This window comes from Micromonospora sp. AP08 (genome assembly GCF_008085935.1).
In the GTDB taxonomy this organism is placed as follows: Bacteria; Actinomycetota; Actinomycetes; order Mycobacteriales; family Micromonosporaceae; genus Micromonospora; species Micromonospora chersina.
On the sequence record NZ_VSEZ01000008.1, the window covers coordinates 56,450 to 170,369 of the forward strand.

The 113,920-nt window shown below is 74.5% G+C and carries 104 protein-coding genes, 1 other RNA gene and 1 pseudogene (1 of these 106 only partly in view); 49 read left to right on the forward strand and 57 right to left on the reverse strand.

The genetic code is table 11. The features are described from left to right. Positions 1–2,185 precede the first annotated feature (2,185 nt). The 3 genes and pseudogenes from FXF50_RS30265 to FXF50_RS15530 form a co-directional block, all read left to right on the forward strand. Positions 2,186–4,102, forward strand: a pseudogene (locus tag FXF50_RS30265) (hypothetical protein); the annotation flags it as partial. Positions 4,103–4,892: 790 nt separating this feature from the next. After that, complete coding sequence (locus FXF50_RS30270; RefSeq protein WP_370464118.1) at positions 4,893–5,537, forward strand: WG repeat-containing protein; 645 nt, start codon at positions 4,893–4,895, stop codon at positions 5,535–5,537. 74 nt (positions 5,538–5,611) lie between these two features. Then, positions 5,612–6,610, forward strand: a complete 999-nt coding sequence (locus tag FXF50_RS15530; protein WP_148428427.1) for an aldo/keto reductase family protein — start codon at positions 5,612–5,614, stop codon at positions 6,608–6,610. A 106-nt stretch (positions 6,611–6,716) separates the two neighbouring features. Here FXF50_RS15530 and FXF50_RS15535 read toward each other — a convergent pair whose 3' ends face one another. Beyond that, positions 6,717–7,514, reverse strand: a complete 798-nt coding sequence (locus FXF50_RS15535) for a site-2 protease family protein (protein ID WP_148428429.1) — start codon at positions 7,512–7,514, stop codon at positions 6,717–6,719. Next, positions 7,511–7,711, reverse strand: coding sequence for a hypothetical protein (locus tag FXF50_RS15540; RefSeq protein WP_091320006.1), 201 nt, complete (start codon positions 7,709–7,711; stop codon positions 7,511–7,513). Before FXF50_RS15540 ends, FXF50_RS15535 begins: the two co-directional genes overlap by 4 nt. Positions 7,712–7,836: 125 nt before the next feature. Between FXF50_RS15540 and FXF50_RS30275 the strand changes: the two genes are divergently transcribed. From FXF50_RS30275 to FXF50_RS15560, 4 genes are all read left to right on the forward strand, one after another. After that, complete coding sequence (locus tag FXF50_RS30275; RefSeq protein ID WP_187399688.1) at positions 7,837–9,750, forward strand: serine/threonine-protein kinase; 1,914 nt, start codon at positions 7,837–7,839, stop codon at positions 9,748–9,750. Between the two features lie 51 nt (positions 9,751–9,801). After that, on the forward strand, positions 9,802–11,772 hold the full coding sequence (locus tag FXF50_RS15550) for a bifunctional adenosylcobinamide kinase/adenosylcobinamide-phosphate guanylyltransferase (RefSeq protein ID WP_148428431.1): 1,971 nt from the start codon (positions 9,802–9,804) through the stop codon (positions 11,770–11,772). Continuing rightward, positions 11,762–12,535, forward strand: coding sequence for an adenosylcobinamide-GDP ribazoletransferase (locus FXF50_RS15555; RefSeq protein WP_148428433.1), 774 nt, complete (start codon positions 11,762–11,764; stop codon positions 12,533–12,535). The genes FXF50_RS15550 and FXF50_RS15555 overlap by 11 nt, the downstream gene beginning before the upstream one ends. A 64-nt stretch (positions 12,536–12,599) precedes the next feature. Further along, the gene (locus FXF50_RS15560) at positions 12,600–13,892 is read left to right on the forward strand and encodes a DUF2314 domain-containing protein (RefSeq protein ID WP_148428435.1); all 1,293 of its coding nucleotides are present in this window, start codon (positions 12,600–12,602) and stop codon (positions 13,890–13,892) included. Between the two features lie 85 nt (positions 13,893–13,977). On the opposite strand, the gene gcvT is transcribed toward FXF50_RS15560, so the two are convergent. Next, a complete protein-coding gene (gene gcvT / locus FXF50_RS15565; RefSeq protein ID WP_148428437.1) occupies positions 13,978–15,108 on the reverse strand; it encodes a glycine cleavage system aminomethyltransferase GcvT in 1,131 nt (376 codons plus the stop codon). A 165-nt stretch (positions 15,109–15,273) separates the two neighbouring features. Between gcvT and FXF50_RS15570 the strand changes: the two genes are divergently transcribed. Then, on the forward strand, positions 15,274–16,842 hold the full coding sequence (locus tag FXF50_RS15570; RefSeq protein WP_148428439.1) for a leucyl aminopeptidase: 1,569 nt from the start codon (positions 15,274–15,276) through the stop codon (positions 16,840–16,842). 65 nt (positions 16,843–16,907) lie between these two features. Here the strand turns inward: FXF50_RS15570 and FXF50_RS15575 are convergent, their stop codons facing one another. Then, complete coding sequence (locus FXF50_RS15575; protein ID WP_107074686.1) at positions 16,908–17,237, reverse strand: hypothetical protein; 330 nt, start codon at positions 17,235–17,237, stop codon at positions 16,908–16,910. A 177-nt stretch (positions 17,238–17,414) separates the two neighbouring features. Between FXF50_RS15575 and lpdA the strand changes: the two genes are divergently transcribed. From lpdA to FXF50_RS15620, 9 genes are all read left to right on the forward strand, one after another. Beyond that, positions 17,415–18,806 (forward strand): dihydrolipoyl dehydrogenase, encoded by a 1,392-nt coding sequence (gene lpdA, locus FXF50_RS15580; RefSeq protein ID WP_148428441.1) that lies wholly within the window; start codon positions 17,415–17,417, stop codon positions 18,804–18,806. 66 nt (positions 18,807–18,872) lie between these two features. After that, positions 18,873–20,702 carry a 2-oxoglutarate dehydrogenase, E2 component, dihydrolipoamide succinyltransferase gene (sucB, locus tag FXF50_RS15585; RefSeq protein ID WP_148428443.1) on the forward strand — a complete coding sequence of 610 codons (1,830 nt, stop codon included), beginning with the start codon at positions 18,873–18,875 and terminating at the stop codon, positions 20,700–20,702. Between the two features lie 56 nt (positions 20,703–20,758). Further along, positions 20,759–20,926, forward strand: a complete 168-nt coding sequence (locus FXF50_RS15590) for a hypothetical protein (protein ID WP_370464119.1) — start codon at positions 20,759–20,761, stop codon at positions 20,924–20,926. Positions 20,927–20,971: 45 nt separating this feature from the next. Further along, the gene (locus FXF50_RS15595; protein WP_148428445.1) at positions 20,972–22,303 is read left to right on the forward strand and encodes a low temperature requirement protein A; all 1,332 of its coding nucleotides are present in this window, start codon (positions 20,972–20,974) and stop codon (positions 22,301–22,303) included. Between the two features lie 108 nt (positions 22,304–22,411). Continuing rightward, positions 22,412–22,921, forward strand: coding sequence for a hemerythrin domain-containing protein (locus FXF50_RS15600; RefSeq protein WP_255510048.1), 510 nt, complete (start codon positions 22,412–22,414; stop codon positions 22,919–22,921). After that, a complete protein-coding gene (locus tag FXF50_RS15605; RefSeq protein ID WP_148428447.1) occupies positions 22,918–23,811 on the forward strand; it encodes an oxidoreductase in 894 nt (297 codons plus the stop codon). Before FXF50_RS15600 ends, FXF50_RS15605 begins: the two co-directional genes overlap by 4 nt. 86 nt (positions 23,812–23,897) lie before the next feature. Next, positions 23,898–24,815, forward strand: a complete 918-nt coding sequence (locus FXF50_RS15610; protein ID WP_148428449.1) for an LLM class flavin-dependent oxidoreductase — start codon at positions 23,898–23,900, stop codon at positions 24,813–24,815. Between the two features lie 47 nt (positions 24,816–24,862). Then, complete coding sequence (locus tag FXF50_RS15615) at positions 24,863–25,369, forward strand: DinB family protein (RefSeq protein WP_255510049.1); 507 nt, start codon at positions 24,863–24,865, stop codon at positions 25,367–25,369. 110 nt (positions 25,370–25,479) lie between these two features. Beyond that, complete coding sequence (locus tag FXF50_RS15620) at positions 25,480–26,379, forward strand: TIGR01777 family oxidoreductase (RefSeq protein ID WP_148428453.1); 900 nt, start codon at positions 25,480–25,482, stop codon at positions 26,377–26,379. Positions 26,380–26,403: 24 nt separating this feature from the next. On the opposite strand, the gene FXF50_RS15625 is transcribed toward FXF50_RS15620, so the two are convergent. Beyond that, positions 26,404–27,621, reverse strand: coding sequence for a PHB depolymerase family esterase (locus tag FXF50_RS15625; RefSeq protein WP_148428455.1), 1,218 nt, complete (start codon positions 27,619–27,621; stop codon positions 26,404–26,406). A gap of 186 nt (positions 27,622–27,807) precedes the next feature. Here FXF50_RS15625 and FXF50_RS15630 point away from each other — a divergent pair, with 186 nt between their 5' ends. From FXF50_RS15630 to nadE, 4 genes are all read left to right on the forward strand, one after another. Then, complete coding sequence (locus tag FXF50_RS15630) at positions 27,808–29,619, forward strand: DUF2079 domain-containing protein (protein WP_148428457.1); 1,812 nt, start codon at positions 27,808–27,810, stop codon at positions 29,617–29,619. A 61-nt stretch (positions 29,620–29,680) separates the two neighbouring features. Continuing rightward, the gene (lipB, locus tag FXF50_RS15635) at positions 29,681–30,322 is read left to right on the forward strand and encodes a lipoyl(octanoyl) transferase LipB (protein ID WP_148428459.1); all 642 of its coding nucleotides are present in this window, start codon (positions 29,681–29,683) and stop codon (positions 30,320–30,322) included. Between the two features lie 5 nt (positions 30,323–30,327). Next, positions 30,328–30,720, forward strand: a complete 393-nt coding sequence (locus FXF50_RS15640; protein WP_148428461.1) for a VOC family protein — start codon at positions 30,328–30,330, stop codon at positions 30,718–30,720. Between the two features lie 17 nt (positions 30,721–30,737). Further along, positions 30,738–31,562, forward strand: a complete 825-nt coding sequence (nadE, locus tag FXF50_RS15645; protein ID WP_148428463.1) for an ammonia-dependent NAD(+) synthetase — start codon at positions 30,738–30,740, stop codon at positions 31,560–31,562. On the opposite strand, the gene FXF50_RS15650 is transcribed toward nadE, so the two are convergent. After that, a complete protein-coding gene (locus tag FXF50_RS15650; RefSeq protein WP_148428465.1) occupies positions 31,559–32,596 on the reverse strand; it encodes an FUSC family protein in 1,038 nt (345 codons plus the stop codon). The two genes, nadE and FXF50_RS15650, sit on opposite strands and share 4 nt — an antisense overlap. Positions 32,597–32,663: 67 nt before the next feature. Further along, entirely contained in the window at positions 32,664–33,950 is a 1,287-nt protein-coding gene (aspS, locus tag FXF50_RS15655) for an aspartate--tRNA(Asn) ligase (protein WP_148428467.1), read from the reverse strand. Positions 33,951–34,297: 347 nt separating this feature from the next. Here aspS and lipA point away from each other — a divergent pair, with 347 nt between their 5' ends. Then, a complete protein-coding gene (gene lipA, locus FXF50_RS15660) occupies positions 34,298–35,356 on the forward strand; it encodes a lipoyl synthase (RefSeq protein ID WP_370464104.1) in 1,059 nt (352 codons plus the stop codon). A 60-nt stretch (positions 35,357–35,416) separates the two neighbouring features. Further along, entirely contained in the window at positions 35,417–37,189 is a 1,773-nt protein-coding gene (locus FXF50_RS15665) for a DUF423 domain-containing protein (protein ID WP_148428471.1), read from the forward strand. Here FXF50_RS15665 and FXF50_RS15670 read toward each other — a convergent pair. Together FXF50_RS15670 and FXF50_RS29325 are read right to left on the reverse strand one after the other, a co-directional pair. After that, entirely contained in the window at positions 37,171–40,116 is a 2,946-nt protein-coding gene (locus FXF50_RS15670; RefSeq protein WP_255510050.1) for a helix-turn-helix transcriptional regulator, read from the reverse strand. The genes FXF50_RS15665 and FXF50_RS15670 overlap by 19 nt on opposite strands. A gap of 230 nt (positions 40,117–40,346) precedes the next feature. Further along, on the reverse strand, positions 40,347–40,517 hold the full coding sequence (locus tag FXF50_RS29325) for a hypothetical protein (protein WP_187399690.1): 171 nt from the start codon (positions 40,515–40,517) through the stop codon (positions 40,347–40,349). A 212-nt stretch (positions 40,518–40,729) separates the two neighbouring features. Here FXF50_RS29325 and FXF50_RS15675 point away from each other — a divergent pair, with 212 nt between their 5' ends. Continuing rightward, a complete protein-coding gene (locus FXF50_RS15675; protein ID WP_148428473.1) occupies positions 40,730–41,419 on the forward strand; it encodes a DUF4191 domain-containing protein in 690 nt (229 codons plus the stop codon). Positions 41,420–41,485: 66 nt separating this feature from the next. Here the strand turns inward: FXF50_RS15675 and FXF50_RS15680 are convergent, their stop codons facing one another. Further along, a complete protein-coding gene (locus FXF50_RS15680) occupies positions 41,486–41,905 on the reverse strand; it encodes an RDD family protein (RefSeq protein ID WP_148428854.1) in 420 nt (139 codons plus the stop codon). A gap of 289 nt (positions 41,906–42,194) precedes the next feature. On the opposite strand from FXF50_RS15680, the gene glnA (FXF50_RS15685) reads away from it, so the two are divergent. Beyond that, positions 42,195–43,619, forward strand: a complete 1,425-nt coding sequence (glnA, locus tag FXF50_RS15685) for a type I glutamate--ammonia ligase (RefSeq protein ID WP_107078945.1) — start codon at positions 42,195–42,197, stop codon at positions 43,617–43,619. A 67-nt stretch (positions 43,620–43,686) separates the two neighbouring features. Here glnA (FXF50_RS15685) and FXF50_RS15690 read toward each other — a convergent pair whose 3' ends face one another. The 3 genes from FXF50_RS15690 to mptB (FXF50_RS15700) all read right to left on the reverse strand — a co-directional run bounded on the left by FXF50_RS15690 (position 43,687) and on the right by mptB (FXF50_RS15700) (position 46,972). Further along, entirely contained in the window at positions 43,687–43,983 is a 297-nt protein-coding gene (locus FXF50_RS15690) for a GYD domain-containing protein (protein WP_148428475.1), read from the reverse strand. An 85-nt stretch (positions 43,984–44,068) separates the two neighbouring features. After that, positions 44,069–45,544: a polyprenol phosphomannose-dependent alpha 1,6 mannosyltransferase MptB gene (gene mptB, locus FXF50_RS15695; RefSeq protein ID WP_148428477.1), complete on the reverse strand. Its 1,476-nt coding sequence runs from the start codon at positions 45,542–45,544 to the stop codon at positions 44,069–44,071. A gap of 12 nt (positions 45,545–45,556) precedes the next feature. Next, positions 45,557–46,972, reverse strand: coding sequence for a polyprenol phosphomannose-dependent alpha 1,6 mannosyltransferase MptB (mptB, locus tag FXF50_RS15700; protein ID WP_255510051.1), 1,416 nt, complete (start codon positions 46,970–46,972; stop codon positions 45,557–45,559). Between the two features lie 45 nt (positions 46,973–47,017). On the opposite strand from mptB (FXF50_RS15700), the gene FXF50_RS15705 reads away from it, so the two are divergent. Beyond that, positions 47,018–48,631 (forward strand): hypothetical protein, encoded by a 1,614-nt coding sequence (locus FXF50_RS15705; protein ID WP_148428481.1) that lies wholly within the window; start codon positions 47,018–47,020, stop codon positions 48,629–48,631. 276 nt (positions 48,632–48,907) lie between these two features. On the opposite strand, the gene FXF50_RS15710 is transcribed toward FXF50_RS15705, so the two are convergent. Both FXF50_RS15710 and FXF50_RS15715 read right to left on the reverse strand, forming a co-directional pair. Continuing rightward, positions 48,908–51,931 (reverse strand): bifunctional [glutamine synthetase] adenylyltransferase/[glutamine synthetase]-adenylyl-L-tyrosine phosphorylase, encoded by a 3,024-nt coding sequence (locus FXF50_RS15710; RefSeq protein ID WP_148428483.1) that lies wholly within the window; start codon positions 51,929–51,931, stop codon positions 48,908–48,910. Position 51,932: 1 nt separating this feature from the next. After that, positions 51,933–52,703, reverse strand: a complete 771-nt coding sequence (locus FXF50_RS15715) for a type 1 glutamine amidotransferase (RefSeq protein ID WP_148428485.1) — start codon at positions 52,701–52,703, stop codon at positions 51,933–51,935. Between the two features lie 65 nt (positions 52,704–52,768). Here FXF50_RS15715 and FXF50_RS15720 point away from each other — a divergent pair, with 65 nt between their 5' ends. Both FXF50_RS15720 and FXF50_RS15725 read left to right on the forward strand, forming a co-directional pair. Beyond that, positions 52,769–53,698 (forward strand): LD-carboxypeptidase, encoded by a 930-nt coding sequence (locus FXF50_RS15720; RefSeq protein WP_148428487.1) that lies wholly within the window; start codon positions 52,769–52,771, stop codon positions 53,696–53,698. Positions 53,699–53,796: 98 nt separating this feature from the next. Beyond that, positions 53,797–54,261 (forward strand): hypothetical protein, encoded by a 465-nt coding sequence (locus tag FXF50_RS15725; protein ID WP_148428489.1) that lies wholly within the window; start codon positions 53,797–53,799, stop codon positions 54,259–54,261. A gap of 69 nt (positions 54,262–54,330) precedes the next feature. Here FXF50_RS15725 and FXF50_RS15730 read toward each other — a convergent pair whose 3' ends face one another. From FXF50_RS15730 to glnA (FXF50_RS15745), 4 genes are all read right to left on the reverse strand, one after another. Beyond that, on the reverse strand, positions 54,331–54,702 hold the full coding sequence (locus FXF50_RS15730; protein WP_148428491.1) for a VOC family protein: 372 nt from the start codon (positions 54,700–54,702) through the stop codon (positions 54,331–54,333). Between the two features lie 98 nt (positions 54,703–54,800). After that, on the reverse strand, positions 54,801–55,493 hold the full coding sequence (locus FXF50_RS15735) for a YafY family protein (protein ID WP_148428493.1): 693 nt from the start codon (positions 55,491–55,493) through the stop codon (positions 54,801–54,803). Between the two features lie 32 nt (positions 55,494–55,525). Continuing rightward, positions 55,526–55,951, reverse strand: coding sequence for a DUF350 domain-containing protein (locus tag FXF50_RS15740; RefSeq protein ID WP_091319893.1), 426 nt, complete (start codon positions 55,949–55,951; stop codon positions 55,526–55,528). A gap of 82 nt (positions 55,952–56,033) precedes the next feature. Further along, complete coding sequence (gene glnA, locus FXF50_RS15745; protein WP_148428495.1) at positions 56,034–57,383, reverse strand: type I glutamate--ammonia ligase; 1,350 nt, start codon at positions 57,381–57,383, stop codon at positions 56,034–56,036. Positions 57,384–57,534: 151 nt separating this feature from the next. Here glnA (FXF50_RS15745) and FXF50_RS15750 point away from each other — a divergent pair, with 151 nt between their 5' ends. Continuing rightward, a complete protein-coding gene (locus FXF50_RS15750; RefSeq protein ID WP_148428497.1) occupies positions 57,535–59,298 on the forward strand; it encodes an NAD+ synthase in 1,764 nt (587 codons plus the stop codon). A 125-nt stretch (positions 59,299–59,423) separates the two neighbouring features. Next, positions 59,424–60,269, forward strand: a complete 846-nt coding sequence (gene panB, locus FXF50_RS15755) for a 3-methyl-2-oxobutanoate hydroxymethyltransferase (protein ID WP_148428499.1) — start codon at positions 59,424–59,426, stop codon at positions 60,267–60,269. A gap of 88 nt (positions 60,270–60,357) precedes the next feature. Here panB and npdG read toward each other — a convergent pair whose 3' ends face one another. The 4 genes from npdG to FXF50_RS15775 all read right to left on the reverse strand — a co-directional run bounded on the left by npdG (position 60,358) and on the right by FXF50_RS15775 (position 63,924). Then, positions 60,358–61,056 carry an NADPH-dependent F420 reductase gene (npdG, locus tag FXF50_RS15760; RefSeq protein WP_148428501.1) on the reverse strand — a complete coding sequence of 233 codons (699 nt, stop codon included), beginning with the start codon at positions 61,054–61,056 and terminating at the stop codon, positions 60,358–60,360. 73 nt (positions 61,057–61,129) lie between these two features. Next, the gene (locus FXF50_RS15765) at positions 61,130–62,566 is read right to left on the reverse strand and encodes an RNB domain-containing ribonuclease (RefSeq protein WP_148428503.1); all 1,437 of its coding nucleotides are present in this window, start codon (positions 62,564–62,566) and stop codon (positions 61,130–61,132) included. A 111-nt stretch (positions 62,567–62,677) separates the two neighbouring features. Then, positions 62,678–63,643: a histone gene (locus FXF50_RS15770; RefSeq protein ID WP_255510052.1), complete on the reverse strand. Its 966-nt coding sequence runs from the start codon at positions 63,641–63,643 to the stop codon at positions 62,678–62,680. Positions 63,644–63,720: 77 nt separating this feature from the next. Next, the gene (locus FXF50_RS15775; RefSeq protein WP_187399692.1) at positions 63,721–63,924 is read right to left on the reverse strand and encodes a hypothetical protein; all 204 of its coding nucleotides are present in this window, start codon (positions 63,922–63,924) and stop codon (positions 63,721–63,723) included. A gap of 154 nt (positions 63,925–64,078) precedes the next feature. Here FXF50_RS15775 and FXF50_RS15780 point away from each other — a divergent pair, with 154 nt between their 5' ends. After that, positions 64,079–64,510, forward strand: coding sequence for a hypothetical protein (locus tag FXF50_RS15780; protein ID WP_148428505.1), 432 nt, complete (start codon positions 64,079–64,081; stop codon positions 64,508–64,510). Between the two features lie 26 nt (positions 64,511–64,536). Here FXF50_RS15780 and FXF50_RS15785 read toward each other — a convergent pair whose 3' ends face one another. Beyond that, positions 64,537–65,511 (reverse strand): hypothetical protein, encoded by a 975-nt coding sequence (locus tag FXF50_RS15785; protein WP_255510053.1) that lies wholly within the window; start codon positions 65,509–65,511, stop codon positions 64,537–64,539. Further along, the gene (locus tag FXF50_RS15790; RefSeq protein WP_148428507.1) at positions 65,505–65,837 is read right to left on the reverse strand and encodes a PadR family transcriptional regulator; all 333 of its coding nucleotides are present in this window, start codon (positions 65,835–65,837) and stop codon (positions 65,505–65,507) included. The genes FXF50_RS15785 and FXF50_RS15790 overlap by 7 nt, the downstream gene beginning before the upstream one ends. 69 nt (positions 65,838–65,906) lie before the next feature. Between FXF50_RS15790 and FXF50_RS15795 the strand changes: the two genes are divergently transcribed. After that, complete coding sequence (locus FXF50_RS15795; RefSeq protein ID WP_148428509.1) at positions 65,907–66,974, forward strand: DNA glycosylase AlkZ-like family protein; 1,068 nt, start codon at positions 65,907–65,909, stop codon at positions 66,972–66,974. Positions 66,975–66,989: 15 nt separating this feature from the next. Here FXF50_RS15795 and FXF50_RS15800 read toward each other — a convergent pair whose 3' ends face one another. Further along, positions 66,990–67,475: an FBP domain-containing protein gene (locus tag FXF50_RS15800; RefSeq protein WP_148428511.1), complete on the reverse strand. Its 486-nt coding sequence runs from the start codon at positions 67,473–67,475 to the stop codon at positions 66,990–66,992. 60 nt (positions 67,476–67,535) lie between these two features. Here FXF50_RS15800 and FXF50_RS15805 point away from each other — a divergent pair, with 60 nt between their 5' ends. Next, the gene (locus tag FXF50_RS15805; RefSeq protein WP_148428513.1) at positions 67,536–68,102 is read left to right on the forward strand and encodes a TetR/AcrR family transcriptional regulator; all 567 of its coding nucleotides are present in this window, start codon (positions 67,536–67,538) and stop codon (positions 68,100–68,102) included. A gap of 8 nt (positions 68,103–68,110) precedes the next feature. On the opposite strand, the gene FXF50_RS15810 is transcribed toward FXF50_RS15805, so the two are convergent. Both FXF50_RS15810 and rnpB read right to left on the reverse strand, forming a co-directional pair. After that, positions 68,111–69,325 (reverse strand): PP2C family protein-serine/threonine phosphatase, encoded by a 1,215-nt coding sequence (locus tag FXF50_RS15810; RefSeq protein WP_148428515.1) that lies wholly within the window; start codon positions 69,323–69,325, stop codon positions 68,111–68,113. Between the two features lie 101 nt (positions 69,326–69,426). Further along, positions 69,427–69,837, reverse strand: an RNA gene (gene rnpB / locus FXF50_RS15815) — RNase P RNA component class A. A 130-nt stretch (positions 69,838–69,967) separates the two neighbouring features. Here rnpB and FXF50_RS15820 point away from each other — a divergent pair. Beyond that, on the forward strand, positions 69,968–70,729 hold the full coding sequence (locus FXF50_RS15820; protein ID WP_148428517.1) for a sulfite exporter TauE/SafE family protein: 762 nt from the start codon (positions 69,968–69,970) through the stop codon (positions 70,727–70,729). Between the two features lie 42 nt (positions 70,730–70,771). Here the strand turns inward: FXF50_RS15820 and FXF50_RS15825 are convergent, their stop codons facing one another. After that, positions 70,772–72,004 (reverse strand): MFS transporter, encoded by a 1,233-nt coding sequence (locus tag FXF50_RS15825; RefSeq protein WP_148428519.1) that lies wholly within the window; start codon positions 72,002–72,004, stop codon positions 70,772–70,774. A 58-nt stretch (positions 72,005–72,062) separates the two neighbouring features. Between FXF50_RS15825 and FXF50_RS15830 the strand changes: the two genes are divergently transcribed. After that, entirely contained in the window at positions 72,063–72,542 is a 480-nt protein-coding gene (locus FXF50_RS15830; RefSeq protein ID WP_148428521.1) for a MarR family winged helix-turn-helix transcriptional regulator, read from the forward strand. Positions 72,543–72,593: 51 nt separating this feature from the next. Here FXF50_RS15830 and mctP read toward each other — a convergent pair whose 3' ends face one another. The 7 genes from mctP to FXF50_RS15865 form a co-directional block, all read right to left on the reverse strand. Beyond that, positions 72,594–74,249 carry a monocarboxylate uptake permease MctP gene (gene mctP, locus FXF50_RS15835; protein WP_148428523.1) on the reverse strand — a complete coding sequence of 552 codons (1,656 nt, stop codon included), beginning with the start codon at positions 74,247–74,249 and terminating at the stop codon, positions 72,594–72,596. After that, positions 74,246–74,488: a DUF3311 domain-containing protein gene (locus FXF50_RS15840; RefSeq protein ID WP_148428525.1), complete on the reverse strand. Its 243-nt coding sequence runs from the start codon at positions 74,486–74,488 to the stop codon at positions 74,246–74,248. Before FXF50_RS15840 ends, mctP begins: the two co-directional genes overlap by 4 nt. Positions 74,489–74,673: 185 nt before the next feature. Continuing rightward, complete coding sequence (locus FXF50_RS15845; protein ID WP_148428528.1) at positions 74,674–75,894, reverse strand: bifunctional RNase H/acid phosphatase; 1,221 nt, start codon at positions 75,892–75,894, stop codon at positions 74,674–74,676. Between the two features lie 5 nt (positions 75,895–75,899). After that, complete coding sequence (locus FXF50_RS15850) at positions 75,900–76,637, reverse strand: zinc ribbon domain-containing protein (protein ID WP_148428530.1); 738 nt, start codon at positions 76,635–76,637, stop codon at positions 75,900–75,902. Further along, positions 76,634–77,464, reverse strand: a complete 831-nt coding sequence (locus FXF50_RS15855) for a Nif3-like dinuclear metal center hexameric protein (RefSeq protein ID WP_187399700.1) — start codon at positions 77,462–77,464, stop codon at positions 76,634–76,636. The genes FXF50_RS15850 and FXF50_RS15855 overlap by 4 nt, the downstream gene beginning before the upstream one ends. Before the next feature lie 174 nt (positions 77,465–77,638). Continuing rightward, on the reverse strand, positions 77,639–78,220 hold the full coding sequence (locus FXF50_RS15860; RefSeq protein ID WP_148428534.1) for a flavoprotein: 582 nt from the start codon (positions 78,218–78,220) through the stop codon (positions 77,639–77,641). A 16-nt stretch (positions 78,221–78,236) separates the two neighbouring features. Further along, entirely contained in the window at positions 78,237–79,463 is a 1,227-nt protein-coding gene (locus tag FXF50_RS15865) for a helix-turn-helix domain-containing protein (protein ID WP_148428536.1), read from the reverse strand. A 243-nt stretch (positions 79,464–79,706) separates the two neighbouring features. On the opposite strand from FXF50_RS15865, the gene FXF50_RS15870 reads away from it, so the two are divergent. Next, a complete protein-coding gene (locus FXF50_RS15870; protein WP_148428538.1) occupies positions 79,707–80,378 on the forward strand; it encodes a bifunctional DNA primase/polymerase in 672 nt (223 codons plus the stop codon). Positions 80,379–80,641: 263 nt separating this feature from the next. Here FXF50_RS15870 and FXF50_RS15875 read toward each other — a convergent pair whose 3' ends face one another. From FXF50_RS15875 to FXF50_RS15895, 5 genes are read right to left on the reverse strand one after another with little or no spacing between them, the layout of a single operon-like run. After that, positions 80,642–81,367: an FAD:protein FMN transferase gene (locus tag FXF50_RS15875; RefSeq protein ID WP_148428858.1), complete on the reverse strand. Its 726-nt coding sequence runs from the start codon at positions 81,365–81,367 to the stop codon at positions 80,642–80,644. A gap of 47 nt (positions 81,368–81,414) precedes the next feature. Continuing rightward, entirely contained in the window at positions 81,415–82,002 is a 588-nt protein-coding gene (locus FXF50_RS15880; RefSeq protein ID WP_148428540.1) for an FMN-binding protein, read from the reverse strand. A 13-nt stretch (positions 82,003–82,015) separates the two neighbouring features. After that, positions 82,016–83,431, reverse strand: a complete 1,416-nt coding sequence (locus tag FXF50_RS15885) for a ferric reductase-like transmembrane domain-containing protein (RefSeq protein ID WP_148428542.1) — start codon at positions 83,429–83,431, stop codon at positions 82,016–82,018. Further along, positions 83,428–84,807 carry a DUF1501 domain-containing protein gene (locus FXF50_RS15890; protein WP_148428544.1) on the reverse strand — a complete coding sequence of 460 codons (1,380 nt, stop codon included), beginning with the start codon at positions 84,805–84,807 and terminating at the stop codon, positions 83,428–83,430. The genes FXF50_RS15885 and FXF50_RS15890 overlap by 4 nt, the downstream gene beginning before the upstream one ends. 8 nt (positions 84,808–84,815) lie before the next feature. Continuing rightward, positions 84,816–86,867, reverse strand: a complete 2,052-nt coding sequence (locus FXF50_RS15895) for a DUF1800 domain-containing protein (RefSeq protein ID WP_148428546.1) — start codon at positions 86,865–86,867, stop codon at positions 84,816–84,818. Positions 86,868–87,320: 453 nt separating this feature from the next. Here FXF50_RS15895 and FXF50_RS15900 point away from each other — a divergent pair, with 453 nt between their 5' ends. Continuing rightward, the gene (locus FXF50_RS15900; protein ID WP_089013185.1) at positions 87,321–87,578 is read left to right on the forward strand and encodes a DUF3040 domain-containing protein; all 258 of its coding nucleotides are present in this window, start codon (positions 87,321–87,323) and stop codon (positions 87,576–87,578) included. Positions 87,579–87,596: 18 nt separating this feature from the next. Here FXF50_RS15900 and FXF50_RS15905 read toward each other — a convergent pair whose 3' ends face one another. Together FXF50_RS15905 and FXF50_RS15910 are read right to left on the reverse strand one after the other, a co-directional pair. Further along, positions 87,597–88,535 (reverse strand): SWIM zinc finger family protein, encoded by a 939-nt coding sequence (locus FXF50_RS15905; RefSeq protein WP_148428548.1) that lies wholly within the window; start codon positions 88,533–88,535, stop codon positions 87,597–87,599. Next, complete coding sequence (locus FXF50_RS15910; RefSeq protein ID WP_148428550.1) at positions 88,532–91,669, reverse strand: DEAD/DEAH box helicase; 3,138 nt, start codon at positions 91,667–91,669, stop codon at positions 88,532–88,534. Before FXF50_RS15910 ends, FXF50_RS15905 begins: the two co-directional genes overlap by 4 nt. Positions 91,670–91,732: 63 nt before the next feature. Between FXF50_RS15910 and FXF50_RS15915 the strand changes: the two genes are divergently transcribed. Further along, entirely contained in the window at positions 91,733–92,605 is an 873-nt protein-coding gene (locus FXF50_RS15915) for a carbohydrate kinase family protein (RefSeq protein ID WP_148428552.1), read from the forward strand. A 6-nt stretch (positions 92,606–92,611) separates the two neighbouring features. Here FXF50_RS15915 and FXF50_RS15920 read toward each other — a convergent pair whose 3' ends face one another. Continuing rightward, the gene (locus FXF50_RS15920; RefSeq protein ID WP_148428554.1) at positions 92,612–93,133 is read right to left on the reverse strand and encodes a DinB family protein; all 522 of its coding nucleotides are present in this window, start codon (positions 93,131–93,133) and stop codon (positions 92,612–92,614) included. Positions 93,134–93,216: 83 nt separating this feature from the next. On the opposite strand from FXF50_RS15920, the gene FXF50_RS15925 reads away from it, so the two are divergent. Beyond that, a complete protein-coding gene (locus FXF50_RS15925) occupies positions 93,217–93,423 on the forward strand; it encodes a hypothetical protein (protein ID WP_148428556.1) in 207 nt (68 codons plus the stop codon). Positions 93,424–93,429: 6 nt separating this feature from the next. Here FXF50_RS15925 and FXF50_RS15930 read toward each other — a convergent pair whose 3' ends face one another. Next, positions 93,430–94,578, reverse strand: a complete 1,149-nt coding sequence (locus FXF50_RS15930; RefSeq protein ID WP_148428558.1) for a polysaccharide pyruvyl transferase family protein — start codon at positions 94,576–94,578, stop codon at positions 93,430–93,432. Between the two features lie 73 nt (positions 94,579–94,651). After that, positions 94,652–95,230, reverse strand: a complete 579-nt coding sequence (locus tag FXF50_RS15935; protein ID WP_148428560.1) for a TetR/AcrR family transcriptional regulator — start codon at positions 95,228–95,230, stop codon at positions 94,652–94,654. A gap of 91 nt (positions 95,231–95,321) precedes the next feature. On the opposite strand from FXF50_RS15935, the gene FXF50_RS15940 reads away from it, so the two are divergent. Continuing rightward, a complete protein-coding gene (locus tag FXF50_RS15940; protein ID WP_148428562.1) occupies positions 95,322–95,900 on the forward strand; it encodes a dihydrofolate reductase family protein in 579 nt (192 codons plus the stop codon). A gap of 41 nt (positions 95,901–95,941) precedes the next feature. Continuing rightward, positions 95,942–96,877, forward strand: a complete 936-nt coding sequence (locus FXF50_RS15945) for a phosphotransferase family protein (protein WP_187399693.1) — start codon at positions 95,942–95,944, stop codon at positions 96,875–96,877. A 74-nt stretch (positions 96,878–96,951) separates the two neighbouring features. Here the strand turns inward: FXF50_RS15945 and FXF50_RS15950 are convergent, their stop codons facing one another. From FXF50_RS15950 to FXF50_RS15975, 6 genes are all read right to left on the reverse strand, one after another. Then, complete coding sequence (locus FXF50_RS15950) at positions 96,952–97,749, reverse strand: alpha/beta fold hydrolase (RefSeq protein ID WP_148428564.1); 798 nt, start codon at positions 97,747–97,749, stop codon at positions 96,952–96,954. Positions 97,750–97,812: 63 nt separating this feature from the next. Continuing rightward, positions 97,813–98,295 (reverse strand): GNAT family N-acetyltransferase, encoded by a 483-nt coding sequence (locus FXF50_RS15955; RefSeq protein WP_222866060.1) that lies wholly within the window; start codon positions 98,293–98,295, stop codon positions 97,813–97,815. 226 nt (positions 98,296–98,521) lie between these two features. Further along, entirely contained in the window at positions 98,522–100,003 is a 1,482-nt protein-coding gene (locus FXF50_RS15960) for an NCS2 family permease (RefSeq protein WP_148428566.1), read from the reverse strand. 241 nt (positions 100,004–100,244) lie between these two features. Then, on the reverse strand, positions 100,245–100,982 hold the full coding sequence (locus FXF50_RS15965; RefSeq protein ID WP_187399694.1) for a Stf0 family sulfotransferase: 738 nt from the start codon (positions 100,980–100,982) through the stop codon (positions 100,245–100,247). A gap of 70 nt (positions 100,983–101,052) precedes the next feature. Beyond that, a complete protein-coding gene (locus tag FXF50_RS15970; protein ID WP_187399695.1) occupies positions 101,053–101,736 on the reverse strand; it encodes a hypothetical protein in 684 nt (227 codons plus the stop codon). A 96-nt stretch (positions 101,737–101,832) separates the two neighbouring features. Continuing rightward, positions 101,833–102,420: a helix-turn-helix domain-containing protein gene (locus tag FXF50_RS15975; protein ID WP_148428570.1), complete on the reverse strand. Its 588-nt coding sequence runs from the start codon at positions 102,418–102,420 to the stop codon at positions 101,833–101,835. A 38-nt stretch (positions 102,421–102,458) separates the two neighbouring features. Between FXF50_RS15975 and FXF50_RS15980 the strand changes: the two genes are divergently transcribed. Both FXF50_RS15980 and FXF50_RS15985 read left to right on the forward strand, forming a co-directional pair. Then, positions 102,459–103,457 (forward strand): NAD(P)/FAD-dependent oxidoreductase, encoded by a 999-nt coding sequence (locus FXF50_RS15980; protein ID WP_187399696.1) that lies wholly within the window; start codon positions 102,459–102,461, stop codon positions 103,455–103,457. 65 nt (positions 103,458–103,522) lie between these two features. Next, positions 103,523–105,373, forward strand: coding sequence for a glycoside hydrolase family 15 protein (locus FXF50_RS15985; RefSeq protein WP_148428574.1), 1,851 nt, complete (start codon positions 103,523–103,525; stop codon positions 105,371–105,373). A 9-nt stretch (positions 105,374–105,382) separates the two neighbouring features. Here the strand turns inward: FXF50_RS15985 and FXF50_RS15990 are convergent, their stop codons facing one another. Beyond that, positions 105,383–105,571, reverse strand: coding sequence for a ribonuclease (locus FXF50_RS15990; protein WP_091319752.1), 189 nt, complete (start codon positions 105,569–105,571; stop codon positions 105,383–105,385). Between the two features lie 163 nt (positions 105,572–105,734). Here FXF50_RS15990 and msrB point away from each other — a divergent pair, with 163 nt between their 5' ends. The 3 genes from msrB to FXF50_RS16005 are packed head-to-tail and all read left to right on the forward strand — an operon-like array spanning position 105,735 to position 107,986. Further along, entirely contained in the window at positions 105,735–106,202 is a 468-nt protein-coding gene (msrB, locus tag FXF50_RS15995) for a peptide-methionine (R)-S-oxide reductase MsrB (RefSeq protein WP_148428576.1), read from the forward strand. Next, on the forward strand, positions 106,199–106,714 hold the full coding sequence (gene msrA, locus FXF50_RS16000; RefSeq protein WP_148428578.1) for a peptide-methionine (S)-S-oxide reductase MsrA: 516 nt from the start codon (positions 106,199–106,201) through the stop codon (positions 106,712–106,714). The genes msrB and msrA overlap by 4 nt, the downstream gene beginning before the upstream one ends. A 45-nt stretch (positions 106,715–106,759) precedes the next feature. Beyond that, positions 106,760–107,986: an epoxide hydrolase family protein gene (locus FXF50_RS16005; RefSeq protein ID WP_148428580.1), complete on the forward strand. Its 1,227-nt coding sequence runs from the start codon at positions 106,760–106,762 to the stop codon at positions 107,984–107,986. Between the two features lie 121 nt (positions 107,987–108,107). Here the strand turns inward: FXF50_RS16005 and FXF50_RS16010 are convergent, their stop codons facing one another. Beyond that, positions 108,108–109,046, reverse strand: a complete 939-nt coding sequence (locus FXF50_RS16010; RefSeq protein WP_148428582.1) for a LysR family transcriptional regulator — start codon at positions 109,044–109,046, stop codon at positions 108,108–108,110. Between the two features lie 72 nt (positions 109,047–109,118). Here FXF50_RS16010 and FXF50_RS16015 point away from each other — a divergent pair, with 72 nt between their 5' ends. Then, complete coding sequence (locus tag FXF50_RS16015) at positions 109,119–110,066, forward strand: DMT family transporter (protein ID WP_148428584.1); 948 nt, start codon at positions 109,119–109,121, stop codon at positions 110,064–110,066. A 56-nt stretch (positions 110,067–110,122) separates the two neighbouring features. Beyond that, positions 110,123–110,476, forward strand: a complete 354-nt coding sequence (locus tag FXF50_RS16020; RefSeq protein ID WP_148428586.1) for a hypothetical protein — start codon at positions 110,123–110,125, stop codon at positions 110,474–110,476. 23 nt (positions 110,477–110,499) lie between these two features. On the opposite strand, the gene FXF50_RS16025 is transcribed toward FXF50_RS16020, so the two are convergent. The 3 genes from FXF50_RS16025 to FXF50_RS16035 form a co-directional block, all read right to left on the reverse strand. Then, positions 110,500–111,270, reverse strand: coding sequence for a hypothetical protein (locus FXF50_RS16025; protein ID WP_148428588.1), 771 nt, complete (start codon positions 111,268–111,270; stop codon positions 110,500–110,502). Then, a complete protein-coding gene (locus FXF50_RS16030) occupies positions 111,267–112,235 on the reverse strand; it encodes a phosphotransferase family protein (RefSeq protein ID WP_148428590.1) in 969 nt (322 codons plus the stop codon). Before FXF50_RS16030 ends, FXF50_RS16025 begins: the two co-directional genes overlap by 4 nt. 482 nt (positions 112,236–112,717) lie before the next feature. Beyond that, complete coding sequence (locus FXF50_RS16035) at positions 112,718–113,002, reverse strand: LamG domain-containing protein (protein ID WP_148428592.1); 285 nt, start codon at positions 113,000–113,002, stop codon at positions 112,718–112,720. Between the two features lie 219 nt (positions 113,003–113,221). Between FXF50_RS16035 and FXF50_RS16040 the strand changes: the two genes are divergently transcribed. After that, on the forward strand, positions 113,222–113,920 hold the 5' portion of the coding sequence (locus FXF50_RS16040) for an IS5 family transposase (protein WP_370464115.1). The gene runs 156 nt beyond the window's last position; the window shows 699 of its 855 coding nt (coding positions 1–699); it begins with the start codon at positions 113,222–113,224; its stop codon lies off the right edge, out of view.

A 113,920-nucleotide genomic window follows, 5' to 3' on the forward strand; every position in this document is an offset into this window, starting at 1 on the left:
GGCGGCGCGGCGCATACCCCGTCAGCCCCGCTGGGCCGGACGACCTCGACCGGCGGCGCGGCACGTACCCCGTCAGCCCCGCCGGGCCGGACGACCTCGACCGGCGGCGCGGCACGTACCCGGTCAGCCCCGCCGCGCCGGACGACCTCGACGGGCGGCGCGGCGGGTGGCCGAACGGGGACGGCCGGCGGCCCGAGGACGGTCCTCGGCGCGGTGCGCCGGGCGACCGGTACGACCAGCGTTGGGTGCGCCCGGAGCCGGCGCGTGGGACGGCGCCGCACCGGCAGGTCTCCCCGGCCCCCGAGCCGGGCTGGCTTCCCGAGCCGGGCGAACACCCACACCACGCGCCGCCACGTTCGGGCCGGCCGGATCAGCGCCGCGGGCCGGCCGCTCCTCCGCCCGGCGGACCGGTGGAGCGGCGCGAAGCGGCGTTCGACGGGCGACGCGACCGCGCCTTCGACAGCGGGCGGGACGTGGCGTTCGACGACCGGCGGGATCCGGCGTTCGACGGCCGGCGGGATCCGGCGTTCGACGGCCGGCGGGATCCGGCGTTCGACGATCGCCGCCGGGAGGCGGCGTTCGGTGGTGGGCGCGAGGTGGACTTCGAGCGCCGGGACCCGGCCTTCGACGGGCGGCCGGGCCGGCGAGCGGCCGACCCGGGGCGCCCGGCGGACCGGCGCGACCAGGACGTGCCCGCCCGGCGGGACCACGGCCACGACGGCCGGCGCGACGCCGGCATGGCCCGCCCGAACGACCGGCGGGACCAGGACTTCGGCCGCCCGGGCGACCGGGGTTTCGACGGGGCGCCGCGCCGCGAGCCGGACCAGGGCCACGAGGGGTCGCCGCGCCGGGAGCCGGGCCGGGGTTACGACGGCCCGCCGCGCCGCGAGCCGGACCGGGGGTTCGACGGTCCGCCGCGCCGGGAGGCCGCCGCGCGCGCCGAGACGTACCGGGAGGCGCCCGAGACCGGGCGCCGGCCGGTGGACCCGTACCGCGCCGAGCCGGGCCGGTACGCCGAGCCGCGTCCCGCCGCGTTCCGGCCGGAGGAGCGGTGGGACGGCCAGCGCCCCCCGGGCGACCGTGCCCGCCCGCACCACGAGGAGTGGCCGGTCGTCGAGCGGCGGCCGCGCACCGAGCCGGCCGGGCACCGGCCCGACGAGCGTCAGCGCCCGCCGGTCGACCGGCCCGGCCCCGACGGCCGACCCGCACGGCCGATGGACGACGAGGCTCGCTACGAGGGTCGTCGCCCCGACCCGGCCGGTCCGCGACCCGAGTCGGGACGTCCCCGGCCGGAGCCCGTGGACAGCCCGCCCGAGCCGGTCCGTCCCCGGCCCGAGTTCAACGGCCCGCGCCCGGAGTCCGTCGGCCCGCGCCCCGAGTCGGTCGGCCCGCGGCCGGACTCCGTCGGCCCGCGCCCCGAGTCGGTCGGCCCGCGGCCGGAGTTCCGAAGGCGGCCGGACGGGTGGCAGGGGCGGCCGGGCGAGCCCGGACCGGCCCGCCCGGGCGACGGCTGGCGCCCGTCGGACGAGCCGGCCGCGCGTAACCGCCCCGACGACCTGCGGGACCGGCCGGCGCGCTCGGACGAGATCCGGCACCAGCCCCAGGCCGGCGCGCGCCCGGACCAGGAACGGGAAGCGGCCATGCCGGCCGCCCCGACCCGGCCCGGAGAACGGCAGGACCGGCCGACCGCGCCGCCTCCGCCGCGCGCCGACGACGCCCACCGGCGACCCGTGCCGCCCGCGCGGCCGGACGAGCGGCCTGTGCCCTCGGCGCGGCCGGACGAGCGGCCCTTGCCCATGGCGCGGCCGGACGAGCGGCCCACGCGGCCGGACGAGCGGCCCCTGCCCATGGGGCGGCCAGACGAGCGGCCCGCGCCGGACGAGCGACGGCAGCCGGCGATGCCGGCCCCGGAGGCCCGCCCCGACGAGGTCCGGCGCCCGCCGATGCAGCCGGCGAACCGGCCCGACCCGCGCCCGACGGCGCCCACCTCCGGCGCGCCGGTGTCGGCCACGCCGGTGTCGGGCGCACCGGTCGCCAACGTGCCCGCCTCCGGCATGCCCGTGCCCGGGGCACCCTTCTCGGGGCCGCCGGTCTTCGATGCGCCGATTCCCGGCCGTCCGGCGTCCGGCGCTCCCGTCTCCGGCGCGCCCGTTTCGGGTCCGCCCGTCTCCGGGGCTCCCGTCTCCGGGGCTCCCGTGTCCGGGGCTCCCACCTCAGGCACGCCCGTCTTCGGTCCGCCCGTTTGGGGGCCGCCCGTCCATCCGGGCGACCGACCGGTGCCGGGCGATCGGCCGGGCCGGCCGGCGGGATCGGAGGCGGCGAGCACGCCTACCGATCCCACCGAGCGGCCAACGCTGGACGAGTGCCGCGACCGCCAGGCCCCACCGGTGGCTCCGGCCGACGCGCCGCCCGCCGCCAACCTCCGCGTCGAGTTCCTGCCCAGCCCCGCCGGCTCCTCGCCGCCGCCCGACCGCCCGGCGCCGGCCGACCGCGGCGAGCCGGCAACGCCGACCACCCATGGCCAGGACGTCCGGCCGGCCCCGGCGCCGCAGGCCCGACCCTTCGACGCTCCCACCCCAGCGCCGGCCGTACCGGCCCCGGCCGCACCGACGCCGGCCCGACCCGCGCCGCCCGCCTACCCCGGCCCGGGAGCCGACCGGCCCGAGCACACCGTCGTGCCGACCGTGCGCGCCGAAGGGCCCGGCGCGGTCAGCACGCCGCACGCCGGGGACGCCCGGCCGGGCAACAACCCAGGCCCGACCACGCCCGGCGAGGACCGCCGGCCGGGCAGTACCGCCGGCCCGACCCCGCCCGCCCGGGCCGACCGGCCGTCGGACGAAGGCCATGCGACCACACCGCACGCCCCGGCTTCGCCGGAGGCGGGCAACCGCGTGTCTCCACCGGTCACCACCGACCGGCACGAAGCGATGTCCGCACCGGTCACCACCGACCGGCACGAAGTGGCGTCCACATCAGTCACCACCGACGGGCACGGAGGAAGCGCAGAGGTCGCCGACCGGCCGGAGGAGGCGGCGCCCGCGCGGCCCGCCGAACCGGCGGGCGGCGGCGCGGACGCCTGGTTCCGGCCGAGTACCCCGGTGTCGCCGGACGCTCCGACGGAGACGTCCGCCCCGGTGCACGCCCCGCACAACGTCCCGGCACCCGACGCGACCGGGACCGCGCCGGAGGCGGAGCTGTCCAACCGGTCCCACGGCGCTCGCGTGCTCGCCGGTCCGGAGGCAGCCGCACCGGGCCCGGACCGGTCCACCTCGACCGCCGACCTCCAGGCCGGGTCGGCCCCGGATGCTCTGGGTGCGTCTCTTGTCGCCCCAGCGACAACAACCGCACCCGAAGCCCACGTCGCCGGTTCGCGGGCGCCGTCCCTGCCCGCCGGGGGGATCGAGCCGGCCCCGGCCACACAGGTCGCGGAAATCCCCGGGCAGGACGCGGCAACGCCCGTTTCCGGAGCGCCCGCGCCGGGCCCGGCAGCGCCCGTCTCCGCGGTGCTGACGGCGAGCCCGGCCACGCCCGTCCCCGGCGCCCTCGTCCCTGGCGCCCCCGCCTCCGCTACGCCCGTCCCCGGGCCGTCCGCCTCCGCCACGCCCGTCTCCGGGCCGTCCGCCTCCGCCACGCCCGCCTCTGCCACGCCCGTCTCCGGGCCGCGGCCCGCCGCCGGTCTGGCGGCGCCAGTCCCCGGCCCGCCCGTCGACGACGTCCCGTCGGAGCCGACCACCACCGCACCGGCGTCCGCGCCCCACCAGCCCGCCGCGCCCGACCCACGGCTCCAGCCGGCTACCCGGGAGACGACCCCCGCGCCGGTCCCGACGCCGCACGCGCCGGCCGGAGCCGAGGTACCGGCTCAGGCCGCTGCTCCGGTCGCCACGACCCCCGACGTCGCCCCGGCGGCCCCCGCCCCGCAGACGCCGGCGCCGGCGCCAGCAGACGGACCGACAGAGGCCGCACCACGGGAATCCGCCCCGCCGCCAGTGACGTCGGGCGAGAGCCACGCGGCCCGCGACACCGCCCCGGTCGAGTTCCCGGACGAACCGGCCGCCGCCCCCGAGCAGCCACATCCTGTCCCGGCTCCACCGGCCCCCCTTGACGCGGCGGCACAGCCCACCACCGCCCCGGGAGCCGACACCACCCCGACCGGGGAGGCAGCGCCGCCGGCCGCGACGGAGCAGGGGACGCCAGAGCCCGACACTGACGCCGAGCGGCGGGAGAGCCCGGCGGACCCGGAGCAGGCCCTCGCCGCCGTCCGCTGGCGGCTGCACCCGGAGACCCTCCGCGAGGAGGCCCCCGATGCCCCGGCGCTGCGCGAGATCCGGGACGGACTCACCAGCAAGCTGGGCAACGCGCTGGACAACCGCAGCCGGGCCCGGCTGCTCAGCCTGCGCTCGGTGGCGTCCCGGATCCTCGGCGACCTCGACGACGCCCTGGCCGACGCGCGGCTCGCCCTCACGTACGCGGAGGCCACCGGCGAGTTGCGGCGGACCGCGCTGGCCCGCGCGCGGCTGGCCGAGGTGCTGCGCTGGCGGGGTGAGCACGCGGAGGCCGACCGGCTCTTCGCGGAGGCCAACTCGCCGGAGCTGCCCGACCGGCTGCGCGCGGTGCTGCACGAGCACGCCGGCCGCTCCTGCTACGACCAGGGCCGGCTGACGGAGGCGTGCCTGCACTTCGAGCGGGCTCTGGACCTGCGCCAGGGCGAGGACCCGGAGCTGAACGCCCGCACCTCGCTGGCGTTGGACGCGGTCGCGGAGCGGGCCGCGACGGGCGGGTTCGGGCCGAAGCCGCGCAGCCGGGAGACGGTCCTGGGCGGCGAGCGGCACCCGGTGCCGACCTTCGACGAGGAGCAGGAGCTCTGGGGGTACGCGGACGCCGAGGGCGACCTGGTGATCAGGCACCGGTACGCCGAGGTGCAGCCGTTCCGCGAGGGCCTGGCGTGGGTACGCCGCCCGGAGGCGTCCCGCTGGGCGCTGATCGACACCACCGGCGCGGCGCTGATCGAGGCGAACAACGGCTACCGGGCGGTGGGCTCGTTCTCGGAGGGGCTGTCCTGGGTGTCGATGGACGGCAAGGGCCGGTGGATGGCGGTCGACCGGACCAACATCGTGAAGATCCCGCCGGGCTACGAGGACGTGCGGCCGTTCCGGGGCGGCCTGGCGGCGGTCCGGCAGAACGGCGGTTGGGGCGCGGTGGACCGGACCGGTCAGGTGGTGGTGCCGACCCGCTACCACGGTCTGACGACCGCGTTGGCCGACGGCCGGCACGTGGACGGCTTCACCGAGGACGGCCTGGCCGTGGTGGAGCTGGCCGGCCGCCGTGGGGTGGTGGACCGGACCGGCCGGGTGCTGGTCGCGCCGGCGTACCCGACGGTGGTGGTGCATCCGGTGGCGTTCCTGATCGGCGACGAGTCGGGCCGGTGGGGCGCGCTGGACCGGCGGGGCGAGCGGCTGATCGAGCCGGCGCACCCGAGCCCGGCGGCCGTGGTCGCGGAGATCGACCGGTTGCTCGCCGACACCACCCCGGTGCTCTGACCCGCCGGACCCGGGGGCGGCACGGCCGGGAGCGCCGCATGTCGACCACGATCGGGCGGGGCTAGGGTCGGGTCATGGAATTCCGACACCTAGGCCGATCGGGCCTGCTGGTCAGCGAGATCTCGTACGGCAACTGGATCACCCACGGGTCGCAGGTCGAGGAGGAGGCGGCGACCGCCTGCGTGCGGGCCGCCCTGGACACCGGCATCACCACCTTCGACACGGCCGACGTCTACGCCGGCACGAAGGCCGAGGAGGTGCTCGGCCGCGCGCTGAAGGGCGAGCGGCGCGAGGGGCTGGAGATCTTCACCAAGGTGTACTGGCCGACCGGGCCGGGCCGCAACGACCGGGGCCTGTCCCGCAAGCACATCATGGAGTCGATCAACGGCTCGCTGCGCCGCCTGCAGACCGACTACGTGGACCTCTACCAGGCCCACCGCTACGACTACAGCACCCCGCTGGAGGAGACGATGGAGGCGTTCGCCGACATCGTGCACTCCGGCAAGGCGCACTACATCGGCGTCTCCGAGTGGAAGGCGTCGCAGATCCGGGCGGCTCACGCGCTGGCCCGCGAGCTGCGCATCCCGCTGGTGTCCAACCAGCCGCAGTACTCGATGCTGTGGCGGGTCATCGAGGCCGAGGTCATCCCCACCAGCGAGGAGCTGGGCGTCGGCCAGATCGTGTGGTCGCCGATGGCTCAGGGCGTGCTGTCCGGCAAGTACCTGCCGGGCCAGCCGCCGCCGGCCGGCTCCCGCGCCACCGACGAGAAGTCCGGCGCGGGCTTCATCGCGTCCTGGCTCAGCGACGACGTGCTCACCCGGGTGCAGCGGCTCAAGCCCCTGGCCGAGCAGGCGGGGCTCACCATGCCGCAGCTCGCCGTGGCCTGGGTGCTGCAGAACCCGAACGTCTCCTCGGCGATCGTCGGCGCCTCCCGGCCGGAGCAGGTGCACGACAACGTGAAGGCGGCGGGCGTGAAGCTCGACGCCGACCTGCTCAAGGCCATCGACGAGATCGTCGAGCCGGTCACCGAGCGGGACCCGGCGAAGACCGAGAGCCCGGCGCAGCGTCCGTGACGCTCTCCCCGGGCCGGCGCGACCTCCGCGCCGGCCCGGGCCCCCTCGGAGGTACGCACGAGCCGGAGCGCCCCGCCGCTGCGCGGCGGCTCCCACCGCGGGTGGGTCAGCCCCGCCAGAACCGGATGAGTTCGAGCCCGAGCACGTAGAGCTGGGGCGGCAGCCCGAGGAAGTCCGCCACGTCGAAGACGGCGCCGAAGAACCAGTTGCCGATCCGCGGGCTCCACAGCAGCGCGAACAGCAGGATGAAGCCGTACGGGGCGAACAGGTCGTACATCCGCCGGTACTCGGGGCTCAGCCACGGCTGGATCATGTTGCCGCCGTCCAGCCCGGGCACCGGCAGCAGGTTGAGCACGCTGGCGGTGAGCTGGAGGAACGCCAGCAGCCCCACGCCCGCCCAGAACTCCAGCGGGCCGCCCACGCCCGGGCCGATCCGCACGGCCAGCACCAGCAGCAGGGTGAACAGCACGTTGGTGGCCGGCCCGGCCAGGCTGACCAGGGTGTGCCGCAGCCGGCCGGGGATGGCGTGCCGGTCCACCCAGACCGCGCCGCCGGGCAGGCCGATGCCGCCCAGCAGCACCACCACGACCGGCAGCACGATGGACAGCAGCGGGTTGGTGTACTTCAGCGGGTTCAACGTCAGGTAGCCCCGGTGGGCGATGTCCCGGTCCCCGGCCCGGTACGCGACCACGGCGTGCGCGTACTCGTGCAGGCAGAGCGAGATCAGCCAGCCGGAGACCACGAAGAGGAAGACGTCGAACCGGACGTTGCCGAACCGGTTCCAGGTCATCACCCCGCTGGCCACGAAGATCGCGACCAGGGCGAGGAAGATCGCGCTGGGCCGGAACGCCGCCCGGGGCACCCCGAGCACCAGCGGGTCGCGCGGGCGGTCGTAGCCCGTCATTCGGCCGGGGGCAGCAGGCTCATCCGGTACTCCACCCGGTCGTCCTCGACGAGCGCGACGGAGGTGACGCCGGATGCCGCGAGCTCCCGCCAGGCCTGGCCGATCCACGATTCGGCGTCCGCCTGACTGGGGAACGACTCACCCGGCCCGTCGACCGAAGCGCCGTTCGTGCCCTCGTACCGCCAGCTCCACGCCATGCCGCGTCTCCCCTCGCCGCCGTCGCCCCTGGGACGGAAACCCCCGCAAGCCTAGTCGGCCCCGCGCGGGACGGCCCGGCCGCCACATGGATCATGCCGTCACCCCGGGCCGGTACGGTGACGCGGTGCTGACTCAAGGAGTGGTGCTCAGCGAGCGCTATCGGCTGGACGAACGCATCGCGACGGGCGGCATGGGGGCCGTCTGGAAGTGCACCGACACCCTGCTGGGCCGCGAGGTCGCGGTGAAGGTGCTGCTCCCCTCGCTGGTCGCCGACCCCGAGTTCACCACCCGCTTCCACGCCGAGGCCCGGATGCTGGCCGCGCTGCGGCACCCCGGCATCGTCCAGGTGCACGACTTCGGCTCCGCCACCCTCGCCGACGGCAGCCAGGTCAGCTACCTGGTGATGGAGTACGTCGACGGCGAGCCGCTGGTCACCTGGATCCGGCGCGCCGGCCGGCTCGACCCGGCGTCCACCATGTCGGTGGTGGCGCAGGCCGCGCACGCGCTGCACGCCGCCCACCTCGCCGGGATCGTGCACCGCGACGTGAAGCCCGGCAACCTGCTGGTGAAGCGGGACGGCACCGTGGTGCTCGTCGACTTCGGGATCGCCCGGGCCAGCACCATGGCGGGCATCACGGCCGCGCACATGGTGCTCGGCACCGCCTCGTACATGTCCCCGGAGCAGGCCGCCGGCCAGCCGGTGTCGCCGGTCACCGACGTCTACGCGCTCGGCGCGGTCGCGTACTTCTGCCTGGCCGGGCGGCCGCCCTTCGACGGCGACAACCCGCTCCAGGTGGCCATGCGGCACGTCCAGGACGAGCCGCCGCCGCTGGTCGGCACGCCCCCGGCGGTGGTCGAGGTGGTCAACCGGGCGCTGGCGAAGAGTCCGGCCGACCGGTTCCCGAGCGCGCTCGCCCTGGCCGAGGCCGCCCAGGACGCCCGCGACGCCACCCTCGCCGCCCTGCCCGTCCCGCCCCGCCCGCCGTGGGCGGTGGCCGGGCCGGCCGTGCCGGGCGCGGCCGTCCTGCCGGCGCCCGCGCCGATCCCGGCCCCGCCCGGGGGTACGCCGCCCGCCGGCCAGCCGCCCGCCACGTTCCCGGCCACGCCACCGCCCGCCCCGGCGGCCGGCCCCGCCGCCCACACCCCGACGCCCGGTCCCGTCTCCGCGCCCGGTCCCGCCTTTGCCGCTCCCGGCCACGCCGGGGCTTCCGGGCCGGTTTCCCCGCCGGGGCCGGCCTGGTCCGTCGGGGTAGCGCAGCCCGGGCCGCCGCCCGGCGGGGACGGCTCGGTGCGGGAACGGCACACCGGATCGGGTGTGCCGCCGACGCTGGAGGAGCCCGCGGAGCGCCGGGGGCGCGCCCGGGCGCTGGCACTGGCCGGGGCGGCCGGGGTGGTGGTGGTCGCCGTGGTGACGGCGGTGGTCGTGGCGACGTTGGGCTCCCCCGACGACAGGGATCCGGGGCAGCACCCGGCCGCGCTGGCCGGGGAGTCCGCGATCGCCGACCCCGTGCAGCCGGACGTCTCGGCCAGCGCCAGCGCCGGCGCCGGTGCGGAGCCGACGCCGAGCCGTACCGGCCGGCCGAGCCGCTCGCCGTCGGCCACGCCGAGCCGCCCGGCGGCGGACGCCGGCGCCCCGTCGAGCGAGGGTCCGGCGCCGACCACCGGCGCGCCGGCGCCGACCGCGAGCACGGCCGGGCCGAAGCAGCCGTACACGGCGGGGCAGGTGTGCGGCAGCGGCTACCAGGTGATCGACTCGGCGACCCTGACCGCCGGCGGGGTGCGAAAGGGCCGGGTCTACCTGCTCTACAGCACGGCCGCCGGCACCAACTGCGTGGTCACCCTCAAGGACACCGACGTCGGGCGGGCCACCACGGTGACCACGTACCTGGAGGTGCAGGGCAAGGCACGGCAGACCGCGAGCGGCAGCTACCAGTACTACGCCGGGCCGGTGCGGGCGAGCGCCGCCGGGGTCTGCGTGAAGTGGGGCGGGTCGGCGGGCGGGGCCAGCTACGCCAGCCCGTTCGAGCACTGCGACTGAGCCGACCGGGCCGGCGGGCGGTGACCCGCCGGACGGCTTTAAGGTACGGGCATGTCCGTTGACGGGTGGAACACCCTCCTGGTGCTCGGCGGTATCCGCTCCGGCAAGTCGGAGTTCGCCGAATCGGTGGTCGCCGACGCGCCCACGGTCCGGTACGTGGCCACCGCCCCCGCAGGGGACCCGGAGGACACCGAGTGGGCGACCCGCCTCGCGGCGCACCGCGCCCGCCGGCCGGGGAGCTGGACCACCGAGGAGACCGCCGCGGACCCCGGCCGGCTGGCCGAGGTGATCGCGGCGGCCGGGCCGAACGAGACGCTGCTCGTGGACGACCTGGGCGGCTGGGTGACCGTGCTGCTCGACCCGGCCCACCAGCCGGCCGACGACACGGCCACCATCACCGAGCTGGCCGCGGCGGTCCGCGCCAGCGCCGCCCGGCTGGTGCTGGTCAGCCCCGAGGTGGGCCTGTCCCTCGTGCCCACCACGCCGCTGGGCCGGGCGTTCACCGACGCGCTGGGCGCGACCAACCGTGCCGTCGCCGACGCCTGCGACGCCGTCGCGCTGGTGGTGGCCGGGCAGACCGCCTGGCTGAAGCCGGCCGCCACCCCGACCCACCCGGCCACGCCGGCCGGCCCCGGCCAGGCGGACGTCCCGGCGCAGGCCGGCCCCGGCCAGGGCGCGGCGCGGGCGGGCGCGCCGGACGAGGCGCTGCCCGAGGTGCTCACCCCCGCGGCGCCCGCCGCACCGGCACCGGCGCCGGCCGGCGCGCCCGGCCAGGCCGACTGGGCCGCGCCCACCATGGCGCTGCCGATGGTCGCCACCGGCCTGGTCATCCAGCCCGGCATGGAACTGCCCATGCCCGACGACTACACCGGCCCGCAGGCGGTCGACCGGCTGGCCACCCTGGACATCCCGGGCGCGGGCCTCGGCGTGCTGGAGCGGGTGGTCGGCTTCGCCGCCGCCACCCAGGGCACCGCGACCCCGTCGCCGTGGGGTCCGGTCCGGGTGCTGCTGCTGCACGGCGACCACGAGGGCGGTGCGTCGGCCGGCGCGACGCCCGGCGAGTCGGCCCGCCGCGCCCGGCAGGCCCGCGCCGGCAAGGGGGCCCTGGCCCGGCTGGCCGCCGAGAACGGCGCCAGCCTCCAGGTGGTCGAGACGCCCACCTCCGCGCCCATCGAGGAGGGACCGGCGCTCACCGGCGAGCGGGTCGAGTCGGCCCTGCGCTACGGCTGGCGGCTGGCCGAGCAGGCGGCCGACGCGGGCGTACAGCTGCTGGTGCTGGCGGCGTGCGGAGCCGGCACCGAGACGGCCGCCGCGGCGGTGCTGGCGGCCACGGCCGGCGCGGAACCCCCGGCGGTCCTCGGCCGGGTGATGAACGAGCAGGGCGAGTACGACGACGCCGCCTGGATGGTCCGCTGCGCGGCCGTGCGGGACGCGCTGCACCGCACCCGGCGCTCCCCCCGCGAGGCCAAGGACATCCTCGCCGAGCTGGGCGGCGGCGACGTGGCGGTGGCCACCGGTGTGCTGTTGGGCGCGACCGCCCGGCGCATCCCGGTGCTGCTGGACGGGCCGGTCGGGGTGGCCGCCGGCATGGTGAGCCGCGACCTCGCCGGGCAGGCCCGGCACTGGTGCCTGCTCCCCGACCACGGCGGCCGGCCGGGGGTGCGGCTCGCCGCCGACGTGCTGGGCCTGACCCCGCTGCTGGACCTGCGGCTCGACCTGGGCGAGGGCGCGACCGCGCTGGCCGCCCTGCCGCTGCTGCGCTCGGCCCTGACGCTCGCGGCCGGCCTGCCCGTGCACCCGTCGCTCGGCGGCGACGACGAGGACTTCGCCGAGCCCGAGCCGGCCGGCCCCGGGCCCACCAGCACCGAACCCGGGCCGGAGTTCGCCGAGCCGGAGCCGGCCGGGCCGGGGCCGACCAGCACCGAACCCGAGCCGGAGTTCGCCGAGCCGGAGCCGGCCGGGCCGGGGCCCACCACGACCGGGCCGGACGAGCCGGTGGCCCCCGGCCGCCGTGCCGACTGAGGGCCGGCTCGCCGACGGGATCCGGCTGGCGCTCACCACCTTCACCACGGCGCCGGTGCGCGCCGGCCGGGTGGACCGGGCCGCGGCCGGCGCCGCCATGGCGCTCGCCCCGGCGGTCGGTGCGCTGCTCGGGGCGCTGCTCGGGACCGTGCTGCTGCTCGCCGCGGCGATCGCGCCCCCGCTGGTCGCCGCCGGGGTGACCGTCGCGCTGGGCGCGCTGCTCACCCGGGGCCTGCACCTGGACGGGCTGGCCGACACCGTGGACGCGCTCGGCTCCTACCGGCGCGGGCCGGCGGCGCTGGAGATCATGAAGAAGCCGGACGTCGGCCCGTTCGGGGTGGTCGCGCTGGTGGTCGTACTCCTGCTCCAGGCCGCGGTGCTCGCGGAGCTGGCCGGGCGGTCCCGGCCGGCGGCCCTCGCGTCGGTGGTCGCCGCGACGGCGGCCGGGAGGCTGGGCGTCGCGCTGGCCTGCCGGCGCGGGGTGCCGGCGGCGCGGCCGGAAGGGCTGGGCGCGCTGGTGGCGGGCACGGTGGGGCCGGTCGCGCTGGTGGCGGGCACGGTCGCCGTCGCCCTGCTGGCCGTGCCGGCGGTGCCGGGCCGCCCGTGGCAGGGGCCGCTCGCCGTGCTCGCCGCGCTCGCCGTCGCGGCCGGGCTGCTGCGGCACCTGGTACGCCGGCTCGGCGGGATCACCGGCGACGTGCTGGGGGCCCTCGTGGAGATCGTCACCACGCTGTCCTACCTGGGACTGGTGCTGTCCGGCTGAGCGTCACCCGTCCGGGCGGGTAGCGTTCTCGGCGAGGTGCACCGGTGTGGTCGAGGGGGACGGCATGCTCATCACGGACGACTTCCTGCCCGTACCGGTGCCCGAGTCGCTGGACGCGACCTACCTGGTGCCGATCGTCGGCCTGCCGAAGGTGAGCCCGAAGACCGCGGTGGAGGGGCTGGCCGGCCGGCTCGCCGAGCCGGTGCACGGGCTGGCCCGGCAGATGCTGGACAGCCCGCTCATGACCGTGGACACCCGGCCGGTCAGCGAGTTCCCCGAGCTGCCGCCGGACCTGCTCACGGCGTTCGGGGCGACCGAGGCACAGCTGGCCCGGCTGGCCGCCGCCACGCACCTCGTGGTGGTGCAGGCCGAGTACCGGCCGGGCTGGCCGCCGGCGCACGAGTGGGCGGCCCGGGCGGTGGCCGCGGCGGTCGCCGAAACGGTCGACGGGGACGTCGTGGACGTCTTCGGGCTCCAGTTCCTCGACCCGGCGGCCGCGCTGCGGTCCCTCCCCGACGAGCAGGGGCGGATCCGGCTGGTCGACTGGGTGCTGGTGCCGTACTCGTCGGACGCCGACGGGCTGTGGTTCACCACGAAGGGGCTGCGCCGCTTCGGCCTGCTGGAGCTCCAGGCCCAGGGCGTGCCGGACCACCTGACCCGGGCGTGGGGCGCGGTGATGACCGGTGCCGCCCGGCGGCTGCTGCGGGACTGGACCGAGGGGCTGGCCGGCGAGGAGGTGCCGGCGTTCGTGCAGCTCCCGGTACTCGCCACGGTGACCGGGCACGACATCGCGGTGGCGTACGGCAATCCGGAGCAGCACGGTGCGACGGCGCCGGTGCTGCTGCGGCTGGAGCTGGACCCGGCGACCGACCCGGACGCCGACTCGTTCCTCACCCTCAACCCGCCGCCCGGGCACCCCGGGCCGCCCGGCCGCTACTTCGCCGCCGCCTGCGCGACCCTGTTCAACGGCATCCAGCCCGACGTCCGGTACGCCCGCTCCGGCGACGCGATGAGCCGGGCCATCGCCACGGCCCGTGCCGCGCTGGACGACATCCGGGCCCGCTTCCTCGCCGGCGGGCTCCCCGCGGAGAGCCAGCTCGTGGTCAAGTACGGCCTGCCCGGCGACGACGGCCCCGAGTACGTCTGGGCCGGGGTGACCTCATGGGACACCCCGGAGCGGATCGTCGGGGCGAGCGCCAGCGACGCCGCCGGCGACCCGACGGTGCGCATCGGCGCCCCCGTCGTGGTGGAGGCCGCCGACGTCGTCGACTGGGCCGTCCTGGACAGCACAGGCGTCATCGAGGGCGGCTGGACCCAGGCGGTCCTGGACGCCGGCGAACCCCCCACGGACTCCTGACCCACCCCGTCCCCGTCGATCATGAGGTTGGCGGCGATCCCGATCTCCCCGAGTGCCGCCAACTTCATGATCGTCCGAGGAGCGGTCAGCGGACGGAGGGCTTTACGAAGGGTGGGCGCGTCAGGCGCATCTGGGCGCGGCGGCCGCGGATGTCGACCTCCAGCGTCTCGCCGTCGGGGAGCTTCGGGTCGGTGTCGATCAGGGCCAGGGCGATGCCCTGCTTCCTCGTCGGGCTGAAGGTGCCGCTGGTGACGGTGCCGACCTGCTTGTCGCCCGCGTAGACGGCCATGCCGGGGCGCGGGATGGCCCGGTCGACCGCCTCCAGGCCGCGCAGCGTACGCGCGGGGCCGGCGGCCTTCTCGGCCCGCAGCACGTCGCGACCCCAGAAGGCCGGCTTGTCCCAGCCGACCGCCCAGCCGGAGCGGGCCTGCACCGGGGTGATGTCCAGGGAGAGGTCCTGCCCGTGCAGCGGGTACCCCATCTCGGTGCGCAGCGTGTCCCGCGCGGCCAGGCCGCAGGCGCGCAGCTCGTACGCGGCGCCGGCGGCGAACAGCGCGTCCCAGACGGCGAGCGCGTCGCCGGCCGGTACGACCAGCTCGTAGCCCAGCTCGCCGGTGTAGCCGGTGCGGCAGACGGTCAGCTCGACGCCCTCCAGCGAGGCGGTCGAGAAGCTCATGTAGTCGTGCTCCGTGGGCAGGCCGAGCGCGCCCAGCAGCTCCGCCGAGCGCGGCCCCTGGACGGCGAGCACCGCGTACGCCTCGTGCTCGTCGGTGACGACCACGTCGTCGGGCGCCGCGGCGCGCAACCGGCGGACCACCTCGGCGGTGTTCGCCGCGTTCGGCACCAGGAAGACGTGGTCCGCGGCGTGCAGGTAGGCGATGATGTCGTCCACCACGCCGCCGGTGGCGTCGTCGCAGCAGAGCGTGTACTGGGCCTTGCCCGGGCCGATCCGGCCGAGGTCGTTGGACAGGCAGGAGTTCACGAAGTCCGCGGCGCCCGGCCCGGTGACCCGGGCCTTGCCGAGGTGCGAGACGTCGAAGACGCCCACCCCGGTACGCACGGCCGTGTGCTCCTTGAGGACACCGCCGCCGGCGTACTCGAGCGGCATCTCCCAGCCCCCGAAGGGGGCGAACTTCGCGCCGAGCGCGGTGTGCCGCTCGTGCAGGGGGGAACGGCGCAGCCGGGTCGCGGCGGCGTCGGAGGTCACCTCGGTCATGGGTGCGAACTTACCGGCCCGTGACCGGCTGGTTAGCATCGGCGGGACACCCGCCTGCACCCATCAGCGGGACAGCCACGCGTTCGGCGGGTAGGTTCGCCGCCGGAGACCTTCATCGCCGGTACGCGACGCCGCGGCCGGCCCGGCCCGCCCGGAGTAGCTTTCGTGACATCGCCCCGCACCACCCTCAGCCTGGTCGACACCGACCCCGCCGAACTCGCCGTCGACGCGATCGTGATCGGCGTGCACAGCCAGACCACGGAGCAGGAGTCCGGCTCACCCGCCGGCGCGCTGCTGCTGGCCAGCGGCGCGGAGAGCATCGCCGCCGCGTTCGACGGCAAGCTGACCGAGACGCTGGCCCTGCTCGGCGCCACCGGCGGCCCCGGTGAGGTCATCAAGCTGGCCACGCTGGGCACGGTCACCGCCCCGGTGGTCGCCGCCGTCGGGCTCGGCCCGGAGCCGTCCGGCGCCGCCCCGGCCCCGGAGACCCTGCGCCGGGCGGCCGGCGCCGCGGTGCGGGCCCTGGCCGGCGCCGCCCGCGTCGCGCTCACCCTGCCGCTGCCCGACGACGCCGACGCCCCGGCCGCGCTGCGCGCGGTCAGCGAGGGCGCGCTGCTCGGCGGCTACCGGTTCGCCGGCTACAAGACCAAGCCGCAGCCGGCCCGGCGCACGCCGGTGGCCGAGGTGCTGGTGGCGGTGCCGGACGCGGCGGACGCGACCGCCCAGGCCGAGGTCACCCGCGCGCAGGCGGTGGCCGGTGCGGTGCGGACCAGTCGGGACTGGGTCAACACCGCCCCGAACGAGCTGCGCCCGCCGTCGTTCGCCGACGCCGTGGCCACCGCCGCCCGGGAGGCCGGGCTCGGGGTCGAGGTGCTCGACGAGGCGGCACTGGCCGCCGGCGGCTACGGCGGCATCCTCGCCGTCGGCCAGGGCTCGGAGGCCCCGCCGCGGCTGGTCAAGCTGACCTACACCCCGTCCGGTGGCGGCAACGGCAAGCGGGTGGCGCTGGTCGGCAAGGGCATCACCTTCGACACCGGCGGCATCTCGATCAAGCCGGCCCAGGGCATGTGGGAGATGAAGTCCGACATGGCGGGCGCGGCGGCGGTCGGCGCGGCCATGCTGGCGGTCGCGGCGCTCAAGCCGTCCGTCGCGGTCACCGGTTACCTGCCGATGGCCGAGAACATGCCGTCGGGCACCAGCTACCGGCCGGGCGACGTGATCACCATGTACAGCGGCAAGCGGGTCGAGGTGCTCAACACCGACGCCGAGGGCCGGATGATCCTGGCCGACGCCATCGCCCGGGCGTGCGAGGACGGCGCCGACTACCTGTTCGAGACCTCCACGCTGACCGGCGGCCAGGTGGTCGCGCTGGGCAAGAGGATCGCCGGCGTGATGGGCACCCCGGAGCTGTGCGAGCGGGTCCGGGCCGCGGGTGACGCCACCGGCGAGCCGGCCTGGCCGATGCCGCTGCCGGACGACGTGCGCAAGGGCATGGACTCCGACGTCGCCGACATCTCGCAGGTCAACGCCGGCATGGACCGGGCGGGCCACATGCTCCAGGGCGGCGTCTTCCTGCGGGAGTTCGTCACCGACGACGTGGCCTGGGCGCACATCGACATCGCCGGCCCCGGCTACCACTCGGGCGAGGCCACCGGCTACTGGACCAAGGGCGGCACCGGCGTCCCGGTGCGTACGCTGCTGCACCTGGTCGACGACGTCGCCGCCAACGGCTGACGCGTCCACCGCGCCGAAACGGGGCGCTCCCCTCGCCGGGGGGGCGCCCCGTCCGCGTGTCCGGATCAGAACAGCTCGGGCCGGCGCTTGCGGCGCTCGTTGTAGTCGCGCATCCGCTGCGGGTAGCCCATCAGCCGGACGTCGTAGATCGGGATGGCGAGCCGGTGCGCGAACCGGCGGGCCTCCTCCGGCCCGCCGACCCGCCGCCGGGTCCACTCGCCGTCGTCGGCGATCAGCATGACCGTGGTCTCGGTGACCGTGGTCCGGGGTTCCAGGTACGCCTCGACGCCCCGCCGGGTGCGGACGAAGCCCTCCAGGTGATCCAGATCGGCGCGGTCGGCGGCGCGGTCGCGGCTCACCGCACCCACCCGCTTGCGTCGTCGGAACAGCCCCACCGAACCCACTCCTCCCCCGCCGGTCATCGAAGACGGTGCCAAGCGTACGTGCCACCGACGTGTCGTTGGGCACCTCGGTACGCGCTCCGACCCCGGTGGTGACAAGATGACCGAGGTGGGGTGTGCCTGTTACTCCGCCGTAACCCCCGATGCAGCGACGCGACCTGGGAGTTGGACGTGAGCGAGCCGAACGACGCAACCTTCGACATCGTCATCCTCGGAGGTGGTAGCGGCGGCTACGCGGCGGCGCTGCGTGCCGCCCAGCTGGACCTGTCCGTCGCCCTGATCGAGAAGGGCAAGCTCGGGGGCACCTGCCTGCACAACGGCTGCATCCCCACCAAGGCGCTGCTGCACGCCGCCGAGATCGCCGACCAGACCCGCGAGTCGGAGCAGTTCGGCGTCAAGGCCGAGCTGGTCGGCATCGACATGGCGGCGGTCAACTCGTACAAGGACGGCGTGGTCTCCCGCCTCTACAAGGGCCTCCAGGGCCTGGTGGGCAGCGCCAAGAAGATCACCTTCGTGGCGGGCGCCGGCAAGCTGGTCGGGAAGAACGTCGTCGAGGTCGACGGCAAGCGCTACACCGGCCGCAACATCATCCTGGCCTCCGGCTCGTACGCGAAGAGCCTGCCCGGCCTGGAGATCGACGGCGAGCGGATCATCACGAGCGACCACGCGCTGACCCTGGACCGGGTCCCCTCCTCGGCGATCGTGCTGGGTGGCGGTGTGATCGGCGTCGAGTTCGCCAGCGTCTGGAAGTCCTTCGGCGTGGACGTGACCATCGTCGAGGCGCTGCCCCGCCTGGTCGCGGCCGAGGACGAGGAGTCCTCGAAGGTGCTGGAGCGGGCGTTCCGCAAGCGGAAGATCAACTTCAAGGTCGGCAAGCCGTTCGAGAAGGTCGAGAAGACCGAGAACGGCGTCAAGCTCACCATCCAGGGCGGCGACACGGTCGAGGCGGAGCTGCTGCTCGTCGCCGTCGGCCGCGGCCCGACCACCGCCAACCTCGGCTACGAGGAGCAGGGCGTCAAGATGGACCGCGGCTACGTGCTGACCGACGAGCGGCTGCGCACCAGCGTGCCGAACGTCTACGCGGTCGGCGACATCGTGCCCGGCCTCCAGCTCGCCCACCGCGGCTTCCAGCAGGGCATCTTCGTCGCCGAGGAGATCGCCGGCAAGAACCCGGCCGTGATCGACGAGGCCGGCATCCCGCGGGTCACCTACTGCGAGCCGGAGCTGGCGTCGGTCGGTCTGACCGAGGCGAAGGCCAAGGAGCAGTACGGCGCTGACAAGATCAAGACCTACAACTACAACCTGGGCGGCAACGGCAAGAGCCAGATCCTCAAGACCGCCGGCCACGTGAAGCTGGTCCGCGTCGAGGACGGCCCGGTGGTCGGCGTGCACATGGTCGGCGCCCGGGTCGGCGAACTGATCGGCGAGGCGCAGCTCATCTACAACTGGGAGGCGTACCCGGCCGAGGTGGCGCAGCTCGTGCACGCCCACCCGACGCAGAACGAGGCCCTGGGCGAGGCGCACCTGGCCCTGGCCGGCAAGCCGCTGCACGCGCACGCCTGACACGACAACCGCGGCGTCCGGCGACGGGCGATGATCCCACCAGGGGAATGAAGGAGTCTGGAGAACATGCCGGTATCGGTCACCATGCCCCGGCTCGGCGAGAGCGTCACCGAGGGCACCGTCACGCGCTGGCTCAAGCAGGAGGGCGACACCGTCGAGGTCGACGAGCCGCTGCTCGAGGTGTCCACCGACAAGGTCGACACCGAGATTCCGTCCCCCGCGGCGGGCGTGCTGAGCCGGATCGTGGTCGGCGAGGACGAGACCGCCGAGGTGGGCAGCGAGCTGGCGGTCATCGCCGGTGAGGGCGAGGAGGCCGGCGGGGCCGCTCCGCAGCAGGAGGCCCCGGCGGAGCAGGCCGAGGAGGCCGCCGCCGAGCCGCAGGCCGAGGCGGAGCAGCCGGCCGTCGAGGAGCCCGCCCCGGCCGCCGCGGCGCCGTCGGGCGAGGGCACCCCGGTGACGATGCCGGCCCTGGGCGAGAGCGTCACCGAGGGCACGGTGACCCGCTGGCTCAAGCAGGTCGGCGAGACCGTCGAGGTGGACGAGCCGCTGCTGGAGGTCTCCACCGACAAGGTCGACACCGAGATCCCGTCGCCGGTCGCCGGCACGGTGCTGGAGATCAAGGTCGCCGAGGACGAGACCGCCGAGGTCGGCGGCGTCCTGGCGATCGTGGGCGCGGCCGGCGCCGCGCCGGCGGCGAAGCCGGAGCCGAAGCCCGAGCCCAAGGCCGAGGCGAAGCCCGAGCCGAAGCCGGAGCCCAAGGCCGAGGCGAAGCCCGAGCCGAAGCCGGAGCCCAAGGTCGAGGAGCCGACCCCGGGCATGTCCTACAACGAGCCGGCCGCCGAGACCGAGCAGGCCGCGCAGCCGGCCAAGGTCGAGCAGGCCGCCCAGCCGTCCGCGCCGACCACCACGCCGCAGCGGCCGACCGTCCCGGCCCAGGCCGGTGGCGAGGAGGGCGCCGGCTACGTGACCCCGCTGGTCCGCAAGCTGGCCGCCGAGCACGGGGTGAACCTCTCCTCGGTCAACGGCACCGGCGTCGGCGGGCGGATCCGCAAGCAGGACGTGCTGGAGGCGGCCGAGAAGGCGAAGGCCGCCCAGGCCGCGCCGGCCGCGCAGCCCGCTCCGGCCGCCGCGGCGGCCCCGGCCAAGCCGGCCGCGAAGCCGCAGCCGAGCAGCAAGCGGGGCACCGTCGAGAAGCTGCCCCGGATCCGCAAGGCCATCGCCAAGCGGATGCACGAGTCGCTGCACGAGATGGCGCAGCTGACCACGGTGATCGAGGTGGACGTCACCCGGATCGCCAAGCTGCGGACCCAGGCCAAGGACTCCTTCCAGCAGCGGCACGGCGTGAAGCTCTCCTTCCTGCCGTTCTTCGCCCTGGCCGCCGTCGAGGCGCTCCAGTCCTACCCGATCGTCAACGCCCAGCTGGACCTGGAGGGCGGGACGATCACCTACCCGGAGGCGGAGCACCTCGGCATCGCCGTGGACACCGAGCGGGGCCTGCTGGTGCCGGTCATCCACAACGCCGGTGACCTCAACCTGGGCGGGATCGCCAAGCGGGTCGCCGACCTGGCCGAGCGCACCCGGACCAACAAGATCAGCCCGGACGAGCTCGCGGGCGCGACCTTCACGCTGACCAACACCGGCAGCCGGGGCGCGCTCTTCGACACCCCGATCGTGCCGTCGCCGCAGTCGGCGATGCTCGGCACGGGTGCCGTGGTCAAGCGCCCGGTCGTGGTCAACGACCCGGAGCTGGGCGAGGTCGTCGCGGTCCGGTCGATGGTCTACCTGGCCATGTCGTACGACCACCGGCTGATCGACGGCGCGGACGCGGCCCGCTTCCTCGTCGCGGTCAAGGAGCGGCTGGAGGCCGGCAACTTCGAGGCCGAGCTGGGGCTCTGACCCTCTGACGGAACGAAGGGGGCGCGCGGCGTACGTCGCGCGCCCCCTTCGTTCCGCTGGCGACCGGCGCCGCCGCGGGCACCGTACGCGCCGACGTGGCCCCCGCCGACGTGCTCGCCGGGCTGAGCGGCGTCTCCCTGGTCGCCGGCGAGCCGGACCAGCGCGCGCAGGCCGGCCGCCTGCTCGACCTGCTGATGGACGGGCTGCGCCACCGGCCGGCCTGACCCAATTACGGCCCGGCAGTCACCGACCGCTGAAAGACTCGCCAGGTGAGCGGCTTCGGGCGGCGGGGGCGCCTCGGCCCGGTGGTGCCGGTGGCTCCGGCGGCCCGGGTCGACCGGTTCGAGATCTTCTTCGACCTGGTCTTCGTCTTCTCGTTCTTCATCATCACCCGGGCCACCGCGCTGGCCATCACGCCCGGAGCACTGCTGCACGCCCTGCTGGTGCTCGCGGTGCTCTGGTGGTGCTGGGTGGTGCACAGCATCGTCGCCGCCAAGGTCCGACTCGGCGAGGGCTTCGTACCCGTGCTGATGACCGTCGGGATGGCGGCGTTGTTCACCTTCTCCCTGTCGCTGCCGCAGGCATTCAAGGACCCGGACAAAGCCGCCTCCGGTCCGTTCGTGGCCGCGATCAGTTACGTGGTCATCCGGGCCGTTCACCTGGCGCTGTATTGGCACGCCGTGCGGGACAGCCCGAACGAGCGCCGGCAGCTCCGGCGGTTCCTGCCGGAGCTGGTGCTCAGCACCCTCCTGCTGCTCGCGGCCGCCCTGATCCCGCCCGCCCTCGACCACGACGGCGACGCGGCGCTGATCCGGGACTCGCTGTGGGCGACGGTCGTGCTCCTCCAGTACGGGACCGGGATCCTCGCGGGCACCGGAGGGTGGGCGGTCACGTCCGCCGAGCACTGGACGGAGCGGTACGAACTCATCCTGATCATCGCGCTCGGCGAGTCCGTGATCTCCGTCGGCGTGGGAAGCAACCTGCTCGGCCAGGCCCCGACCTGGCCGGCGGTGATCGCCGCGGTCCTCGGCATCTTCTTCACCGCGGCCCTGTGGTGGGCGCACTACGACATGATCGGGCCCGCCGCCCGAATCGCCTTGCACGCGGCCGAGGACGGCCCCCGCGTGGCCATGGCGCGGGACGGGTACGGGTACTGCTTCCTGCCCATGATCGCCGGGATCATTCTGTTCGCACTGGGTGCCGAGCAGATCGTGCACCAGATCACCGACCCGCGCGTCCCCACCCACCTGCCCGCCCATGGCTCCAGCGAGCCGCTGCTCATCGGCGGCGTGATCTGCTATCTCGGCGGCAACATGCTGTTCCAGTTCCGGATGCTGCGCACGGTCTCCTGGACCCGGGTCGGCGCCGTGCTGCTGCTCGTGGCGAGCGTCCCGGTGGCCAACCGACTGCCGGCGTTGGGTGCCCTTGCGCTGGTCACGCTGATCGCTGTGGGGCTGGTGACGACCGAGGTGATCGTCTTCAACGAGGCCCGGCGGGCCCTGCGCGGATTCGTCTTCCAGGAGCGGGCCGTCTACGAGGCACACGAGGCAGCCGTGCGGGCCCGCTGGCACGAGACGGAGCCCGAGGAACCGTCGACCTGAGCGGGCGTTCGACGACGGATCCGATGCCGTACCCTGCGTCGAAGCGTCGCGGTGCACCCGGCACGGAGGCCGCCGTGGGCATGGAGGCGCGGGACAGCAGGGGACCATGTGCACCCATCCCACCCGCCGAGCGGCCGGCTGACCGCCCTCGGCACCCAGTTGATCGAGATCCACGACTGGCTCCGCGAGGAGCTGACCCGGCTCCGCGCGAGCCTCGACTCCCCCGGCGGCGGCGCGCTTTCCCGGGAGCTGCGCGCGCACTGCGTCGGTTTCTGCGCTGCGCTGGACCGGCACCACACCGGTGAGGACGGCGCCGCGTTCCACGCACTGGCCGCGCAGGCGCCCGAGCTGCGCCCCGTGCTGGCCGAGCTGAGCGCCGACCACCGCATCGTCGCCGACCTGCTGCGCCGGGTCGACGCGCTGCTCGCCGAGGCGGCCGACGGCCGGTCCGTCCGGGCCGAGCTGGACGGGCTGGCCGCGCTGCTGGAAACGCACTTCACCTACGAGGAGCGGAAACTCGTCGCCGCCTTGAACCGGCTGGCGGGCGACCCCGTGGAACTGCTCGGCGTGACGCCACCCCGCGACGGGGACATTCTCGAACGGACGGAGACCGCATGACCATCGACACCGTCGACGCCGCCGCGGCCGGCACCTGGCAGCTGGGCGACCGCACCGTCAACCGGATCGGCTTCGGCGCGATGCGGCTGACCGCGAACGCGGACGGCAGCCCCAGCGACCGGGACCGGGCCGTGGCGGTGCTGCGCCGCGCGGTCGAGCTGGGGGTCAACCACATCGACACCGCGGCGTTCTACTTCTCGCCGCTGCGCTCGGCCAACGAGCTGATCAACCGGGCGCTGTCGCCGTACCCGGAGGACCTGGTCATCGTCACCAAGGTCGGGCCGGGCAAGGACCCGTCGGGCCAGTGGCTGCCGATGGCCCGGCCCGACCAGCTTCGCGGCCAGGTCGAGGAGAACCTGCGCCAGCTCGGCCGGGACCACCTCGACGTGGTCAACCTCCGGGTGTACGGCCCGGAGCCGCTGGCCGAGCACTTCGGCGCGCTCGCCGAGCTGCGCGACGCCGGCCTGATCCGGCACCTCGGCGTCTCCGCCGTGAAGCCGCACCAGGTCGCCGAGGCGCGCGCGATCGCCCCGGTGGTCTGCGTGCAGAACTCGTGGAGCCTCGGCTACCGCCTGAGCAACGACGCGCTGATCGGGGACTGCGCCGCGCACGGGATCGCATTCGTGCCGTTCTTCGCCCTCGCCACCAGCGGGCGGGAGGCCGGGGCGAGCGGCGCGGAGCACGACGAGGTGCGCGCGGTGGCCCGGGCGCACGGCGTGACCCCGGCGCAGGTCCGGTTGGCCTGGACGCTGCACCGGAGCCCGAACGTGCTCGCCATCCCGGGCACCGGCAACCCGGCGCACCTGGCGCAGAACGTCGCGGCCGGCGCGCTGCGGCTCACCGACGACGACCTGTCCCGCCTCGACGCCCTCCACGAGTCCGCCGGCTGAGCCCGCGCCCGGCCCGGATTCGCCGGTCAGCAGAATCGGCGGGTCCGAGCTGGCCGGGGCGGGCGTACCCCGGGAATGCTGGGCCGATGGCGATCTTCTCCGTGCAGGCCCGGCCCACCGGCGCGACGGGCTGGACCGACCTGGCCCGCCGCGTCGAGGCCGCCGGCTTCGACGCGCTGCTGGCCGCCGACCACCCGGGCCACGGCGCGTCGCCGTTCGTGGCCCTGGCCGCCGCCGCGGCGGTGACCTCGACGCTGGGCCTGGGCTCGTACGTCTCGAACGCCGGCGTGCGCGAACCGATCCTGCTCGCCACCGACGTGGCCACCCTCGACGTGGTCTCGGGCGGCCGGGCCCGGCTCGGCCTCGGCGCCGGGCACACCCCGGCCGAGTGGCGGGCCGTCGGGCGGGAACGGCCCGACGTCGCCGCCCGGGTCCGCCGCTGCGTCGCCGTGGCCGAGGCCGTGCGCGACCTGCTGGCCGGAAAGGAGGTCACGGTGGACACGCCTGAGCTGGCCGCCAACGCCGCCCGGCTGACCGAGCTGCGGCCCGTTCAGGAGCGGGTCCCGCTCACCATGGGCACGGCCAATTCGGCGCTGCTGCGCTGGGCCGGCGCGCACGCCGACGTGGTGGGGCTGACCGGCTTCGGGCGTACCCTCGCCGACGGCCACGCCCACGACGTGCGGTGGCGGGCCGACCAGATCGAGGCGCAGCTCGCGCACGTGGCGGCCGGCGCGGCCGGGCGGGACACGCCGCCCGCGCTGGAGGCCCTCGTCCAGCAGGTCACCGTGACCGACGACGCGGAGGCCGCGGCCGCCTCGATCGCCGCCGACACCGGGCTGAGCGTCGCCGACCTGCTGGCCACCCCGTTCGTGCTGATCGGCACGGGCGACGAGATCGTCGCGGCGGTCACCGAGCACCGGCGCCGCTGGGGGGTCACCCGCTTCGTGGTACGCGAGAACGCCGCCGACCAGTTGGCCCCGCTGCTCCCCCGCCTCGCCTCCTGATCCACTCCGGACCCCACCCGGTGTCGAACGCGCGTACGATGCGAGCGGTGATCGATGAACGGTTCGCGTTGCCGGCCACCGTGGACGAACGCACGCTGCTCGAGACCTTCCTGGACTTCCAGCGGGACGCCCTGGTCCGCAAGTGCGCCGGGCTCACCGACGCGCAACTGCGGCTGCGGCCGGTGCCCTCGTCCGGGCTGTCGCTGATCGGTCTGGTCCGGCACCTGGCCACCGTGGAGCGGTGGTATTTCCAGGCGGTGCTCGCCGACGCCTTCCCCGGCGACCTCTTCGACCTCACCGACGACCCGGACGCCCCGTTCACCGACGTCGCCGAGGCCACCGGCGTGGAGACCTTCGCGCTCTGGCGAACAGAGGTGGCCGCCTCGCGGCGGATCGCCGCCGAGCGCCCGTTGGACGCGGTCGGCCGCCACCCCGGCACCGGGCGGACGCACTCGCTGCGCTGGATCCTCGCGCACATGACCGACGAGTACGCCCGCCACCTCGGGCACGCCGACATCCTGCGCGAGGCGGTCGACGGCCGGACCGGGGAGTGAACGGCGGCTCACGCTGGTCGCGCCGAAGGTCGCCGGCGGGAGCCGCGAACGACGAGTGAGTGATTTCGCTCAACGCATCCAAGTCGGGATCCGTACCCGAAGATATGAACATGCGGATCCTCATGGCCGGAGTGTCCGGCTTCCTCGGCACCCGACTGGTCGACCGGCTCACCGCGGACGGGCACCAGGTCACCCGCCTGGTCCGCCGCGCGCCGCGCACCCCCGACGAGCGGCAGTGGAACCCGTCCGCCGCGCAGCTCGACCCGCAGGTGGTCGCCGACGCCGACGCGGTGGTCAACCTGGCCGGCGCCGGGGTGGGCGACAAGCGCTGGAACGACGCGTACCGGGGCCTGATCCGGTCCAGCCGGGTGGACAGCACCACCACGCTGGCGATCACCATGGCCGGCCTGCCGGCCGCCGACCGGCCCGCGGTGCTGCTCAACTCCTCCGCCGTCGGCTGGTACGGCAACACCGGCGACCGGACGGTCGAGGAGGACTCGCCGGCCGGCGAGGGCTTCCTGGCCGACGTCTGCCGGGTCTGGGAGGCCGCCACCCGACCGGCCGAGGACGCCGGCGTCCGGGTGGTACGGCTGCGTACCGGGCTGCCGCTGCACCGCGACGGCGGCATGCTCAAGCCGCAGCTGCTGCCGTTCCGGCTGGGCGTCGGCGGCAAGCTGGGCAACGGCCGGCAGTGGCTGCCGTGGATCTCCCTGCGGGACTGGCTGGACGGGGTGACCTTCCTGCTGAGCCGGGACGACCTCGCCGGTCCGGTCAACGTGGTCGGTCCGGCCCCGGTCACCAACGCCGAGTTCACCCGGGAGCTGGCCCGCCAGCTGCACCGGCCGGCGGTCATGCCGGTCCCCGCGCTGGCCCTGAAGGTCGCCCTCGGCGGCTTCGCCCACGAGGCGCTCACCAGCACCCGGGTCCTTCCCGGCGTGCTCGGCAAGGCCGGCTTCACCTGGACCCACCCGGACCTGCCGGGCGCGCTGCACGCCGCCCTCACCGGGTGACCGGCGAGAGCGGCGGCTGCGCGGTCAGCAGCCGATGACCCAGTAGCTGGGGCCGGTCTGCTTGAGGGTGCTCGTGTAGAAGGTGTTGTAGAGGCCCATCCGCTGGTTGCTGCCCAGCGCGTAGGCGTACCCGCCCGACTGGTAGGCGCGGCCGGCCGTGACGTGCGCGTAGTTGCTGGCGGTCACGCACACCGGCGCGGTGGTGGGGGTCGGGCTCGGGGTCGGCGACGCGGTCGCCGTCGGGGTCGGGGTCGGCGTGCCGCCGCCCCCGTTGAGCCCGAAGAAGAGCGCGTCCCGGTAGGTCGAGCAGATGGTGTCCAGGAAGTACGCCCCGGCCGTGCCGCACTGGTCGGCGGCCGAGCCCGGGTCGACCGGGGTGCCGTGGCCCATGCCGGAGACCCGGTAGAGGCGTACCTGGTCGCTGCCGTAGACCTCCAGGCTCGTGCCGGCCGGCAGCGAGCCGGTGCTGGTCGGGGTCTGCGACACGCCCAGCACGTTGGTCCACTGGTCCCGCGACTCGGCGGCGTTCAGGGGCGCGACGGTGGTGTCCGAGGTGCCGTGCCAGATGGCCACCCGGGGGCGCTTGCCGGTGTAGCCGGCGTAGGCGTTGCGGACCAGGTCGCCCCATTGCGCCGGGGTCTTGTCCACGCCGGGGTTCATGCAGGTGAAGGCGTTGGTCATGCTGGTGGCGCAGCGGTACGGAATGCCGGCGATGACCGAGCCGGCGGCGAACACGTCCGGGTAGGTGGCCAGCATGACCGCGCTCATCGCGCCGCCGCCCGACAGGCCGCTGACGAAGACCCGGCTCCCGTCGACGGAGTAGTTGGCCTTGGCGTAGTCGACCATCTGCTTGACCGACAGCGCCTCGCCCTGGCCCCGGGCGGTGTCCCCGGTCTCGAACCAGTTGAAGCAGGAGTTGGCGTTGTTGGCCGAGGGCTGCTGCGGCACGATCAGCGCGAACTTCCACTGGTCGGCGTACTTCTGCCAGCCGGAGTTGGTGAAGTACGTCGAGGCGTTCTGGGTGCAGCCGTGCAGCAGCACCACGGCCGGGGAGTTGGCCGGCAGGCCGTCCGGGCGGTAGGCGTACATGGCCAGGTTTCCGGGGTTGGAGCCGAAGCCGGTCACCTGGGTGAGGGTGGCGGCCTGCGCGGGGAGCGCGGCGACTCCGACGGCGGCCGCGGCCAGCACGACCCCGGCCGCCACCCCGGCCAGGCGGGTGAGAAGGGATGAGGAGCGGCGCACGGCGACCTCCTGACGGCGAATTGTGAACTGGGTCACCTTCGAGTTGCCGCGACGTTACGTCCGTGTTTCACGCCCCGGAATGGCCTCCGCTCACACATTCACGAACGCCGAAGTGTGCGGGAGCGTCCGCGCGCCAGGTTCCGTGTCTGACCGGCGTGTCCAGTTCCGGTTGGTAACGTCCGCTGCGTGCCGAGCTCCCCGTCCCAGGCCACCGGGCCGTCGACCACCTCCCGGAACCGGCGTGCCGACCTGGTGCTGGTGCTCGCCGCGGTGGCCCTGGCCCTCTGGGTGACCAGCGGGATGTGGCGGGACCCGAACACCCGCACGATCACCGTCAACTCCAGCGACCAGGCCCTCTTCGAGTGGCTGCTGGCCTTCGGCGGGCACGCGGTCACCCACGGGGAGAACCCGCTCTTCACCCACCTGATCAACGTGCCCGACGGGGTGAACCTCGCGGTCAACACCTCGATCACCGCGTACGCGGTGGTCTTCGCGCCGCTGACGTACCTCATCGGGCCGCCGGCGACGTTCCTGGTGATCCTCACCCTCAACCTCGCCGCCACCGCGGTGGCCTGGTACTGGCTGCTCAGCCGGCAGCTGGTCGCCAGCCGGCTGGCCGCCGGGGTCGGCGGGCTCTTCATCGCCTTCTGCCCGGCCATGGTGTCGCACGCCAACGCGCACCTGAACTGGACCGCCGGGTGGCTGGTGCCGCTGCTGATCTGGGGCGTGCTCCGGCTGCGCCGCCCCGGGCGCGCGGTGGCCGGCGGGGTCGTGCTCGGCGTGCTCGTGGCGGTCGCCTTCTCGATCGCCGCCGAGGGGCTCTTCTTCACCGCGCTGGCGGTCGCCCTGTTCCTGCTGGTGTGGGCGCTGCACCCGGCCCGCCGGGCCGAGGCGCGGGCGGCGCTGCCGGACTTCCTGCGCGGGCTCGGCGTGACCGCGCTGGTGGCCGGGGTGCTGCTGGCGTACCCGCTGTGGCTGCACTTCGCCGGCCCGCAGCGGTTCCACGGCACCGGCTTCGACCCGATGATCCACTCCGAGGACATCGCCGCGTACGGGTCGTATCCGCGCCGGTCCCTGGCCGGCTGGGCCGGGCTCGGCACCTCGCTCGCGCCCAACCCCACCGAGGAGAACTCCTTCTTCGGCATCCCACTGCTGCTGCTGGCCGTGGCCTGCTTCGTCCTGCTCTGGAGGCGAGCCGACCGGGCGTTCCGGGCCACCCTCACGGCGCTCGGGGTGACCGCGGTGGTCTTCGCCGTGCTCTCCTGGGGCCCCACCGCCAAGTGGAACGGCCGGCGCACCGACCAACTGCTCCCGTTCGGCGTGCTGGACAACCTGCCGGTGATCAACGCGGCGCTGCCGTCCCGGCTCGCCCTGGTGGTGGCCCCGGTGATCGGGCTGCTGCTGGCGTACGCGGTCGACACGCTGCGCGCCCGGCCGCCCCGGCACCGCTCCAGCCAGCTGGCCTGGGCCATCGGCTTCGCCGCCGCGCTGCTGCCGCTGCTGCCCACCCCGCTGCTGACCAGCGTCCGGGAGCCGATCCCGGCGTTCATCACCAGCGGGGCCTGGCAGCGCTACGTCTCCCCCGGCGGGGTGCTCACTCCGCTGCCGCTCACCGTGGACCTCTATCCCGACGGCCAACGCTGGCAGGCGTACGCCCTGGCGCACCGGCAGGGCGAGTTCCGCATCCCGGCGGGCTTCTTCCTCGGCCCGGGCGGGCCGGAGGGCCGGGGCCGGATCGGACCGGTGCCGCGCACCTTCAGCGCGCTGATGGACCAGGCCGGGCGGACCGGGCTGGTGCCGATCATCACCGACGGCAGCATCCGGGAGGCCCGGGCCGACCTGCACTACTGGGGCGTCGAGACGGTGGTGCTGGCCGACCGGGTGCACGGCGCGAAGTTCGACGTCGACGAGGAGGCGGTCCGCCGCACCGCGACCGCCCTGCTCGGCCCACCCGAGCGGGTCGAGGACGTGTGGGTGTGGCGGGTCCCCCCGCCCTGAGGGCCGGCCGGTGGCGCGGCTCACGCGGGTCGGGCCACGGCTGCGGGACTAGGGTGGAGCCGTGAGCGTGACGACTTCCGGGCTGACCGCCGTCCGTGCCGGCCTCCTCGACTACCAGGCCGCCTGGGACGAGCAGCGCCGGCTGCACGAGGCCGTGGTGGCCGGCGAGCAGGGCGACACCGTGCTGCTGCTGGAGCACCCCAGCGTCTACACGGCCGGCAAGCGCACCGAGCCGTGGGACCGGCCGGTGGACGGCACCCCGGTGATCGACGTGGACCGCGGCGGCAAGATCACCTGGCACGGGCCGGGGCAGCTGGTCGGCTACCCGATCGTCAGGCTGCCCGACCCGGTCGACGTGGTGGCGTACGTCCGGCGCACCGAGCAGCTGCTGATCGACGTCTGCGCCGAGTTCGGGCTCGCCGCCGGGCGGGTCGAGGGGCGCAGCGGGGTCTGGGTGCCGGAGGACGACCGGGGGCCGGCCCGCAAGGTGGCCGCCATCGGCATCCGGGTGGCCCGGGGCGTGACCCTGCACGGCTTCTCCATCAACTGCGACTGCGACCTCCGCTACTTCGAGCGGATCGTGCCGTGCGGCATCCGCGACGCCGGGGTCACCTCGCTCACCGCCGAGCTGGGTCGGCCCGTCACCGTGGCCGACGTGCTGCCGGTGGTCGAGCGGCACCTGCCCACCCTGGTCCAGGTCTGACCCGGGTGCGCATCGACCTCGTCACGCTCGTCGTCGCCGACTACGACCCGGCGATCGCCTTCTTCACCGAGGTGCTCGGCTTCGAACTGGCGGAGGACAAGCCGTCGCTGACCAACGACGGCCGGCCGAAGCGCTGGGTGGTGGTCCGCCCGCCCGGCGGCGGCACCGGCCTGCTGCTGGCCCGCGCCGACGGGGAGCGGCAGGCCGCGGCGGTGGGCGACCAGACCCACGGCCGGGTCGGCTTCTTCCTCCAGGTCGACGACTTCGACGCCACCTACCGGCGGATGGTCGAGGCCAAGGTCGAGTTCGTGAAACCCCCGCGCACCGAGCCGTACGGGCGGGTCGCCGTCTTCCGCGACCTCGCCGGCAACCCCTGGGACCTGCTCGGTCCCGCCTGAGCAGGAGAGGACCCCCGATGACCGACGTGATGTCGAGCCGGCGGCGGATCGCCGACGAACTCCAGGTGTCGGCGACCTTCGACGCCGCCGAGGAGATCGAGCGGCGGGTCGTCTTCCTCGCCGACCGCCTCGTCGACACCGGCCTCACGACGCTGGTCCTGGGCATCAGCGGCGGCGTGGACTCGACCACGGCCGGCCGGCTCTGCCAGCTCGCCGTCGAGCGGGCCCGCGCCGCCGGCCACCCGGCCGTCTTCGTCGCCATGCGCCTGCCGTACGGGGTGCAGGCCGACGAGCACCACGCCCAGGCGGCGCTGGAGTTCATCCGGCCCGACCGGCTGCTCACGGTCGACGTCAAGCCGGCCGCCGACGCCGCCCTGGACGCGCTGGTCGCCGGCGGGCTGACCTTCCGCGACGCCGCCCAGCAGGACTTCGTGCTCGGCAACGTCAAGGCCCGGCAGCGCATGATCGCCCAGTACGCGGTGGCCGGCGCGGCGGGCGGGCTGGTGGTCGGCACCGACCACGCCGCCGAGGCGGTCACCGGCTTCTTCACGAAGCACGGCGACGGCGCGGCGGACCTGGTCCCGCTGACCGGGCTGACCAAGCGGCGGGTGCGGGCGCTCGCCGCGGCGCTCGGCGCCCCCGCCGAACTGGTGGGCAAGGCGCCCACGGCCGACCTGGAGAGCCTCGCCCCGGGCAAGCTCGACGAGGACGCGCTCGGCCTGGCCTACGAGCACATCGACGACTACCTGGAGGGCCGGCCGGTGCCGGCCGAGGTGGAGGCGGCGCTGGTGGAGCGCTACCGGGCCACCGAGCACAAGCGCCAGCTCCCGATCGCGCCCTAGGTGTCGGGACCGGCGCCGTCGTGCGGGCCGGCGGCGAACCGCGCCCGCAGCCACGGCTCGCAGAGCACGATGGCGCCGCCGACGACCCCGCCGATCACCGTCTCCACGCCCCGGTCGTAGAGCAGCGTCCCGGGCGGGCGTGCCACCGCGAGCTGCCCCATGAGCAGCGCCATCGGGGTGATGAACAGCAGCGCCAGCCCGTAGTTGCGCCCCACCAGCAGCTCGGTGACGATCTGGAGCACCGCGATCACCAGGACGATCGCGTACGGCGACAGCGGCGGAGCGAGCAGCACCGCGCTGGTCAGCAGCCCGAGCAGCGTGCCGAGGATGCGGTGCGCGGCGCGGACGAGCTGGGCCGTGACGCCCTCGGCGCTGAGCGGGGCGACCGCCGCCACCATCGCCCAGTACGGGTGGCCGATGCCGACGGCGGTCGCCGCGCCACCGGCGAGCACCACGGCCAGGGCGTAGCGCAGCGGCTGCCACGTCCACACGTGCGCGAGTCGGGCCGGCCGGCTCCGCTGCCGCCGCAGCACGCTGCCCACGTTGCCGACCAGCAGCGCGAACAGGGCGCTCGACCCGGCCAGCGCGGCGGCGACCGGCACGTCCGACACCGCGTGCGGCACCGAGGCCACCGCGCCGAACGCGAACACGAGGAACAGCGGCCCGGGCGGGTGCCAGTCCTGCGCGGCGGCCAGCACCGCGCCCAGCGCCGCGACGGCCGCCGCCACCGGCACCGCGACCCACGCCCGGGACGGCAGCGCGCCGACCAGCACGCCGAGGACCACCGACCCGGTGAGGGCCGCCCCGGCGCTGGCCTGCATGGCCGCCCGGGACAGGTGCACGTGGTTGCGGCCGTAGAACGAGGTGAACGCCCCGAAGACCGCGTACACGGACCAGTCCGGCCGGCCGGCGGCGAGCACCGCGAGCAGCGGCACGAGGACGCTGATCCCGGCCCGCAGGGCGACCCGGTGGGCGCCGGGCGCCGGCCGCACGTGCAGCAGGCCGCGCAGCGTCGCCCGCACCTGCTCGCCCATGCCGCCCCTCACCTCCCGGTCGCCGCCGCGACCCGGGGTACCCGGATCGCGGCGGCGTGATCCCCGGTCAGGGAGTGAGGCGGTGCAGGTCGCGCGGGAAGGCGGTCACCTCGCGGACGTTGGCCGCGCCGGTGAGCCGGGCCACGAAGCGTTCCAGCCCGATGGCGAAGCCCCCGTGCGGCGGCATGCCGTGCCGGAACGCGTCCACGTACCCGGCATACGGCTCGACCGGCTCGCCGCGGGCCGCCAGGGCGGCCAGGTAGTCCTCGTGCCGGTGCAGCCGCTGCCCGCCGGTGACCAGCTCCATCCCCCGGAACAGCAGGTCGAAGCCGTTGGAGTGGGTCGGCCGGGCCGGGTCCGGGTGGGTGTAGAACGGCCGCTTCGCCATCGGGTACCCGGTGACGAAGAGGAAGTCCGAACCGTGTTCGCGCAGCGCCCACTCCCCCAGCGCCCGCTCGTGCGCCGGCGCGAGGTCCGGCTCGTCGGCCGGGGCCCCGGCGATCTTCAACGCCTCGGTGAAGTGCACGGCCGGGATCTCGGCGGGCACCGCCGGCAGGGTCAGCCCGAGCGTGGCGAGCGCACCGCCGGCCCGCGCCGCGACCTCGGCCAGCATCCCGGCCAGGGTTTCCCGCAGCACGGCCATCACGTCCCGGTGGTCGGCCACGAAGCCCAGCTCGACGTCGAGCGAGGTGTACTGGGCCAGGTGCCGGACGGTGTCGTGCGGCTCGGCGCGGAACACCGGCCCCACCTCGTACACCCGCTCGAAGACGCCGACCATGAGCTGCTTGTAGAACTGCGGCGACTGGGCCAGGTACGCGGGCCGGCCGAACCAGTCCAGCGCGAACACGTTCGCCCCGCTCTCGGTGGACGAGGCGACCACCTTCGGGGTGTGGATCTCCACGAACCCGCGGGCGTCCAGGGCGGCCCGGAAGCCGGCCACCGCCGCCGCCGAGATCCGCAGCGCCGCCGACCGGGTCGGGTGGCGCAGCGCGGCCGGCGCGTGGTCGAGCTGGGTGGGCAGGGTGGCGGTGAGGGCCGGCCGGTACAGGTCGAACGGCGGCGGGACGGCGGGCGGGCCGAGTGGGCGTACCGTCGGCTCGGCCAGCTCGACCCCGGCGGGCGCGGTGGCGTTCGCGACCACCGTGCCGACGACCTCGACGACGGTCTCCTCGGGCAGCGACTCGACGGCCGCGCGCACGGCGGGGTCGGTGACCACCACCTGGGCCAGGCCGGCGGCGTCCCGCACGATCAGGAAGGCCACCGACTTGAGCAGCCGGCGGCGGTGCACCCAGCCGGCGATCCGCACGGATTCGCCGACATGGTGGGTGAGCTGGGAGGACAGGATGCGTTGCACGGCGGTTACCTCCTTGGTCGGTCGCAACGCGATCCCCAGGGAGGTGTGGGCGAGCGGGAAGCCTCGCGGTGCCACCACACCTTCGCCCCCGCCGGAACGGGGGCCTCGTTCGTCGCCTTTTCACCGGGGCCAGCCGGGCGGGGTCTACTGAGCGGCCAGGCCGCCGTTCTTCCCGCAGCTCGGGAGGGTCTTCACGCACCGGCGCCAGACCGCCTCTCAGCAACCGGCGGCTCTCTGCGCTGGCGGGTCGGCGCGCTACTCGGCTCCGTCGCAGCTCTGCCGGGGAGGCTAGCACCCGCTCCTGGCACGTGTGACGGGGATTTCTGGTGGCTGGTGTCCGGTGTCACATGATTCCGGGCGTGACGGCGGTCGCCCGAGGTCCATCGACGGCCACCGACCGGCGTACGCTCGGCCTTGTGACGATCGAGCACTCCGCGCCGACGACTGAGCAGGCCGCGCGCACCGCAACCGTCGCCCCCGAGGGGCGGCGCATGCTGCGGATCGAGGCGCGCAACGCCGAGACGCCGATCGAGCGCAAGCCGCCGTGGATCAAGGTCAAGGCCAAGATGGGCCCGGAGTACACCCAGCTGCGCGGGCTGGTCTCGCGCGAGGGGCTGCACACCGTGTGCCAGGAGGCCGGCTGTCCCAACATCTACGAGTGCTGGGAGGACCGGGAGGCCACCTTCCTCATCGGTGGCGACCAGTGCACCCGGCGCTGCGACTTCTGCCAGATCGACACCGGCAAGCCCGCCGAGTTCGACGCCGACGAGCCGCGTCGGGTCGCCGAGTCCGTCGCCGCGATGGGCCTGCGTTACGCCACCATCACCGGTGTGGCCCGCGACGACCTGCCCGACGGTGGCGCCTGGCTCTACGCCGAGACCGTCCGGCAGATCCACGCCCTCCAGTCCGGCTGCGGCGTCGAGTTGCTGATCCCCGACTTCAACGCGGTGCCCGAGCAGCTCGCCGAGGTCTTCGGGTCCCGACCCGAGGTGCTGGCGCACAACGTGGAGACCGTGCCGCGGATCTTCAAGCGGATCCGCCCCGCGTTCCGCTACGAGCGCTCCCTCGACGTGATCCGCCAGGCCCGCGCCGACGGCCTGGTCACCAAGAGCAACCTCATCCTCGGCATGGGCGAGGAGCGGGCCGAGGTCTCCCAGGCGCTGCGCGACCTGCACGAGGCCGGCTGCGAGCTGATCACCATCACGCAGTACCTGCGCCCCTCCCCCCGGCATCACCCGGTCACCCGCTGGGTCAAGCCGGAGGAGTTCGTCGAGCTGCGCGAGGAGGCCGAGGAGATCGGCTTCGCCGGCGTGATGAGCGGCCCGCTGGTCCGCTCGTCGTACCGGGCCGGGCGGCTCTACCAGCAGGCGCTCGCCGCCCGCGACGAGGTCGTCGCCGCCGGCTGAGGCCGGCCGTCGACCGCGTCACCCACCGCCGGCCACCCGCCGGATGCCATGATCCCAGGGATGACCGCCGGGGTACGCCAGGAGCCGCGCGAGGCCACCCGCCCGCGTACGCCCCGGCGTACCCGGCTGCCGGCGCTGCTCGCCCTGCTGGTCGGGCTGGCCGGGATCGGCTACCGGCTGGCGCTGCTGCTCGCCGACGCGCCGCCCACCAACAGCGACGAGGCGACCATGGGGCTGGCCGCCCTGCACATCGCCCGTGGCGAGGGCTTCCCGGTCTGGTTCTACGGGCAGGCGTACATGGGCACGCTGGAGGCGTACCTCGCCGCGCCGCTGGTTGCCCTGGCCGGGCCGTCGGTGCTCGTTCTGCGGCTGCCCACCCTGGCGCTGTACGCCCTCTTCCTCGCCCTGTCCTGGCGGCTCACCCGCCGGCTCGGCGGCGACCGGTGGTTCGCCCTGCTGGTCGTCGCCGTGCTCGCGCTCGGCTCCGACCGGGTGATCAAGAACCAGCTCATCGCCGGGGGCGGCTATCCCGAGCTGAATCCGGCCGGGGCGGCGCTCGCCCTGCTCACCGTGTCACTGTGCGCCGGCGTGCCGGGAGCGCGACTGCCCCGCTGGGCGGGCTGGGGGCTCGTCTCCGGCCTGCTGCTCTGGGCCGATCCGCTGATCCTGCCGTTCGTGCTGGCGTTCGGGGCGGTGCTGGCCGGGTGTCGGCGGCGGGAGTTGATCGGGCGGGCCGGCGCGGTCCTGGCCGCGGGACTGCTGCTGGGCGCGGCGCCGATGCTGCTGGACAGCCTCCGGCACGGCCGTGACCCGCTCGCCGCCGTGCTGACCGCCAGCGGCGCCGATGCGGTGGCGACCTGGGGCGAGCGCCTGTACGGCGGCCTGGTGCTCGGCCCGCCCCTGGCCATGGGCTTCTGCTCCCCCGGCCACTGCGCCGGCTGGCAGCTCTGGTGGGCGCCGGCGTTCGTCGTCCTGCTGCTCCTCGCGGCGATCATCGCCTGGCGCGCCCTCCGCCGGCCCCTCCCACCCGCGGATCTTGGACACTTTCCGTTCGCTGCGAACGACAACTTTCCAAGATCCGGCGATGACGCTCCCGCCGGCGCGACGGAGCGGCGGGTGTCGGCGGCCGTGCGGCTCGCGCTGCTCGCCGGGGCGGCGGCGGTGCTGGCGGCCTACACGGCGAGCAGCGCGGCCGGGCGGACCCCGGTCGAGAGCGCCCGCTACCTCTCGGTGCTGGCGATCGCCACGCCGGCCCTGCTCTGGCCCCTCTGGACCGCCGCCCGCCGGGCCGGCCTCCGGCCCTCCCCTCGCCAGCGCGAGGAGGCGGCGGGATCCGACCGGCCCGGACACCGCCACCTCGACGAGCCGGAGCCTGTCAACACCGGCCCGGGCGGCCGGATGCGGACCCGGGCGGCCGGGGTGGTGGCGGTCGCGGTGCTGGCGGGGATGCTCGGCACCGCGGCGGTCGCCACGGCGGACGCGATCGGCGGTGTGCCGGCCACCCACGCGGAGGCCGACCGGCACCGGACGCTCGTCGACACCCTCGGCGCGCTGGGCGTGCGGCACGTGCGCGCCGGCTACTGGACCTGCAACCGGCTCACCTTCGCCAGCGGCGAGGACGTGCGCTGCGCGGTGGTCGACGACGAGCTGCGCCCCGGGTTCGACCGGCTGCCCGCGTACCGGCGGGCGGTCGACGCCGACCCGGACGCCGCCTGGGTGGCCCCGGCCGGGTCACCGCTGGCCGCGCGCCTGGACGCGCGGCTCGGGCCGGGCCCGGGCACGCTCAGGATGGTCGAAGTCCCAGGCTGGCGGATCTACCTGCCCCGCCGCTGAGCCGGGGTGGCGGGCGGCGTCGGGTCGAGCAGGCCGAGGCGGTGGGCCAGCGCGGCGGCCTCCACCCGGTTGGTCACGTCCAGCTTGGCGATGATCCGGGACACGTGCACGCTCGCCGTCTTCGGCGAGATGAAGAGCCGCTCGGCGATCCGGCTGTTGCTGTGCCCCTCGGCGACCAGCCGGAGCACCTCCTGCTCCCGGCTGGTCAGCAGGTCCGGGCCGGGCCGGCCGGCGCCGCGCAGCCCGACCCGCCGGGCCAGGGTGGCGGCCTGCTCGCCCAACGGGGCGGCGCCGAGCCGGGTGGCGATCTCGGCGGCCTCGCGGACCGCGCCGGCCACCTCGTCCCGCTCGCCGGCCGCCGCGGCGGCCTCGGCCAGGGCGAGCAGCGCCCGGCCCAGCGGATAGGGCTGCCCCACCGCCCGCCACTGCGCCACGGCCTCCCGCCACGCCGGCAGCGCCTCCCCCGGCCGCTGGGCCGGCGCGTCGGCAGCGACGTCGACGCCGGTGAGGATCGCGGCGACCTGGGCGGCGTGTGCCAGCTCCGCCGGATAGCGGGCCGGCAGCACGGCGGCCACGGCGGACGCCTCGGCGGCCAGCGCGGCGTCGCCGACCAGCGCGGCGGCGCGGGCCACCGCGCTGAGCACCGGCCAGCCCTCCCGGGGCAGGTCGACGAGGCGCTCGTCGGCCAGGGCGGCCCGGCTGGCGGCGAGCGCGGCCACCTTGTCGTCCGCCGCCAGGGCGGCCTCGATGCGCAGTTCGCGCAGCGGCAGCCGGTGGTTCGGCCAGAGGTAGGGCCGGGCCAGGAAGGCCAGCGCCCGGCCGACCAGCTCGTCGGCGGCGGGGTGCGCGCGGGCCAGCCGCAGCCCGGCTCGGAGCTGGAGCCAGTGCAGCCCGGAGACGCCGGGCGGGTCGATCCGGGCGGCCGCCGCGCAGGCCGCGTCGGCCTCGTCCCAGCGACCCAGCGCGATCAGCGCCTCGGCCCGGTTCGACAGGAGGTACGCCCCGATCGAGCGGCTGATGCCCACCCGGCGCGCCTCACTCACCCCGGCCGCCGCGGCCTCCTCGGACTCGGCGTACCGGCCCAGCTCGTACAGCACGTCGGAGAGGTAGACCAGGGCGCTGACCAGCGCCCGGGCGTCGTCGGCGGCCCGCGCCAGCGCCTCGGCCCGGCGCAACTCGGCCAGCCCGAGGTCGGGGATGCCCTGGGTGCGGCACAGCATGGCGATCCGGGTGGGCAGGAGGGCCAGGTCCGCGCCGACCGCCTCCGCGCCGACCGTCGCCTCGGCCGCCACCGAGGCGGCCTGTGCCGGATCGACCTTCATCAGGTGTGCCGCGATGTCGGAGAGCAGGCCGACCCGCTCCGGTCCATCCGGCACCCCGGCCGCCAGCCGGTACGCCTCACCCAGCTCGGCCGCGCCGTCGCTCTTGCCGAGCAGGGCGAGCAGCCGGCCGCGCTGGTCGAGCAGGCGGGCGGCGCGCAGCGGCTCGGCGGCGGAATCCACCTCGGCCAGGGCGGCCCGGGTAAGGGTCAGCGCCCGGCTGAGGTCGCCGGCGGTGTTGGCCGCGGCGACGGTCTCCTCCAGCAGCCGCAGGTGGTCCATGCCGAGCCGGTCGGCGGCGTCGGGCACCAGCTCCCACAGTTCCAGGACCCGCTCCAGCAGCCGGCTCTGCTCGGCGTACGCGTAGCGGTCGGCCGCGGCGGCGGCGGCCGCCCGGGCGGCGATGAGGGCGCGCGGGTGGTCGTGGGCCGCGTACCAGTGGTGGGCGATCTCGGCCGGGGCGCGACCGGCGGCCACCAGGTGCGGCTGCGCCTCGATGGCGGCGGCGTACCGGGCGTGCAGCCGGGCGTGCTCGCCGGGGAGCAGGTCGTCGTGGACGGCCTCGCGGAACAGCGCGTGCCGGAACTCGTAGTCGCCGTCCGGGTCGGCCACCACGAGCTGGCCGGCCACGGCGGCGCGCAGCGCGTCCTCCAGCTCGGCCTCGGGCAGGCCGGCCACCTCGGCGAGCAACTGGTGGGCGAAGCGGGTGCCGCCGGCGGCGGCGATCCGCAGCACCCGCTGGGCCGGCTCGGGCAGCCGGTCCACCCGGGCCAGCAGCAGGTCGCGCAGCGTCTCCGGCAGCACCGCGCAGCCGACCGGGTCGCCGGCCGCGGCCAGTTCCTCGATGAAGAACGGGTTGCCCTGGGTACGCCCGTGCACGTCGTCGACGGCGCGGGCGGCCGGCTCGGCGCCGAGCAGGTCGGCGAGGATGGCGGCCGTGCCGTCCCGGTCCAGCCGGCCCAGCTCGATCCGGTCCACGCCCCGGGCCCGGTCCAGCTCGGCGAGGAAGGGGCGCAGCGGGTGGCCACGGTGCAGCTCGTCGGTGCGGTAGGTGCAGACCAGCAGCAGGCGGGTGGCCCGCGCGGCCCGGACCAGGAAGCCGATCAGGTCGCGGGTGGAGCGGTCGGCCCAGTGCAGGTCCTCGATCAGCAGCACCAGCGGCCGCTCCTCGGCGATCCGCCGGAACAGGTCGGCGACCAGGTCGAACAGGTAGCCGCGCGGGGTGTCGGAGACGGGCAGCCCGGTGGGCGCGGCGGCGCCGGCCGGCACCCGGGCCAGCTCGGGCAGCAGCCGGGCGAACTCCGCCTCGTAGCCGGCGAAGGCCGCCGGGCCGTCGTGGCGCAGCACGTCGCGCAGCGCGGCGGCGAACGGCGCGAAGGGCAGGCCGGCCTCACCGAGTTCCAGGCACTGACCGATGAGCAGCCGCGCGCCCGCCCCCGTGGCGTACGCGCCGAACTCCTCCAGCAGCCGGGTCTTGCCGACCCCGGCCTCGCCGCCGACCAGGACGGTGACCGGGTCGCCCGCCCGGGCCCGGCCGAGCGCCTCGCGCAGCCCCGCCAGCTCCGGCTGGCGGCCGACGAGGACGGTGCTGGCGGCGCGTGCGGTCACGCCGTCGAGCATGCCATGGCGCACGCCCACGCCGTCCCCGCCGACCGGCCGGTTCCCCGCCGGTCCGGCCGCCCCCGTGACGGCCGGCCCGGCGTCCCCGTAACCCGCCCCGGCCGCACCAACCCGGCCGGAGACGGCCGGCCCGGCGTCCCCGTAACCCGCCCCGGCCGCACCAACCCGGCCGGAGACGGCCGGCCCGGCGTCCGCTTGCGCGGGCAGCGCCGGGGCGGTCACCGGCGGGCGTCGGTGGCGCGGGCGGTGTGCTGCCGGCGGCCCAGCCAGCTCCGCGAGTGGCGGCGGGGCAGGGACCGGGCGAGCCGGTCGCGGGCCGCGTCGGCCTGGAGCTCGGAGGCGTGGCTGCGGTGGATGGTGAGGAGCAGGTCTGCGTCGTTGCCGAACATCTCGGTTCTCCTGTCGAGAGGTGTTTCCCTGTCGACATCGACTTTCCGCGCGAAGGTGCCCCCGGGGCATGGGTGCGCTGCCTGATCTTCGGCCGCTCCCCCTCCTTACTTGGGGACCTCAGCGCGCCGGCGGCGACGTAAGGTACTCAGCCGCGGGCCGGAGGGGCGGCCACGGATCAACGGGTCGCGCGGCGACCACTAGACTCTGCACCATGGCAAAGCCCCAGGAGAAGGTCTCGTTCGGCCAGCGGCTGAAGCAGATCGGGATGGTGTTCCAGTTCACCGCCAAGCAGGACCGGTGGTTCGCGCCGCTGACCGCGGCGGCGGTGCTGATCCCGCTCGCGCTCACCGTGGTCGCGGTGCTTCTCTGGAGTTGGATCTGGTTGCCCATCGGCATCCTGTTCGCCCTGCTCGCCGTGCTGATCGTGCTCAACCTGCGGTCCAACAAGGCGATGATGAACGCCGCCGAGGGGCAGCCCGGCGCGGCGGCCCAGATCATGGAGAGCATGCGCGGCGACTGGCGGGTCACCCCGGCGGTCAGCTCCACCACCCAGATGGACATGGTCCACCTGGTGATCGGCCGGCCGGGCGTGATCCTGCTGGCCGAGGGCAACCCGCAGCGGGTGCGCGGCCTGCTCGGCCAGGAGAAGCGCCGGCTCGCCAAGGTGATCGGCTCCGCCCCGCTACACGACTACGTGATCGGCCAGGGCGAGGGTGAGCTGCCCATCCGCAAGCTGCGGACGACGCTGATGCGGCTGCCCCGCAGCCTCGCCCCCAAGGACGTCAACGCCCTCGACAAGCGGCTCAAGGCGCTCACCGCCCGCCCGCAGATGCCCAAGGGCGCGATCCCGAAGAACATGCGGCCGCCGCGCGGCGCGTTCCGCCAGACCCGGGGTCGCTGACCCCCGTCGTACGCGAGAAGGAGCCGGACCCGCGCGGGGCCGGCTCCTTCGTCGTGTGGGCCGGGCTCAGCGGCGGGCGGGGCGGGGCGCGTCGACGACGACCGACCCGGTGAGCCGGTCGTGCAGGCCACGCCGGTGCCCGTCCATGATCAGGGCAGGCACCACGAGGGCCAGCAGCACGCCGCGCAGCAGCGCCCGGACCAGCCCGATCCGGCCGCCGTCGGCCCAGGAGACGCAGCGGATGCGGGTGACGTACATGCCGGGGGTCTGGGCGAAGAGGCCGAGGAAGAAGCCGTACTCCAGGATCAGCACCAGGACCGGGGACCAGCCGTCGCGGACCGGGTCGGCGAAGATGTTGGCGATCAGCAGGCAGAGCACCCAGTCGATGACCAGGGCGCCGAAGCGGCGGCCGAGGCTCGGGGGCGTGAAGGTCGGGTCCGTGGCGGGCGGCACCGGCACGGCGGCGGTATCGGTCACAGCGGTCAGGGTAGCCAGCGGGCGGTTGGGGCCGGGAGCGCCGCGGCGGGCAGGGGTGCCGGTCACTGCCCGGTGCGCGGTTCGGCACGTGCCGGGAAACAGGACCAAAGCTATCAATCAGCGGCAGACCGGCGCAGCGGGTATCGTCCGAACGGAGAGCCTGCGGCGGCTGAGGGGCCGGGATGACGCTGCGCGAGGGACGTAACACGGCGGAAACAGAGGAGACACGGCCGGGCAACCCCACCGCCATAGCTTCATCAGGTAGCCAGCCACCGGAGTGGACCTGCCAGGAGGACGTGTGTTCGCCAATCCCGAGGAACTCCTGCGATACCTCAAGAACGAGGGCGTGAAGTTCGTCGACGTACGTTTCTGTGACCTGCCCGGCGTGATGCAGCACTTCAACCTGCCGGTCGAGTCCGTCGACGACAGCCTCTTCACCGACGGCCTCGCGTTCGACGGTTCGTCGATCCGTGGCTTCCAGGCGATCCACGAGTCGGACATGCTCCTGCTGCCGGACGTCGCGACCGCCTTCATCGACCCGTTCCGCGCGCAGAAGACCCTCGCGCTGAACTTCTTCATCCACGACCCGTTCACCCGCGAGGCGTACTCCCGGGACCCGCGCAACGTGGCGAAGAAGGCCGAGGCGTTCCTCGCGGCCAGCGGCATCGCCGACACCGCCTACTTCGGCGCCGAGGCGGAGTTCTACATCTTCGACTCGATCCGCCACGAGACCTCGGCCCACCAGTCGTTCTACTACATCGACTCGATCGAGGGCGCCTGGAACTCCGGCCGGGAGGAGGAGGGCGGCAACCGCGGCTACAAGACCGCGTACAAGGGCGGCTACTTCCCGGTGCCGCCGGTCGACCACTACGCCGACCTGCGCGACAGCATCGTCCGCCGCCTGGTCGACACCGGCTTCACCGTGGAGCGGTCGCACCACGAGGTCGGCACCGCCGGCCAGTCGGAGATCAACTACAAGTTCTCCACCCTGCTGCACTCGGCCGACCAGCTCCAGCTCTTCAAGTACATCGTGAAGAACGAGGCCTGGGCGAACGGCAAGACCGCCACCTTCATGCCGAAGCCGCTCTTCGGCGACAACGGCTCCGGCATGCACACCCACCAGAGCCTGTGGCTGAACGGCGAGCCGCTGTTCTACGACGAGACCGGCTACGCCGGCCTGTCGGACAACGCCCGCTGGTACATCGGCGGCCTGCTGCACCACGCGCCGTCGCTGCTGGCCTTCACCAACCCGACGGTCAACTCCTACCGTCGCCTGGTGCCGGGCTTCGAGGCGCCGGTCAACCTGGTCTACTCGCAGCGCAACCGCTCCGCCTGCACCCGGATCCCGGTCACCGGCAACAACCCGAAGGCCAAGCGGGTCGAGTTCCGGGTGCCGGACCCGTCCAGCAACCCGTACCTCGCCTTCTCGGCGATGATGATGGCCGGCCTGGACGGCATCAAGAACAAGATCGAGCCGCCGGCGCCGATCGACAAGGACCTGTACGACCTGCCGCCGGAGGAGTGGGGCGACGTCAAGCAGGTGCCGGGCTCGCTGCCGGAGGTGCTCGACGCGCTCGAGGCCGACCACGACTACCTGCTCGACGGCGGCGTTTTCACGCCGGACCTGATCTCCACCTGGGTCTCGTGGAAGCGGGCCAACGAGGTCGACCCGGTGCGCCTGCGCCCGACCCCGCACGAGTTCGCCATGTACTTCGACTGCTGAGCTGACAGACGTCTGACCACGGGCCGTCGATCGCCGCGTACGAGCGATCGACGGCCCGTCGTGCTCCTCAGCCAGCAGTCTTGGCGATGATGCGCTCCATCTCGTCCCGACCGAAGGCTCGCATGGTCGTGGTGCGGACGTTGCCCGCCCCGCCGAGCTGCAGGACCGCCGCAGAGGCGGTCTCGTCGTCGGGCGCGTCGACCACGGCCACGACGTCGTACGGGCCGACGGTCCAGTGAATGTTCAGGAGCTTCGCCCCGACCTTCTGGGTCGCCGCGGCGAAGGCCTCGGCGCGCTCCGGGGTCTCCTTGTAGGCGCGGATCCCCTGATCGGTCCAGTTCAGCAACGCGATGTACGTCGGCATGGCCCTTCACCTCCACGAAGAGATCTCATCGTAAGGTTAATTTCGGGCATAACGGGTCGAACTTGACATCCCAGAACGGCTCAATTCAGCGGGCGCGGCGGGCGCGGCTGGCGGCCACCACGACCGCCACCACCAGCGCGGTCATGAGGATCGCTCCCGGCGCCTTGGTGAAGCGGGCCAGGTTGGTGCCGTCCGGCAGGGTGAGCACCGAGGCCACCGCGCAGGGCGCCACGAACCACACCGTCCGGGCCACCGCGACCGTCGCCACCGCGAGCAGCGCGAGGGGCCAGGTCGCGTACCAGGGGTGGAACACCGGGGCGAGCAGCACGGTGGCGGCCAGCGCCAGGCCGGCCCCGGTCAGGGCCACCCGAGGCCGGGCGGCCGGCTGCCCGGCGCCGCCCAGCCGGCGCAGCGCCGTCCAGGCCCGCCACCAGAGCAGCACGAGCAGCACCGCGAGCACGGCCAGCGCGACCGCCCGGACCACCGGCACGGCGTCCGGCTCCCGGCCGACGAGGGCGCCCGCGTAGTCGACCACGAGGCCCACGGCGGTCGGCGGTGAGGTCCACTGCTCCGAGTCGCCGCTGCGGGCCAGGCCGCGTACCCAGCCCAGACCCAAACCGGTGGCCAGGCTGGTGACCACCAGCGCGGCCAGCACCCCTCCGGCCAGCCGGCCGCCGTCGCGCAGCAGCGCACGCCACGTGTGGCGGCCCGACACGGCGGCCAGCGCCGCGAACGGAAGCACCACCACGGCGACGGCCTTCACCGCCACGGCCAGCCCGAGCAGCACCCCGGCGACGACGAGCACCCGCGGCCGGTCGGGCCGGCGGACCAGCAGGAGCAGGCCGGACAGCAGCAGCCCCAGGCCGACCGCGTCGTTGTGCGCGCCGGCCACCAGGTGCACCCCGACCAGCGGGCAGGCCAGCACCAGCCACACCGCCCGCCGGGCCGGCACCCCGACGGCCCGGGCCAGCCCGGGCAGGCAGAACGCGGCCAGCAGCACCCCGGCCACGGCCACCACCCGCAGCAGCACGACCGCGCCGACCAGGCCGGCGCCGAGCAGCACGGCCAGGCCGGCCAGCAGCACGAAGAACGGCCCGTACGGGGCCGGGGTGTCCCGCCAGATCGGCGACACGCTGTCCGCCCACGGGCAGCCGGCGGCCACCACCCCGACCCGGTAGGGATCGGCGCCGTGCGTCCAGGACCAGCCCTGGCAGGCGTACGAGTAGACGTCCCGGCTGCCCAGCGGCGGCGCGGCCAGCAGCGGCAGCACCCAGAGCCCGGCGGTCAGGTACGCCCACCGGCCCGACGGGGCGCCCCAGCGCAGCGACCACCAGGCCCCGACCAGCAGCACCGTGCCGACCAGCCAGCAGCCGAGCACCGCCGGCCCGTGCGGGGCCCGCCAGGCGGCGCCGAGGCTGGTCACGGCGGGGGTGTCGGGCAGCGCGCCGCCGAGCCAGCCGGCCACGGTCAGCAGCACCGCGCCGGCGAGTCCGGCGTACCGGGCGAGCGCGGCGGCCACCGGGCGGACCGGTCCGTCGGGCACCGCGCCGGGCTCGCTCACCGGCACCTCTCCTCAGTCGGCTCCTCGCTCGGCGGGGACCGGCCGGCGGGCCGCCCGAGCCGAACGTACCAACCGGACCACCACGACGATCACCAACAGCGTCATGAGGGGCGCGCCGGGCATCTTCGTCCACCGGGGCAGGCCGGTGCCGTCGGCCAGGACCAGGAACGACGACACCAGCGCGACCAGCGAGAACCACCCGGTGCGGCGGGCGGTGGCGGCGAGCACGGTGAGGGGCCACATCCAGTACCAGGGGTGGAACAGCGGCGAGAGCGCGACCGTCGCGGTCAGCGCCAGACCGGCGTGCCAGAAGGGTTCCCCACGGCGCAGCGCCCGGAACCAGAGCCAGACCAGCACCGCCACCAGCACCACCACGGCGATCCCCCGGGTGACCGGCAGCGCGTCGATGTGCGCCCCGAAGATCGCCGCGACGTACCCGGCGGTCTGCCCGACCGCGGTGGGCGGCGACGTCCACGCCACGACCAGGCCGCCCTGCTCCAGGCCGCTGATGAAGCCGAAGTTGAGGCCCGCCGCGAGGGTCACGGCGACCACGGCGGTCACCGCCGTGCCGACCACCCACGCGCCGTCGCGGACCAGCGCCCGGATCCGGTACGGCCCGGCGATCGCGGCCAGCGCGGCGAACGGCACCACGACCAGCGCGGTGACCTTGACGGCGGCGGCCAGGCCGAGGAGCAGCCCACCGGCGAGCAGCGGCAGCGGCCGGCCCGGCCGGGCCGCCACCACGGCCAGCCCGGCGGTGAGCAGGCCCACCATGAGCGCGTCGTTGTGTGCCCCGGAGACCAGGTGCACGGGGACCAGCGGGCAGGCCAGCGCCAGCCAGAGCGCCCGCTGCGGCGGCACCCCGCAGCGGCGGGCCAGCACCGGCAGGGCCCAGGCGGTCAGCGCCACCCCGGCCACGGCGAGCAGCCGGAACAGCGCCACGCTGCCGGCCAGCGACCCGGCCGCCGAGACGACCGCCCCGGAGAGCACCACGAACAGCGGCCCGTACGGCGCCGGGGTGTCCCGCCAGATGTAGGAGATGGTGTCCAGCCAGGGGCAGGGCAGCGCGGACACGCCCTGCTCGTACGGGTTGATCCCGGCGTTGAAGCTGGCGCCCTGGCAGGCGTAGGCGTACGCGTCCCGGCTGCCCAGCGGCGGGGTGAACAGCATCGGCAGCAGCCAGAGCGCGACCGTGACGAGCACCCAGCGGGTCGACGGCGCGCGGTCGCGCAGTGACCACCAGGCCCAGGCCAGCAGGGCGGTGCCGACCAGCCAGAGACCGATGACCAGGGGCCCGTTCGGGCCCTGCCAGATGCTGACCGGGGTGGGGCGCAGGTCACCGTGCGGCAGCGCGCCGCCGAGGTAGGCGGCCACGGCGAGCAGCACCGAGCCCGCCAGGCCGATCCAGCGCGAGAGGTGGTGAGGCACGCCGGACATGCTGCCAGTACGGTGGGTCGCGATCAGGAGGTGGGCATGCGGGGCGGTCGGGTGGTGGCGGTGTGCGCCGCGTCCGCGCTGGTCCTCGCCGTGCTGTATCTCACCCTGCCGGCCACCGGCTCGGACCTGTCCGCCCAGGTGGCCCGGGCCGGCTTCTTCGCCGATCACGGGCCCGCCCTGGTCGACCTTCGCTGGTACGGCGGGGTCCACCCGTGGGGCTACAGCCTGGTCTCGCCGCCGCTGATGGCCGTGCTCGGGGTCCGCCCCACCGGCGCGCTCGCCCTGCTCGCCTCGGCCACCGCGTTCGCGGCCCTGCTGGTCCGGACCCGGGTGCCCCGGCCGCTGCTGGGCGGCCTGGTCGGGGTGCTCACCATCGCCGGCAACCTGGTCTCCGGCCGGGTGACGTACGCCCTCGGCGTCGCCTTCGGCCTGGCCGCGCTGCTCGCCCTGACCCTGCCCGCCGGGGCCACCGGCCGCGCCCGGTGGTCGCGCGCGGTGCTCGCCGGCCTGGCCGCCCTGCTCGCCTCCGCGGCCAGCCCGGTGGCCGGCCTCTTCGTCGGTCTCGCCGGCGTCGCGCTGCTGCTCACCCGGCGGTACGCCGACGGCCTGCTGCTCGCCGTCCCCGCCGCCGCGCCCCTCGTGGTGACCGGGCTGCTCTTCGGCGAGGGCGGCTGGATGAACATCAGCCGCGCCGACACCCTGCACGCCGTGGTGACCAGCCTGCTCGTGGCGGCGCTGGTGGCGTACCGGCCGGTGCGGGCCGGTGCGCTGCTCTCGGCGGCCGGGGTGCTGGCCGCGGCGCTGCTGCACACCCCGGTCGGGCTGAACGCGACCCGGCTGGTGGTGATGTTCGCGCTGCCCGTGCTGGCCGCCGCCGCGACGCTCCCCCGCCGGCTGACCGACCGCCGGCCCGTCCGGTCTGCGGGCGAACCGGGGTCGGCGGCGGCGCGGCGGCGGGCGGTGGGTGCGGTCGCGCTGGCCGCGCTGCTGGCGGTGGTCTGCTGGTGGCAGCCGCCCGTGGTCACCGCCGACCTGGCCAGCCGGGACGATCCCACGGCCGACCCGGCGTACTTCGCGCCGCTGCGCGCCGAGCTGGACCGGCGCGGGCTCACCGGGCGGGTGGAGGTGCCGCCGACCCGCAACTACTGGGAGGCCGCGCACCTCGGCGAGGCGCCGCTGGCCCGGGGCTGGCTGCGCCAGGCCGACATCGCCCGCAACCCGCTCTTCTTCACCACGGTTCCCGGCGCGTCCGGCACCGGCGTCCCGCTGACCGCCGACACCTACCGCTCCTGGCTCGCGGAGAACGCCGTGCAGTACGTCGCCGTGCCCGACGCGGAGCTGTCCTGGGTGGGGCGGCCGGAGGCGGAACTGGTCCGGGCCGGCCTGCCGTACCTCACGGAGGTCTGGTCCGGCCCGCACTGGCGGCTCTACGCGGTCGCCGACCCGACCCCGCTGGTCGGCGCACCCGGCGAGCTGGTCCGCCAGGACGCCGCCACGGTGACCTTCCGCGCCCCCGGCCCGGGCCCGGTGCCGGTGCGGGTCCGCCACGACCGCTGGCTGACCGCCACTGGCGGCGCCACCGTCGCCCCGTCCGGCGAGTGGACGACGGTGACCGTCCCGCACGCCGGCACCTACACCCTCGGCGGCTGACTCGGGCTCGCCTCGTGAGCCGCTAGAAACTTGATGATGTGGACGACTCACCCGGCCCAGCCCGGCACCGGACAGAGGCCCGCCGTCGGGCCGGGTGATCCACCTGCGTCATCAAGTTCCTAGGCGCCGACGAGTAAGCCCGCGATCCCGGCGGGCACCGGAGAGCGCCTTGAGAGCTGACCCCGTGGGCGACCCACCGCTGCCGAGGTCTCCCGGCCGGCTGGCGCTCCCGCGCGAGCACACCGGCGCTCCGCCCCGGGGGCCGGCGTCGACAGGTCAGGCCGGGGCGTCGAGCACCCGTTCCATGGCTGCCCGGGAGCGGCGACCGGCACGCAGGTACTCGTCGAGGAACTCGCCCGGGTCGTCCCCGCCGAGCAGCCGCACCACGCCGGCCAGCTCGACGCCGTGCCGGGGCAGCTGGTCACCGGCCCGGCCGCGGACCAGCGTGAGCGCGTTGCGGACCTGGGCCGCGAGCGTCCAGCCGGCCGCCATCTCGGCCGCGTCCTCGGGCTCCACCAGGCCGGCGTCCCGGGCCGCGGCCAGGGCGTCGAGGGTACGCGTGCCGCGCAGCGCGGGCAGCCGGCCGGCGTGCCGGAGCTGGAGCAGCTGCACGGCCCACTCCACGTCGGCGAGCCCGCCCCGGCCCAGCTTCGTGTGCGTGGCCGGGTCGGCGCCCCGGGGCAGCCGCTCGGTCTCCACGCGGGCCTTGATCCGGCGGATCTCCACGACCTGCTCGCGGGTGAGCCCGTCGGCCGGGTACCGGACCGGGTCGATCAGCGCCTCGAACTCGGCGCCCAGGTCGGCGTCGCCGCAGACGAACCGGGCCCGCAGCAGCGCCTGCGCCTCCCACACCTTCGACCAGCGGGCGTAGTACTGGGCGTACGCGGCGAGGCTGCGTACCAGCGGGCCCTGCCGGCCCTCGGGGCGCAGGTCGGCGTCGACCCCGAGCGGCGGGTCGGGGGCCGGCGCGGAGAGCAGCCGGCGCAGCTCCTCGGCGATGGCGTGCGCGGCGGCGCCGGCGGCCCGCTCGTCGGCGCCCGGCGGCGGGTCGTAGACGAAGAGCACGTCGGCGTCGGAGAGGTAGTTCGACTCGCGCCCGCCGAGCCGGCCCATGCCGATCACCGCGAAGCGCAGGCCGGGGGGTCCGGGCTGGGCGGCCCGGGCGGTCCGCAGCGCGGCGGCCAGGGTGGCGTCGGCGACGTCGGAGAGGGCGACGCCCACGGCGCTGACGTCCGCCAGGGTGGGCAGCCGCCCGCCGCCGTCCGCCGTCCGCGGGGTGAGCGGGGCGAGCGTGCCGGCCCGGCTCAGCACGTCGGCGCAGGCGAGCCGGACCAGCTCGCGGCGGCGCAGCGCGCGGACGGCGCGGGTGGCCTCGACGGGGTCGGCGTGCCGGGCCGCCGCGGCCGTGAAGCCCTCGGCGAGCACCTCGCGCGGGCGGGGGGTCAGCTCGGTGTCCTCGGCCAGCAGCCGCAGCGCCTCGGGCTCGCGGGCCAGCAGGTCGGCGGTGTACCGCGAGGACGAGAGCACCCGGGCCAGCCGGCGGGCCACCGGGCCGGAGTCGCGCAGCAGCCGCAGGTACCAGGGGGTGCTGCCGAGCTTGTCGGAGACCTGCCGGTAGTTGAGCAGCCCGCGGTCCGGCTCGGGCGCGTCGGCGAACTCGCTGAGCAGCACCGGCAGCAGGGTGCGCTGGATGGCGGCGGTGCGGCTCACCCCGCCGGTGAGCGCCTGGAGGTGGCGCAGCGCCCCGGCCGGGTCGGCGAAGCCGAGGATCTCCAGCCGGTGCCGGGCCGCCTCCGGGGTGAGCCGCAGCCCTTCGGCCGGCACCCGGGCCACCGACTCCAGCAGCGGCCGGTAGAGCAGTTTGGCGTGCAGCCGGCGTACCTCGGTGGCGTGGGTGACCCACTCGGCGCGGAACTCCTCGACGGCGCTGCGACCCGGGGTGGCCACGTGGCCGAGCGCGGCGGCCAGCCAGCGCAGCGCGTCCGGCTCGGTCGGCACGGTGTGGGTGCGGCGCAGGCCCTGGAGCTGGAGCCGGTGCTCGACGGCGCGCAGGAAGCGGTAGCCGCGCAGCAGCGCCTCACCGTCGGCGCGGCCGACGTAGCCGCCGGCGACCAGGGCGCGCAGCGCGGGGATGGTGCCGGGCGCCCGCAGCGACTCGTCGCCCCGGCCGTGCACGAGCTGGAGCAGCTGGACGGCGAACTCGATGTCGCGCAGCCCGCCCGGGCCGCGCTTGATCTCGCGTTCCAGCTCCTTCGGCGGGATGTGGTCGATGATCTTGCGGCGCATCGCCCGGACGTCCTCGACCGCCTCCGGCCGCTCGGCGGCGGTCCAGACCAGCGGGGCGAGCGCGTCGATCCACTCCCGGGCCAACGCCAGGTCACCGGCCGCCGGCCGGGCCTTGAGCAGCGCCTGGAACTCCCAGGTGCGGGCCCAGCGGCGGTAGTAGGCCAGGTGGCTGGCGAGGGTGCGGACCAGCGGCCCCCGGTTGCCCTCGGGACGCAGGGCGGCGTCGACCGGCCAGGCGACCAGCCCGCAGACGTGGATGAGCCGGGTGGCGACCTGGGTCGCGGCCGCGAGGTCCTCGTCCGTGGCGGCGACGAAGATGACGTCCACGTCGGAGACGTAGTTGAGCTCGTTGCCGCCGCACTTACCCATGGCCACCACGGCCAGCCGCGGCCAGGGCGTGCCCTCCGGCAGCTCGTCCACGGCGATGTCGTAGGCGGCGGCCAGGGTGGCGTCGGCGAGCCCGGACAGCGCCGCCATGGTCTGCTCCAGGCCGCGCCCGCCGGTCAGGTCGGCCGCCGCGATCCGCAGCAGCGCCAACCGGTACGCCTGCCGCAGCACCGGGATGGGGCCGGTGGCGGCGGTCAGCCGGGCGGCGGCGGCCAGGTCGAGCCGGCCGTCGGCGCGGGGCGCGAGCCCGTCCGGCTCGGTGGCCAGCACGGCCCACTGCCGCGGGTTGGCCACCAGGTGGTCGCCGAGCGCCGAGGAGGCGCCGAGGACCGCGACCAGGCGGCGGCGCAGCCCCGGGTCGGCGGCGAGCGCGTCCAGCACCGCCGGCTTCTCACCGGTACGCCGTTCCGCCTCCACGAGGCGGTGCAGCTGGCGCAGCGCCAGGTCCGGGTCGGCGGCCCGGGACAGCACGGCGAGCAGCTCGCCGGCCGCCTCGTCGGCGGGTTCCTGCTCCTCGGTGCGCCACAATCCGAGCCCGTCCGGACCGAGCAGGTCGGCCGCGCGCGCCCCGCCGTCGCCCTCGGCGAAGCCGTAGCGGGCCAGGCGTCCCCGGGTCGGTCGGGTCATGTCAGTGCCCGAGCAGCGGCAGGCTGGGGCGCGGGATCGCGGCGTCGTCCAGTTCGCCGAGGGCGAGGGCGGCGAACCGGATGGCGAACGGCTGCCAGACCTCCTCGACGTCGGCCATCACCCGGTCGCAGGCGGCCACCACCAGCTCCGGGTCGTAGCCCAGCTCGGCCAGCAGCTCGGAGTCGCGGGCCCAGTCGGCGATCATCGCGGTGTCGCACTCGATGTGGAACTGGAGCCCCCAGGCCCGGTCGCCGAGGCGGAACGCCTGGTTCGGATAGCGGGTCGAGGCGGCCAGCAGGGTGGCACCGTGCGGCAGCTCGGTGATCTCGTCGGAGTGCCACTGGAGCACGTCCGGCATCAGCGGGACGTAACGGAAGAGCGGGTCGGTGTCGGCCGCGTCCCGCTTGCCGACCACCGCGGGCCCGACCTCGGGCCCGGACGGGCTGCGCTCGACCTGGCCCGCGTGGGCGGTGGCCAGCAGCTGCCCGCCGAGGCAGACGCCGAGCGTGGGGATCCGCTGCCGGACCGCCTTGCGCAGCAGCCCTTCGAGGGCCGGGAACCAGGGCGCGCCGGGGCTCCCGTCGGCCTGCGGGTAGGCCTGCTGCTCGCCGCCGAGCACCACGAGGGCGACGTACCCGTCGAGGTCGGCGGGAAGCTCGTCGCCGGCGTGCGGGCGCAGGACCCACAGGTCCAGGCCCCCCTCGGTGAGCCACTCCCCCAGGCGGCGGAGGTCGTCGGTCGGGTCGTTCTCGATCACCAGCGCGGTCGCCACGATGTCGAGGCTATCCGGTGCGCCCGACCACGGTCGGTCCGGCTCGGCCGCACTAGGCTCCCGTCGTGGCCACCGACGACTGCCTGCGCCCACCGGTCCTGCGCCCCGGCGACCAGGTGATGCTGGTCTCGCCCTCCGGACCGACCCGCCCGGAGCGGGTGGCCCGCGGCATCGAGCTGCTCACCGGCTGGGGGCTGCGGCCGGTGCCCGCGCCGCACGCGTACGCCCGCCAGGGCTACCTCGCCGGCGCCGACGAGCTGCGGGCCGCCGACCTGAACACCGCGTTCGCCGACCCGGAGATCCGTGGGGTGATCTGCACCCGGGGCGGCTACGGCGCCCAGCGGGTGGTGGACCTCGTCGACATGGCGGCGGTCCGCCGGGACCCGAAGGTGGTGGCCGGCTTCTCCGACATCACGGCGTTGCAGTTCGCGCTCTGGCGGGGCGCCCGGCTGGCCGGCGTGCACGGGCCGGGCGCGGCGTGGCGGGACGACCGCACCCCGCTCCGCTCGGCGGAGTCGCTGCACGCCGCGCTGATGACCACCGAGCCGGTGACCGTGGAGGCGGTGAAGGAGGAGGAGACGTACGCGGTCCGGGTGCCCGGCCGGGCGGAGGGGCGGCTGCTCGGCGGCAACCTGTGCCTGATCACCGCGTCCATCGGCACCCCGGACATGCCCGACCTGACCGGGGCGGTGCTGCTGGTCGAGGAGGTGCAGGAGCCCCCGTACAAGGTCGACCGGATGCTCACCCACCTGCGCCGCTGCGGCGCCCTCGACGGGATCGCCGGTGTCGCCGTGGGCCAGTTCACCGAGTGCGCCGACGGCTGGGACACCACGATCACCGACGTGCTCACCGACCGCCTCGGCGACCTCGGCGTCCCCGTCCTCGGCGGCCTCACCATCGGCCACGGCCCCGACCAACTGACGGTTCCGGTAGGCACCCCCGCAGTCCTCGACGCCACCACGGGCACCCTGACAGTCACCCCCGCCGTCCGCTGACCGATTGCCAGCGCGCTGACAGGTTCGCCACGGGTAGCGCCCAGCTACGCCGGTCACTGTCGGTGACGTCATCGCACCACCACCCAGAGGAGACCCGCATGATCCGCAAGATGTCGAGGAAGCACCTGCTGGCCGGCCTGGCCACCGCCGGGGTGCTCGGCGTCGGGATCGCCGCCCCGACGGTGGCGCTCGCCGACGACAAGAGCCCGAGCCCGGCCCCGAGCGCCAGCACGAGCACCGACCAGAACAGCGACCGGCAGCAGCAGCGGGCCGACCGGCAGGCCGAATTCGCCGAGGCGCTCGCCAAGGAACTGGGCGTCCCGACCGACAAGGTCACCGCGGCGCTGGAGAAGCTGCGCGAGCAGCGCCAGGCCGACCGGCCCGAGCGGCCGTCGACCGAGGACCGGCAGGCCGCGCTGAAGGACCGGCTGGACCAGGCCGTCAAGGACGGCAAGCTCACCCAGGAGCAGGCCGACGCGGTCCTGAAGGCCGCCGAGGCCGGCGTCTTCCCGGGCCCGGGCGGTCGCGGCCACCGCGGCGGCGGCGAGCGGCCCGGCAACTGACCCGGGTGGCGAACGCGGCGCTCGGGTGCGTCTGTTGTCGTCGGGACGGCAACAGACGCACCCGTTCGCTCATCCGGCGGCGGGCGGGGTGAAGACGCCGACGCGGTTGCCCGACGGGTCGAGCACGTGGGCCCAGATCAGCCCGCTCGGGGTGGTACGCACCGGCACCAGCACCTTGCCGCCGGCCGCCTCGGCCCGCCGGCACGCCTCCGCCACGTCGGTGACCTCCGCGTAGAAGATCGCGTAGTTCGGGGAGTCGCCGTCGGTGGCGCGGATCGCGCCCCCGATCCCCCGCTCCCCACCGGCCGTCGTCTGCCGGTACGACGCCCCCGGGCCGCCCTGCTCCTCGAAGGTCCAGCCGAACAGGTCGGCGTAGAAGCGCTCCACCTCCGCCGGGCGGTCGGAGCCGATCTCGAACCAGGTGACGGGCGTGCGGGACATGCTTCCTCCTGTGGCTCGCGCCGGCCGGTCGGCCGACGTCGTCAGGAGTCAGCCTCGGCCACCTCCGCGACACCGTCCTGTCGGTGTTTCCACCGGGATCACACGAGGCTCAGTGGACGGACCCGGCCGGCGGGGATGTCCAGGTCGTCGGCGCGCAGCTCGCGGGTCACCGCCTCGGCGAGCGGGTGCACCGAGACGATCCGGTCGGTGCGGAAGCAGCGCAGCCCGTCGCGCAGCCGGCACCAGGCGACCAGGTACCAGTGCGTCGGGTTGCCCAGGTAGGCCAGCGGCTCCACGTCCCGCGCCGAGACCGCGCCGGCGCGGTCGGCGTACCGCAGGCGGAGCACGCGGCGGGCGGACACCGCGTCGGCCACGGCGGCCGGGACGGGCGTGGCCGGCCCGCCGCCGATCAGGTGCACCCGGCCGGCCAGCCGGTGCGCCTCGGCGGCGTCGGCGGGCGGCATCACGGCGACCAGCTTGCGCAGCGCCGCGCCGGCGGCCGGGGCGAACGGCGTGCCACCCAGCCGGTGCAGCGCGACGGCCATCGCCACCGCCTCGCCGGGGGTCAGGTTGACCGGGGGGAGGGTGCGGGCGCGGTCGACCACGTAGCCGCCGGTGCGGCCGGGCTCGGCCCAGATCGGCACCCCGGCGCCCTGCAACGCGGTGATGTCCCGCTCGATGGTGCGGGTGCTGACCTCGAAGCGCCCGGCCAGCCAGCGGGCGCTGCGGGGTCGCGGCGACACGGCCCGCAGCTCCTCCACGAGGGCGTAGAGACGGTCGGTGCGGTTCACCCCCGGAGGCTATGCCCCGGGTGCGACAGGGCTCAGGCGATGCAGGCGCAGACGATCAGCGCGGCGCCGAAGTGGGTGGCCGCGCTGACCCGGGCCGCCGGGTGCGGCTCGTCGGCGCAGATGACCTCACCGAGCCTGCCGGGGGTGAGCAGGTCCAGCACGAAGAAGGCCAGCGCCATCACGAGCAGGCCGACCAGGCCGAAGATGATCGTGGAGGCCAGGCCCTTGCCGAAGTCGCTGTAGCTGGTGAGGATCGCGGTGAAGACGATGCCGGCGATGCCGAGCTGGTTGGCGGCGAGCAGCAGCGCGGCGTTGCCGTTGCGGCGCACCCAGATCAGCTCCCGCAGCTTGCCGGGGGTGAGCAGGTCGACCAGCAGGAAGCCGGCGGCCAGCAACGCCACCCCGACGACCCCGAACACGATGCTCTGCCACGCCCCGTTGAGCAGGTCTCCCAGCACCGAACGCCCTCCCCGGCCTCGCCCGCCCGACGCGGCTGCCGGGGCGGTGCCGCAGACGATAGCGGCACCGCACCACCATGATCTAGAGCGACAGGTAACGCTGCCGCTCGTAGGGGGTGACCTCGCGGCGGTACTGCTCCCACTCGGCCCGCTTGTTGCGCAGGAAGAAGTCGAAGACGTGCTCGCCGAGCACCTCGGCCACCAGCTCGGAGCCGGCCATCACGTCGATCGCCTCGGCCAGGTTCTCCGGCAGCGCCTCGTAGCCCATGGCGCGGCGCTCGGCGCTGCTCAGCGACCAGACGTCGTCCTCGGCGCCCGGCGGCAGCTCGTAGCCCTCCTCGATGCCCTTGAGGCCGGCGCCGAGCATGACCGCGAAGGCCAGGTAGGGGTTGGTCGCCGAATCCAGCGAGCGGACCTCGACCCGGGCCGAGTTCGGCTTGCCGTAGGCGGGCACCCGGACCAGCGCCGACCGGTTCAGGTGACCCCAGCAGACGTACGCGGGGCTCTCGGTGATCCGGTCCGGCAGGTGCTGCGGGAAGAGCCGCTTGTAGGAGTTGACCCACTGGTTGGTGACGGCGGTGTACTCCCGGGCGTGGGTGAGCAGGCCGGCGATGAACGACTTGGCCACCTTGGAGAGCTTCATGGGGTCGCCGGCGTCGTGGAACGCGTTGCGCTCCCCCTCGAACAGCGACAGGTGCGTGTGCATGCCGCTGCCGGGCTGGTCGGTGAAGGGCTTCGGCATGAAGCTGGCCTGCACGCCGGTGGAGAGCGCGACCTCCTTCACCACGTGGCGGAAGGTCATGATGTTGTCGGCGGTGGTCAGCGCGTCGGCGTAGCGCAGGTCGATCTCCTGCTGGCCGGGGGCCACCTCATGGTGGCTGAACTCCACCGAGATGCCGATCCGCTCCAGCGCCAGCACGGCCTGCCGGCGGAAGTCGCGGGCCACCGCGTGGGTGGTGTGCTCGAAGTAGCCGCCGGTGTCCACCGGGATGGGCACCGAGCCGTCCTGCGGGCCGTTCTCCAGCAGGAAGAACTCGATCTCCGGGTGGGTGTAGAAGGTGAAGCCCTTCTCGGCCGCCTTGGACAGCGCCCGGCGCAGCACGTGCCGCGGGTCGGCCCAGGACGGGCTGCCGTCGGGGAGCAGGATGTCGCAGAACATCCGGGCGCTCTCGCCGCTGACCCCGCCCTCGAACGGGAAGACCTGAAAGGTGGTTGGGTCGGGCATGGCCACCATGTCGGACTCGAAGACCCGGGCGAAGCCCTCGATCGCCGAGCCGTCGAAGCCGATGCCCTCCTCGAAGGCCGCCTCCAGCTCCGCCGGGGCCACCGACACGCTCTTGAGCGTGCCGAGCACGTCGGTGAACCACAGCCGGACGAACCGGATGTCCCGCTCTTCCAGCGTACGGAGGACGAACTCCTGCTGACGGTCCACTTCCACCCCTCGCGACACGTACGTCCGAACCGGCCGGGCCGGCCCGGCCTGACCGCCCAGTCTCCACCGGGCTCGTTACGCCGACGTTACGCCCCCGGCGTCTCCCGCGTCCGGTCGGATTCGGCCCCTGCCGCTGGGGCAAGATGAGGGCATGCCCACCCTGCGTCTCGCCCTGTGCCAGGTCGACCCGACGGTCGGTGACATCGCCGGCAACGCCGACCTGGTCCGCGCCTGGACCCGGAAGGCCGCCGACGCCGGCGCCCAGCTCGTCCTCTTCCCGGAGCTGATGCTGACCGGCTACCCGGTCGAGGACCTGGTCTTCCGCCGGTCCTTCGTCGCCGCCTCGCGGACCGCGCTGCACCGGCTCGCCGCCGACCTGGCCGCCGACGGTCTGGGTGACCTGCCGGTCCTGGTGGGCTACCTCGACGCGGACGGCCCGCCGCAGGTCAGCGCCGACGCCGAGCCGGGCAGGGGGGCCCGCAACGCGGCCGCGCTGCTGCACGGCGGGGCGGTGGTGGCCACCTACTTCAAGCACCACCTGCCCAACTACGGGGTCTTCGACGAGGACCGCTACTTCGTCTCCGGCGACGCGCTGACCGTGGTCCGGATCGGCGGGGTGGACGTCGCGCTGACCATCTGCGAGGACCTCTGGCAGGCCGGCGGCCCGTTCGCGGTGGCGCGGCACGCCGGCGTCGGCCTGGTGCTCAACATCAACGGCTCGCCGTACGAGCTGAACAAGGACGACATCCGGCTGCCGCTGGTCCGCCGCCGGGCGGCCGAGGCGGGCGCCGCCATCGCGTACGTGAACATGGTCGGCGGCCAGGACGAGCTGGTCTACGACGGCGACTCGATGATCGTCGACGCGAGCGGCACGCTGCTCGCCCGGGCGCCCCAGTTCGTCGAGCACCTGCTGGTGCACGACGTGGACCTGCCGCCGGCCAAGGAGCCGGTCGACGGCGAGGATCAGGTCGCCGACGACATGCGCATCGTCCGGGCCAAGGTCAGCGACATCCTCCCGCCGGCTCCGGTGGGCGAGGTCGCGGTCGGCGGGATCATCGAGCCGGTCGCCGACGAGGCGGAGGTCTGGCAGGCGCTGGTGGTGGGCCTGCGCGACTACGTCAACAAGAACCGCTTCCCGTCGGTGGTGCTCGGCCTCTCCGGCGGCATCGACTCGGCGGTGGTGGCGGCGCTGGCCGTCGACGCGCTCGGCCCCGACCGGGTGGTCGGGGTGTCGCTGCCCAGCCAGCACTCCTCCGAGCACTCCCGCGCCGACGCCGAGGAGCTGGCCAAGCGCACCGGCCTCGACTTCCGGATCGAGCCGATCCAGCCCATGGTGGACACCTTCCTGGCCAACATGTCGCTCTCCGGGGTGACCGTGGAGAACCTCCAGGCCCGGGTCCGTGGCGTGATCCTCATGGCGCTGTCGAACCAGGAGGGCCACCTGGTCCTCACCACCGGCAACAAGAGCGAGCTGGCGGTCGGCTACTCCACCCTGTACGGCGACTCGGTGGGCGGCTACAACCCGGTCAAGGACGTCTGGAAGACGGTGATCTGGCGGCTGGCCAAGTGGCGCAACGCCGACGCCGAGCGGCGCGGCGAGACGCCGCCGATCCCGGAGAGCTCGATCGGCAAGCCGCCATCGGCCGAGCTCAGCCCCGGCCAGCTCGACAGCGACAGCCTCCCCGACTACGACGTGCTCGACCCGATCCTGATCGGCTACGTCGACGGCGACCTGGGGCGGGAGGGCCTGATCGCGTCCGGCCACGACCCGGCGATCGTGGACCGGGTGCTGCGGATGGTGGATACCGCCGAGTACAAGCGCCGGCAGTCCGCCCCCGGCACCAAGATCTCCATCAAGGCGTTCGGCCGCGACCGGCGGCTGCCGATCACCAACCGCTGGCGCGAGGACGGCTGACCCGGTCCCGGCGGCCCGCCGGGAGTGAAATCCTCCACTCCGCCCTGCCCCCGGCCGGTGCCCCGGTGCGACGATCGCGGCGGAACCCGGGGACCGCGAACGCGGCCTCGAGGAAGGAGAGAGTCATGGTGGAGTCCACTCCGTCCGAGGTGACCGCCCTCTACGGCGGGCCGGCCACCCGACGGGTCCGCACCCGCGACCTGATCGCCGCCAAGGAGCGCGGCGAGCGCTGGGCGATGCTCACCTCGTACGACCAGTACACCGCCTCGATCTTCGACCAGGCGGGGATTCCGGTGCTGCTGGTGGGCGACTCGGCGGCGAACAACGTGTTCGGCTACGAGACGACCCTGCCGGTGACCGCCGAGGAGCTGCTGCCCCTGGTCCGCGCGGTGGTGCGGGCGACCCGGCAGGCGCTGATCGTCGGCGACCTGCCCTTCGGCTCCTACGAGGAGGGGCCGACGCAGGCGCTGCGGACGGCGGTGCGGTTCATGAAGGAGGGCGGCTGCCACGCGGTGAAGCTGGAGGGCGGCCGGCGCTGCGCCGCCCAGATCGAGGCGATCGTCGGGGCGGGCATCCCGGTGATGGCGCACATCGGCTTCACCCCGCAGAGCGAGCACACCCTGGGCGGCTACCGGGTGCAGGGCCGCGGCGACACCGCCGAGGAGGTGATCGCCGATGCCCGGGCCGTGGCCGAGGCGGGCGCCTTCGCCGTGGTGCTGGAGATGGTGCCCGGTGAGGTGGCCAAGCGGATCACCGCCGAGCTGCACATCCCCACCGTGGGCATCGGCGCCGGCCCGGACACCGACGGCCAGGTGCTGGTCTGGCAGGACATGGCCGGGCTGCGCACCGGCAGGGCGCCGCGCTTCGTCAAGCGCTACGCCGACCTGGCCGGCACGCTGACCGACGCCACCCGCCGGTTCGCCGAGGAGGTGCGCGGCGGCGAGTTCCCCGCCGCCGAACACACCTTCTGACCGCACGCCGGGCGGCGCGGCTCCCGGCCGCGCCGCCCGCACGGGTCACACCACGCAGAACTCGTGTGGTGCCGCACGGGTACGACGCTCAGAGGTCGGTGACGCGGATGCCGGCGTGCGCCTTGTAGCGCTTGTTGATCGCGATGAGGTTGGCGGTGAACGCCTCGATCTGGTGGGCGTTGCGCAGCCGGCCGGCGTAGATGCCCCGCATCCCCGGGATCCGGGCGGCGAGCGCGGCGACCACACCGACCAGGTCCCGGTCCTCGGTGCAGATCAGCACGTCCAGGTCGATCCGGTCGACCTCCGGGTCGGCCAGCAGCGGCGCGCTCACGTGGTTGAACGCGGCGCAGACCCGGGAGTCGGGCAGCAGCCCGGCGGCCTGCTGCACGGCGCTGCCCTCGGCCACGGTCAGCGCGTACGGGCCCTGCTTGTCGAAGCCGAGCGGGTTGACGCAGTCGATGACGATCTTGCCGGCGAGCGGGGCGGCCAGCGCCGCCACGATGGCGGCGTGCCCGTCCCACGGCACCGCGATGATCGCCACGTCGCTGCGGCGGGCGACCTCGTCGTTGTCCGCCCCGGAGACCGTGGCGCCGGCCGGCACGCCGGGCAGGGCGGCGATCTCGGCGGCGGCCTGGGCGGCCCGGTCGGCGGCGCGGGAGCCGATCAGCACGGTCTGCCCGGCCCGGGCGAACCGGTAGGCGAGACCCCGCCCCTGGTCGCCCGTGCCACCGATGATGCCGACGGTCAGCCCGGAGACGTCGGGCAGCGTGGTCGCGTCGTAAGCCATGCGCTCATCCTCGCAAAGGTCACCGCCCGGCAGCGCGGCCGGGCGCTGTGACAATCCCCGCGCCCGGTGCGCCTCACGCCCGCTCGAAGGCCACCTTGCGCTGGGCCGGGTCGGCGGCGGTCAGGCGGACCCGGACGCGCTCGCCGAGCGGCAGGTCACCGGTGCAGCGGCCCCGCACCGGCGGCTCGTCCAGGGCGACGGTGCCGCCGGGCGGGCGGCCCGCCCGGCCGTTGCCCGCCGGCCGCGGCTCGTCCACGTCGAGCACCGCCGCCTCGAAGGTCTCCCCCACGCGGTGCGCCAGCAGCACCGCCTCGGCCAGTTCCACGGCGCCCCGGGTGGCCGCGGACGCCGTCCGGTCGGTCGTCGCCATCACCTCGGGCAGCTTCGGCAGCGCGGCACGCACGTGCTCGGGCACCTCCCGGCCCTCGTGCAGGGCCAGGCACACCTCGGTCGCGTACCGGTCGGCGAGCCGGCGCAGCGGCGCCGTCACGTGGGCGTACGCGGCGGCCACCCCGCCGTGCTCGGGCTGCTCGGGCGTCTGCCCGTCGAACGCCGTGTACGCGGCGCCGCGCATCAGCTCGGCGGCCTGGTCGACGAAGGCCGCCGCGCGGGGCTGCGAGGCGTCCAGCCCGGCGAGCACCGCGCCGACCGGCGTGCCGGCCGGCCAGGACACGCCGAGCGGCCCGGCGGCCAGCCGCAACCGGTCGACCGCCTCCGGCCGGGGCGGCGGCATGGTGCGCAGCAGCCCGATCCGCCCGGCCAGCATGAGGTCGGCCGCGGCCATCCCGGTGAGCAGGGAGATCTGCGCGTTGTGCTCCTCCATGGGGCCGGGCCCGCGCAGCACCAGCCGCCAGCCGTCGCCGTCCGGCTCCACGTCCTGCTCGGGCAGCGGCAGGTTGATCGCGCCCCGGCGCAGCCCGCGGGCGGTGAGCAGGGCGCCGATCTCGGGCAGCAGGGCGATCGGCTCGGGCAGCCGGCCGGCGTCGGCGTCGCGCTGCACCCCGGAGTAGTCGAGCTTGGCCCGGCTGCGCACCCGGGCCCGCTCCAGCGTGACGGCGACCGTGGCGCCGTCGGCGTCGAGGTCGATGGTCCACAGCACCGCCGCCCGGTCGGCGTCGGGCAGCAGGCTGGCCGCCCCCTCGCTGAGCGTGTGCGGGTGCAGCGGCACGTTCCCGTCGGGCAGGTAGACCGTCTGCCCCCGGCGCCAGGTCTCCGCCTCCAACTCCCCGCCGGGGCGGACGTGGGTGAAGACGTCGGCGATCGCGTACCGGATGCGGAAACCGCCACCGGGCCGGCGGGCGAGGTGCATGGCCTGGTCGAGGTCGCGCGAGGTCGCCGGGTCGACGGTGACGAACGGGATGTCGGTCCGGTCGGCGACGGCCGGCAGCGGCGCGGCGGCTGCCGCGTCGGCCTCGCGCTGCGCCGGGGCCGGGAAGTCTTCGGGAAGTCCCAGCTCGCGGCGCAGCGCGCCGAAGTCGATGCGGGGCGCCAGTACGCGTCGGATCACCACGGGGTCAATCCTGACAGCGCCCCGCGTGATCCGCTCACCGGCCGGCGGCGCCCGGTCGGTGCGCGGCGTCGGGTGCGCCACGCCGGAGTCGCCGCCGGCGATGGGCGCAGGTCAGCCCGCGGTCCGCGCGGTGCCTCCCGGCTTGGCCGTGGACCGGCCGGCCACGACCCGCGTGCCGGCCGGCTTCCGGGCGGCGGTGAGCCGCTTGTGGGTTCCCGTCGAGGTGCTCGTCCGGGCTTCGACGGGGCCGACCGACGAGGCCGCGGAGGTGGCCTTGCGGCCCACCGACTTGCGGGCCGTGGCGGACGAGGTGCCGGTGGCCTTCCTGGCCGGCGCCTTCTTCGCCGCCGCCTTGCGGGCGCCACCGCTCGGGCGGCTCGCGGCGGCCTTGGCGGTGGTCTTCTTCGCCGGGGCCTTCTTCGCCGCCGTCTTCTTCGCCGGGGCCCTCTTCGCCGCCGCCGTCGTCTTCTTCGCCGCCGTCGTCTTCTTCGCCGCCGTCGTCTTCTTCGCCGGGGCCTTCTTCGCCGTCGTCTTCTTCGCCGGGGCCTTCTTCGCCGCCGTCTTCTTCGCCGGGGCCTTCTTCGCCGCCGTCTTCTTCGGCGGGGCCTTCTTCGCCGCGGTGGTCTTCGCCGCCGCCGCGGTGGTCTTCCGCGCCGGCGCCTTCTTCGCGGCGGCGGTCTTCCTCGCGGCCGGAGCCTTCTTCGCGGCGACCGTGGTCTTCCTGGCCGGGGCCTTCTTCGCCGCCGTCGTCTTCCTGGCGGCCGTGGTCTTCTTGGCGGGCGTGGTCTTCTTCGCCGCCGCGGTGGTCTTCTTGGTGGTGGCCTTCGTGGCGGGCGCCTTCTTGGCCGTGGTCTTCGTGGCCGGGGCCTTCTTCGCCGGCGCCTTCCGGGCGGCCGACACGACCTTCTTGGCGGCGGACTTCCGGGCGGCGCCGGTCTTCGCCGGCACCCGGCCGGCACCGGCGCCGGAGGCGTTCGGGGACGCCTTGGTCACCGTCGTCGTCCTGCCCGCGGTGGTCCTCTTCGCGGTCGTCCGTTTCGCGGTCGGGCGGGGGGTGGCCTGCTGTGCTTCGGCCATCTCGGTTCCCTTTCCTGGGGACGTGCTCGCGCCCTCGCGGAGCACGGATCACCTCGACGCGGGCCGTCCCGCGCCGTCTACCTGTCCTCCCCGGCCCAACGGGCGTCCTCGGCTTCCCACGCTTCGTTGCGCTCCCGCACCTGCTGCAGGGCGTTCTCCGCGTCGGCGGCTGAGGCGTACGGTCCGAGAACGTGCTTCGCGGGGCACACGTCGGCATCGGTCTCGACCCGGTGGTGTCGGGTGCACCAGTAGTAGCGCCCACCACGTCCGTCGTCGCTCATGCGATCACTGTGCACCGTGAACCGCCCGGCCGCCACCGGAACGCCGTAAATAGTCGCCGATGTCCTCCACATTAGACCTGGTCGGGGCGGTTCCGGGCCGGAACGGCGAAAGACGGGGCAGCCGACTGCCGGGTCGGTGTCGGACAATCCCCGGGTGCGCTTCGGGGGAGGACGGTCGGCCCGCCTGCGCCGCCGGCTGGCGGTGGGGACGGCGCTGGCGGCCCTCGTGGCGGTCGGGCTGGCGGTGGGGGTGCCGCTGCTGCGGGACCGGTCCCAGCATCGGCTGGAACGGCGGGCCGACCGGGAGGTGACGGCCACCGCCCAACGCACCCGCGCCGTCCTGCTGGCCGAGCCGTCGGCCCGGGAGGCGGACCTGCGGCGCGCCGCCGGCACCGTCGACGGCGTCGAGGTCCTCGCGGTGGCGGCGGCCCCCGCCGAGGTCCGGCTGGTCTTCCGGGTACGCGTGGCGAAGACCGCCGCGTCGGTGTTCGGCTGGCAGCGGGCCGACGTCGACGGTTGCTTCGCGCAGGTGGTGCGCCGGGGGGACAGCCCCGCCCCGCTGGAGCGGCTGCCCTGCCCCTCCTGACCGGCGCGGGGGCCCGGTCGGCGGGTTCAGGCGGGTGACGGGACGGGCTCGGGCACGGGTGCGGTGGCCGGCGCCGGCCGGGCCGCGGCGACGGCGTACGCCACCGCGTAGGGGGTGCAGGCCAGGTAGAAGACGGGCTCGACGAGCACCCGGTCGGTGATGAGGAACCGTTCCCAGGCGGTGGGCCGGGGCAGCCCGAACGACGAGTCGGTCCAGCAGGTGAACAGCCAGAGCGGGGCGGAGACCCGGTCCACCGTGTCCGGGGGCAGGCCGTCCGCGACCGGCCCCACGGGAGCCCCCGGGATGGCCGAGACCACCGCCAGGACGACCGCGGCGTCGGCCGCGACCAGCGCACCGAGCACCCCGACGGCCCAGGCCAGCCGGGTCATCCCCCGGCGGGCCAGGATGCCCGCGCCCCAGAGGGCCGGCACCAGCAGGGCGAGCCAGAGCAGCAGGCCCGGCACCCTGCCCGGCAGGCCGCTGTCGTCCCGGCCCGCGAGCGTGGCGAGCACCACCGTCACGGTCAGCCCGATCGGCAGCACGACGCCGAGCGCGGTGGCCAGCGGTCCGGTGCGTACGGTCCGCCGCGCGGCCCGGGTGACGAGGAGGGCGAGCAGCGCGCCCGCCCCGGCGGTGAGGCCGGACCAGAGCGGCAGCTGCACCGCGGCCGCCCAGGCGACGCGGGCGCCGAGCACGGCGTACGCCTGGCTCATCACCACGGCGGCGACCACGACGGCCGCGACGCACGCCGGCGGGGCGAGCAGCAGCACCCGGGCGGTACGCCGCAGCCGCCGGTCCGGCACGGCCCGGTCGACCACCGGGGCGCCGGCCCGGCTGGCGGCCAGGCTCGTGGCGAAGCCCAGCATCCGCCACCGCTGTCCGCGCCCGGCCAGGACGTGCAGCTCGGCGTCCCACTCCCGGACCAGCTCGTCGCGCAGCTCCGCCGGCCAGCGCCGCACCGCCGCGCGCAGCAGCACCCCGGCCAGCCGGCGGGTCACCACGCCGGGGCTCCGGTCGGCTCGGCCCCGCCCCGCGACGGCCTGCCCTCGGGGGTGAGGGCGCGCAGCTCGGCGAGCGCCAGCCGGGCGGCGCGCACCCCGTCGCCGGTGAGCCGGTAGTAGCGGCGGGCGGGCCGGCCGGCGGCGACCGGGTCGACCTCCTCCCAGTCGGCGGCGACCCAGCCGGCGGCCCGCAGCCGCTGCAGCACCGGATAGAGCGTGCCGCTGGGCAGGTCCGTGAGCCGCATGAGGTCGAGCCCGTAACGCGGCGCCTCGGGGTCGGCGAGGAGCGCGGAGAGCACCTTCGCCACGGGGATGGTCATCCGCATGGAGGCACTGTATCGGAACTCTACATAGAGGGGCGCCCCCGGCCGACCGGCCCGGCTAGTCTCGCCCGCATGGTTCCGCACCGGCTCGACCGTGCCACCGCCCGTCGGGTCGCCGTCCGCGCCCAGCTGCTGGACGCACACCGCCCCACCGACCTGATGGCGCTGGTGGACCGCTTGACGTTCCTCCAGATCGACCCCACGGCCGCGATCGCCCCCAACGCCGACCTGGTCGCCTGGACCCGGCTGGGCGCCGGCTACCGGCCCGGTGACCTGACCCGGGCGCTGGAGCGGGACCGCAGCCTGTTCGAGCACCGGGCCATGGTGCGGCCGATGACCGACCTGCGGCTGCACCTCGCCGAGATGGCCGCCTGGCCCGAGCCGGGTCGGCACCGCGACTGGCTGGCCGCGAACGACGCCTTCCGCCGCTACGTGCTGGACCTGCTGCGCGACGCCGGGCCGCTGCTCAGCCGCGACGTCGAGGACCGGAGCGCGGTGCCGTGGCCGTCGACCGGCTGGACGAACAACCGCAACGTCACCCAGATGCTGGAGTTGCTCGCGGCACGCGGCGAGATCGCGGTCGCCGGCCGGGTCGGCCGGCAACGCACCTGGGACCTCGCCGAGCGGGTCTACCCGCCCGGCACGCCGGCGATCCCCGCCGAGGAGGCCCGCCGGCTCCGCGACGAGCGGCTGCTCCGCTCGCTCGGCGTCGCCCGCCCGCTGGTGGTCGGCGAGGCCGGCGAGCCGGCGGAGATCGAGGGTACGGCCGGCGCCTGGCGGGTCGATCCGACGGCGCTCGACGGCGCGCCCTTCGCCGGGCGCACCGCGCTGCTCTCCCCCTTCGACCGGCTGGCACATGACCGCAGGCGCGCCCTGGAGCTCTTCGAGTTCGACTACCGGCTGGAGATGTACGTGCCGAAGGCCCAGCGGCGCTGGGGCTACTTCGCGCTGCCGGTGCTGCACCACGACCGGCTGGTGGGCAAGGTGGACGCGACCGCCGACCGGAAGGCGTCGGTGCTCCGCGTCGACGCGGTCCACCAGGACGTGCCGTTCACCGCGGGGCTGACCGCCGCGGTCGACGCGGAACTGTCCGCGCTGGCCGCCTGGCTCGGCCTGGCCGGCGGCGTCCGTCGACAGTGAGGGGTCGGCGCGGGCCTATCCGACGACCTGCTGGAGGAAGGCGGCCAGGTTGGCGGTGGTCCGGTCGATCTTCTCGGCGAGGGTGATGGACTCGTCGAGGCGCCGTCCGGCGTTCTTCTTCCCCCGCAGGTAGAGCGAGCAGGCGAGGTCGGTGCAGAGGTAGCTGCCGACCGAGTTGCCGGCCCGGCCCTCCCGCCCGGCCTTGCGGGCGGTCATCAGCGAGACGCCGTCCCCGGTGTGCGTGGTCAGGCAGAGCGAGCACATGCTCCGCCGGACGCGCCCGGTCTGCGGCGCCACCCGCAGGGCCACCCCGAGCAACCCGGCGCCGGACCGGGCGACCAGGTAGGCCCGCTCCGCCGCCGCGGGGTCGCGCCAGCCGAGGAAGTCGAGGTCCGCCCACGGCCGCTCGGCCAGATCCCGGGGCAGGGCCAGGCGCTTCGCCTCGCCCTTGGTGCAATTGACGAAGGAGGCCCGGATGTCGGGCTCGGCGAGGGGTGTCATAGGCGCTAGTCTAGACCTCCTAGATTAGGAACTAGAACAGCTAGACGTGGGGTGGGACACATGGCCCGTACCGGGTTGACGGTCGAACGCCTGACCCTGGCGGCGGCGGAGATGGCCGACGAGGTCGGCTTCGAGAACGTGACCGTCTCGGCGCTCGCCCGCCGGTTCGGGGTGAAGGACGCCAGCCTGTACTTCCACCTCAGGAGCGCCCAGGAGCTGCGGGCCCGGGTGGCCGTGCTGGCCCTGGCGGAGATGGCCGACCGGGCCGCCGACGCGCTCGCCGGCCGGGCGGGCAAGGACGCGCTGGTGGCCTTCGCCAACGCCTACCGCGACTACGCCATCGCGCACCCCGGCCGGTACGCCGCGGCCCAGCTGCAACTCGACCGGGAGACGGCGGAGGCGAGCGCGGCGCGGCGGCACGCCGAGATGACCCGGGCGATCCTGCGCGGCTACGAGCTGGCCGAGCCCGACCAGACCGACGCCGTACGCCTGCTGCACAGCACCTTCCACGGCTACGTGTCGCTGGAGCGGGCGGGCGGCTTCCGCCACACCCCGCGGACGACCGACGCCACCTGGTCCCGCACCCTGGACGCCCTCGACGCCCTGCTGCGGAACTGGCCGCGGTGACCTGAGGGCTACCCGCGCGGCCGTCGGACGGCCAGCAGAGCGATGTCGTCGGCCGGCTGCTCGGTGTCCAGGGTCGCCATGACGGTCGCGGTCACCGTGTCGACCGGGGCCAACGGAACGGCTTCGGTCAGCCGGGCCACGCCGGTGTCGAACAGCTCCCCGCGCCGCTCGACGAGGCCGTCGGTGTAGGCGACCAGGACCGAGCCGGGCGGGAAGTCGAAGGTCGTGCTGTGCCGCCGCTGCTCCTGGCGGCCGGCGCCGAGCGGCGGATCGATGTGCGCCGCGAGCACGGTGTTCGGGTGGCCGGGCCCGGCCAGCACGGGACGCGGATGGCCGGCCACCGAGACGCGCAGCGTCTCCCGGTCGGGCGAGATCATCACGTACAGGGCCGTGGTCAGGCTGCCGGCCTCGAAGTGAACCACCTTCCGGTCGAGCAGGGTGAGCGCCTCCGCCGGGTCGTCGGAGACCAGCGCGTAGGCGCGCAGCGCGCTGCGGACCCGGCCCATCACGACGGCGGACTGGAGCCCGTGCCCGGAGACGTCGCCGACGACGACACCCACCCAGCCGGAGGGCAGGGTGAAGACGTCGTACCAGTCACCGCCGACACCGGAGGCGTGGCCCGGGACGTACCGGCCGGCCAGCTCCAGCCCGGGCAGGCGGGGCAGCTCGGTGGGGATGAGGCTGCGTTGCAGCGCCAGAGCGGCGGCCTGGTCCAGCGTGTTCTCCCGGGCGCGGCTGGCCAGGCTGACCCGGTCGGCGACCAGTTCGAGCAGGCGGACATCGTCGAGGTCGAACCGTCGGGGCGTCAGCGTGCCCACGTGCAGGACCCCGACGAGCTCGCCCCGGGCCATGATCGGCACGCCCAGCAGGGACTGCACCCCGGTCTCCAGGAGGATGGGGTTGACCACGTTGTCCGAGGTGACGGTCTCGAGGATCACCGGCTGCCGGGTGAGCGCGACCTCGCCGGCGAACCCGCGACCGACGGCTACCCGGAAACCCTGCCGGACCTCCTCCTCCAGCCCCCGGGCGGCGGTGGCCACCAGCTGCTGGGCACGGACGTCGAGCAGGAGGATCGCGGCCGTGTCGACCTGGAGCAGGTCCCGCACGCGGTCGAGCAGCTCGTCGAAGAGGTCGGCGACATCGAGTCGGGACAGGGTCGCATCGGTCACCGCCTCGATACGGCGCAACCGCTGCTCGTCCCGCAGGACCTCCGCCCGGACCACGCCACGATCCTAGTTGCGTCCCGGCAAGGTCCGCCCCTGCCGATCCGTGGACCCGGCGTCCCATCACGTGGGCGGAACCGGACAACCGGGCGGTAGGGCGACGGACGAGTCGACCTGTACGCCGGATTCTGTCACCGGCACGCCCTCAAGGGGCGGCCGGCGGCGGCCATCCATCTCGGCCTACCGTCGCCGGCAGGCTCCAGCGGCCTACCCGCAGACATCGGGCGGGCCGCCCTCAAGCGTCTGCGCGAACCGTCATCTTGCGGTGACGGCTCTTTCTTGGCCTTGCTCCGGGTGGGGTTTACCGAGCCATCCCGGTCACCCGGGATGCTGGTGGGCTCTTACCCCACCGTTTCACCCTTACCGTCCCGTATCGGGCCGGCGGTCTGTTTTCTGTGGCACTGTCCCGCGGGTCACCCCGGGTTGCCGTTAGCAACCACCCTGCCCTGTGGAGTCCGGACGTTCCTCGGCGACGGGCCGGAGCCCGTCGACGCGACCGCCCGGTCGACTCGTCCGTCGCGCTGTCCATCCTAACGACGCGCGACCCGCCCCCATTTCCACCCCGCGACCCGCGTCCTTCCGGCGAGGCACGGGCGCGGGGGGGGTCTGCGGGGGCGGGGTGGGCGGGCTAGCCTGCGGATCATGGAGCTCTCCGACGTCGCGCTGCTGGTCGCCGCCGGTCTCGCCGCGGGCACGGTGAACGCGGTGGCCGGCGGCGGCTCGCTGATCACCTTCCCGGCCCTGATCGCGATCGGCCTTCCCCCGGTGCCCGCCAACGTCAGCAACTCGGTGTCGGTCTTCCCCGGCTACGTGGCCAGCGTGGCGGGCAGCCGGGCGGACCTGCCCCGCGGGCGGGCGCTCTGGCCGCTGCTGCCCACCGCCGTGGCCGGCACGGTCGTCGGCTGCGTGCTGTTGCTGGCGACCCCGGCGCGGGCGTTCGAACTGGTGGTGCCGTTCCTGGTGCTGGGCGCGACCGCCGTGCTGGCCTTCCAGGACCCGCTGCGCCGGCTGGTCGGCCATCCGGCCGACCTCGCCCCGCGCCGCCGGACCGTCACCGTGCAGGCCATGGTGGCGCTGGGCACGGTGTACGGCGGTTACTTCGGCGCCGCCCTCGGGGTCATGCTGGTGGCCGGCCTGGCCCTGGTGCTGGACACCACGCTGGCCCGGGTGTCGGCGATCAAGAACCTGCTCTCGGCCGTGGTGGGGCTGACCACGCTTGTGGTGTTCGCGCTGTTCGGCCCGGTCGACTGGGCCGCGGTCGCGGTGGTCGCCCCGGCCACCCTGGTCGGCGGGTACGTGGGCGCCCGGCTGGTCCGCCGGCTCCCGCCGGTGGTGCTGAAGACCCTCATCGTGGTCTTCGGCACGGTGATCGGCCTCTACCTGCTCTACCGCGCCCTGGGCTGACCGACCCGGGGAGGGGCCCCGGCAAGAGGCCCCTCCGCGGGATCAGTACGCCTCGCCGACCGGTTCCTCCGGGGCGTGCTCGTTGCGGCGGGCGGCGGAGTTCCACCGGGACCAGAGCACCCGCTCGCCGTAGCCGGCGGCCATCACGTGCGCGAAGGCCAGGTAGACCAGCACGCCGACGGCGAGCACCCCGAAGCCGACCCAGAACGGCAGGGCCAGGCCGTGCTCGGCGAGCTTGCCGGAGATGATCGGGGCCGGCGCGGCGGCGCCCCAGCGGACCAGGTTGAACGCGCCCGTGGCGACCCGGCGGTCCTGGGAGCCGAGGCCCAGGGCCAGGTCGGTGAGGTTGGCGTTGGCCAGGCCCATGAACAGGCCGGCGAGCACCAGCACCACCAGCGACATGGCGGTGCCGGTGGAGGTGGCGAAGAGCACCATGCAGACCAGCAGGCCGGCGATGGCGACGCCGACGGTCTGCACGGCGCCGATCCGGTGCGCCAGCCGGTGGCCGACCAGCAGGATGCCGGCGGCCAGGCCGAGGCCCCAGCCGGTGAAGGCCAGGCCCAGCGGGATGACGTCGAGGTGCAGGTAGAGCGGCGTGTAGCCGAGCACCACGAAGAAGACGAAGTTGTAGGCGGCGGTGACCACGCAGAGGGTGACGAACGCCGGCTTGCGGTAGGTGGCGAAGATCGCGCCGAGGCGTACCGGGGGCTGCTTCTGGGCCGGTTCGCGGAGCTTGCGCGACGCGACGGCCAGCGCCAGCACCATGAACACGCCGCAGACGAAGAAGGGCAGCCGCCAGCTCACCTCGCCGAGCAGGCCGCCGATCAGCGGGCCGACGGCGAAGCCGAGACCGAGCGCGGTCTCGAAGAGGCCGACCACCCACTCCCGGTCGTTGGCGAGGTTGACGAGCACCACCATGGCGGTGGCGAAGAACATCGCGTTGCCCAGGCCCCAGACGCCGCGCAGCACGGAGAGCTGCACGATGTCGTTGCTGAACGACGCGAGGATGGCCGCCACGCCGACCACCGAGACGCCGGTGACGAGCACCGGCTTGAAGCCGAACCTCCCGCTGGCCAGGGTCGCCGGGATCATGCCGACGGCCATCACCGCGATGTACGCGGTGAAGAGCAGTTCGACCTGCCAGGCGGTGACCCCGATGGCCTCGCCGATGGCGGGCAGGATCGGGTCCACCACGGCGATGCCGGCGATGGCGAGGAAGGCCACCAGGGTGGTGGCGTAGATGGCACTGCGGTTGGGTTCGGATCGCCGATCCACTCCGCGCCTCCAGACAGGTAGCTGTATCTTACAGGTAATTCGGTTGTATCATACAGCTATGAGGGACGACCACACGACGGGAACCGACCCGGACGTCGCCACGCTCGGCCGGATCGAGACCGAGATCGCGCTGCTCATGCGCCTCGGCGAGGCGACCCGCCGGGCCACCGGCACCGCCGAGCACCGGGTGCTGGACCGGGCCGCGTACGTGATCCTGCGGCACCTGGACAAGGCCGGCCCGCAGAACGTCTCGGCGCTGGCCGCCCGGCTGAACCTGGACGGCTCCACGGTCACCCGGCAGGTCTCCGCCCTGCAGCGGGACGGGCTCATCGCGCGTACCCCCGACCCGGCCGACGGGCGCGGCACGGTGATCTCACCGACGCCGGCCGGCCTCCAGCGGATGGCGGCGGTGCGGGCCGCGCGCACCCGGCTCTACGGCGACATCCTGGCCGACTGGACCGGCGACGACCGGGAGACCCTCGCGAACCTGCTGCACCGCCTCAACGAGGCCCTCGACTCGCGCAACCGGCGCCGCTGAGCGCACGACGAGGCCCCGGCCGCCATCGGGCGACCGGGGCCTCGGGGCAACTCAGGCGACCGGCTCCGGCGCGGCGTCCACGTCGCGCTCCGTGCCGGGGGTGACCCGGGGGTCGCCCTCGTCGGCGAAGTAGTCGTCCGGCGTGGTGTTGTCCACGCCGTCGGCCACCTTCGCCGCCCGCAGGACGAGCGTCAGCAGCGCGGCGACCACCAGGTTGACCAGCACCGCCACGATGCCCACGTAGATCGTCTTCTTGGTGTCGAAGCCGAACTCGGAGAGCGGGAAGGCCGAGCCGGCGAAGTGCTTCTTGCCGGTCGCCGGGTTGGCGATCTGGTAGAGCATCCACATGCCGAGGCCCATGCCGGCCACCCAGCCGGCGATCAGGGCGCCCCGGTGGAACCAGCGGGTGTAGAGGCCCAGGGCCACCGCCGGCAGCGTCTGGAGGATGATCACGCCGCCGATGAGCTGGAGGTCGATGGAGAACTGCGGGTCCAGGAAGACGATGCAGGCCACCGCGCCGACCTTCACCACCAGCGAGGTGATCTTCGAGACGTTCGCCTCCTGCGCCGGGCTGGCGTCCCGCTTCAGGTACTCCTTGTAGATGTTGCGGGTGAACAGGTTCGCCGCCGCGATCGACATGATCGCCGCCGGCACCAGCGCGCCGATGCCGATTGCCGCGTACGCCACGCCCGCGAACCAGTCCGGGAACTTGCTGTCGAAGAGCAGCGGCACCACCGTGTTGCCGTCCACGCTGCCGGCCTTGGCGCCGGGCAGCGGCTTCACGTTGGCCGCGATGGCCATGTAGCCGAGCAGCGCGATCAGCCCGAGCAGCAGGCTGTACACGGGCAGCGCGGACATGTTCCGCTTGATCACGTCCCGGTTCCGGCTGGCCAGCACGCCGGTGATGTTGTGCGGGTAGAGGAAGAGCGCCAGCGCCGAGCCGAACGCCAGGGTGACGTACTGGAGTTGGTTGTTGGCGTTGAGCAGGATCCCGTCCCCGGGAGCGGGTGACGCCTTGAACTTGGCGTCGGCCGCGTTGAAGATCTCGCCCCAACCGCCCAGCTTGTACGGCAGGTAGATGACCGCCACCAGGATCACGATGTAGATCAGCGAGTCCTTGACGAAGGCGATCAGCGCCGGCGCGCGCAACCCGGACTGGTAGGTGTAGGCCGCCAGGATCGCGAACGCGATGATGATCGGCAGGTGCCGCGCGAAGGCGTTGTCACCGGTCACCCCCATCGTCTTGAGTACCGACTCGATGCCGACCAGCTGCAGCGCGATGTACGGCATGGTGGCGACGATGCCGGTGATGGCGACCAGCAGCGCCAGGATCGGCGAGTCGAACCGGTTGCGGACGAAGTCGGCCGGGGTGACGTAGCCGTGCCGGTGCGACACCGACCACAGCCGGCAGAGCACCAGGAAGACCATCGGGTAGATGACGATCGTGTACGGCACGGCGAAGAAGCCCATCGCCCCCGCGCCGAACACCAGCGCCGGCACCGCCACGAAGGTGTACGCGGTGTAGAGGTCACCGCCGAGCAGGAACCAGGTGATCCAGCCGCCGAAGTTGCGGCCGCCCAGCCCCCACTCGTCAAGGTGGGCCATGTCTTGCGGCGCCCGCCAGCGGGACGCCACGAAGCCCAACGCGCTGACCAGCAGGAAGAGGAACGTGAAGACGATGATCTCGGTCAGGTGGTCGCGCATCACCGGTCACCCCGCTTCTTGGTCATCTGGTAGACCAGCGTGGTGGTGGCCACGCCGAGGATGATCCAGGCCAGCTGCAGCCAGTAGAAACGCGGGAACCCGAACAGCCGGGGTGAGTCGGCGTTGAAGAAGGCCGGGATCAGCGGCACCACGATCGGTATGAAGAGCAACCAGTTCCAGGGACTGTGGTCCTTCGCCCTGGATCGCGCCGAGGTCGGCGCCTCCGGTTCTGGTGAGGCCATGTGACACACCTCCGGGAAGTCGTAACTTGCCATGTGACGGCCGGAGGCTACGACCCTGTGAGCGCGGTCACGTTCTGCCGGAGGACGGCGATGCGCCGAGCGGCCGCCCGCGTGCGCCGAACGGCCGGTGGCTCCAGGTCGCGGCGCGGCGTCAGACGCGCCGAGCTGGAGCCACCGTAGGCGGGTCAGAGGTCGGACAGGTGGGCGGTGTCGTTGACCGAGCGGACGGCTACGCCCCCGTCGGGGTAGAGGTCCAGCACCGAGACGCCCGCGGTGTCCAGGTAGAGCCGGTGCAGGAAGGCGTCGCCGGCCGCGAGCGCGTCGCGCAGCACCAGCTTGATCGGCGAGACGTGGGAGACCACCACGACGGTCTCCCCCGGGTACGCCTTCCGCAGGCGGTCGACCGCCCGGCCGGTCCGCTCGGCGACCGCGGTGAACGACTCGCCCTCCGGCGGGGCGACGCTCGTGGAGGCCAGCCACGCGTCCAGTTCCCCGGCCCAGCCGTCGCGCACCTCGGCGAAGGTGCACCCCTCCCAGGCCCCGAAGTCGCACTCGATGAGGTCGTCGTCGGGGCGTACCGGCGGGTTGCCGACCAGCGCGGAGATCGCCTCGGCGGTGGCCGTGCACCGGGACAGCGGGGAGCTGACCACGGCCGCGACCGACGGCGCGAGGGCGGCCACCCGGGCGGCGGTGGCCCGGGCCTGCGCCCGGCCCCGGTCGGTCAGCGGCACGTCTCCGCGGCCGGAGTAGCGCTTCTGCACGGTCCGCTCGGTCTCGCCGTGCCGCACCAGGATGAGCCGGGTGGCCTCCTCGGTCGGGCGCGGCTCCCAGGAGGCCGGCGTGGTGGCCGGGTCGGTGCCGGTGGCCCGGCCGGTGGCGGCGCGCGCGGCCACCTCGCGAGCCGCGGCCCGGGCGGCCGAGTCCGGAGCGGCCACCTCGCGCGGCGGCTCGACGATCCGCGGGGACTCCACGACGGGTCGGGTCGGGGCCAGGCCGGCGGCCGCGTCCATCGCCGCGTTCGCCAGCGCGTCGGCGTGCTTGTTGCGCTCCCGGGGGACCCAGCTGAACCGTACGCTGGCGAACCGGCCGACCAGCCCGGCGGCCTGCGCGGCGAGCGGCCGCAGCCCCGGGTTCTTGATCTGCCAGCGGCCGCACATCTGCTCGACCACCAGCTTGGAGTCCATCCGCGCCTCGACCTCGGCCGCGCCCAGCTCGGCGGCGGCCTCCAGCCCGGCGATCAGGCCCCGGTACTCGGCCACGTTGTTGGTGGCCGTGCCGATCGACTCGGCGCGCTCGGCCAGCACCTCACCGGTCGCCGGGTCCCGGACCACCGCGCCGTAACCGGCCGGCCCCGGGTTGCCCCGGGACCCGCCGTCGGCCTCCACCACGACCGCGCGCACCGCCACGACGGCTACAGCCCCGACTCGTTGGTCCGGACCATGATCCGCCGGCACTCCTCGCAGCGGACCACGTCGTCCGGGTCGGCCTTGCGGATCCGGGCCAGGTCGGCGCCGGAGAGCTCCAGCCGGCAGCCGCCGCAGCGGCCGCCGGTGAGCAGCGCCGCGCCGAGCCCGGTGTCCGTCCGGATCCGCTCGTAGAGGGCGACCAGGTCGGCCGGGAGGTCGCCGGCGAGCGGCTGGCGGGAGCCGCGCTTGAACTCCTCCTCCTTGGCGATCTCGGCGAGGCTGTCGTCGCGGCGCTGCTCGGCCGCGGCCCGCCGGTCCCGGGCCTCGGCGATCCGCCGCTCGACGCCGTCGAGCACGCCCTGCGCGGTCTCCCGCTGCTCCATGAGCTCCAGCTCGGCGTCCTCCAGGTCGCTCTGCCGGCGGTTCAGCGAGGCCAGCTCGTGCTGGAGCGCCTCCAGCTCGCGGGCCGGGCCGCTGCCCGCGGCCAGCCGGGCCTCGTCCTTGCTCTTGCGGGCCCGGACCTGCTCGACGTCCTTCTCCAGCCGGGCGATGTCCCGGTCCAGGTCGTCCACCGCCACCTGGGCGCGGACCCGCTCGTCCTCCAGGGCGGAGAGCTCCCGCGCCAGGGCCTCCAGCTCGGCCAGCTCGGGCAGCGTCCGGCGGCGGTGGGCGAGCTGGGCGAGCGCGGTGTCGATCGCCTGCAGGTCGAGCAGGCGGCGCTGCACCTTCGGGTCAGCCTTCACGGTCGGGGCTCCTTGTCGTCCGGTCGGGGCGCGGCGGCGTGCACGGTCCACGGGTCGGTGTCCAGGTCGGACACCACGGTCTCGACGCCCAGCTCGTCCCGCAGCCGGGCGGCCAGGTCGTCCAGCCAGGGTCGCTCGGTCGCCCAGTGGGCGGCGTCCAGCAGGGCCGGCCCGCCGGCGGCGAGGTGCTCGCCGGCGGGGTGGTGGCGCAGGTCGGCGGTGAGGAACGCGTCCACCCCGGCCGCGGTCGCCTCGGCGAGGAAGCTGTCCCCCGAGCCCCCGCTGACGGCGAGGGTACGAACCATACGCCCGGGATCCCCGGCGGCGCGAACTCCCCAGGCGGTGACGGGGAGCACGGCGGCGGCGTGCCGGGTCAGCTCGGCCAGCGTCAGCGGGGCGGGCAGCTCGCCGATCCGGCCGATGCCCCGGCCGGGGCCGTCGGCGGGCGAGCCGGGGCGGGGCGGGTGCAGCGGGCGCAGCCCGGTCAGCCCGAACCGGGCGGCCAGGGCGTCGGACACCCCGGGGTCGGCCACGTCGGCGTTGGTGTGCGCCACGTACAGCGCCACGTCCGCCTTGATCAACCGGTGCACGATCCGGCCCTTGTACGTGGTGGCGGCCACCGACGAGACCCCGCGCAGCAGCAGCGGGTGGTGCGCGACGATCATGTCGGCCCCGGCGGCGAGCGCCTCCTCCACCGTCTCCGGGACCACGTCGACCACGCAGGCGACCCGCCGGACCGGGGCCGTGGGCTCACCGAGCACCAGGCCGACCCGGTCCCACTCCTCGGCCCAGGCGGGCGGGTAGCGGCGGTCCAGCGCGGCCACCACGTCGGCGACCGCGGGCGGCGATCCGGTTGTGCTCACGGCCGGCCAGCTTACCGGCGTCGAGGCGTCGCGCGGGCCGGCTGGCCCGGACCGGGCCGGCGGCCTCGGGCCGGGCGGGACCGGCGGGCCCGGACCGGGCCGGCGGGGGCGGCTCCCGCCGGGCCGGTCCGGAGGCGGTCAGCCGACCGGGGCGACCGGGCGTGGCACGCCGCGCAGGGCGGCCAGGCCGGCTCCCCACGGGAAGGCGTCCAGATGCCGCTCGCCGGTGCCGGGCGGGTGCAGCGGCACGACGTGGTCGCCGAAGACCACCCGGACCCCCCACTCGCGCAGCCGGGCCAGGCTGGCCCGGAACGCCGGATGGGCGGCCATCGCCACGTTGGTGTACGGCACGGCCGCGATCGGCACACCCAGCCCCTGCCCCTCGATCAGCAGGCCGAGGGCGAGGGTGTCGGCGATGCCGACCGCCCACTTGTTGACGGTGTTGACCGTCGCCGGGCAGACCAGCATGGCGTCCGCCGGTGGCAGCACGTCCGGGTCGCCGGGGTTCTTGTAGTGGGTGCGGACCGGGTGACCGGTCTGCCGGGCCAGGGCCGTCCGGTCGACGAACTTCGCGCCGTCCGGCGTGGTGACCACGCAGACCTGCCAGCCCTCCTGCTGGGCGAGGTCGACCAGCCGGCCGACGTGACGGGCCAGCGGCGAACCGCAGGCGATGACGTAGAGCACCCGACGGTGCCCGTTGCTGGTGTGCGGACCGCTCATCCGACCGGCCGCGCGCTCATACTCCGACTCCCATGTGCTCAGCCAACTCCGCGATCGGCGAAGGCGGCGCACCCCGTGTGCGACGGAGCACGTCCGACATCACCTCGTGGGCGATGGGCCGGCAACGGATCTCGGAGGGCGCGAGCCGGTCGCCGCGGAGCAGCATGTCCCCGGCGTTCGCGACGTCGCCGATCTGGGCGAAGCCGCGGGCGATGTCCAGCAGGTGGTGCGCGCGCCGCTCGGGCAGCAGCGCGTTGAACGCCGGCTCGGCGAGGCGGTGGTGGGTCTCCACGGCCCGGCCGCCGTCGCCCAGTTCGACGGCCGCGGCGGCCCGGTGCAGCTCCAGGTTGGTCGGGCCGAACGAGGTCCAGTAGTGGTTGTGGTCCCCGCCGAGCAGGGTGGCCGCCTCGGCGGCCCCGGTCAGCAGGTCGTCCACGGTCGCCGAGTCGCCGATCCGGGCGGCGGCCATCGCGCCCTGGAGCAGCAGCATGCCGTAGACGGAGAGGCGTTCCGGCCGGACGTCGTTCTCGCCGCCGGGGGCGAGCCGGTTGGCGATTCGCACGTTGAGTTCGAGCGCGGGGCGGGGGCGGCCCATCGCGACGAGGGCGTTGCAGACGCGCGTGGTGGCGATGCCGGCGAGCAGGGGGTCGTCGGCCCGCTGGGCGACCGCCATCGAGCGGTCGGCGGCCAGCCAGGCCAGGTCGCACTCGCCGAGCTTGCGCAGCACCGAGGAGGCGATCTGGTAGACCTGCCCGAGCAGGTGCGCGGCCTCCCGGGCCTGGTCGCCGCCGTAGCCGGCGTCGGCGGCCTGGGCGTCGCGCAGCAGCTTGGGCAGGGCGCGGGTGAGCATCCCGTAGCGGCCGTACTGGTAGGTGAGCCAGGCGTGGTTGACCGCCTTGCGCATGTCGGTCAGCGGCGGAGGGTACGGCGCCGCGTCGAAGTACGCGCTCATCGAGTCGTAGCGCTCCAGCGCCGCCCGGATCTCCTCGACCTCGACCTGGTCGATGCAGTTGAGGGCGTCGGTGCGCCGCTCCGGGTCCTTGCCGAGGAGCAGTTGCACGTCGAGCTGGAGGATGTCGGCGATCTCGTAGACGACGGAGAACTTGTCCAGCCGCCGGACGCCACGCTCCACCTTGTCCACCCAGCTCTTGGACTTGCCGAGCCGGTCGGCGAAGACCTGTTGGGACATCTTGCGCCGGCTCCGCCAGTACGCCACCCGCCGGCCTATGGGTAGCTCGTCCATCTCGCCATCCCTCCCCCTGCCCGCGTCCGGCTGATCCCCCCGGTCGACCAATCGCGACGGTCCTTCGGTTTTCAGGTTTTCGCTGGTCGCACACTCTGTACGTCGGCCGTACGGCCAGTTCTCGTAGTTTTCGTGCAAGTTGCATCAGCCGTTCGTCAGCTCAACGAGTGTGGGTTACGGCAGTGACGGCCTTCGAGATGTGGCGTGTGGACAGTCCGGGTGGGGCGAGAAGGGGTGGCACACATGTGGGGGAATGTCGGACCGCGCGTGGCTCACCTGTCGCCGCTGGAACGGGTCCGGCTGCGCCGGGTCGCCGTCCGGTACGCCGCCCACGGCTGGGAGGTGACCCCCGGCGCCTGCCTGGCCAACAGCCGCTTCGTCTGCGGCCGGGCCGGCTGCCCCACGGTCGGCTGCCATCCCGCCCTGGAGAACTGGGAGCACGCGGCGAGCGCCGACCCGGCCCGGGTGGCCACCTGGTGGCGCAGCCGCCCGCACGGGGTGCTGCTGCCCACCGGGCGCGCGTTCGACGTGCTGGAGGTCGCGGCGCACCTGGGCCGGCGCGTGCTGGACACGGTCGTCACCCACCCGGCCGGCGCCGGCGTACGCGGTCCGGTGCTGGTCACCCCCACCGGTCGCTGGATGTTCCTGGTCCGCCCCGGCGACCCGCTGCGGCCGGAGCTGGAGCACTGCTTCCACGTGGTCCGGCACGGTCCCGGCTCGTGGATCCCGGCCCCGCCGACCCGGCTGCCCGAGGGGACGGTGCGCTGGGCGGTCGCCCCCGAGCAGGCGCGCTGGCGGCTGCCCGACTCGTACCTGGTGCAGAACGCGTTGATCGCGGCGTTACGGGCGGCCGGGGTCACGCTCACCGCCGACCTGCTCCCCGGCCAGCTCCCCCTCCCCCGGCGCGGCTGCTGACCGACGGGTCCCGGACAGCGACCTGACCGGCGTCGCACTCGTTGTGCCTGGTGAGGGCGCACGCGCGCCAGAGCGGGGGTTGACGATGTCCGAGGACGACGCGGCCCGCCACAGCGGCGGTACCGAGCCACCGCGGCACCGGCGCCGCCCGTACCGCTGGGCGTTCACCCGCCCGTGGGGCACCCGGCCCCGCGGCTCGCGACCCCGGGGCTCCCGCCCCGCCACCACCCACCGTCCGCTCCGCTGACCCCCGTCGCTCCGGATCAGGTGGTCACCGGCAGGGCCCGGGAGTGCAGGAGTCGGGCGTCCTCCGTCACGACCGCGTGGCGCCAGGGCGCGGGGAGGCCGTCCAGCCAGGCGATGCCGGGCTCGCCCATGGCGACGGCGGCCGTGGCGTACGCGTCGGCGACCCCGAGGTCGGGGCCCACCACGGTGACCGAGCGCAGGCCGGCGGCCGGGACGCCCCGGCGCGGGTCGACGACGTGGTGACCGCGCTCGTACACCCCGGAGGTGGCGACCGCCAGGTCGGTGCCGGTCAGCACCAGGCAGGTGGCGGCCGGGTCCCAGGGGTGCCGGACGCCGATGCGCCACGGGTCGCCGGTGACCGTGTGGCCGCGTACCCGGACGTCGCCGCCGGCGTTCACACAGTGGTTCGGGGCGCCGGCCGCGACCAGCCGGTCCGAGGCGACCTGCGCCGCCCAGCCCTTGACGTAGCCGGACGGGTCCAGCCGCCCGGTGGCGTACGCGTCGAAGAACCCGTCGGTCCCGGTCCACAGGTCGGCGCAGCGCTCCAGCACCGCCCGCAGGTCGGCCGACGCCTCGGCGAGCGGCAGCTCGCCCCGGTCCAGCCGGCACACCTCGCTGTCCTCGCGGTAGGTGCTGAACCGGGCGTCCACCTCGCGCAGCCAGGCGAAGGTCCGCTCGGCCAGCTCGTGCAGGGTGGCGGCGGGCAGGTCGTCGGCCAGGTCCAGGCTGATCGCCGTACCCATGATCTGCTCGACCCGGCGCAGACCGGGCCGGCCCGCGGCCATCTACCTCATGCCTTGTCGATCGCGGCCTGGAGCGACTGCTTGTAGGCCGTGCTGGTGTAGGTGGCCCCGGAGACGGTGCTCAGGTTGGCGCTCTGCTTGGCGACCACCTCGCCCGAGCTGCCGCTGTAGCGGGCCTGCACGTCGTCGCTGCGCAGCCCCGACTGCCCGTCCAGCGGCATGCCGAGGCCGGTGGCGTCGACGATCCGGGTCCCGCTCAGCGTGATCCGCACCTGGAGCGAGCCGTACCGGTAGCTGACCACCGGCCCGGTGACCGTCCGGGTGGTGGCCTTCGGCGCGCTCGTGGTGGTCCGCGGCGCGGCGGTGGCGGCCCGGGTGGTGGTGCTGCTGGTCCGGGTGCCGGGGGTGCGGCTGGCACCGGTCTTGCCGCTCGGCTTCACCGTCGCGCCGGGCCGGGCGGAGGGGGTGACGCCGCCGGGGGGCGGCTCGGGGGCCGCCGAGCCGCCGGGGACGACGGGCGCCTCGGCGACCGGCCGGTCCTGTGCGGCCTGGCTCGTGCCGGGGGCGCCCTTGAGCACCACCAGCGCGGTGGTGCCGGCGGCCAGGCCGGTGATCGCGAGGAGCGCGCGACGCATGGGCGGGGCCTCCCTACAGTTCGAAGGTGGCGAGGTGGATCTGCCGGCGCGGCACGCCGGCCCGGCGCAGCACCCGCACCGCCTCGTCGACCAGGCCGCCCGGGCCGCACAGGTAGACGTCGCGGCGGGTCAGGTCGGGCACCAGCCGGCGCAGCCCCTCGGGGCTCATCACCTGGCGGGGGCCGGGGTCGTCGCGGGAGCCGATCACGTACCAGACCGAGGTGCGCCGGGCCTGCGCCAGCCAGTCCAGCTCGTTGTGCAGCAGCACGTCGGCCGGGGTACGGGCGCGGTAGATCAGGGCCGCGCCCGGCGGCAACTCCTCCAGCATGGCCCGCAGCGGGGCGATGCCGCTGCCGCCGGCGATCAGCAGGGCCCGCTCGCGGGTCCGGTGCGCCGCCGTGAAGGTGCCGGAGGGCCCCTCCGCCCAGACCCGGGCGCCCGGGTGGAGATCCCGCAGCTCGGCGGTGTGCCCGCCGACGACCTTCACGGTGAGCCGCAGCCAGCGGCCGTTGCCCGCCGCGGAGAGCGAGAACGGGTGCGACTGCCACCAGCAGCCGCGGTTGAGGAAGCGCCAGCGGAAGTACTGACCGCCGAGCAGGTCGATCTGGTTGAGCCGGTGCCCGGTCAGGTAGATCGAGATGGTGTCCGGGCTCTCCGCGACCACGTCGGCGACGCGCAGCCGGTGCCGCAGGTTGAAGCGCAGCGGGGCGACCAGCCGGCCCCACACCAGCGCGACCACCACCAGCAGGTACGCGGCGATCCAGCCGGTGCGCACCGGGCCGGGCTCGTAGAGCTGTGCGCCGTTGCTGAACTGGTGCCCGTAGCCGAGCAGCAGGGCGAGGTAGCTGGTCAGGTGCAGGTGGTGCCAGAGCTCGTAGGGCAGCCGGCGGCGGACGCCCCGGACCGCGGTGAGGCCGACCGCCACCATGATCCCGGCGGCCACGAAGGCGGAGATCATGTCCTCGTAGTGGGTCAGCAGGGCGCCGACCTGGCCGAGGATCGAGTTCTTCTCCATCCGGGCGTAGCCGACGACCAGCAGCGCCAGGTGGGCGAGGACCGCGACCAGCAGGGTGGCGCCGACGTCCCGGTGCGCCCGGGAGATCCGCTCGCCGCCCAGCCAGCGTTCCAGCACGCCGAGCCGGCTCATCATGAGCACCTGGACCAGGAGCAGGTAGCCGGCGACCAGGCCGGTGATCCGGCCGGCCGCGGTGAGCACGTCGGTGGTGTCGGCCAGCGAGCCGGGCGGGGTGGCCAGCCACCAGGGCAGCACCGCGGCGACCAGGCCGAGCCAGAAGGCCGCGGCCAGCGCCCGCCGCCCGCCGGGCCCCCGGCGCGGCCGGCCCGGGGGTACGGGGGCAGCCGGCCGGCCGCCGTGCGGGGCGGAAGGCCCGGTACGGCGGCCGGTGGGGTAGGTGTCCTGGTATGTCACGCGTACAGCTTCATGGGAACGTATTTCTGCCGTGGGAAGACCTTGTCCACCTGCGCGGTCGTCAGCCCGAACCGACCCTGCGCGACCGACCCGTAGACGTTGAACATGTTGTTGTACTCGGGTACGTCTCCGCTGTCCAGATCGTTCAACCCGTTCCACGTGCCGAGGAGCGAGCCGGCGAGCTTGCGGCCGGACAGGATGGTCACCACCCCGCCGTGCCCGTGGTCGGTGCCGCCCTGGTTCGAGGCGACCCGCCGGCCGAACTCGCTGGACACCATGACGGTCACGTCGGCGGCCCGGTCGCCGAGGTCGGTGAAGAACGCCGCCATCGCGTTGGCCAGCTCGTTGAGCCGCCGCCAGAGCTGGCCGCCCTCGCGGGTGCCCTGGTTCTCGTGGGTGTCGTAGCCGCCCATGCCGACCGTCGCCACCCGCACGTTGGCGCCGCCCTTGATGAGCTGGGCGAGCTGCTGGAAGGCGTTACCGACGCCCTCGTACTTCACCCCGGCGGCGGCCGCGTACGGCTTCGCGGCGAGCTTCTGCGCGGTGGCCAGCGCGCCCATCCCCTCGATCACCGCCTCCTCCACCGGGTGGTTGATCCCGGTGAAGAGGCCGCGGATCGCCTTCTCGGTCGCGGCGCGGTACCGGTCGTCGCCGTTGAGCCGCAGCTCACCGACGCTGTTGAGCGAGATGGCGCCGTTCACGCCGACCAGCGAGCGGGGCAGCGTGCTGCCGATGCCGACGCTGCGGAACGCGGTGCCCTTGCCGAGGGTGTCCACCAGGCTGTCCAGCCAGCCCCGGCCGCCGGTCTCGCCGGGCAGGCCACCCAGGTTGCAGGCGTCGGCGGCCTGGAAGTGGCTGCGGGACAGCCGCGGGTCGGAGACCGCCGGCACGAAGCCGAGCTGGCCGGCCTTGAGCCACTGCTCCAGCGGAGCGAACGCGCTGGTCAGCTTGAAGCCGCGGCCGAGGGCCAGCGAGTCGTTGCCGAGCAGCAGGTCGGGGCGGGTCTTGCTGAGCACCGGGTCGTCGGCCGGGGCGACCAGGCTCAGCCCGTCCAGCCCGCCGTAGAGGAAGACGTGGATCAGCGTGCCGGTCTTCGTGGCGGCGAACGACGCCGAGGTGGTGACGAACTGGGCGGTGGCCAGGGCGGTCGCGGTGGCCGCGGCGCCGGCGACGAACCTACGCCGGGTGACGCCCCGGCCGTCCTGCTGGGCCTCCTCCAGCTCCTCCAGCCGGCGGTACCGGTCGGCCTCGGCGGCGTTCTCCGCCGCGACGATGTCCGCCTCCGCGCGCAGCAGCGCCTCGGCCGGGTTGTCGGCCAGCCGCCGCAGGTCGGGGCATTCGGGGTGCAGGGGGTACGGGTTCACGGTCATCTCCATCGAATGCCTCACCGGAGGTGGTGCTGGGGGGACGCGAGGATCGTCCGCGCGACCGCGGCGATGGCCCCGTTGAAGGTGGCGTCGACCTTGGCGCCCGCCGGCACCCCGGCCACGCCGAGCACGAGGGCCTTCTCCTTGGCGCTCAGCTTCTGGTGCACCAGCCGCTGGGCCAGCGCGTCCACGTACGCCCCGGCGGTCGCCGGCGGCTTCGCCACCAGCTTCTCCGGCTTGACGTAGGTGAACTGCTTGCGCCAGCCGCCGACCAGGTCGCCGGCCTCGTTCCAGCCGTCGACCATCGCGCCGGCGGAGGTCCAGGCCACGTAGACGTCCGCGTAGCCGTCCGGGGTGGGCTTGCCCATCGGGAACTGGCCCAGCTCGCGCATCTTGTCCTGCACCTGCCGCAGCCCCTGGGCGAACGGGGTGCGCCGCTTGTCGCCCTCGAAGCCCGGGGACGCCTCCGGCCCCACGCCCAGCGACCGGTACGTGGCGACCAGGTACTCCATCGGCCGGCGGACCTTCTGGCCCACCGCGGCCCAGAACTCCGAGGAGCTGAACAGGGTGGCCAGCACCGGCCGGATCTGCCCCCGGTTCGTGGTGTACGCCTTGGCCAGCCGGTCCACGAGGGACTTCGGCGGCGTGTCGGAGACGAACCGGGTGGCCAGGTTGCGGGCCACGTAGCCGGCCGTCGACGCGTGCAGCGCGATGTACCGGATGTAGTCGTCGATCACCTTGTCGGCGACCTTCGGGTCGGCCGAGTTGTTGGCGTGGCTGAACCCGAGGATCTTCACCTTGCCCAGGTAGTGCCGGTCGGCGTGGAAGACGTACTTCCCGTCGGCCACGCCACGGCCGGTCTGGAGCAGGGCGGCCTGGCGGACGTCCTTCTCGGTGTAGCCCCCGTCCACGCCGACCGAGTAGAGCTCCAGGTTCTCCCGGGCCAGGTTCTCGTTGACCGCGTCCTTGCGGGACTCGGTCTGGTTCAGGTAGATCAGCAGCGCCGGGTGCTTGTTGGCGGCCACCAGCATCTCCGGGTAGCTGCCCAGCGCGTGCCTGCGGACGACGTCCCGGTCGAACGAGTTGCGGTAGATCTCGCCCCCGTCGAAGTCGGCGGCGACGTGCAGGAAGTCGTTCCAGAAGTCGACCATCACCTCGAAGAGCTGGCGGTCGGACCAGATCTGCCGGGCGATGGTGGCGTCGACGGTCTCCCGCGCCGGGTCGACGCCCCGCTCGTTGAGCTGGTCCCGCTGGTCGCGCAGCTGCGTCGGGCTCAGCTTCAGCGAGGGCAGCTCGGCCAGCTTCAGCTCCGCCTTCGTCGGGGGGATCTTCTCCGGCTCCAGTTGCTGGCGTAGCCAGTCGTCGATGCCGAGCCGCTTGATGTCGGCGAGCACCTTGGGCGTCGGGCCGAAGGTGGTCCGGCTGGCCAGGTGGCGGATCGGGTCCTTGGCGAGCACCGTCTTGACGGTCACCTGGGTGGCCGCCGCGGCGGCCGCGGGGCTGGCGAAGATCCGGCCACCGGACGGGGCGTTGCGCTTGAGCGCCGCGCCGGCCCGCGAGCCCATGTAGCTCTCGTTCTGCTCGGTGTAGGTGCGCACCGTGCTGGGCTGCTGGCCGCTCGGTCGGGCCGAGGTGCCGTCGGTGACCACCGTGCCGGTGGCGTCGCCGGCGACCGGGTCGTCGGAGAACAGGCCGCGGACCTGCGGGGAGAGGCCGAGGGCGGCGCCGCCGGCGACCACGGCGGCACCGCCGAGCGCGACGAGGGCCCGGCGCCGGCCGCGGCGCGGCTCCTCGTCGTCGTCCAGGTTGGGCAGTCCGGGGCCGGGCGGCGGGCCGTACCCGCCGGACGCCTGGGCGTACCCGCCGGAGGGCTGGGGGTAGCCGCCGCCGGCGAACCCGTCGGGTCCGACCCACTGCGGGCCGGACGCCGGGGCCGCCGGGGTGGCGTGGCCGCCGGGACCGGCGTACGGCATGACGTTGTCGCGGTACCCGTCCGGATGGGGGTGCGGGAATCCGTCCCAGCCGCGGTCGTCCCGGGGTCGACGCGGTGGCACGTTCAGGTCGGCCATGTAGCTGTCCCGTTTTCTTCGAGCGCCGGCTCGCCTGCCGCCCAGGGGGTGGGCGGAGGGGCGGCGACGGTTGCCGGAGGAGTTGCTACGGGAAAGTAGCCACGCGCTCCCGGGTGCTCAAGGCACGCCGACGGCGCCCGCGAGGGCACTTAAGACGGTGCTCAGGCCGGCCTCGCGGCGGTCGGTGGGACCGGCCCCCACCGGAGGTGCCGGGAGCAGGGGCGACCCGGGCGGCGACCGCCCGGACGTAACGTTTTTCGCCGTCCCGGCGCTGTTCGGGGCGTTCAACCGCTCAGGGAAACTTAAGGCACGGATAAGCCCGTGCTGAGGTGTCCGACCGGTGCGTCCGGCCCCGTCCGGCTCGGCCGAAACCAGCGGCAGGAGCGGCGCGTGACCCGCCCCCGTTGCGGGTATGCCGCCGAACCGCTGAAGCCGTGAGGGGAAGGCACCGCCATGCTCAGCAAAGAGGATCAGCGCAGGTTCGAACAGATCACCCGCCAGCTGCGGGAGAGCGACCCGCAGTTCTTCGCCCGGCTCGACCACCGGGCCCGGGCCCGCCGAGGCCGGTACCTGATGCTGCTGACGATCGTGCTGTGGGCCTCGCTGCCGGCGATGACCGTACTGGCCGGGCGGCTGGCCGGCGCGATCTGCGCCGTGGTGCTGCTCGCCAACGCCGGCCTGATGTGGCGGTTCCGCCGCCGCTGGCTGTGACCGTGCCGCCGGCGGCGGTCAGCGCGGGTCGTCCGCGTCCGTCGCTTCGCGACCGAACTGCCGGTACGCCCGGCGGAGCCGTTCGACGAGGCCCGGGCCGCCGATCGCGGCCCCGGGTGGGCCGAGCTGGCGCAGCAGCAGTTGCGGTCCGGTGGCCAGGGTGGGCGGCCGGTCCGGCAGCGCCACCGGGGACAGCCAGAACCGGTCGACCTCCTCGTCCGGCGGGACCGCCGGCAGGCCACCCAGCACCCGACCCGCGCCGGCCACGGGTCGCGCCGGTCCGGGCCCGCCGTCCGCGTCCGCAGGGACGGCCGGTCCGTCCGGGGCCGCCGCCGGGTCGCCCGGGGCGACGGCGCCGCGCAGGGTACGCAGCCGGTCGAGCAGCTCGCCCCGGGCGCGGCCGCGCCAGTGCAGGAGCTGGAACGGGTCCGCGTCGAACGCCTCGGCGAGCAGGTAGAAGGTGGCCGCCAGGTGCTTGCACGGCACCGCGAAGTCGGGGCAGCCGCAGTGCTGGTCCAGCTCGCCGACGGCGCCCGGGAACAGCGGCGCGCCCGCCCCGGCGAACAACTCCTCCAGCTCGGCCGGCAGGTCACCGGCGAGCAGCCGGGCGCTGAAGAACGCCTGCCCGGCCAGCTCCGCCTCGATCCGCTCCCACACCTCGTCCGGGTGGGCGGCCAGCCCGATCCGCACCGGGTACGGGTCCGGCCTCGAGCCCTGCACGCTGGCGGTGACCAGCCCGGGCGCGACGTCGAGCCGGAGCACCTGGCCCCGGCGGGCGTAGGCCCGGCCCCGGGTGAGCCGGGTGCCGAGCGCGAAGGACTCCAGCACCTCCAGGAACCGCCGCGACCACCAGGAACGGCCGATGGCGCCCCGGGTGCTGCGCGCCTTCAGCCCGCCTTCGACCCGCCGGGGTGGCCCGAACTCGGCGAACCGCGACCCTCCGTCCGGTGTGGTCACTCCACCACCGCCCCGGCCTCCAGGGCGAACAGCTCGCGCAGGGTGTCGGTGGAGAGTTCGGTGACCCACTGCTCGCCGCTGCCCACCACCCGCTGGGCGAGGCTGCGCTTGTCGGCGATCATCGCGGCCACCTTCTCCTCGACCGTGCCGGCGCAGACGAACTTGCGTACCTGCACGCGGCGGCGCTGGCCGATGCGGAACGCCCGGTCGGTGGCCTGGTCCTCGACCGCCGGGTTCCACCAGCGGTCCACGTGCACCACGTGGTTGGCCGCCGTGAGGGTGAGCCCGGTGCCGCCGGCCTTGAGCGAGAGCACGAAGAGCGGCGGGCCTTCGGGGGACTGGAAGCGGGTCACCATGGCGTCCCGTTCGGCCTTGCCCACCCCGCCGTGCAGGAGCAGCACCTCCCGCCCGGTACGCGCCGACAGGTGGCCGCGCAGCATCCCGCCGAACTCGGCGTACTGGGTGAAGAGCAGCGCCTTCTCCCCCGCCGCGAGCACCTCGTCGACGATCTCCTCCAGCCGTTCCAGCTTGCCGGAGCGGCCGGGCAGGGCGGAGCCGTCGTGCAGCAGTTGGGCCGGGTGGTTGCAGACCTGCTTGAGCCGGGTCATGGTGGCCAGCACCAGCCCGCGGCGCTCGATGCCGTCGCTGGACTCGATCTTCGCCATCATGTCGTCGACCACGGCCCGGTAGAGCGCCGCCTGCTCGGCCGTGAGGTTGCAGAGCACCTCCATCTCCAGCTTCTCCGGCAGGTCGGTGATGATCGACGGGTCGGTCTTGAGCCGGCGCAGCACGAACGGGCCGGTGATCCGGCGCAGCCGCTCGGCCACCTCGGCGTCGCCGTGCCGCTCGATCGGCTCGGCGAACTTCTTCCTGAACGTGGCCGCCGGCCCGAGCAGGCCCGGATTCGCGAACTGCATGATGGACCAGAGGTCGGCGAGCCGGTTCTCCACCGGGGTGCCGGTGACCGCGACCCGGTGCCGCGCGGGCAGGGACCGCACGGCCTCGGCCTGCCGGGTGGAGGCGTTCTTGATCGCCTGCGCCTCGTCCACCACCACCCGGTGCCAGTCGATCCCGGCCAGCTCGTACGCGTCCCGCGCCGCCACCGAGTAGGTGGTCAGCACCAGGTCTGCGGCGTGCACGGCCGCGGCGAACGCCTCGCCCCGGGCCCGTTCGGCGCCGTGGTGCACGTGGACCCGCAGCCGCGGGGCGAACTTCGCCGCCTCCCGCTGCCAGTTGCCGACCAGCGACATCGGACAGACCAGCAGCGTCGGCCCGGCCGCGGGCGGGTCACCGGCGAGCAGCGCGAGCAGTTGCACGGTCTTGCCGAGCCCCATGTCGTCGGCGAGGATCCCGCCGAGCCCGAGGGACTGGAGGAACGCCAGCCAGGCCAGCCCGCGCCGCTGGTACGGCCGCAGCGTCCCGGCGAACCCCGACGGCGGGTCGGCCGGGGTGAGCCGCCGCTCCGCCTCCCCGGCCAGCAGCTCGCCGAGCGCGCCGTCGGCGGCCACCTCCAGCACGGGCAGCTCCCCGGCCCGGTCGGCCCCGGCCAGCCCCATCCGCAGCAGGTCCGCCACGGTCAGCTCGCCCGAGGAGCGGAGCAGCCGCAGCCCCGCTTCGAGCCGCTGCGGGTCCAGCTCGACCCACCGGCCGCGCAGCCGGACCAGCGGCGACTTCAGCTCGGCCAGCGAGGCCAGCTCCTCCGCGGTCAGCGGCTGGTCGCCGAGGGCCACCTCCCAGCGGTAGTCGACCAGGGCGTCCAGCCCGAGCCCGCCGGCCGCGACGGCCACCGTGCCGGGCGCGGTCCGGCTGCGCGCCCGCAGCCGCGCGCCGAGCCGGGACGAGGAGCGCCGCCACCAGGACGGCAGCAGCACCCCGAAGCCCGCCGCGTGCAGCACCGGCGCCCCCTCGCGGAGGAACCGGTGCGCGCCGTCGGCGTCCAACTCCATCCCCTCCGGCGCGGCGGTGCGCAGGGCGGCGTCCAGCTCGGGCCAGAGCCGGCTGGCCCGGCCCAGCTCGGCCAGCAGGGTCTCCTGCGGGTCGACACCACGCGCGGCGAGCGCCGGCGCGGGCCGCTGCCAGATGTGCGCCGCGTCGACCACCAGCCCCGGCTCGTCGGTCGGGTGCAGGCCGAACTCGACCCGCCAGGCACCGCCCTCGACCAGCTCCGCCACCGGATCGGCGGCCGGCTCGACCAGCCGGAACGCGGCCCGCACCGGGCCGCCCGCGGCGTCGCGCTGCCAGGCGTCCAGCTCGGCCCGGAGCAGGTCCAGGGCGGCCGGCTCGGCGGCGAAGACCCGCTCCGGGCCGGTGAGCGCGGCCAGCCAGCCCGGCACCGGCCCGCCCGGGCGCATGCCCCGGGGCAGCCGGGTGCCGCCGAGAGTCGCCCGGGCCGCGGCGTCGACCAGCGCGTCCAGCACCTCGGCCACCAGCTCCCCAGCTTCGACGCCGTCCGCGACGGCACCGGGCCGGAACGCCGACCCGGTAGGGGCGACGGGGTGCCATTCGCGGGCGGCGCGGGCGGCCGGGGGCAGGGCGAGCGCCAGCGAGCGGCCCCACGCCGCGTCCGTGCCGGTGAGCAGGGGACGCCACAGAGCCGACGCCGTCACCACGTCCGAGTCGTCGACGACGCGCAGCCGGGCACCATCGGAGCGGACGGCGTCGACACCGGGAGCGGGATCCGAGATACCGGGCAGGACGCGGCCGCGGGTGACCAGGTCGGCGGCGAAGTCGGCCAGCTCGGCCAGGTGGCGCAGGCTCGCCCCGGACACCGCCTCCGCCGGCTCCAGCGCCCGGAGCAGGGCGAACGCGGCGTCCGGGGCGTACACCAGGGCGGGGACCCGCCAGCCGGCGCGGGTGACCGGGCCGCGGACCGGGTCCCCGACGGCGGTCCGGACCAGCTCCGGTGAGTCGATCGGTGAGCCGGCCCGGGTGGGCAGGTCGAGCAGCACGGCGGCGGGCGTGCCCGGCGGGCCGCCGAGCGCGGCGGCCAGGGTGGCGTGGTCGGCGGCGAAGGGGTGCGGCCGCTCGCGGGGGGCGCGGCCGGGCCGGCGGGGCGCGCGGGCCGGTAGCCTGCTGTCCTCGGCCCAGAGGGCGAGGCCACGGCCGGGCAGCCACAACCCGTGGATGACCAGCACGCACTCCCCCTCGACGACGCCCGGGGCCAGGATAGGCGGCCGGCGCGGACTAGTGTCGGCGCCATGGTCGATCTGCTCGTCGTCGGCGGGTTGGGCGTGGACATCCGCGCCCAGGTGCCCGCCCTGCCCCTGCCGGCGGCCGACTCGCTGGCCGTGCCCCCGATCGAGTTGCGGATCGGCAACACCGGGGCCGGGGTGGCCCTCGCCGCGCACGCCCTCGGCCTGCGGGTGGCGCTGGTCGACGTGCTCGGCGCCGACCCGGCCGGCGACGTGGTCCGGGCGGCGCTGGCCCGCACCTCGGTACGCGCCGTGCTGGCCGACGCGCCGGCCGGCACCCGCCGCTCGGTGAACATGGTCGACCCGGCCGGCCGGCGGATGTCGCTCTACGACCCGCGTCCCTGGTCGGGCCCGGCGCCGTTCGCCGAGGCCGAGCTGGCCGGGCTGGTCCGCGAGGCGCGGCACGTGCACGTCTCGATCATGGATTGGGCCCGGGACGCGCTGCCGGCGCTGCGGGCCGCCCTCGGCGCCGGGGTGTCCCTCTCCACGGACCTGCACGACTGGGACGGCGACAACGACTACCACCGGCCCTTCGCCGACGCGGCCGACCTGGTCTTCGTCAGCGACGTCCGGCTGGGCGAGCGGGCCGGGAAGGTGGCGGCCGGGCTGGCCCCGCGGACGGTGCTGGTGACCGGCGGGGCGGCCGGCGCCACCCTGCACGGCGCGGACACCCCGCCCGTGCACGTGGCGGCGACCACCCCGCCGTCGGCCGTGGTCGACACCAACGGCGCGGGCGACGCGTTCGCCGCCGGCCTGATCGCCGCCCGGCTGCGCGGCGCCACCCCGCTCGACGCGGCCCGGTACGCCGCCCGGGTGGCCGCGGCCGCCTGCACCCACGACGGCATGGAGTATCCGGCCGGCCTGCTGCCCCGGGGCTGAGGCCGGTCAGATCGCCCCGGTCTCGCCGTCGGTCAGCTCGCGCAGGATGTCGGCGTGCCCGGCGTGCCGGGCGGTCTCCTCGACGAGGTGCACCAGCACCCAGCGCAACGACACCTCGCCGAGCTGCGGGTGCGGCACCACGTGGTCGAGGTCGAACCGGGCCGCGACGGCCCGGGACCGGGCGCACGCGGCCCGGTAGGCCGCGGCCAGCCCGTCGAGGGTCTCGCCCGGGTCGAGGGTGAAGCTGGCCTCGGCGTCGGCCTCGCTGGTGAGGTAGACGTCGCCCGGCCCGGGGGCGAACAGACAGGGCAGCCAGTTCCGCTCCACCAGCGCCAGGTGTTTGAGCAGCCCGGCGAGGGTGGTGCGGGAGGGCACCAGGCGGCGGGTCGCCTCGGCGTCGGAGAGGCGGCTCGCCTTGCGCAGCACGGTGGCCCGGTGGAAGTCGAGGAAGGATTCGAGGATGGCCCGTTCGTCGCCCGTGCGGGCGAGGACCGGACCCAGGGTGGGGTCGATCGCCGGTTTCGCCATCCCCGGACCCTAGTCGCCGGGCCCGCCGGCCCGCTGCCCCTCATCCCGCTGCGGGCCGACGATCGGCGCGGCAGGATGGGCGCATGGCATCCACGATGCAGATCCCTCTGATGGGCGGCACGGCCGACGGCGAGACCGTCACCGTCGAGCTGGACAGCAACGGCCGCCCGCCGCTGACCCACCACCACATCGGGCCGGAGGGGCTGGCGCACGCGCAGATCTACGAGCTGCAGTCGGACGACGAGCACGCGCGCGAGTGGGTGTACACGTTCCGGGGCCCGGCGGCCTGACGCCGCTCAGGCGGTGGCCGCGCTCAGCATCCGCGACCGGATGCTCTCCAGCACCCCGCGGGTGACCTGGGAGGTGCCGCGGGCCTGCTCGCACACGGCGGCCACCCGCCGGGCGGTCTCGTTGGCGCGCTGGTCGCGCTCGTCCCACAACCGGTCCACCTCGGCCAGCAGCGGGCCCTCGACCTCACGCTCCACGCCGCGCAGCGCCGGCACCCCGAGCCGCTGGGCCAGGTCGAAGACCTTTCCGGCGTACGGCAGGGGCAGGAACGGGGTGCCCATCATGGCCGCGAAGATCAGGAAATGCAGGCGCATGCCGACCGCCAGGTCGAAGTGCTTCATGAGGCCGAGCACCTGCCGGGGCGAGTAGTCGTTGTGCAGGATCCGCCCCCGTTCGGCGGCGATCATGTGCGACATCACCCCGTGGGAGTGCCGGATGTCGTCGCGTTCCATGGGCACGAAGAGCACGTACGCGTCGATCCGGTGCACCAGGAAGTCGCTGATCTGGGCGAGCAGCCGGTGGTAGCCGTCGACGTCGAGGCGTTCGGCCGCCCGGCCCGGTTCGCGGACGCTCAGCCCGACCAGCTGCTTGCCGGCCGGCACGCCCTCCTCTCGCAGCCAGCTCTCCGGGAACTCCTCCGGGGTGAGCAGGAACGCCGGGTCGGCGGTGACGGTGATCGGGTTCAGCAGCCCGGCCTCCTCCAGCACCATCCGGGACTCCTGGTCGCGCACGGTCAGCTCGGTGGCCTGGCCCAGGGTCTCCCGCACCATCCCGGTGTCGATTCCTTCGCTGAGCGGGCCGACCCCGACCGCGTACGTGAGCAGCGGCAGCCCGCGCTCCTGCGCGACCCGGACGACCCGCAGGTAGCGCCGGGCCTCCTTGTCGTAGAGGATCCCGCCGCCGCCCAGGACGAGCAGGTCGAGCCGGTCCAGGACCGCCGACGAGTCGACCCGGCTGACCCCCTCCCAGGGCACCGCCTCCACGTCCGGGTGGGCCAGCGCGGTGTGCGCCGGGTTCCGGGAGAAGACGATGATCCGGGCGTTCGGCTCCTGATGGCGCAGGTCGGCCAGGAGGCCGGTGAGGATCGCCTCGTCGCCGAGGTTCCGACCGCCGTACGAGCCGAGCACACCGATGGTCAGTCCGGCCCCATCCGTCATCGTCGCTCCTCCCCAGGTGCGTCCCGGTGGGCGTTCCCGCTGGCCGCTGCGACATGCCTGGGCGGGGCGCCGGTCAGCCGGTGCCGCCGCCGACCAGACGGGAGACCAGGGCGGACACCACCTGGTCGGCGTCGAACCCGGCGTCGATCGAGGTGGTGAGCAGGTCGAGCAGGAGGCCGTCGACGGCGTAGTGCAGCAGGGCGATCTCGAAGGCGCCGCCGGGCAGCCCGGCGGCGACGTGGAAGGCGACGTCGTCGGCGTACCCCCGGCGCAGCACGTCGCCGAGCGCGGCCCGCAGTTCGGGGCGGCGGGAGGCCTCCAGCCGCAGTTCGAACAGGGCCCGGGTGAGGTCGGGCTCGCGGGTGGTGCGCTCGACGATGTGGCGCAGGTAGTCGGTGACCAGGGCGAGGGAGGGCTCCCGCCCGCCGAGCTCGGCCAGCACGGCCGGGTCGGGCGCCATCCGGTCGAAGATCCGTTCGGCCAGCCCGGCGAGGAGCGCCGCCCGGGACGGGAAGTAGTTGGAGGCGGTGCCGGTGGGCACGCCGGCCTCGGCGTCCACCGCCCGGTGGGTCAGGCCGCGCGCGCCGGCGGCGGCGAGCACCCGCAGCCCGGCGTCGGCGAGCAGGCTTCGGCGTTCCGGATTCCTGGCCATGCCAGCACCCTAGCAACAACCACGACAGGTGTTGTACATTCCCCTCGCACCACGACAGCCGTCGTGGTTGATCCCGGACATCGGAGTCGGTTTGCGCAAGCTCGTGTACTACGTCGCCAGCACCCTCGACGGCTTCATCGCCGCCCCCGACGGGTCCTACGACTTCCTCCCGCTGGAGCCCGACGTGGCGGCCCACCTGACCGCCGAGTGGCCCCAGACCTTCCCCACGTTCACCCACGCCCAGTTCGGCATCGCCTCGCCGCCGGCCGGCCGCTTCGACGCCCTGCTCATGGGCCGGGCCACCTACGACCCGGCGCTGAAGCTCGGCGTCACCAGCCCGTACGCCCACCTCAAGCAGTACGTCTTCTCCCGCTCCCTGCCCCCGTCCGACGACCCGCAGGTGGAGATCGTCGACGCCGACCCGGTGGCCTTCGTCCGCGACCTGAAGGGGCAGCCGGGCGGCGACATCTGGCTCTGCGGCGGCGGGCAGCTCGCCGGCCAACTCCTCGACGAGGTGGACGAGCTGGTGGTCAAGCTCAACCCGGTGGTGATCGGCAGCGGCATCCCGCTGGCCGACCGGGGCTTCACGCCGACCCGGTTCACCCTGGCCGAGACCCGGCCGTTCGACAGCGGCGTGGTGGTGCTCCGCTACACCGCCGGGGCGCGGTAATCGGGTTGCCGCGGCCGGACGGGGTCGCGCACGGTGGGGCGGTGACCAGCCTGACGAAGAGCCGGATCCGCTGGGCCGACCTGCCGGCGCCCGTCCGCGCCGCGGTCGAGGAGATCCTCGACGACCGGGTGGTGGCGGCCGAGTCACAGCACGGCGGCTTCTCCCCCGGCACCGCCGACCGGGTCCGCACCGCCGGCGGCGGGCGGGCATTCGTCAAGGCGGTCAGCCCGGCGCAGAACGACCGCAGCCCCACGCTGCACCGCGCCGAGGCCCGCGTCGCCGCCGCCCTGCCGCCCGCCGCGCCGGCGCCCCGGCTGCTCGGCAGCCACGACGACGGGGACTGGATCGCGCTGGTCTTCACCGACGTCGAGGGCCGACACCCGGCCACCCCGTGGGAGCCCGGCGAGCTGGCCGCCGTGCTGTCCACCCTGGAGGCGATGGCGGCGGCCCTCACCCCCGCCCCCGCCGCGGTGACCACCACCGCGACCGAGCAGCTCGGGCACGACTTCGGCGGCTGGCGGCGGATCGCCGCCGACCCACCGGCCGACCTGGACGGTTGGGCGCGGGCCCGGCTCACCGAGCTGTGCGCGGCCGCCGACCGCGGGCTGGCCGCGCTGGCCGGCGACACCCTCTGCCACCTCGACATTCGGGCCGACAACCTGCTCATCGGCCCCGACGGCACGGTCAGCGTGGTCGACTGGCCGTGGGCCTGCCGCGGGCCGGCCTGGCTGGACAGCCTGCTGGCCCTGGTCAACGTGCAGGTGCACGGCGGCCACGACCCGGAGGCGCTGCTGGCCGCCCTGCCGCTCGCCGCCGGGGTGGACCCGGCCGACCTGACCGGGGTGCTGGCCGGGTTCACCGGCTTCTTCCTGGACGGCGCCCGCCAGCCGCCCCCGCCCGGCATCCCGACGGTCCGGGCGTTCCAGCGGTTGCAGGGCGACGCCCTGCTGCCCTGGCTCGCCCGCCGGATGGGCTGAAGCTGGCGGGGTCAGGCCCGCTTCGCCGAGGTGACGAAGGCGCGCCAGGCTCCGGCGGGGAGGCGCGCTCCGGCTCAACCGGGGGCGCGCACCTCGTGGGTGAGGAAGGGCAGCACCGCGGCCGGCAGGGCGGGTGAGCCCACGATGTCGTAGTGGGTGAGCCCGGGCAGCACGGCCAGCCGGGACGCGGGGCGGTCGGTGCCGTCCCAGCCGGCGTCCCGGTGGCCGCCGCCGAGCAGCCCGAAGAACTCGGCCACGTGGTGGACCGGGATCGAGTCGGCGTCGGCGAAGACCAGCAGCACCGGCATGGGCAGGGCGGCCACCTCGGCGGACCAGTCGTACTCGCGGCGCAGCAGCTCGCCGGTCCTGGCCCAGAGCGCCGGCCAGTCCTGCGGGCGGGGCGCGACCCGCTCGTAGAGCTGGTGCGGCGGGGTGCCGCGCATCCGCTCGGCGACCCGTTCGTCCTGGGCGACCATCGCGGCCAGCACCTCCGGGTACCAGCCCTGCCGGCGGCACGGCGTGGAGACCAGCACGAGGCGGCGGACCAGTTCGGGGTGCTGGATGGCGGCCCGCAGGGCCACCCCGCCGCCGAGCGAGTAGCCGAGCACGTCGGCCGCCGGCAGGTCGAGGTGCCGCAGCAGCGCGGCGACGTCCTCGGCCATCGACTCGTAGCGCAATGGCCGGTCCACGTCGGCGGTGCGGCCGTGGCCCTGGAGGTCGACGGCGACGACCTGCCGGCGCGTGACGAGTGAGGGTAGGACGGGCGCGAACATCTCCGTCGAGCCGTAGCCGCCGTGCAGCAGGACGAGCGGGCGGCCGGTGCCGTGGACCTCGTACCAGAGCCGCACCCCGTTGACGTCCGCGTAGGTCACACCCGTTCAACGACGGTCGGCCCGGCGGCGGGTCGCCCCACCGCCGGGCCGGTCCGTCCGGCGTTACCCGGCGACGTACCGGTGCAGCAGGCCCTCGTCGCTGGCGACGGTGCCGTCGCGGCGCAGGCCGGCCTTCTCCAGCACCCGCACCGACGGAGCGTTGGCGGGATCGACGGTGGCGTGCACCTGGGTCACCCCGGGCAGGGTGAGGGCGTCGGCCACCAGGGCCCGGACCGCCTCGGTGGTGTAGCCGCGGCAGCGCCGGGACGGGACGATCCCGTAGCCGAACTCGACCGCGCCGTCGACGGGCGGCCAGAACAACCCGATGCCGCCCACGGTGAGGCCGGTCTCCCGTTCGATCATGAGCCGATGGCCGTGGGGCTGCCCGGGTCGGCCGGCGATGATCCCGGCGATCACCCGCTCGCCGTCGGCGGGAAAGTCCGCCGCCCAGTACGGGCGCCGCTCCCCGGCGACCACGGCGGCGGCCTCCTCGGCCGGCCAGGGGCGCAGCACGAGTCGTTCGGTGGTCAGTTCAGAAATGAACAACGCGATTCTCCAAGGTCGTGGAGTGACCCGGGTCGCGGTGAGTCTCGGTCAGAAGGCGCGACCCGGAAAAGTGCATGGCAGGGGAAGCTGATGGCGATCCATGGCCTCATCCCCCTGCGCCCACGACGGTCGCGTGTCCGCGCGACGGCACTCTAACCCATGATCCGGATACGCCGCGCCCCCGTTACCTCGGGCCAACGGGTAACGGGGGCGCGGCGCGGGTCGGTCAGCTGACGCCGGTGACGGCCTTGACCAGGTTGATGCCGAAGTAGATCACGAACGCTGCGGCCACCGCCCACATCAGCGGGTGGATCTGCCGGGCCTTGCCCTGGGCCACCCGGATCGCCACCCAGCTCACGAAACCGGCGCCGATGCCGTTGGTGATCGAGTAGGTGAAGGGCATGAGGGTCATGGTCAGGAAGGCCGGGACCGCGACGCCCACGTCGGTGAAGTCGATGTCCTTGACCTGGCGGATCATGAGCGCGCCGACCACCACGAGCGCCGGGCCGGCGGCCTCGCTCGGCACCAGCGACACCAGCGGGGTGAGCAGCAGCGCGCCCAGGAAGAGCACGCCGGTGACCACGCTGGTCAGGCCGGTCCGCCCGCCGTCCGCGATGCCCGAGGAGGACTCGACGTACGTGGTGGCCGAGGAGGCGCTGCCCGCGCCGCCCGCGACCGCGGCGACGCCGTCGACGAAGAGCACCTTGCCCAGGCGCGGCATGTCGGTGCCGTCCTCGGTGGTCAGGTTCGCCTGCTTGGCCAGGCCGACCGTGGTGCCCATGACGTCGAAGAAGTCGGCCAGCACCAGGGTGAAGACCAGCAGCAGCGCGGTCACCAGGCCGACGTGGGCGAACGCGCCGAACGACACGTTGCCGACCAGGTGCAGGTCGGGCGTCTGGAAGAGCGGATCGGGCAGGGTCGGCACGTTGAGCCGCCACCCGTCCGGGTTGGGCTTGCCGTCGACGAGAGCCGGACCGGGCTTGGCGAACGCGTTGACGACCACGGCGACGACCGTGGTGAGCACGATGCCGATGAGGACGCCGGCCTTCACCTTGCGGGCGACCAGGATGCCGGTGACCAGCAGGCCGACCAGGAAGACGACCGTGGGCCAGCCGTGCAGGGTGCCGTTGCTGCCCGAGCCGAGCTGGAGCGGCACGCCGGTGCCGGCCCGGACCAGACCGCCGTCGACGAAGCCGATCAGCGCGATGAACAGGCCGATGCCGGCCGCGATGGCCGCCTTCAGCTCGGCCGGGATGGCCCGGAAGACGGCCTTCCGGAAGCCGGTGAGCACCAGCACGGTGATGATCAGACCCTCGATGACGACCAGGCCCATGGCCTCGGCCCAGCTCATCTGGGACGCGACCGCGTACGCCACGAAGGCGTTCAGCCCGAGGCCGGTGGCCACGGCGAACGGCACCCGGCCGACGATGCCCATCATGATCGTCATGACTGCGGCGACCAGGGCGGTGACCCCGGCGACCGGCGCGATGCCGAGGAGGTTGCCGTCCTTGTCCGGCGCGGTGCCGATGATCAGCGGGTTGAGCACGACGATGTAGGCCATCGTCGCGAAGGTGGTGATCCCGGCGAGCACCTCGCGCCTGACCGTCGAGCCCCGGCGGGTGATCTCGAAGAAGCGGTCGAGGCGGCTCTGCGCGGCGGGTTCCGCCGGCTCCACCGGGACAGCAGGATCCTGCGTAGACACGCTCATGGCGTGGCCTTACTCCGTTCCGGGTTGGCCCAGCCGGTCGCGCCGGCCGGGCGGTGGGGGTGCAGCAGTCCCGTTTCGGTTGGCCCGGAGAACGTCGGGACGGCTGGGCTCCACGGGTCCCGTGAAGCACTACGAAGCCGCCCCGGATTCCGGGAAGCGACTTCGCGAGGCCCACCTTAACCGCCGGGTAACGGCAGATGACCTACCCCTGAGCGGGGATGAAGCGCAGGGGTGGCCAAGGTCACGTCCGGCTGCGGTGCCGGGCGATCCATTCGGCGTTGATCGCGTCGGCCTGCCGCGAGTGGCGGGGCCGGACCGGCACACCGGCCGACGGCAGCCCGAGCGCGTCGACGACGCCCCGGGTCACCCCGCCCGGGTCGGCCGCCAGGTCCTCGTAGCGCACCCGGTGCGGGGTGATCCCGTGCCGGGCGAACCACGCGTCCCAGGCCGCCTGGTGCTCGGCGATCGTGCCCAGCAGCTCGTCGATGCCGTCCGGGTCGTAGCGCGGCTCACCGGTCGGCGGACCGGACGCGTCGACGGCGTCCGGGCCCGTGTCGGTCCACCGGCCGGTCTGCTCGGCGCGCAGCCAGGAGACCGCCTGCGCGAGGACGTCGTCGCGGCGCAGGTGCACGAAGGCCGTCCGGCCGAACGCCCGCCGCAGCAGCGCGTCGTCCGCGCCGGCCAGCTCCGGGTGCTCGGTGGCCAGCCCGTCGACCATCCGGTCGAGCGTCCCCCACATGACCTTCGCTCCGAACACGCCGTTGCCGGTCCGGCCCACGGCCAGGGCCGCCCGGACGTAGTCGCCGTAGCGCCACTGCCCGGCCGGCAGGCCCCAGCGGCGGGCCCAGAGCGGCTCATCGGGTTCCCGGAAGTACGCCTCGGGCCGGCCCGCCACGCCGGTCGAGGCCAGCAGGCCGCAGAGCAGCGAGCTGCCCGTCCGGGGCACCGCGCAGATGAGGTACGCGTCGACGCCGGTCACTCCCCCAGCCAAGCGGAGCGGCCCGAACCACGGCAACCGATATCAGGCGCGCGGCGAGCCGACACCCGGGCTAGCCGCGTCGGTGGAGCACCATCCGGCGCGCCAGTTCGTGGAGTTCGTCCCGCGCGGCCTGTTCCCGACCGGTCGGGTCGGTCACCCGGAACCCGTGCAGCCGGACGGCGTCGGCGTCCACGTCGTCCGGCTGGCGACGGCCCTCCACCACGAAGCCGAACAGCGCCCGCAGCGCCGCCTCACCCAGCTCCAGCGGATGGAACGGCAGGCGGTCCCAGCCCGGCACCGGGTGCTCCCCCGCCCAGTACGGCAGCTCGAACGGTAGTGGCTCGCCGATGTTCTCACCGACGCCTTCGGATCCCACATTCAGCGACCGGACCAGGACGCCGTCCTCCCACACCGCGAATCCCAGCCAGTCGCTGACCGAGTGCATGCCGTGGAGCACGATCCGCCGCCCGGCGCTCGCCTCGACCAGGTGCGCGGGCAGCGCGGACGGCGGGTTGACGGCCAGCCGCCGGTCGCAGAGCAGGTCCACCCCGGGCAGCGCGACGGCGTACGTCACGTCGTCGGGCGGGTAGACGGCGTCCCACAGGCACTCGTCGGCGGCGGCGTCGACGAGGTGCCCCGGGTGGACGCGCCGGACCAGCGCCTCGGCCGCGTCCCGGTCACCGCCGGTGGTGCCGTGCAACGCCGTGGCGATGTCCCCGTCCGCGTACGCCAGCAGCGCCGTCTTCGCCCCCACGTCCCCGCATCCCCTCCCCGACGAGTGTCACCGCACGGTACCGGCGAGATCTTGGTAGGAGAAGGCCCCGGTAGGGGCCACTTCGCACCAAGATCTTCAGGAAGCGGTGCGGGGGCGGGCGCGGAGGTGGGCGCGTTCGCCCTGGGCGCCGAAGAGGCTGAGGAACTCGACCGCCTCAGCGTCGGCGGGGCCGAACCAGTGCGGCACCCGCGTGTCGAACTCGGCCGCCTCGCCGGGCGTGAGCACCAGGTCGTGCTCGCCGAGGACCAGCCGCAGCCGGCCGTTGAGCACGTAGACCCACTCGTACCCCTCGTGGGTCTGCGGGGTGGGCTCGACGGGCCGCCCGCCGGCCGGGATGACCAGCTTGTACGCCTGGATGCCGCCGGGCCGGCGGGTGAGCGGCAGCATGGTCATGCCGTGCCGGGTGACCGGCCGCAGGTGGATGCGCGGGTCGCCGGTGGGCGGGGCGCCCACCAGCTCGTCGAGCGTCACGCCGTGCGCCCGGGCCAGCGGCAGCAGCAGTTCGAGGGTGGGGCGGCGGCTGCCGGACTCCAGGCGGGACAGGGTGCTCACCGAGATGCCGGTGGCGGCCGCCAGGTCCGCCAGGGTGGTCTCCCGTTCGCGGCGCAGCGCGCGCAGCCGGGGGCCGACCGCGTCGAGCGCCCGGTCCAGGTCGTCGTCCATCCCACCAGTTTGCCAGATCAGCAACAAGGTTTGCGAGTATGGCCAGGGCGGCCGCATGGTTGCCGCGGGAGGTGGTCAGAGTGACCGAGAGCTACGAGGCGGTGGTGATCGGCGGCGGCGCCGCCGGGTTGAGCGGGGCGCTGGTGCTGGCCCGGGCGCGCCGGTCGGTCCTGGTGATCGACGGGGGCAGCCCGCGCAACGCCGCGGCCGAGGGGGTGCACGGGCTGCTGGCCCGCGACGGCACGCCCCCGGCGGAGCTGCTGGCACGCGGCCGGGACGAGGTCCGCCGGTACGGCGGGCACCTGCGGGACGGTCAGGTCGAGACGGTGACCCGCGACGGCGAGGACTTCCTGGTCGCGCTGGCCGACGGCCGCCCGGTCCGGGCCGCCCGGCTGCTGGTCGCCACCGGCCTGGCCGACGAGCTGCCGGAGCTGCCCGGCCTGCGCGAGCGGTGGGGTCGGGACGTGGTGCACTGCCCGTACTGCCACGGGTGGGAGGTGCGCGACCAACCCATCGGGGTGCTGGCCACCGGGCCGCTGTCGGTCCACCAGGCGCTGCTGTTCCGCCAGTGGAGCGACGACGTCCTCTTCCTCCGCCACACCGCGCCGCCGCTCACCGACGAGCAGGCGGAGCAACTGGCGGCCCGCGGCGTCCGCGTCGTCGAGGGCGAGGTCGCGTCGCTGGAGGTCGTCGCGGACCGGCTGGTCGGGGTACGCCTGCGCGACGGCCGGCCGGTCGCGCGCGAGGTGCTGGTCGCCGCGCCCCGGATGGTGGCGCGGGCCGGGTTCCTGGGGGCGCTCGGGTTGCGGGCCGTGGCGCACCCGTCCGGGGCCGGCGAACACGTGCCCGCCGACCCGATGGGGCGTACCGACGTGCCCGGGGTGTGGGTCGCCGGCAACGTCACCGACCCGGCCGCCCAGGTCGGCGCGGCCGCGGCGGCGGGCGCCCTGGCGGCCGCCGCGATCAACGGGGACCTGGTCGCTGAGGAGACCCGCCGGGCGGTCGAGGCGGCGCGACCGGATGGCATTCACGAATAAGACTTACACGGACATTATTCCCCTTTAGGTTACTGCGGAGGGGTGCAGTCGAGACGGGGGGCGACGTGGACGACGGGTATCCGGCGATCGAGGACCACGGGCTGATCGGTGATCTCCAGACCGCCGCCCTGGTGACCTGCGACGGGACGATCGACTGGTTCTGCGCGCCCCGTTTCGACTCCCCCAGCGTCTTCGCCAGCCTGCTGGACCGGGAGCGCGGCGGCTTCTTCCGCATCTGCCCCGACGAGACCACCTACGTGACCAAGCAGCTCTACCTGCCGGGCACCCCGATCCTCATCACGCGGTTCATCAGCGCCGACGGGGTCGCCGAGGTCCAGGACTTCATGCCGGTCACCGGCGAGAAGGCGACCGAGGTGCACCGCCTGGTGCGGATGGTCACCATGGTGCGGGGCAGCATGCGGTTCCGGCTGGAGTGCCGGCCCCGGTTCGACTACGCGCGGGAGCGGCCCCGCCTGGAACGGCACCGCAACGGGTACGTCTTCCGCGGCTCGGCCGCGTCGCTCACCTTCAACCCGGTCCAGCCGGTCCGCCGCCTGATCGCCGAGGAGGACATGCACCTGGAGGACGGCGACCTGATCGGGTTCGGCGTCCTCAACGAGGGCGACACCGGCGGGGTGGTGCTGGAGACGAACTCGGACATGGAACCCCGGGCCGTCCCCCTCGAAGAGGTGCAGGGGATGTTCGAGTGGACCCGCGACTACTGGCGGCGGTGGGTCGAACGCTCCCGCTACACCGGCCGGTGGCGGGAGATGGTCGAGCGGTCGGCCATCACGCTGAAGCTGATGACGTACGCGCCCACCGGCGCCATGATCGCCGCGCCGACGGCCGCGCTGCCCGAACTGGTCGGCGGCACGCGCAACTGGGACTACCGCTACACCTGGGTCCGGGACACGTCGTTCTCGGTGCACGCCCTGCTCGGCCTCGGCTTCACCGAGGAGGTCGGCCGGTACATGGACTGGCTCGACGAGCGGATCCGCGAGGCCGGCGACCACCAGGCCCCGCTGAAGATCATGTACCGGGTCGACGGCTCGTCCGACCTGCACGAGGAGATCCTCGACCACCTGGAGGGCTACCGCGCCTCCCGGCCCGTCCGGATCGGCAACGGCGCGGCCGACCAGCTCCAGCTCGACATCCACGGCGAGGCGCTGTTCGCCATGCACGTCGCCGACGAACAGGGCATCCGGGTCTCCCACCAGGTGTGGAAGAGCACCGTACGGCTCGTCGACTGGCTGTGCCACAACTGGGACCAGCCGGACGCCGGCATCTGGGAGAGCCGGCACCATCCCCGGGACTACACCTTCGGCCGGGTGATGTCCTGGGTGGCGCTGGACCGGGCCATCCGGCTCGCCGGCCGCACCGGCCGCCCCGGGGACGTCGGCTGCTGGACCACCCAGCGGAACCTGATCTACGACCAGGTGATGGCGCGCGGCTACCACCGGGGCCGGGGCTCCTTCGTCCAGGCCTACGGCGAGAACGTCCTGGACGCCGCGCTGCTGTCCATGCCGGCGGTCGGCTTCGTGACGCCGTCGGATCCGATGTGGTGCCGCACCCTCGACGCCATCGAGCGGGAACTGGTCTCCGACAGCCTGGTCCACCGGTATGACCCGGTCCACTCCCCCGACGGGCTCCCCGGCCACGAGGGCACCTTCAACATGTGCACCTTCTGGTACGCCGAGGCGCTGGCCCGCTCCGGCCGCCTCGACGACGCCCGGCTCACCTTCGAGAAGATGTTCACCTTCAGCAACCACCTCGGCCTCTACGCCGAGGAGATCGCGTCGACCGGCGAGCAGATCGGCAACTACCCGCAGGCCTTCAGCCACCTCGCGCTGATCAACACGGCGCTGGCGCTCAACGAACTGCTCGACGTCGAGGCGGAGGCCCGCCACAGGCGCTGAACGGCCGGGCTACTCCTCCGGGACGCCCGGACCGACCTCGCCGCGGCGCAGGTGCTCGACGTTGCGGTCGGCTTCGCTGTGGGCGTTCGCGGCTCCCGCCGCCGGGTCCTCGGTGCGGCGACCCTCGACGTCCTGGTACACCTCGCCACGCTCGAGCGCTTGCTCCTGCTGCCGCCGACTCTGCTCCGGATCCGTCATGAACAGCCGTTTACCCCGGCCGCTCGCACCCGCAAACCGGTACCGGCGCCCACGGCCGGGCCGGAGCACGGTTAGCCATCGGCGGGCCGGGTAGGCATCCGCGCCGCGTGCAGACCCGATTGGACCCGGCAGATCTGCCGGGACCCGTCCGAGAGGAACAACGGTGTCACCCGAGTATCGGAAGAACCCGGAGGCCGTCTCCCGGTTGTCGCCCGAGCAGTACCGGGTCACCCAGGAAGGCGGCACGGAGCCGGCCTTCGACAACCCGTACTGGGACAACAAGGAGCCGGGGATCTACGTCGACGTCGTGTCCGGCGAACCCCTCTTCGCCTCCGTCAACAAATTCGACAGCGGCACCGGCTGGCCGTCCTTCACGAAGCCGATCGAGCCGAGGAACGTGGTCGAGGTGCGGGACTCCACCCTCGGCATGGTCCGCACGGAGGTCCGGTCGGCGCACGGGGACAGCCATCTGGGCCACGTGTTCGACGACGGGCCCGTGGAGGCCGGCGGGTTGCGCTACTGCATGAACTCCGCCTCCCTCCGGTTCATCCGGCTCGACGACCTCGACCGCGAGGGCTACGGCGAGTACCGCAGGTTGTTCGAGCATTCGGACGGGGGGCGACAGCGATGAGCGACACGCAGAAGGCGGTCCTGGCCGGCGGCTGCTTCTGGGGCATGCAGGACCTGATCCGGAAACGTCCGGGCGTGGTGCACACCAGGGTCGGCTACACCGGCGGTGACCTGCCGAACGCGACCTACCGGAACCACGAGGGCCACGCCGAGTCGATCGAGATCGAATTCGATCCCGCCACGCTCTCCTACCGCGACCTGCTCGAGTTCTTCTTCCAGGTGCACGACCCGACCACGAAGAACCGTCAGGGCGGCGACGTCGGCTCCAGCTACCGGTCCGCCATCTTCTACTGCGACGACCAGCAGCGACAGGTCGCCGAGGACACCATCGCCGACGTCGACGCCTCCGGCCTGTGGCCGGGGAAGGTGGTCACCGAGGTCACTCCGGCCGGCCCCTTCTGGGAGGCCGAGCCGGAACACCAGGACTACCTGGAGAAGCATCCCGGCGGCTACACCTGCCACTTCCCCCGGCCCGACTGGAAGCTCCCCCGGCGAGGAGAGGGCCAGAGCTGAGCGCACCTCCTGCCCACGACACAGCCCGAGGACAAGGAGGCCCACGTGGCCGTCAAGACGCAGACCCTGGCTCGCGGCACCGACATCCGGCCGTTCACCGTGGAGATTCCCGAGTCGGAGCTCCAGGCGTTGCGACAGCGCATCGCGGCCACTCGCTGGCCCGAGAAGCAACTCGTCAACGACCAGTCGCAGGGCGTGCCGCTCGAGACGAGCCAGGCGCTCGCCCACTACTGGGAGAGGGAGTACGACTGGCGCAAGGTCGAGGCGAGACTGAACTCGGTGCCGAACTTCATCACCGAGATCGACGGGCTGGACATCCACTTCCTGCACATCCGGTCCAAACACGAGGACGCGCTGCCGCTCATCGTCACCCACGGCTGGCCCGGCTCGATCATCGAACAGTTGAAGATCATCGACCCGCTCACCGATCCCACGGCCCACGGCGGGTCCGCGTCGGACGCCTTCCACCTGGTGATCCCGTCGATGCCCGGCTACGGCTTCTCCGGCAAGCCGACCGAACCCGGCTGGGGGCCGGAACACATCGCGCGCGCCTGGACCGAGCTGATGAAACGCCTCGGCTACGACCGGTTCGTCGCCCAGGGCGGCGACTGGGGCGCGCTGATCACCAATGTCATGGGCGTGCAGGCGCCGCCGGAACTGGCCGGCATCCACACCAACATGCCGAGCGCGGTTCCGCCCGAGATCGACGCCCTGGTCCAGTCCGATATCACCGGAATCAACAAGGCGATGTCCAAGCTTCCGGCCAACCTCTCCGACGAGGAGCGGAGGGCCTGCGAGGAGCAGGACTTCTTCTGGAAGCACTCCGCCTACGCACTGATCATGGCGACGCGCCCCGAGACGCTGATCGGTCTCGCCGACTCGCCCATGGCCCTGGCCAGCTTCATGTGCGACCACGACGCGGCCAGCCTGGAGCTGATCTGCCGGGCCTTCGCCGGGCAGCCCGGCGGGCTCACCCGCGACGACATCCTCGACAACATCACGCTCACCTGGTTGACGAACACGGGCGTCTCCGGCGCCCGCCTCTACTGGGAGAACAAGCTCTCCTTCCTCGGCGCCAAGGACGTCTCCGTCCCCGCCGCCGTCAGCGTCTTCCCGGACGAGCTCTACGAGGCGCCCCGATCCTGGGCCGAGCGGGCCTATCCGAATCTCATCCACTACAACAAGCTCGACCGGGGCGGGCACTTCGCGGCCTGGGAGCAGCCGCAACTGCTGTGCGACGAGCTCCGCACCGCGTTCCGGTCGCTCCGCTAGCGGTGTCGCTGGGCGCAGCTCCGCACCTGATCCGGGTGTGGGGGTGCGCCCACACCCGTCGCGGCCGGGCATGCCGCGCCGCGTACACCCTGCCCGGCCTCCGCCCGGCGGCGATGTCGGTCTAGACGGGCGCCCCGGGCTCCTTCTGATTGATCCTGTTGGCCTGGTCGGTCACGGCCGCCAGGAAGGCGGTCAGTGCGGGGGCCTGCGGGGCGTCCCGGGTGACGACGACCAGGCGGCGCCGGACGGCGGCCTCGGCGACGTCCCGGACGGCGAGGGCGGGATCGCCGGCCGGCAGGGTCAACGGCGGCAGCAACGCGACGGCCGCCCCGACCCGGACCAGTTCGAGCTGCACGTCCGCGTCGCTGGAGCGGTGTCGCAGGTCGGGCTCGTACCCGCCGAGGGACCGGCAGGTCCCGACCACCATGGCGTGGTGCCCGGTCCCCTCGTCGGAGGCGGTCCAGACGTCGGATCGCAGCACGGCGATCGGGACGGGCGTCCCCGGTGCGGCGAGCGGATGGGCTGCCGGCAGGACGACCTTCAACGGTTCCTCGTGCAGGACCGTGAAGCGGAGCCCCGCCGGTCGTGGCCGCGGGTGACCGTCGTACTCGTCGCCGATCACCAGGTCGACCGCGCCCAGCCGCACGCCGGGCAGGGCCTGTTCGAGTTCGAGTTCGAAGATCTCCGCGCGTACCCGTGGATGGTCGGCCGCCATGCGGGCCACGGCGGGCACCAGCAGGCGGCGCGCCGCCGACTGCAGGCCGCCGGCCCGCACGGTGCCGCGGACGTCGCCGCCCAGCGCCGCCAGGTCCGCCTCCGCCGCCTCGGCCGCCGACAGCAGTACCCGCGCGTGCCCGGCCAGCAGCCGCCCGGCGTCGGTGAGCCGCACACCGCGACCGGCCTTCTCGAACAGCCGGGCGCCGATCTCCTTCTCCAGGAGGGCCAGCTGCTGGGACACCGTCGACGGGCTGTAGCCGAGAGCGGCGGCGACCGCGCCCAGAGTGCCCCGCTCCTCGAACTCCCGGAGGAACCGGAGGCGGCGAAGATCCAGGGCGACCATGCGGGAATCCTAACGATTCAACTCCACCAATCATCGCTGGACCTGATGGGTACGGTGGCCGATGCTCGTCGCATGGGTCCGGCGCTGTGTCTCGTGTCCGCGGCGTGCTTCGGCGCGATGGCGATCTTCGGCAAGTTCGCGTACGACGCGGGCGTCTCACCGGCGGCTCTGCTGTTGGTGCGCTTCAGCCTGGCAGCGGCGCTGCTGGGCGCGGTCCTCCTCCTGGGACCGGGCCTACGGCGGGCGGAACCGGGCGAACACCGAGCCGTGCCGACCGGCCGGGTGCTGGCAACCGCCATCGCGTTGGGCGCGGTCGGGTACGCGGCACAGGCCGGCCTGTTCTTCTCCGCCCTGCAACTGATGGACGCCTCGCTGCTGTCCCTGATCCTCTACACGTACCCCGTCCTGGTCACCGTGGCGGCGGTGCTGCTGGGCCGGGAGCGGCTGACGCCGGGGCGGACCACCGCGCTGCTGGCCGCGTCCGTGGGAACACTGCTGGTGCTGCTCGGCGCCGGCGCGGTGAGCTTCCACCCGGTCGGGGCGCTGCTGGCCTTCGGTGCCGCGGTCACCTACACCGTCTACATCCTCGTCGCCGACACCGTCGTGCACCGCCTGCCACCCGTGGTCCTGTCCGCGCTGGTGATGACCGGGGCCGCCGGCACCCTCGGGGCGGGCACCGTGCTCACCGGCGGGGTCGACCTCGACTTCCGCCCGCCGGGATGGTTCTGGCTGGCCTGCATCGCCGTCGTCTCCACCGTCCTGGCGATGCTCACCTTCTTCGCCGGTCTGAGGCGGACCGGCCCGTCGACCGCGGCCATCCTGTCGACCTTCGAACCGGTGGTCACCACCGCACTGGCCGCGCTCACCCTCGGCGAGTCACTGAGCCCGGTCCAGCTCGCCGGCGGCGCCCTGGTGCTCACCTCCGTCGCGGTCCTCCAGGTCCGCCCGACCCGCAAGCAGGACCGGGAGGCGCCGGCCGCGCGCGACGACGCCGCCGAGCCGACCGCAGTGGCGTCCTGAACGGCACATGCCGATGGCCCGCGCGTCGTTCCACCGTGTGCGACCGTGGAAGGAACATGGAGATCACTTCTGGCGGTACCCCTGGGCCGCGTCTCGCCGACCATCTGGCCGTTCTCGACAACAACGTCTACGGCCGCCTCCCTCACGCCCCGAGCGTGCAGGTCCTGGCGGAGATGTTCGTGCGTGCGGGGTGGCGCGCCCGCGCCAGCTCGTGGACCGAGTACGAGGTCGAGCACGAGTGGGCGTGCATCGAACTCGAGCCGTCACCCGACGAACGCCTCTTCAGCGGGGTCGTCGAGCCGTCCCGCGTGGACGAGCTCGGTGCCGTCCTCGCGGATCTGGGCCTCCGCTACTCGATGGAACTGTGGAGCGACGACCAGGCGAGGCTGCTGCGCGAACTGGCCGGCTGACCCGCTCGGTGCGGCGGCCCGGATCACTTGCGGTAGTAGAAGTCAGCGGCCTCGTCAGCATCGTAGGGCGCGTTGATCTTCAAGGGCTTCCCGTGATCACTCATGGTGGTGGTCATCGTCAGTTTCGAACCCTTGCCGGGCGTCAGCTCCACCCGGATCGAGGTGACCCACCCCTGGTCGTCGGTGGTGATCGTGAAGGGCGACAGCGGTGTGCCGATCGAGACGATGCTCGGGGCGCCCACGGGGAGGAACGACTTCGCATCCTCGCCGTCGGGGTCGAAACGGCCGGTGTAGGTGTGCGGGCCGACGCGGTCCACCGAGGTGATCGACGAGGTGAACGCCTTCAGGCCGGTCGGGTCCGCCCAGTCGAAGCGCAGGAAGGGATCGTCGCGCTTCAGCCGCTTCAGATCGACGTGCACCCAGTCCTTCTCGTCGGACGGCCGTACGTAGCTGTCGGTGCCGATCACGATCCGGCTCCCCGCCGACGGGTACTTGCCGCCGGTGACCGCGATCGTGGCCTGGAAGCGGCGCTTCCTCGGGTCGAAGGCGCCGGTGCCCTTCACACTCTGCCCCTCGGGCAGGCCGCCGCGCACCGCGTACCGGTGGGCGACGCCCTGCGACCGCTGCAACGCCGCGACCAGCTCGGCGCGGACGTCCGGTGTCGGCGACGGCGCCGCGGTGGCGGGTTGGGCGAGCTTCTCGGCGCGGGTGGGCTGCTCCGTCTCGCCGCACCCGGCAGCGAGGAGCAGACCTCCGGTCAGAGCAATCGTGAGCAGGGCGATGCGCTGATTCATGATGTGTTCCCCCGTGGACCGGCCCGGTAGCCGGGACGACGGAACGATAACAGCGCCGCGAGCTCGGGAAGTCGGCCGAACAGTTCGGGGAGGCCGCGTAATCCGTCGCGCACGGACTCGTGTGACAGCGCGAGGTCAGGGCCGGTGCCGGCTTCGACACCGGCGAGGCAGCGGAGGATGTTCCACCTCGTGTGCCCCAGCCAACCGCTGATCATGAACACGAACCAGCTTGGACCCGACGGCGGCAACGCTCCGCCTCCTGCGACGTAGCCGTCGAGGACCGAGCGGAAGATGGCGGGCTCGATGTCGTCGAAGCCGGGTCCTTTCGCGAGGCTCAGCGCGGTCGAGCCGAGCTCGCTGGACAGGTCGAGCATCCCCGAGAGCTCCCAGTCGAGCACCACCGGCCGACCCTCCCGAGCGAGCAGGTTCCACGGATGGATGTCCCGGTGGGTCAACACGACGGGGCCTGGTCGCTCGCAGGCGTCAACGAACTGGGCAATCGCAAGGAAGGTCTCGACCTGGGAGGTGAGTTCGCCGGCCCACGGCTGTCCGGTCACCGTCGCCCGCTCGGCGAGCTCGGGCCAGTCCCGTGCCGCCGGGTCCTCGATCGAGACGTGGGTCCACCCGACGTCGAGCGCGTGGAGGCGCGCGAGAATCTCACCGATCTCGAACGCGTACGCCGGCGACACGGGTGCCTCCGGCACCTTCTCGCCCTCGACCCACCGGTGGACGAGCGTGTCGTGGCTGGCCGAGATCGGCTCCGGCATCGGGATGCCGGCGGCGAAGGCCGCCCGCTCGAACCTGAACACGTCCTCGGCGCGGTAGGTCCAGCGGCGATCGAGGAGGTTCAACTCCTTCACCGCGAACGACCCCTGGTCGGTGTCGAGTCGGTACATCCGGTTGGCGAAGCCGCCGTGGACACGGATCATCGGACCGGTCGGCGCGCCGAGATGTGAAAGGTCCATCCCGCGCAATCTAGGGTTGGCGGTTCGTCGATGCACCCGCTTTACCCGGGACGCGCCAGATCGGGACGCTCGCAGCGGGCGCCGGCACCTGAAAGCCGACCGGCTCCGCTGAAGGTGTCCACCCTCAAGCAGCGTGGCTGCCGACGATCCTCCGACGCCTCGGGAAATGATCTTCTCGGGGGCGGTTTTCGCTGGTGATTGGTGGTGGGCGCGGCAGGTTTCGAACCTGCGACCCCTTGCTTGTAAGGCGCTTTCGGCAAAGGTCGCAGCGTCCGCTGACGTCCACGGCGTTCAGGTCGGAGGCAAGCACTCGTCCGCGCTCGTCCGGCCCCGGCCGTCACTGTTGATGTCAAACACGGATGTCAGGTCCCGCTGCTTCCCGCCTCGCCGGCGGCCTCGCTGGTTGTAGTGCGGGCCTGGCGCGGAACGCAACCTAGAAGGAGCTTCCGCGCCAGGCCCGGTAACGGTCTTCAGGCGTCGCTTCAGACCTTCTGCTCGGTGAAGAGGCGCTGCACGTCGGCGTCGCTCAGCTTGCCCTGGTATACGCCGAGGTCATCGACCTGCCCGTACAGCCATCCGTCCGGTCCGGCCGGGGTGGTCGACCGGCCGACCAGCATCGCACCCGGCACCTGTCGGGGCTGCCAGGCGGCGTTCAGTCCGACCGCCCCGGCCGACGTCCCGTCGAGGTAGAGCCGCATCTGCCGGTGCGTGGCGTCGAGGACGGTGCTGCCGCCGCAGACGGTGTTGTGAGGCTTGGGGCCCCGCAACCGGCGGGGCCCCCGGACTCGGCCCGGCTCGAACGGGCTGACACCCTCTCCATCTTGCGGGCGTGGTCATCCGGAGCCACCACACCTTGGGCGAGGACGGACGGATTCAACCAAGCGACGTGCTCGGACGGCAACGCTTAACTCAGACGTTGAAGCGGAACTAAGAGCGTGTTTGAGAAGGTCTGTTGCGGACGGCATGGCGGCACGACGTCCACCGGCGTGACGGGCAGGGTAGCGGCGGTGTCTGCTCGCCGTGGCTACCCCTCCGAGCTGACCGACGCCCAGTGGGCGCTGATCGAGCCGCTGTTGCCGGAGCCGAACACCGACGGCCGGCGGGAGAAGCACCCGCGGCGGGAGATCGTCAACGCGATCCTGTACGTCGTGCGGTCCGGGTGTCCGTGGCGGTACCTGCCCGCTGACCTGCCTCCCTGGCAGACGGTGTACTGGTACTTCGTCCGGTGGGAAGAAGCCGGCGTGACGGAGAAACTCCTGGCCACGCTGCGGGTCAAGGCGCGGGTGCAGCAGGGCCGCCAGCCGGAACCGTCGGCGGGGATTATCGACTCCCAGAGCGTGAAGGGTGCCGACACCGTCGGCCGGGGCAGCCGAGGCTACGACGCTGGCAAGAAGGTCAACGGTCGGAAGCGGTTCATCATCACCGACACCCTGGGCCTGCTGGTCACCGTGACGGTGCTCGCCGCGAGCTGGCAGGACCGCGACGGCGCGAAGGCAGCCCTGCTCAGCGCCTACATGGCCGCCCCCATCCGGCACGTCTTCGCCGACCAGGGCTTCGCCGGACGACTCGTCGACTGGACCCGCGACACCCCGCGCACCACGCTGGAGATCGTCCGCAAACCCGCCGACCAGCGTGGCTTCGCCGTCCACCCACGCCGGTGGGTCGTGGAACGCACCCTCGCATGG

Excerpts from the sequence above, each read along its gene's own strand:
- FXF50_RS15935 (WP_148428560.1), bottom strand. The coding sequence starts at position 95,230 with ATGGCCAGGAATCCGGAACGCCGAAGCCTGCTCGCCGACGCCGGGCTG.
- FXF50_RS15550 (WP_148428431.1), top strand. The coding sequence starts at position 9,802 with ATGTCCGTTGACGGGTGGAACACCCTCCTGGTGCTCGGCGGTATCCGC.
- FXF50_RS15975 (WP_148428570.1), bottom strand. The coding sequence starts at position 102,420 with ATGGACGACGACCTGGACCGGGCGCTCGACGCGGTCGGCCCCCGGCTG.
- FXF50_RS15750 (WP_148428497.1), top strand. The coding sequence starts at position 57,535 with ATGCCCACCCTGCGTCTCGCCCTGTGCCAGGTCGACCCGACGGTCGGT.
- FXF50_RS15865 (WP_148428536.1), bottom strand. The coding sequence starts at position 79,463 with ATGGACGAGCTACCCATAGGCCGGCGGGTGGCGTACTGGCGGAGCCGG.
- FXF50_RS15960 (WP_148428566.1), bottom strand. The coding sequence starts at position 100,003 with ATGAGCGTGTCTACGCAGGATCCTGCTGTCCCGGTGGAGCCGGCGGAA.
- FXF50_RS15725 (WP_148428489.1), top strand. The coding sequence starts at position 53,797 with ATGATCCGCAAGATGTCGAGGAAGCACCTGCTGGCCGGCCTGGCCACC.
- FXF50_RS15710 (WP_148428483.1), bottom strand. The coding sequence starts at position 51,931 with ATGACCCGACCGACCCGGGGACGCCTGGCCCGCTACGGCTTCGCCGAG.
- FXF50_RS15775 (WP_187399692.1), bottom strand. The coding sequence starts at position 63,924 with ATGAGCGACGACGGACGTGGTGGGCGCTACTACTGGTGCACCCGACAC.
- FXF50_RS15540 (WP_091320006.1), bottom strand. The coding sequence starts at position 7,711 with ATGGCGTGGAGCTGGCGGTACGAGGGCACGAACGGCGCTTCGGTCGAC.
- FXF50_RS15900 (WP_089013185.1), top strand. The coding sequence starts at position 87,321 with ATGCTCAGCAAAGAGGATCAGCGCAGGTTCGAACAGATCACCCGCCAG.
- FXF50_RS16010 (WP_148428582.1), bottom strand. The coding sequence starts at position 109,046 with ATGGTCGCCCTGGATCTTCGCCGCCTCCGGTTCCTCCGGGAGTTCGAG.
- sucB (WP_148428443.1), top strand. The coding sequence starts at position 18,873 with ATGCCGGTATCGGTCACCATGCCCCGGCTCGGCGAGAGCGTCACCGAG.
- npdG (WP_148428501.1), bottom strand. The coding sequence starts at position 61,056 with ATGGCTTACGACGCGACCACGCTGCCCGACGTCTCCGGGCTGACCGTC.
- panB (WP_148428499.1), top strand. The coding sequence starts at position 59,424 with ATGGTGGAGTCCACTCCGTCCGAGGTGACCGCCCTCTACGGCGGGCCG.
- FXF50_RS29325 (WP_187399690.1), bottom strand. The coding sequence starts at position 40,517 with ATGTTCGGCAACGACGCAGACCTGCTCCTCACCATCCACCGCAGCCAC.
- FXF50_RS15840 (WP_148428525.1), bottom strand. The coding sequence starts at position 74,488 with ATGGCCTCACCAGAACCGGAGGCGCCGACCTCGGCGCGATCCAGGGCG.
- FXF50_RS15675 (WP_148428473.1), top strand. The coding sequence starts at position 40,730 with ATGGCAAAGCCCCAGGAGAAGGTCTCGTTCGGCCAGCGGCTGAAGCAG.
- FXF50_RS16015 (WP_148428584.1), top strand. The coding sequence starts at position 109,119 with ATGGGTCCGGCGCTGTGTCTCGTGTCCGCGGCGTGCTTCGGCGCGATG.
- FXF50_RS15795 (WP_148428509.1), top strand. The coding sequence starts at position 65,907 with ATGGTTCCGCACCGGCTCGACCGTGCCACCGCCCGTCGGGTCGCCGTC.
- FXF50_RS15800 (WP_148428511.1), bottom strand. The coding sequence starts at position 67,475 with ATGACACCCCTCGCCGAGCCCGACATCCGGGCCTCCTTCGTCAATTGC.
- FXF50_RS15980 (WP_187399696.1), top strand. The coding sequence starts at position 102,459 with ATGGCCAGGGCGGCCGCATGGTTGCCGCGGGAGGTGGTCAGAGTGACC.
- FXF50_RS16020 (WP_148428586.1), top strand. The coding sequence starts at position 110,123 with ATGGAGATCACTTCTGGCGGTACCCCTGGGCCGCGTCTCGCCGACCAT.
- FXF50_RS15770 (WP_255510052.1), bottom strand. The coding sequence starts at position 63,643 with ATGGCCGAAGCACAGCAGGCCACCCCCCGCCCGACCGCGAAACGGACG.
- FXF50_RS15690 (WP_148428475.1), bottom strand. The coding sequence starts at position 43,983 with ATGCCGACGTACATCGCGTTGCTGAACTGGACCGATCAGGGGATCCGC.
- FXF50_RS15880 (WP_148428540.1), bottom strand. The coding sequence starts at position 82,002 with ATGCGTCGCGCGCTCCTCGCGATCACCGGCCTGGCCGCCGGCACCACC.
- FXF50_RS15930 (WP_148428558.1), bottom strand. The coding sequence starts at position 94,578 with ATGACGGATGGGGCCGGACTGACCATCGGTGTGCTCGGCTCGTACGGC.
- gcvT (WP_148428437.1), bottom strand. The coding sequence starts at position 15,108 with ATGACCGAGGTGACCTCCGACGCCGCCGCGACCCGGCTGCGCCGTTCC.
- FXF50_RS15560 (WP_148428435.1), top strand. The coding sequence starts at position 12,600 with ATGCTCATCACGGACGACTTCCTGCCCGTACCGGTGCCCGAGTCGCTG.
- FXF50_RS15650 (WP_148428465.1), bottom strand. The coding sequence starts at position 32,596 with ATGGGCGAGCAGGTGCGGGCGACGCTGCGCGGCCTGCTGCACGTGCGG.
- FXF50_RS15790 (WP_148428507.1), bottom strand. The coding sequence starts at position 65,837 with ATGCGGATGACCATCCCCGTGGCGAAGGTGCTCTCCGCGCTCCTCGCC.
- FXF50_RS15620 (WP_148428453.1), top strand. The coding sequence starts at position 25,480 with ATGCGGATCCTCATGGCCGGAGTGTCCGGCTTCCTCGGCACCCGACTG.
- msrA (WP_148428578.1), top strand. The coding sequence starts at position 106,199 with ATGAGCGACACGCAGAAGGCGGTCCTGGCCGGCGGCTGCTTCTGGGGC.
- FXF50_RS15830 (WP_148428521.1), top strand. The coding sequence starts at position 72,063 with ATGAGGGACGACCACACGACGGGAACCGACCCGGACGTCGCCACGCTC.
- FXF50_RS16025 (WP_148428588.1), bottom strand. The coding sequence starts at position 111,270 with ATGAATCAGCGCATCGCCCTGCTCACGATTGCTCTGACCGGAGGTCTG.
- FXF50_RS15990 (WP_091319752.1), bottom strand. The coding sequence starts at position 105,571 with ATGACGGATCCGGAGCAGAGTCGGCGGCAGCAGGAGCAAGCGCTCGAG.
- lipA (WP_370464104.1), top strand. The coding sequence starts at position 34,298 with ATGATTCCGGGCGTGACGGCGGTCGCCCGAGGTCCATCGACGGCCACC.
- FXF50_RS15610 (WP_148428449.1), top strand. The coding sequence starts at position 23,898 with ATGGCGATCTTCTCCGTGCAGGCCCGGCCCACCGGCGCGACGGGCTGG.
- FXF50_RS15895 (WP_148428546.1), bottom strand. The coding sequence starts at position 86,867 with ATGGCCGACCTGAACGTGCCACCGCGTCGACCCCGGGACGACCGCGGC.
- FXF50_RS15665 (WP_148428471.1), top strand. The coding sequence starts at position 35,417 with ATGACCGCCGGGGTACGCCAGGAGCCGCGCGAGGCCACCCGCCCGCGT.
- FXF50_RS15860 (WP_148428534.1), bottom strand. The coding sequence starts at position 78,220 with ATGAGCGGTCCGCACACCAGCAACGGGCACCGTCGGGTGCTCTACGTC.
- FXF50_RS15870 (WP_148428538.1), top strand. The coding sequence starts at position 79,707 with ATGTGGGGGAATGTCGGACCGCGCGTGGCTCACCTGTCGCCGCTGGAA.
- FXF50_RS15920 (WP_148428554.1), bottom strand. The coding sequence starts at position 93,133 with ATGGCGAAACCGGCGATCGACCCCACCCTGGGTCCGGTCCTCGCCCGC.
- nadE (WP_148428463.1), top strand. The coding sequence starts at position 30,738 with ATGACCGACGTGATGTCGAGCCGGCGGCGGATCGCCGACGAACTCCAG.
- FXF50_RS15535 (WP_148428429.1), bottom strand. The coding sequence starts at position 7,514 with ATGACGGGCTACGACCGCCCGCGCGACCCGCTGGTGCTCGGGGTGCCC.
- FXF50_RS15730 (WP_148428491.1), bottom strand. The coding sequence starts at position 54,702 with ATGTCCCGCACGCCCGTCACCTGGTTCGAGATCGGCTCCGACCGCCCG.
- FXF50_RS16030 (WP_148428590.1), bottom strand. The coding sequence starts at position 112,235 with ATGGACCTTTCACATCTCGGCGCGCCGACCGGTCCGATGATCCGTGTC.
- FXF50_RS15890 (WP_148428544.1), bottom strand. The coding sequence starts at position 84,807 with ATGGAGATGACCGTGAACCCGTACCCCCTGCACCCCGAATGCCCCGAC.
- FXF50_RS15805 (WP_148428513.1), top strand. The coding sequence starts at position 67,536 with ATGGCCCGTACCGGGTTGACGGTCGAACGCCTGACCCTGGCGGCGGCG.
- FXF50_RS15925 (WP_148428556.1), top strand. The coding sequence starts at position 93,217 with ATGGCATCCACGATGCAGATCCCTCTGATGGGCGGCACGGCCGACGGC.
- FXF50_RS15705 (WP_148428481.1), top strand. The coding sequence starts at position 47,018 with ATGCGGGGCGGTCGGGTGGTGGCGGTGTGCGCCGCGTCCGCGCTGGTC.
- FXF50_RS15820 (WP_148428517.1), top strand. The coding sequence starts at position 69,968 with ATGGAGCTCTCCGACGTCGCGCTGCTGGTCGCCGCCGGTCTCGCCGCG.
- FXF50_RS15915 (WP_148428552.1), top strand. The coding sequence starts at position 91,733 with ATGGTCGATCTGCTCGTCGTCGGCGGGTTGGGCGTGGACATCCGCGCC.
- FXF50_RS15875 (WP_148428858.1), bottom strand. The coding sequence starts at position 81,367 with ATGGGTACGGCGATCAGCCTGGACCTGGCCGACGACCTGCCCGCCGCC.
- FXF50_RS15530 (WP_148428427.1), top strand. The coding sequence starts at position 5,612 with ATGGAATTCCGACACCTAGGCCGATCGGGCCTGCTGGTCAGCGAGATC.
- FXF50_RS15605 (WP_148428447.1), top strand. The coding sequence starts at position 22,918 with ATGACCATCGACACCGTCGACGCCGCCGCGGCCGGCACCTGGCAGCTG.